This window comes from Sphingobacterium paramultivorum (genome assembly GCF_014109745.1).
Classification (GTDB): Bacteria; Bacteroidota; Bacteroidia; order Sphingobacteriales; family Sphingobacteriaceae; genus Sphingobacterium; species Sphingobacterium paramultivorum.
Map to the genome: position 1 here is coordinate 1,613,661 of NZ_CP058555.1, position 115,343 is coordinate 1,729,003.

General features: G+C 38.7%; 104 protein-coding genes and 3 tRNA genes (2 of these 107 cut by a window edge). 49 read left to right on the plus strand and 58 right to left on the minus strand.

Annotation, left to right across the window (positions count from 1 at the left end):
- Window positions 1–244, plus strand: the 3' portion of a protein-coding gene (locus tag HS960_RS06960; protein ID WP_153844607.1) for a hypothetical protein. Its footprint begins 62 nt before the window's first position; only the last 244 of its 306 coding nucleotides appear in the window; the start codon falls outside the window, past its left edge; it ends in the stop codon at window positions 242–244.
- Here HS960_RS06960 and HS960_RS06965 read toward each other — a convergent pair.
- Window positions 241–771 (minus strand): lipocalin family protein, encoded by a 531-nt coding sequence (locus tag HS960_RS06965; protein ID WP_153844771.1) that lies wholly within the window; start codon window positions 769–771, stop codon window positions 241–243. The genes HS960_RS06960 and HS960_RS06965 overlap by 4 nt on opposite strands.
- Window positions 772–876: 105 nt before the next feature.
- Here HS960_RS06965 and HS960_RS06970 point away from each other — a divergent pair, with 105 nt between their 5' ends.
- From HS960_RS06970 to HS960_RS06980, 3 genes are all read left to right on the plus strand, one after another.
- Entirely contained in the window at window positions 877–1,338 is a 462-nt protein-coding gene (locus tag HS960_RS06970) for a DUF4268 domain-containing protein (RefSeq protein WP_182331951.1), read from the plus strand.
- Between the two features lie 125 nt (window positions 1,339–1,463).
- Window positions 1,464–2,258, plus strand: a complete 795-nt coding sequence (locus HS960_RS06975) for a S1/P1 nuclease (RefSeq protein ID WP_182331953.1) — start codon at window positions 1,464–1,466, stop codon at window positions 2,256–2,258.
- A 152-nt stretch (window positions 2,259–2,410) separates the two neighbouring features.
- On the plus strand, window positions 2,411–4,201 hold the full coding sequence (locus tag HS960_RS06980; protein ID WP_153844606.1) for an ABC transporter ATP-binding protein: 1,791 nt from the start codon (window positions 2,411–2,413) through the stop codon (window positions 4,199–4,201).
- 8 nt (window positions 4,202–4,209) lie between these two features.
- Here the strand turns inward: HS960_RS06980 and HS960_RS06985 are convergent, their stop codons facing one another.
- A complete protein-coding gene (locus HS960_RS06985) occupies window positions 4,210–5,046 on the minus strand; it encodes a DMT family transporter (RefSeq protein WP_228280225.1) in 837 nt (278 codons plus the stop codon).
- A gap of 263 nt (window positions 5,047–5,309) precedes the next feature.
- Between HS960_RS06985 and fabV the strand changes: the two genes are divergently transcribed.
- Window positions 5,310–6,512, plus strand: coding sequence for an enoyl-ACP reductase FabV (fabV, locus tag HS960_RS06990; protein ID WP_153844604.1), 1,203 nt, complete (start codon window positions 5,310–5,312; stop codon window positions 6,510–6,512).
- A 100-nt stretch (window positions 6,513–6,612) separates the two neighbouring features.
- On the opposite strand, the gene HS960_RS06995 is transcribed toward fabV, so the two are convergent.
- Both HS960_RS06995 and HS960_RS07000 read right to left on the minus strand, forming a co-directional pair.
- Complete coding sequence (locus HS960_RS06995) at window positions 6,613–7,800, minus strand: MFS transporter (protein WP_182331957.1); 1,188 nt, start codon at window positions 7,798–7,800, stop codon at window positions 6,613–6,615.
- Window positions 7,801–7,853: 53 nt separating this feature from the next.
- Window positions 7,854–8,105, minus strand: coding sequence for a hypothetical protein (locus HS960_RS07000; RefSeq protein WP_153844602.1), 252 nt, complete (start codon window positions 8,103–8,105; stop codon window positions 7,854–7,856).
- Between the two features lie 179 nt (window positions 8,106–8,284).
- On the opposite strand from HS960_RS07000, the gene HS960_RS07005 reads away from it, so the two are divergent.
- Both HS960_RS07005 and HS960_RS07010 read left to right on the plus strand, forming a co-directional pair.
- On the plus strand, window positions 8,285–8,695 hold the full coding sequence (locus HS960_RS07005) for an OsmC family protein (protein ID WP_182331959.1): 411 nt from the start codon (window positions 8,285–8,287) through the stop codon (window positions 8,693–8,695).
- Between the two features lie 113 nt (window positions 8,696–8,808).
- Window positions 8,809–9,246: an FKBP-type peptidyl-prolyl cis-trans isomerase gene (locus HS960_RS07010; protein ID WP_182331961.1), complete on the plus strand. Its 438-nt coding sequence runs from the start codon at window positions 8,809–8,811 to the stop codon at window positions 9,244–9,246.
- Window positions 9,247–9,314: 68 nt separating this feature from the next.
- Here the strand turns inward: HS960_RS07010 and HS960_RS07015 are convergent, their stop codons facing one another.
- The 4 genes from HS960_RS07015 to HS960_RS07030 form a co-directional block, all read right to left on the minus strand.
- Window positions 9,315–10,487: a tetratricopeptide repeat protein gene (locus tag HS960_RS07015; protein ID WP_182331963.1), complete on the minus strand. Its 1,173-nt coding sequence runs from the start codon at window positions 10,485–10,487 to the stop codon at window positions 9,315–9,317.
- Between the two features lie 2 nt (window positions 10,488–10,489).
- The gene (locus HS960_RS07020) at window positions 10,490–11,590 is read right to left on the minus strand and encodes a tetratricopeptide repeat protein (protein WP_153844599.1); all 1,101 of its coding nucleotides are present in this window, start codon (window positions 11,588–11,590) and stop codon (window positions 10,490–10,492) included.
- 8 nt (window positions 11,591–11,598) lie between these two features.
- Window positions 11,599–14,163: a DNA gyrase subunit A gene (gyrA, locus tag HS960_RS07025; protein WP_153844598.1), complete on the minus strand. Its 2,565-nt coding sequence runs from the start codon at window positions 14,161–14,163 to the stop codon at window positions 11,599–11,601.
- A 163-nt stretch (window positions 14,164–14,326) separates the two neighbouring features.
- Window positions 14,327–16,426, minus strand: a complete 2,100-nt coding sequence (locus HS960_RS07030) for a heavy metal translocating P-type ATPase (protein WP_182331964.1) — start codon at window positions 16,424–16,426, stop codon at window positions 14,327–14,329.
- 178 nt (window positions 16,427–16,604) lie between these two features.
- On the opposite strand from HS960_RS07030, the gene HS960_RS07035 reads away from it, so the two are divergent.
- Window positions 16,605–17,453, plus strand: a complete 849-nt coding sequence (locus HS960_RS07035; RefSeq protein WP_153844596.1) for a mechanosensitive ion channel family protein — start codon at window positions 16,605–16,607, stop codon at window positions 17,451–17,453.
- On the opposite strand, the gene coaA is transcribed toward HS960_RS07035, so the two are convergent.
- The 6 genes from coaA to lysS all read right to left on the minus strand — a co-directional run bounded on the left by coaA (window position 17,450) and on the right by lysS (window position 23,903).
- Window positions 17,450–18,409 (minus strand): type I pantothenate kinase, encoded by a 960-nt coding sequence (coaA, locus tag HS960_RS07040; RefSeq protein WP_153844595.1) that lies wholly within the window; start codon window positions 18,407–18,409, stop codon window positions 17,450–17,452. The two genes, HS960_RS07035 and coaA, sit on opposite strands and share 4 nt — an antisense overlap.
- Before the next feature lie 132 nt (window positions 18,410–18,541).
- Window positions 18,542–18,943, minus strand: coding sequence for an OsmC family protein (locus HS960_RS07045; protein WP_153844594.1), 402 nt, complete (start codon window positions 18,941–18,943; stop codon window positions 18,542–18,544).
- 12 nt (window positions 18,944–18,955) lie between these two features.
- Window positions 18,956–19,336: a methylglyoxal synthase gene (locus HS960_RS07050; RefSeq protein WP_046673562.1), complete on the minus strand. Its 381-nt coding sequence runs from the start codon at window positions 19,334–19,336 to the stop codon at window positions 18,956–18,958.
- A gap of 67 nt (window positions 19,337–19,403) precedes the next feature.
- Entirely contained in the window at window positions 19,404–20,636 is a 1,233-nt protein-coding gene (locus HS960_RS07055) for a nucleoside recognition domain-containing protein (protein ID WP_153844593.1), read from the minus strand.
- 31 nt (window positions 20,637–20,667) lie between these two features.
- Complete coding sequence (locus tag HS960_RS07060) at window positions 20,668–21,723, minus strand: patatin-like phospholipase family protein (protein ID WP_153844592.1); 1,056 nt, start codon at window positions 21,721–21,723, stop codon at window positions 20,668–20,670.
- A gap of 461 nt (window positions 21,724–22,184) precedes the next feature.
- Entirely contained in the window at window positions 22,185–23,903 is a 1,719-nt protein-coding gene (gene lysS / locus HS960_RS07065) for a lysine--tRNA ligase (RefSeq protein WP_153844591.1), read from the minus strand.
- A gap of 326 nt (window positions 23,904–24,229) precedes the next feature.
- Here lysS and HS960_RS07070 point away from each other — a divergent pair, with 326 nt between their 5' ends.
- Both HS960_RS07070 and HS960_RS07075 read left to right on the plus strand, forming a co-directional pair.
- Complete coding sequence (locus HS960_RS07070) at window positions 24,230–24,835, plus strand: RNA polymerase sigma factor (RefSeq protein WP_075992756.1); 606 nt, start codon at window positions 24,230–24,232, stop codon at window positions 24,833–24,835.
- A gap of 14 nt (window positions 24,836–24,849) precedes the next feature.
- Complete coding sequence (locus HS960_RS07075; RefSeq protein WP_182331966.1) at window positions 24,850–26,214, plus strand: hypothetical protein; 1,365 nt, start codon at window positions 24,850–24,852, stop codon at window positions 26,212–26,214.
- An 80-nt stretch (window positions 26,215–26,294) separates the two neighbouring features.
- On the opposite strand, the gene HS960_RS07080 is transcribed toward HS960_RS07075, so the two are convergent.
- The 9 genes from HS960_RS07080 to HS960_RS07120 all read right to left on the minus strand — a co-directional run bounded on the left by HS960_RS07080 (window position 26,295) and on the right by HS960_RS07120 (window position 35,774).
- Complete coding sequence (locus HS960_RS07080; protein ID WP_153844589.1) at window positions 26,295–26,906, minus strand: HAD family hydrolase; 612 nt, start codon at window positions 26,904–26,906, stop codon at window positions 26,295–26,297.
- Window positions 26,907–27,037: 131 nt separating this feature from the next.
- Window positions 27,038–30,208 carry an efflux RND transporter permease subunit gene (locus tag HS960_RS07085; protein ID WP_153844588.1) on the minus strand — a complete coding sequence of 1,057 codons (3,171 nt, stop codon included), beginning with the start codon at window positions 30,206–30,208 and terminating at the stop codon, window positions 27,038–27,040.
- 38 nt (window positions 30,209–30,246) lie between these two features.
- Window positions 30,247–31,404 carry an efflux RND transporter periplasmic adaptor subunit gene (locus tag HS960_RS07090; RefSeq protein WP_075992753.1) on the minus strand — a complete coding sequence of 386 codons (1,158 nt, stop codon included), beginning with the start codon at window positions 31,402–31,404 and terminating at the stop codon, window positions 30,247–30,249.
- A 26-nt stretch (window positions 31,405–31,430) separates the two neighbouring features.
- Window positions 31,431–32,756, minus strand: coding sequence for a TolC family protein (locus HS960_RS07095; RefSeq protein WP_153844587.1), 1,326 nt, complete (start codon window positions 32,754–32,756; stop codon window positions 31,431–31,433).
- A gap of 8 nt (window positions 32,757–32,764) precedes the next feature.
- On the minus strand, window positions 32,765–33,352 hold the full coding sequence (locus tag HS960_RS07100) for a TetR/AcrR family transcriptional regulator (RefSeq protein ID WP_158638758.1): 588 nt from the start codon (window positions 33,350–33,352) through the stop codon (window positions 32,765–32,767).
- Between the two features lie 291 nt (window positions 33,353–33,643).
- Window positions 33,644–34,063 (minus strand): c-type cytochrome, encoded by a 420-nt coding sequence (locus tag HS960_RS07105; RefSeq protein WP_153844586.1) that lies wholly within the window; start codon window positions 34,061–34,063, stop codon window positions 33,644–33,646.
- 1 nt (window position 34,064) lies between these two features.
- A complete protein-coding gene (locus tag HS960_RS07110; RefSeq protein WP_120334303.1) occupies window positions 34,065–34,712 on the minus strand; it encodes an SCO family protein in 648 nt (215 codons plus the stop codon).
- A 101-nt stretch (window positions 34,713–34,813) separates the two neighbouring features.
- The gene (locus tag HS960_RS07115; protein ID WP_153844585.1) at window positions 34,814–35,236 is read right to left on the minus strand and encodes a transposase; all 423 of its coding nucleotides are present in this window, start codon (window positions 35,234–35,236) and stop codon (window positions 34,814–34,816) included.
- Between the two features lie 40 nt (window positions 35,237–35,276).
- Window positions 35,277–35,774, minus strand: a complete 498-nt coding sequence (locus HS960_RS07120; RefSeq protein WP_153844584.1) for a DUF4442 domain-containing protein — start codon at window positions 35,772–35,774, stop codon at window positions 35,277–35,279.
- A 91-nt stretch (window positions 35,775–35,865) separates the two neighbouring features.
- Here HS960_RS07120 and HS960_RS07125 point away from each other — a divergent pair, with 91 nt between their 5' ends.
- Window positions 35,866–37,098 carry an MFS transporter gene (locus HS960_RS07125; protein WP_153844583.1) on the plus strand — a complete coding sequence of 411 codons (1,233 nt, stop codon included), beginning with the start codon at window positions 35,866–35,868 and terminating at the stop codon, window positions 37,096–37,098.
- 244 nt (window positions 37,099–37,342) lie between these two features.
- Here the strand turns inward: HS960_RS07125 and purN are convergent, their stop codons facing one another.
- A complete protein-coding gene (purN, locus tag HS960_RS07130) occupies window positions 37,343–37,915 on the minus strand; it encodes a phosphoribosylglycinamide formyltransferase (RefSeq protein WP_159726569.1) in 573 nt (190 codons plus the stop codon).
- A 157-nt stretch (window positions 37,916–38,072) separates the two neighbouring features.
- Between purN and HS960_RS07135 the strand changes: the two genes are divergently transcribed.
- Window positions 38,073–38,567 (plus strand): TlpA family protein disulfide reductase, encoded by a 495-nt coding sequence (locus tag HS960_RS07135; protein ID WP_153844581.1) that lies wholly within the window; start codon window positions 38,073–38,075, stop codon window positions 38,565–38,567.
- Between the two features lie 60 nt (window positions 38,568–38,627).
- Here the strand turns inward: HS960_RS07135 and clpB are convergent, their stop codons facing one another.
- Window positions 38,628–41,228 carry an ATP-dependent chaperone ClpB gene (gene clpB / locus HS960_RS07140; RefSeq protein ID WP_153844580.1) on the minus strand — a complete coding sequence of 867 codons (2,601 nt, stop codon included), beginning with the start codon at window positions 41,226–41,228 and terminating at the stop codon, window positions 38,628–38,630.
- 271 nt (window positions 41,229–41,499) lie between these two features.
- Between clpB and HS960_RS07145 the strand changes: the two genes are divergently transcribed.
- From HS960_RS07145 to HS960_RS07155, 3 genes are all read left to right on the plus strand, one after another.
- Window positions 41,500–41,572 (plus strand) — tRNA-Thr (locus HS960_RS07145).
- 34 nt (window positions 41,573–41,606) lie between these two features.
- Window positions 41,607–41,679 (plus strand) — tRNA-Thr (locus tag HS960_RS07150).
- A gap of 33 nt (window positions 41,680–41,712) precedes the next feature.
- Window positions 41,713–41,785: transfer RNA gene (locus tag HS960_RS07155), tRNA-Thr, on the plus strand.
- Window positions 41,786–41,827: 42 nt separating this feature from the next.
- Here HS960_RS07155 and HS960_RS07160 read toward each other — a convergent pair.
- From HS960_RS07160 to HS960_RS07170, 3 genes are all read right to left on the minus strand, one after another.
- Window positions 41,828–43,240: an alkaline phosphatase gene (locus HS960_RS07160; RefSeq protein ID WP_182331968.1), complete on the minus strand. Its 1,413-nt coding sequence runs from the start codon at window positions 43,238–43,240 to the stop codon at window positions 41,828–41,830.
- Between the two features lie 91 nt (window positions 43,241–43,331).
- Window positions 43,332–43,985 carry an NAD(P)H-binding protein gene (locus tag HS960_RS07165; protein ID WP_153844579.1) on the minus strand — a complete coding sequence of 218 codons (654 nt, stop codon included), beginning with the start codon at window positions 43,983–43,985 and terminating at the stop codon, window positions 43,332–43,334.
- Window positions 43,986–44,069: 84 nt separating this feature from the next.
- Window positions 44,070–44,312 carry a hypothetical protein gene (locus tag HS960_RS07170; RefSeq protein WP_153844578.1) on the minus strand — a complete coding sequence of 81 codons (243 nt, stop codon included), beginning with the start codon at window positions 44,310–44,312 and terminating at the stop codon, window positions 44,070–44,072.
- 208 nt (window positions 44,313–44,520) lie between these two features.
- Here HS960_RS07170 and HS960_RS07175 point away from each other — a divergent pair, with 208 nt between their 5' ends.
- Entirely contained in the window at window positions 44,521–44,706 is a 186-nt protein-coding gene (locus HS960_RS07175; RefSeq protein WP_046673540.1) for a hypothetical protein, read from the plus strand.
- 51 nt (window positions 44,707–44,757) lie between these two features.
- On the opposite strand, the gene HS960_RS07180 is transcribed toward HS960_RS07175, so the two are convergent.
- Entirely contained in the window at window positions 44,758–45,210 is a 453-nt protein-coding gene (locus HS960_RS07180; RefSeq protein ID WP_153844577.1) for an Lrp/AsnC family transcriptional regulator, read from the minus strand.
- A 122-nt stretch (window positions 45,211–45,332) separates the two neighbouring features.
- On the opposite strand from HS960_RS07180, the gene rocD reads away from it, so the two are divergent.
- The 6 genes from rocD (at window position 45,333) to HS960_RS07210 (ending at window position 54,876) form a co-directional block, all read left to right on the plus strand.
- Window positions 45,333–46,592: an ornithine--oxo-acid transaminase gene (rocD, locus tag HS960_RS07185; RefSeq protein WP_228280227.1), complete on the plus strand. Its 1,260-nt coding sequence runs from the start codon at window positions 45,333–45,335 to the stop codon at window positions 46,590–46,592.
- 3 nt (window positions 46,593–46,595) lie between these two features.
- Window positions 46,596–47,561, plus strand: a complete 966-nt coding sequence (locus HS960_RS07190; protein ID WP_153844575.1) for an arginase — start codon at window positions 46,596–46,598, stop codon at window positions 47,559–47,561.
- 202 nt (window positions 47,562–47,763) lie between these two features.
- Window positions 47,764–49,386: a tetratricopeptide repeat protein gene (locus HS960_RS07195; RefSeq protein ID WP_228280229.1), complete on the plus strand. Its 1,623-nt coding sequence runs from the start codon at window positions 47,764–47,766 to the stop codon at window positions 49,384–49,386.
- 206 nt (window positions 49,387–49,592) lie between these two features.
- Window positions 49,593–52,379: a TonB-dependent receptor gene (locus tag HS960_RS07200; protein ID WP_182331972.1), complete on the plus strand. Its 2,787-nt coding sequence runs from the start codon at window positions 49,593–49,595 to the stop codon at window positions 52,377–52,379.
- A 150-nt stretch (window positions 52,380–52,529) separates the two neighbouring features.
- Complete coding sequence (locus HS960_RS07205; RefSeq protein WP_153844572.1) at window positions 52,530–53,792, plus strand: right-handed parallel beta-helix repeat-containing protein; 1,263 nt, start codon at window positions 52,530–52,532, stop codon at window positions 53,790–53,792.
- A 13-nt stretch (window positions 53,793–53,805) separates the two neighbouring features.
- Window positions 53,806–54,876, plus strand: a complete 1,071-nt coding sequence (locus tag HS960_RS07210) for a phytase (RefSeq protein WP_153844571.1) — start codon at window positions 53,806–53,808, stop codon at window positions 54,874–54,876.
- A gap of 97 nt (window positions 54,877–54,973) precedes the next feature.
- On the opposite strand, the gene HS960_RS07215 is transcribed toward HS960_RS07210, so the two are convergent.
- Window positions 54,974–57,001: a PAS domain-containing sensor histidine kinase gene (locus tag HS960_RS07215; protein ID WP_182331974.1), complete on the minus strand. Its 2,028-nt coding sequence runs from the start codon at window positions 56,999–57,001 to the stop codon at window positions 54,974–54,976.
- A gap of 341 nt (window positions 57,002–57,342) precedes the next feature.
- On the opposite strand from HS960_RS07215, the gene HS960_RS07220 reads away from it, so the two are divergent.
- Complete coding sequence (locus tag HS960_RS07220) at window positions 57,343–58,011, plus strand: response regulator (RefSeq protein ID WP_153844569.1); 669 nt, start codon at window positions 57,343–57,345, stop codon at window positions 58,009–58,011.
- A 64-nt stretch (window positions 58,012–58,075) separates the two neighbouring features.
- Here the strand turns inward: HS960_RS07220 and lgt are convergent, their stop codons facing one another.
- Entirely contained in the window at window positions 58,076–58,894 is an 819-nt protein-coding gene (gene lgt / locus HS960_RS07225) for a prolipoprotein diacylglyceryl transferase (protein ID WP_182331976.1), read from the minus strand.
- Between the two features lie 506 nt (window positions 58,895–59,400).
- On the opposite strand from lgt, the gene HS960_RS07230 reads away from it, so the two are divergent.
- The 6 genes from HS960_RS07230 to HS960_RS07255 all read left to right on the plus strand — a co-directional run bounded on the left by HS960_RS07230 (window position 59,401) and on the right by HS960_RS07255 (window position 68,563).
- Entirely contained in the window at window positions 59,401–61,278 is a 1,878-nt protein-coding gene (locus HS960_RS07230; RefSeq protein WP_159726595.1) for a sensor histidine kinase, read from the plus strand.
- 12 nt (window positions 61,279–61,290) lie between these two features.
- Window positions 61,291–62,025: a LytR/AlgR family response regulator transcription factor gene (locus HS960_RS07235; protein ID WP_159726597.1), complete on the plus strand. Its 735-nt coding sequence runs from the start codon at window positions 61,291–61,293 to the stop codon at window positions 62,023–62,025.
- A 122-nt stretch (window positions 62,026–62,147) separates the two neighbouring features.
- Window positions 62,148–62,888 (plus strand): ImuA family protein, encoded by a 741-nt coding sequence (locus HS960_RS07240; protein WP_202883766.1) that lies wholly within the window; start codon window positions 62,148–62,150, stop codon window positions 62,886–62,888.
- A 2-nt stretch (window positions 62,889–62,890) separates the two neighbouring features.
- Entirely contained in the window at window positions 62,891–64,390 is a 1,500-nt protein-coding gene (locus HS960_RS07245; protein WP_182331978.1) for a Y-family DNA polymerase, read from the plus strand.
- Window positions 64,391–64,392: 2 nt separating this feature from the next.
- Window positions 64,393–67,533: an error-prone DNA polymerase gene (locus HS960_RS07250; RefSeq protein ID WP_182331980.1), complete on the plus strand. Its 3,141-nt coding sequence runs from the start codon at window positions 64,393–64,395 to the stop codon at window positions 67,531–67,533.
- A gap of 82 nt (window positions 67,534–67,615) precedes the next feature.
- On the plus strand, window positions 67,616–68,563 hold the full coding sequence (locus HS960_RS07255) for a hypothetical protein (protein ID WP_182331982.1): 948 nt from the start codon (window positions 67,616–67,618) through the stop codon (window positions 68,561–68,563).
- Window positions 68,564–68,621: 58 nt separating this feature from the next.
- Here HS960_RS07255 and HS960_RS07260 read toward each other — a convergent pair whose 3' ends face one another.
- Entirely contained in the window at window positions 68,622–70,025 is a 1,404-nt protein-coding gene (locus HS960_RS07260; RefSeq protein WP_182331983.1) for an MFS transporter, read from the minus strand.
- 118 nt (window positions 70,026–70,143) lie between these two features.
- On the opposite strand from HS960_RS07260, the gene HS960_RS07265 reads away from it, so the two are divergent.
- Window positions 70,144–70,482 carry a winged helix-turn-helix transcriptional regulator gene (locus tag HS960_RS07265; protein ID WP_046673525.1) on the plus strand — a complete coding sequence of 113 codons (339 nt, stop codon included), beginning with the start codon at window positions 70,144–70,146 and terminating at the stop codon, window positions 70,480–70,482.
- Between the two features lie 4 nt (window positions 70,483–70,486).
- Here HS960_RS07265 and HS960_RS07270 read toward each other — a convergent pair whose 3' ends face one another.
- Entirely contained in the window at window positions 70,487–71,398 is a 912-nt protein-coding gene (locus HS960_RS07270) for an EamA family transporter (protein ID WP_153848547.1), read from the minus strand.
- Window positions 71,399–71,433: 35 nt separating this feature from the next.
- Entirely contained in the window at window positions 71,434–72,426 is a 993-nt protein-coding gene (locus tag HS960_RS07275; protein ID WP_153848546.1) for a 2-hydroxyacid dehydrogenase, read from the minus strand.
- Between the two features lie 178 nt (window positions 72,427–72,604).
- On the opposite strand from HS960_RS07275, the gene HS960_RS07280 reads away from it, so the two are divergent.
- The 4 genes from HS960_RS07280 to HS960_RS07295 all read left to right on the plus strand — a co-directional run bounded on the left by HS960_RS07280 (window position 72,605) and on the right by HS960_RS07295 (window position 77,509).
- Entirely contained in the window at window positions 72,605–73,684 is a 1,080-nt protein-coding gene (locus HS960_RS07280) for an NAD(P)H-dependent flavin oxidoreductase (protein WP_182331985.1), read from the plus strand.
- Between the two features lie 167 nt (window positions 73,685–73,851).
- On the plus strand, window positions 73,852–74,232 hold the full coding sequence (locus HS960_RS07285) for a response regulator (protein WP_153848544.1): 381 nt from the start codon (window positions 73,852–73,854) through the stop codon (window positions 74,230–74,232).
- A 252-nt stretch (window positions 74,233–74,484) separates the two neighbouring features.
- On the plus strand, window positions 74,485–76,665 hold the full coding sequence (locus tag HS960_RS07290; RefSeq protein ID WP_182331987.1) for a DUF4838 domain-containing protein: 2,181 nt from the start codon (window positions 74,485–74,487) through the stop codon (window positions 76,663–76,665).
- A 127-nt stretch (window positions 76,666–76,792) separates the two neighbouring features.
- Complete coding sequence (locus HS960_RS07295) at window positions 76,793–77,509, plus strand: MIP family channel protein (protein ID WP_153848542.1); 717 nt, start codon at window positions 76,793–76,795, stop codon at window positions 77,507–77,509.
- Window positions 77,510–77,603: 94 nt separating this feature from the next.
- On the opposite strand, the gene HS960_RS07300 is transcribed toward HS960_RS07295, so the two are convergent.
- Window positions 77,604–78,629: a threonine aldolase family protein gene (locus HS960_RS07300; protein WP_153848541.1), complete on the minus strand. Its 1,026-nt coding sequence runs from the start codon at window positions 78,627–78,629 to the stop codon at window positions 77,604–77,606.
- A 260-nt stretch (window positions 78,630–78,889) separates the two neighbouring features.
- Between HS960_RS07300 and HS960_RS07305 the strand changes: the two genes are divergently transcribed.
- Window positions 78,890–79,336 carry a VOC family protein gene (locus HS960_RS07305; RefSeq protein ID WP_228280231.1) on the plus strand — a complete coding sequence of 149 codons (447 nt, stop codon included), beginning with the start codon at window positions 78,890–78,892 and terminating at the stop codon, window positions 79,334–79,336.
- A 73-nt stretch (window positions 79,337–79,409) separates the two neighbouring features.
- Here HS960_RS07305 and HS960_RS07310 read toward each other — a convergent pair whose 3' ends face one another.
- Together HS960_RS07310 and HS960_RS07315 are read right to left on the minus strand one after the other, a co-directional pair.
- Window positions 79,410–79,802: a ribosomal maturation YjgA family protein gene (locus HS960_RS07310; RefSeq protein WP_159726611.1), complete on the minus strand. Its 393-nt coding sequence runs from the start codon at window positions 79,800–79,802 to the stop codon at window positions 79,410–79,412.
- Between the two features lie 21 nt (window positions 79,803–79,823).
- Window positions 79,824–80,339, minus strand: a complete 516-nt coding sequence (locus tag HS960_RS07315; protein WP_159726613.1) for a hypothetical protein — start codon at window positions 80,337–80,339, stop codon at window positions 79,824–79,826.
- A gap of 204 nt (window positions 80,340–80,543) precedes the next feature.
- On the opposite strand from HS960_RS07315, the gene HS960_RS07320 reads away from it, so the two are divergent.
- Window positions 80,544–81,260 (plus strand): hypothetical protein, encoded by a 717-nt coding sequence (locus HS960_RS07320; protein ID WP_228280233.1) that lies wholly within the window; start codon window positions 80,544–80,546, stop codon window positions 81,258–81,260.
- A 19-nt stretch (window positions 81,261–81,279) separates the two neighbouring features.
- Here HS960_RS07320 and HS960_RS07325 read toward each other — a convergent pair whose 3' ends face one another.
- From HS960_RS07325 to HS960_RS07335, 3 genes are all read right to left on the minus strand, one after another.
- On the minus strand, window positions 81,280–82,614 hold the full coding sequence (locus tag HS960_RS07325; protein ID WP_153848537.1) for a GH1 family beta-glucosidase: 1,335 nt from the start codon (window positions 82,612–82,614) through the stop codon (window positions 81,280–81,282).
- Window positions 82,615–82,989: 375 nt separating this feature from the next.
- Window positions 82,990–83,712, minus strand: coding sequence for an SIMPL domain-containing protein (locus tag HS960_RS07330; RefSeq protein ID WP_159726619.1), 723 nt, complete (start codon window positions 83,710–83,712; stop codon window positions 82,990–82,992).
- A 168-nt stretch (window positions 83,713–83,880) separates the two neighbouring features.
- A complete protein-coding gene (locus tag HS960_RS07335; RefSeq protein ID WP_075992714.1) occupies window positions 83,881–84,387 on the minus strand; it encodes an RNA polymerase sigma factor in 507 nt (168 codons plus the stop codon).
- A 369-nt stretch (window positions 84,388–84,756) separates the two neighbouring features.
- Here HS960_RS07335 and HS960_RS07340 point away from each other — a divergent pair, with 369 nt between their 5' ends.
- The 3 genes from HS960_RS07340 (at window position 84,757) to HS960_RS26770 (ending at window position 88,419) form a co-directional block, all read left to right on the plus strand.
- Entirely contained in the window at window positions 84,757–85,467 is a 711-nt protein-coding gene (locus HS960_RS07340) for a hypothetical protein (RefSeq protein WP_153848535.1), read from the plus strand.
- A 10-nt stretch (window positions 85,468–85,477) separates the two neighbouring features.
- Complete coding sequence (locus tag HS960_RS07345) at window positions 85,478–86,134, plus strand: response regulator transcription factor (RefSeq protein ID WP_120334324.1); 657 nt, start codon at window positions 85,478–85,480, stop codon at window positions 86,132–86,134.
- 266 nt (window positions 86,135–86,400) lie between these two features.
- Window positions 86,401–88,419: a glycoside hydrolase family 43 protein gene (locus HS960_RS26770; protein WP_202883767.1), complete on the plus strand. Its 2,019-nt coding sequence runs from the start codon at window positions 86,401–86,403 to the stop codon at window positions 88,417–88,419.
- A gap of 7 nt (window positions 88,420–88,426) precedes the next feature.
- On the opposite strand, the gene HS960_RS07360 is transcribed toward HS960_RS26770, so the two are convergent.
- From HS960_RS07360 to ku, 5 genes are all read right to left on the minus strand, one after another.
- On the minus strand, window positions 88,427–88,726 hold the full coding sequence (locus HS960_RS07360; RefSeq protein WP_153848534.1) for a hypothetical protein: 300 nt from the start codon (window positions 88,724–88,726) through the stop codon (window positions 88,427–88,429).
- A 113-nt stretch (window positions 88,727–88,839) separates the two neighbouring features.
- Entirely contained in the window at window positions 88,840–91,008 is a 2,169-nt protein-coding gene (locus tag HS960_RS07365; RefSeq protein ID WP_182331991.1) for a GAF domain-containing sensor histidine kinase, read from the minus strand.
- Between the two features lie 163 nt (window positions 91,009–91,171).
- Window positions 91,172–91,798 carry a hypothetical protein gene (locus HS960_RS07370; RefSeq protein ID WP_153848532.1) on the minus strand — a complete coding sequence of 209 codons (627 nt, stop codon included), beginning with the start codon at window positions 91,796–91,798 and terminating at the stop codon, window positions 91,172–91,174.
- A gap of 6 nt (window positions 91,799–91,804) precedes the next feature.
- Window positions 91,805–91,957, minus strand: a complete 153-nt coding sequence (locus tag HS960_RS07375) for a hypothetical protein (RefSeq protein ID WP_182331993.1) — start codon at window positions 91,955–91,957, stop codon at window positions 91,805–91,807.
- A gap of 17 nt (window positions 91,958–91,974) precedes the next feature.
- Complete coding sequence (gene ku / locus HS960_RS07380) at window positions 91,975–92,730, minus strand: non-homologous end joining protein Ku (RefSeq protein WP_153848531.1); 756 nt, start codon at window positions 92,728–92,730, stop codon at window positions 91,975–91,977.
- Window positions 92,731–92,858: 128 nt separating this feature from the next.
- Here ku and HS960_RS07385 point away from each other — a divergent pair, with 128 nt between their 5' ends.
- Window positions 92,859–94,064 (plus strand): NAD(P)/FAD-dependent oxidoreductase, encoded by a 1,206-nt coding sequence (locus HS960_RS07385; protein ID WP_153848530.1) that lies wholly within the window; start codon window positions 92,859–92,861, stop codon window positions 94,062–94,064.
- Here HS960_RS07385 and HS960_RS07390 read toward each other — a convergent pair.
- The 3 genes from HS960_RS07390 to HS960_RS07400 all read right to left on the minus strand — a co-directional run bounded on the left by HS960_RS07390 (window position 94,061) and on the right by HS960_RS07400 (window position 96,192).
- Window positions 94,061–95,035 (minus strand): DNA topoisomerase IB, encoded by a 975-nt coding sequence (locus tag HS960_RS07390; RefSeq protein ID WP_159726623.1) that lies wholly within the window; start codon window positions 95,033–95,035, stop codon window positions 94,061–94,063. The genes HS960_RS07385 and HS960_RS07390 overlap by 4 nt on opposite strands.
- A gap of 387 nt (window positions 95,036–95,422) precedes the next feature.
- Window positions 95,423–95,614 (minus strand): hypothetical protein, encoded by a 192-nt coding sequence (locus tag HS960_RS07395; protein WP_153848528.1) that lies wholly within the window; start codon window positions 95,612–95,614, stop codon window positions 95,423–95,425.
- Between the two features lie 77 nt (window positions 95,615–95,691).
- Window positions 95,692–96,192: an RNA polymerase sigma factor gene (locus tag HS960_RS07400; protein WP_153848527.1), complete on the minus strand. Its 501-nt coding sequence runs from the start codon at window positions 96,190–96,192 to the stop codon at window positions 95,692–95,694.
- Window positions 96,193–96,594: 402 nt separating this feature from the next.
- On the opposite strand from HS960_RS07400, the gene HS960_RS07405 reads away from it, so the two are divergent.
- On the plus strand, window positions 96,595–96,846 hold the full coding sequence (locus HS960_RS07405) for a hypothetical protein (protein WP_153848526.1): 252 nt from the start codon (window positions 96,595–96,597) through the stop codon (window positions 96,844–96,846).
- 58 nt (window positions 96,847–96,904) lie between these two features.
- Here HS960_RS07405 and HS960_RS07410 read toward each other — a convergent pair whose 3' ends face one another.
- Window positions 96,905–97,255, minus strand: a complete 351-nt coding sequence (locus HS960_RS07410) for a hypothetical protein (RefSeq protein WP_182331994.1) — start codon at window positions 97,253–97,255, stop codon at window positions 96,905–96,907.
- A 145-nt stretch (window positions 97,256–97,400) separates the two neighbouring features.
- On the opposite strand from HS960_RS07410, the gene HS960_RS07415 reads away from it, so the two are divergent.
- The 3 genes from HS960_RS07415 to HS960_RS07425 all read left to right on the plus strand — a co-directional run bounded on the left by HS960_RS07415 (window position 97,401) and on the right by HS960_RS07425 (window position 98,663).
- The gene (locus HS960_RS07415) at window positions 97,401–97,979 is read left to right on the plus strand and encodes a hypothetical protein (protein ID WP_075992701.1); all 579 of its coding nucleotides are present in this window, start codon (window positions 97,401–97,403) and stop codon (window positions 97,977–97,979) included.
- Between the two features lie 180 nt (window positions 97,980–98,159).
- Window positions 98,160–98,432, plus strand: a complete 273-nt coding sequence (locus HS960_RS07420; protein ID WP_153847372.1) for a hypothetical protein — start codon at window positions 98,160–98,162, stop codon at window positions 98,430–98,432.
- Window positions 98,433–98,477: 45 nt separating this feature from the next.
- Window positions 98,478–98,663, plus strand: a complete 186-nt coding sequence (locus HS960_RS07425) for a CsbD family protein (protein WP_075992699.1) — start codon at window positions 98,478–98,480, stop codon at window positions 98,661–98,663.
- 84 nt (window positions 98,664–98,747) lie between these two features.
- Here the strand turns inward: HS960_RS07425 and HS960_RS07430 are convergent, their stop codons facing one another.
- The 6 genes from HS960_RS07430 to HS960_RS07455 all read right to left on the minus strand — a co-directional run bounded on the left by HS960_RS07430 (window position 98,748) and on the right by HS960_RS07455 (window position 105,551).
- Complete coding sequence (locus HS960_RS07430) at window positions 98,748–100,559, minus strand: glycoside hydrolase family 15 protein (protein WP_159726629.1); 1,812 nt, start codon at window positions 100,557–100,559, stop codon at window positions 98,748–98,750.
- Entirely contained in the window at window positions 100,559–102,742 is a 2,184-nt protein-coding gene (locus tag HS960_RS07435; RefSeq protein WP_182331997.1) for a bifunctional alpha,alpha-trehalose-phosphate synthase (UDP-forming)/trehalose-phosphatase, read from the minus strand. The genes HS960_RS07430 and HS960_RS07435 overlap by 1 nt, the downstream gene beginning before the upstream one ends.
- Window positions 102,743–102,956: 214 nt before the next feature.
- Window positions 102,957–103,598: a 5'-methylthioadenosine/S-adenosylhomocysteine nucleosidase family protein gene (locus HS960_RS07440; protein ID WP_153847369.1), complete on the minus strand. Its 642-nt coding sequence runs from the start codon at window positions 103,596–103,598 to the stop codon at window positions 102,957–102,959.
- Entirely contained in the window at window positions 103,599–104,105 is a 507-nt protein-coding gene (locus HS960_RS07445; RefSeq protein WP_075992695.1) for an S-ribosylhomocysteine lyase, read from the minus strand.
- 109 nt (window positions 104,106–104,214) lie between these two features.
- A complete protein-coding gene (locus tag HS960_RS07450; RefSeq protein ID WP_153847367.1) occupies window positions 104,215–104,505 on the minus strand; it encodes an antibiotic biosynthesis monooxygenase family protein in 291 nt (96 codons plus the stop codon).
- Window positions 104,506–104,621: 116 nt separating this feature from the next.
- Entirely contained in the window at window positions 104,622–105,551 is a 930-nt protein-coding gene (locus HS960_RS07455) for a LysR family transcriptional regulator (RefSeq protein ID WP_153847366.1), read from the minus strand.
- Between the two features lie 77 nt (window positions 105,552–105,628).
- Between HS960_RS07455 and hutH the strand changes: the two genes are divergently transcribed.
- Genes hutH through hutG form a run of 4 tightly spaced genes read left to right on the plus strand, consistent with a single transcriptional unit; the run spans window position 105,629 to window position 111,470 of the window.
- Window positions 105,629–107,188, plus strand: a complete 1,560-nt coding sequence (hutH, locus tag HS960_RS07460; protein ID WP_228280235.1) for a histidine ammonia-lyase — start codon at window positions 105,629–105,631, stop codon at window positions 107,186–107,188.
- A 7-nt stretch (window positions 107,189–107,195) separates the two neighbouring features.
- Window positions 107,196–108,446, plus strand: coding sequence for an imidazolonepropionase (gene hutI, locus HS960_RS07465; RefSeq protein WP_182332001.1), 1,251 nt, complete (start codon window positions 107,196–107,198; stop codon window positions 108,444–108,446).
- Between the two features lie 4 nt (window positions 108,447–108,450).
- Window positions 108,451–110,469 (plus strand): urocanate hydratase, encoded by a 2,019-nt coding sequence (locus HS960_RS07470; protein ID WP_182332003.1) that lies wholly within the window; start codon window positions 108,451–108,453, stop codon window positions 110,467–110,469.
- The gene (hutG, locus tag HS960_RS07475) at window positions 110,466–111,470 is read left to right on the plus strand and encodes a formimidoylglutamase (RefSeq protein ID WP_153847363.1); all 1,005 of its coding nucleotides are present in this window, start codon (window positions 110,466–110,468) and stop codon (window positions 111,468–111,470) included. The genes HS960_RS07470 and hutG overlap by 4 nt, the downstream gene beginning before the upstream one ends.
- A 90-nt stretch (window positions 111,471–111,560) precedes the next feature.
- On the opposite strand, the gene HS960_RS07480 is transcribed toward hutG, so the two are convergent.
- Window positions 111,561–111,842, minus strand: coding sequence for a GNAT family N-acetyltransferase (locus HS960_RS07480; RefSeq protein WP_153847362.1), 282 nt, complete (start codon window positions 111,840–111,842; stop codon window positions 111,561–111,563).
- Between the two features lie 179 nt (window positions 111,843–112,021).
- Between HS960_RS07480 and HS960_RS07485 the strand changes: the two genes are divergently transcribed.
- Window positions 112,022–113,482: an exonuclease domain-containing protein gene (locus HS960_RS07485; RefSeq protein ID WP_182332005.1), complete on the plus strand. Its 1,461-nt coding sequence runs from the start codon at window positions 112,022–112,024 to the stop codon at window positions 113,480–113,482.
- A gap of 558 nt (window positions 113,483–114,040) precedes the next feature.
- Here the strand turns inward: HS960_RS07485 and HS960_RS07490 are convergent.
- Window positions 114,041–115,162: an acyltransferase family protein gene (locus HS960_RS07490; protein ID WP_153847360.1), complete on the minus strand. Its 1,122-nt coding sequence runs from the start codon at window positions 115,160–115,162 to the stop codon at window positions 114,041–114,043.
- A 68-nt stretch (window positions 115,163–115,230) separates the two neighbouring features.
- Window positions 115,231–115,343: the final stretch of a RagB/SusD family nutrient uptake outer membrane protein gene (locus tag HS960_RS07495; protein WP_153847359.1), read on the minus strand. It continues 1,438 nt past the right edge of the window; the window shows 113 of its 1,551 coding nt (coding positions 1,439–1,551); its start codon lies beyond the right edge, outside the window; it ends in the stop codon at window positions 115,231–115,233.

A 115,343-nucleotide genomic window follows, 5' to 3' on the forward strand; every position in this document is an offset into this window, starting at 1 on the left:
ACAGAAAAATGGTGATTTCGGTTTTAACCTGTTTGGCGACTATGCAGTATCCGTATTAAATTTCTATGTCGGGAGTTCAATTTTGCTGCTCAACGAAAAACGTGCAGGTGCCCTGTTCCTTGTAAATCTCTACAATGCAGGTATCAGAAATGCAATCACGCCGGAAGATGTTGAGGAGATAGCTGATGTACTCACACAGGATAAGACGTTAAACTACCAGCTGTTAGCTCCGATCTTCGACTAATGTTTGGTCCATACGAGATCACCGGTTTCATAGCCGCATTGCAGGGCATAGGTTAAAAATTCATTTCTGATTTTATCTGGAATCTCAGTCTCACGGCTCAGAATCCACATATAGTCTAGATTGTCACCAAAAATGAGTGCGTATTTATAATCAGGCGTAATTTTTACAATATTATACCCACTGTAGAAAGGACCAAAGAACGATACTTTAAGTGCACCTTCATTGGGACTGTTGACAAATTTGGCTTTTCCGATAGACTGTTTCCAGCGTTCTTTGTCTTCGGAGTACCCTTGGTTATTGACACGTATCGTACCATTTTTATTTTTGCTATATTCCGCGGAAACTTGACTTAAGCCTTTTTCCCAATAGAAGTCGAGTCTAGCTATTTCAAACCATTTTCCAAGATATTTATCCAAGTCAAAAGGATCCACGACGTCAGGTCGCGAGATGACGGGTTTAAAGGCATTATAGGCCACAGCCCCAAGTGCTATGCCAGTTAATAGTAATAGTGATTTTTTCTTATCCATGTTCATCTTCGAATATGTTTATCGTTAAAACAACAATTTTGATACCAATAAGGTTTAGACATACCGAGCTATTTTGCTAATTTTGTTGACTAAAAATTTGTATCGGTGTATTCAAGGGAAGAGATAAAACAATTAAAACAGTTATTCTGGACGAAGTTTGGGCAATTTATGGCTTTACATGCATCGGCAGATGGGGAGAAAGCAAATTGGATTAACTACAAGACAGGTATTAAGCATTTATACTTCAAAATGGATGCGGATAAGAAGGTGGCAACTATTGCGATACAGTGGTCCCAATCTGATGCTGGGCTCAGGGCATTAATGGCAGAACAATTTCTTCAGTTTAAAACGTTGTTGCAGGATCTTCTTGAAGAAGAGTGGATTTGGGACATGGACGGAATGGACGAATATGGAAAGCCGATTTGCCGGATCTATACAAGCTTATCCGGTTACAGTGTTTTTAAAGAGGATGACTGGGCCGAGCTCATTTCTTTTTTTAAGCCTAGAATAATTGCTTTGGATGAGTTTTGGTCTTCGGCGAAGTATACGTTCGATATTTTCAAATAATTAACATTCAGTATAGTAAGATGGGTTATTACAGGTTTGATTCCGCTTTTCAACTCCAGTTTGTGGGAGCGAACGGCGTTTTTCTAACAGGTAGGAGCTTCGTCATCATTTAAAACAACAATCTAATGAAAAAAATGATCAAGGGTTTGCTGGCAATGGCATTGTGTTTTCAGCTTTCTTCGGTATTTGCGTGGGGGACAACAGGGCATCGTGTCGTGGCTGAAATTGCGGAACGCCATTTGACTAAAAAAGCCAAAAAGAATATTGGAAAAGTCATTGGACAGCAAAAGCTGGCCTATTGGGCCAACTGGGGAGATTTTATCAAATCAGATCCCAATCCTGAATTTAAAAAACTGGGGAATTCCCATTTTATAAATTTAAACTCAAATTTACCCTGGGCCGATTTTCAGTTGGGTTTAGAAAATTCAGCTGATGAGAATCTGTATAAGACAGCGCTCCGTATTGAGAAGTCCTTTGCAGATAAGACTATTCCAATGGATCAACAAAAACAAAACCTGTATTTCTTGATCCATATTCTGGGCGATGCGCATCAACCCATGCATGTTAGCCGTGCAGAGGATCAAGGTGGCAATAAGATTGAAGTAAGCTGGTTTGGAAAAAAATCAAATATCCACCGTGTTTGGGATAGTGATTTGGTAGACAATGAGAAATATAGTTATACCGAGTTTGCAACTGTTTTAGATGTGAATAACAAAAAAGAGAATGAGCAGCTGGCGGCTGGAGAGCTCGCTAACTGGTTGTATGAATCAAATCAATTGGCTGAAAAGATTTACGCTGACGTAGCCAATAACGCCAATTTATCGTACTCCTATGTTTATCAAAACAAGGATATTATGGAGCAATGTATGCTAAAAGGTGGCTTAAGGCTAGCTAAAGTATTAAATCGAATTTTTGGTTAATATTGCGGCTCCCGCAAATTGTTGGAAAGGCGTATCATGAAACGATACGCCTTTTTTGTGTTAGTACGTCGTTGTGATCAAATTGATTTTATGCTTTTCATTTAAACAATGTCCCTAGATTAGTTGTTTCCTCTATATTAAAATCAATTTCAATGACTATCCCGCAATTATTTAAAAAAATTGTTCCCTTTGCCAAACCCTATCGTCAGTTGATTATTTATACCTTGTTATTAACGGTAGTGGGGTCTTTTGCTGCGCAAATAAATGCTTTTATTTTACGGTATACCGTCGATCAAATTAATGACCTGATGGTCGCCAAAGAACCCTTATCAAAAGGCATGTATCTAGTAGGCATGATCAGTATTATTTTGTTAATTAAAGAAATAGTCTATGCTTTTGTTCAGTTTGGTCAGAAATTTTACGGAGAGAAACTTCGAATTTATATCGCACGGGACTTCTCTCAATCTATTGTAAACCGCATTTTGACCTATAAGTTAGCCTTTTATACCTCAACCGATAATGAAAGTGGAAAATTGGCTACTCGGATAGATGCCGGTATTAGTTCGTTGACACGTTTGGTCCAAAATTTCTTTATTGATATTCTGCCTTTGTTTGCAAATGCAATCATTGCATTAATCTGTATGTTCTACGCTAATGTATATGTAGGTCTGGTAGGGGTGGCTGTTATTCCTTTGTATCTTTATATTAGTCAGACCCAAGCCTCCAAGTTGACAGGCTTTAGAAGGCAGATGCGCAATTACCGGGAGTCGAAAAATAACCGGATCATTAGTTTGATCGATTCAATTTTAGTAATTAAATCATTCGTTCGGGAGCCAGAAGAAGCTAAACGTCATGAAAAGATCCAATTTGAAATGACTGAGAATCAAATGGAAACTCGAAAAACGAGTTTTCTTTACGACAGCATTAAAAATTTTGTCGAACAGATTGCTGTTGTCATTATCATTGTTTTAACGGCTTATCTTGTTCTCTCTGGCCAAATCACCATTGGTGCGATTATGTTTCATATCATGTTATTTAATAACGTTTCGGCGCCAATACGTCAGTTGCACCGTATTTATGATGAGGTAAACGATGCCCTGATCTATTCAGAATCTTTCTTCGAAATTTTGGAATCTGACGAGCATATTGAATCAAAAGGTGATTATAAGCCAGCACATATTCAAGGACATTTGGCGTTGCGGAATGTTTTTTTTGAATATCCAAATGGAACCGTTGCTTTAAAGGACGTGAATTTTGAGATCAAGCCGAATGAAATAACGGCTTTAGTGGGGCTGAGTGGGGCCGGGAAAAGCACGATTATCAACTTATTGGACAAATTTTACGAACCCAGCAGCGGCCAAATTTTTTTGGACGGGGTGGATCTGGCAAAGTACGATACAGCGTTTCTCCGTCGACATATCGGTATGGTATTGCAGCGTAATCATATTTTTAAAGGGACTATCTTTGAAAATATTGAATATGGTAAAATGGGAAGTTCTAGGGAAGAAATCATTGAAGCAGCCAAGAAAGCCTATATTCATGAGCAGATTATGGATCTGCCCAAGGGTTACGATTCGGATGCGCAGTCACTATCAGGGGGCCAACAGCAGCGGATCGCCATAGCCCGTTTGTTTTTAAAAAATCCACCCATTATTTTTCTCGACGAGCCTACGGCTAATTTGGACGCCATCGCGACCGAACAGATTAAAAATAGTTTGGATGCTATAAAGAAAGATCGTACAGTAATTATCGTTTCCCATAGTATCTCTCAAATCATCGATTCCAATGCCATTGTGGTCATGGAAAAGGGAATGGTGGTAGAGAAAGGACAACATGAAGATCTATACGCACATAAAGGAACCTATTATGATATTTTCTCAGCAATGGCCAACAGTTTAAATCTGAGTAAAATAAGCAGAACATTACAATCAGATGAAAGGTGAGAGTATTATTAACTTGTGCGACTATGTAAAATCATGCCAATAACCACCATGACAATACCAATACAGGAATATACATTTGGAAGCGCCGCCTGCAGGATAAGAATTTCGCCAACCAACGTAAAAATAACTTCCATGGCCTGTGTTGCCTCTACAGCTGCCAATGCTTTATGGTCCTGATGAACGAAATCGGTAGCTGAGAAAAATAAAAGTGTTGCAATCACTCCTGAAAAAATGGCTACTAAAAAGGTTTGGAAAAGTTGACTATCAGTAGGTAGGCCATTATCAAAATAGCCAAATAGGCTCAGGATAATCCAAAATGGCATACTACAGAGTGTCATGCCGAGTGTACGTTGAAAAGCATCCAATCTATTGTTCGATATTTTCATCATTTTACGGTTGCCTAAGGGGTAGGCAACAGCGCCGATCAATACAGGGATGGTTCCCAATAACATTGTGTTTAAAGAGGTTGACTGGGCCTCTGAAATTTGCATCAAAAGAATACCTAAAAAAATAAGGATGGAGAAGAGGAGTGAAGCTTTTGATATGCCTTTTCGTTGCCCTTTCTTATCGAGCAGCGGACCAATGAACATGCCGGCTATAATAGTGAATTCGAAGGTGCTGGCTACGAGCCAAGATGGTCCATAATTTGCGCCATAGGTAAGTGCTGCATAGAATAGCCCGAATCCGATAGTGCTCCAAAGAAGCCATTGCCAAAGGTTGGATCTGATTTCTTTGAGTAAATCGATGAGGTTTCCTCTTATGGCAACAATGAGAAGTAATATTGGGAGCATCCAAATAAAACGTAAAGAGGCTGTCCATTGCCAACTTCCGCCGGAGATTGCCATAATACGGTTTAGAACGAAGGTGCTAGCAAAAAATAGCGCAGCTAGCGTTCCTAAAAAAAGTGCATTTTTTTTATTCTTTTTTATTGTAAATTGGATTGGCATAAATAATAGGAGTGCGATGTATACTTAACTTTGTGAAAGTAAGCAAATGTCCGTTCAAATGGAAATGAAACAAAAACTAATTGATTTTTATCGCGATTTTCTCATTTAAAATTCCTTATTTTGCCTAATCAATAAAACAAGTAGTAAGAAAATTAATCAAGATGATTATACAACCAAGAACTAGAGGTTTTATTTGTTTAACCTCGCATCCACAAGGGGCTGCGCAAAACATTAAAAATCAAATTGAATACGTGAAATCCAAAGGTGAGATCGCGAATGGTCCAAAGAAAGTATTGGTAATCGGTGCTTCTACTGGATTTGGTATTGCATCTCGGATTTCTGCAGCATTTGGTTCTGGAGCTGCTACAATCGGTGTATTTTTTGAAAAACCTGCAGCAGAAGGCAAGCCAGGAACTGCTGGATGGTACAATTCGGCAGCTTTTGAGAAAGAAGCCCATGAGGCGGGATTATATGCCAAAAGTATCAATGGCGATGCTTTTTCGGACGAAGTGAAAAAACAAACTATTGAGCTTATTAAAAAGGATCTAGGACAGGTTGATTTAGTGGTTTATAGTTTGGCATCACCACGCCGTACGCATCCAAAAACGGGCGTAGCACATGCTTCTGTTTTGAAACCTATACAAGAGCCTTTTACCAATAAAACGGTAGATTTTCATACGGGTGTAATTTCAGACATTACCATTCAGCCTGTTGAAAATGAAGAAGATATTGCGAATACCGTAGCTGTTATGGGTGGAGAAGACTGGAAGTTTTGGATCGAAGATCTTAAAGCTGCTGGTGTGTTAGCTGAGGGAGCAAAAACAGTTGCCTATTCTTACATAGGTCCTGAACTTACTTATCCAATTTACCGTAATGGTACAATTGGTCGTGCAAAGGATAATTTAGAAGGAACAGTGCCTGCAATAAACGCGATTTTGAGCGATATTAATGGTGTATCCTATGTATCGGTGAATAAAGCCTTGGTAACACAATCAAGTTCAGCTATTCCAGTTGTTCCTTTATACATTTCTTTATTGTATAAAGTCATGAAGGAAAAAGGCATTCACGAAGGTACAATTGAACAAATGCAACGTTTGTTTGCTGAGCGACTTTATACCGCTGACGGAAAGGTATTGCTTGATGACAAAGGTCGTATCCGTGTTGATGACTTAGAAATGCGTGAAGATGTTCAGGCTGAAGTTGCAGCATTGTGGGAGAAAGCAACAACTGAAAATTTAGCCGAAATTTCAGATATTGAAGGTTACCGTAACGAGTTTTTCAATTTGTTCGGTTTCAATTTCGACGGTATCGATTACAACGCTGATACCAATGAAGTTGTTGGAGTACCGAGTATTGAAGGTTAATTTTAACGGATATACCTACAAAAAGAGCGGTGAATGTATAAACATTCACCGCTCTTTTTGTAGGTATATCTTTGATGCTATGATTTATGTTTAGGGGAGACTATGGTGTCAGCTCACGCCGTTTTTGATAGAGTAGGTTGCCAACAACGGCAAAACCAATGGAGACCATAATGGTACTAAATGGGTATATCGCTGTCATACCCATATTATTGGCCACAAAGCCAATTAAAGGGCCTGTGATTCCTAGTGAAATGTCAATAAATAGCCCGTAAGCAGCCAGAGCAGAGCCTTGTTGACTTTGATCTACCCGCTTAATGGCTTCGACACCAAGCGCTGGAAATACAAGTGAGAAACCAAAACCCGTTAATGCGGCGCCCAATAGGGTCCACAATGGATCCATAGCCACAGCAATAACCGTGAGACCTAATGTTTCAACGAAAAGACTCACTAAAGCAACTTTAAGGCCACCATATTGGTCAATAACCTTATTGAAAATAAGCCGTGTTAAAATGAAGAATACGCCAAATATAGTTAAGCAAGCTGCGCCATTTTGCCAATTGAAATGTTCATAGTAAAGCGTCATAAAAGTGGAGATACTGCCGAAGCCTAGACCTCCTAAAGCAAGGCAAATCCCAAAGGGCGCTACTAAAAGCAATACACGTTTAAAACTCACTTTTTCAGCCTTTTTACGTGCCACTTGATAGGGTGTTTTAGTGCGGCAATAAAAATAACCAAGGAGGCCAACTGCACTGGTAAGTAGAGCCAAAGCTTCGTAATTGATATGATTCACCATCAAAACACCTAAGGGTGCACCAATAGCCAATGCACCATAGCTGGCTATTCCGTTGAAAGAAATCGCTTTTGCGGCATGTTCATCGCCGAGTTCCATTAATGCCCAATTTATAGGGCTCGCACCCACAAGACCCTCTCCAATTCCAGTAAACAAACGGGTAATAAGCAGGAGACCCAAGCTTAGAAGAGGCTGAGAACGGAATAGAAACACAAGCAGTAGAAGGAGTCCAGATAATGCAAAAAATAACATGCTGCGCAAAACTGAAATCTTGGGACCCTTGGTGTCCACAATTTTTCCTGCATAACCACGGAGTAGGAATGTAGCAATATACTGAACGCTAATGACCAATCCCGCAATAATTGTATTAAATCCTAAAGTTTGATGAATAAAGATGGGAAGGGTAGCAAGCGATAGGCCGATTGTGAAATAACCAAGGAAAGTTAAAGAGACATAGCCTAAAATCTTTTGACTGACCTCCCGAAGAGAAATTGTCATTATAAAAAATTTTAGGCGAAATTACGTCTTTATGCTTGTTTTTAGAAATAAAATCAATAAACAACTGTCTCTTTAATATCACAATTCTTTTCGAGCCATTGCTGATCAAATTGTTTTGGGGAAACTCTTTTGCCCTGATAGATGTAATAAATTTTTTCTATCTCGCCTTTCACTGGTGGACCGGGTATTTTGTTTACAATTTTTTCTTCCGGGCAGTCTTGTATTAAGGCCTGCTCCTTAACTTGGCGAGTTTTACATGATGTGAAGGCAGCTACAATGATAAAAAGATACAATAGTTTATTCATGAGTTTAGTTTTAATAAAATATTAACGTATTACTTGCGTGGAATGCGACATTAATTTGTGAAATAGCATACAACTTTTTGAACGACTATTTGTTCTATAAAATATACCTGAAAGGCTAGAAGCCTGACAGGAGAAATTGACATGAGAAAAGTTAAATTGAATAATTGATTGTAGAAAACATGAGAAGAAAAGCAACAGCCCAATGGAATGGCAATCTGAAAGAAGGAAAAGGTAGTCTGACTACAGACAGTACAGCGTTGGATCATACGCAATATTCATTTTCAACCCGGTTTGAAAATGGTGTCGGAACAAATCCTGAGGAATTATTGGCAGCAGCACATGCCGGATGTTTTACGATGCAATTGAGCGCTTATCTTTCTGAAGCTGGTTTTGTTCCCGAAGAATTAACAACCGTATCGACAATCGTTTTCGAAAATGGTTCAATTGTACGGTCCGAACTTGAGCTGAAAGGAAAGGTCCCAACGATTACCGAAGCTGAGTTTCAAACAATAGCGCATAAAGCGAAGGAAAACTGTCCTGTGAGTAAGGCTTTTAGTTTCGAGAAAACCTTAGATGCAAAGCTACGCTGATAAAGGTACTATATTGAACAAAAACTTGGTCTTTTTTCGTAAAAAGGAGAAAAAGCTGTTATTTTGAGGATATCTTAAATAATTAGCAATATTGAATTTTAATCAATTGAGTTTTGGTTCAGAGAAAGAAAAATAAGTTAAGTTTAGCAGCGCTTGCGGAAAAGAATCTGGAGGCAGGAAAGGTCTTTTTGGAAAAGTATGCACAACAAGAGGGAGCTGTTGTATGTGCATCGGGTTTGCACTATAAGGTATTAACAAAGGGCGCGGGGCAGATTCCCAAAAAGTCCGCGAAAGTTATCTGTCATTATAAAGGGGAGCTTTTAGACGGAACCGTATTCGATAGTTCGTATAAGCGGAAGCGTCCCGAAACGTTTTATATCAATGAACTCATAGTCGGTTGGCAAGAAGCGATTTCAATGATGCCTGTTGGGTCAATCTGGGAAGTGTGTCTTCCACCAAAGCTGGCTTATGGAAAGGAAGAATTGTTACCTCGAAAAGGAGGGGAATGTACTTTGATATTTCAGATTGAGTTGATTGCCATTTTAGCTTAACACAAAAAAGACTTTCATAAAAAAGCCCGCATAACAAGATGCGGGCTTTTTTATGAAAGTTTATTTTTTTATTCTACTTCTTTGATCTTAGCATTGATTTCGGCAGTTTTAGCTTCGTCTTGCATAAAAATATAGTAGTTCTTTAAATTCGTTAAAGCATCTACATTTTTGGGCTGCAAAGAAACTGCTTTCTCTAAGTAAGGAAGCACTGGCTTTAATTCTGCTTTAATCTTATTTAATTCTGCATCATATTGTGCCTGCGTCAATTTTCTGTTATTATTAACAACATTTAATTTTTCACGTGTTTTGTTCATCAACGTGATCGCCAAATTTGTGTTTGCTTCAAAGAAGTTAGGATCGATTTCCAATGCTTTTTTGTATGCTGCAACCGCTGCATCCTCATTTTTCGCTGAAGATTGGGCAATACCTAAGTAATAATTTAAGCTTTTATTGTTTGGATCTTTTGCTAATTGTGCAGTAATGGCATCAATTGTTTCTTTTTCGTGACCTGTAATCAGATTCAATTCGATGTTTTGAGTCATTGCTGCATTGTCATCCGGATAAGCTTCAGCCGCTTTTTTTGCATATTCAAGTGCTGAAGTCGTATCTTGCATAGAGAGGTACAATTTTGGTAAATCGACCATAATCGTTTTATGCGAAGAGAAATCTTTTCTTGGAATTAGTTCTTTATAACGTTCCACAGCATTCTTATAATCTTTGTTAGATAGTGCTGCAACACCACTGTAATAAGTAACTAATGTATCTCCAGGAAGATAGGTCAATGCTTTTGTAAAGGAGCTGTAAGACTCGGCATATTTTTGTGCTTGATATGCTTCTGCACCCAAATTGAAATTATATTGTCCCAGAATTTGTTCCGCAACAGTAATATTCGCTTTATTCGCACCGTCTGCATCCAGCTGTTTTGCTCTGGCAATTCCGTCCTCAGCCAATTTCGCTAATTCAGATGACTTATCTATTGTTGATAGGTTTGCATTTACCAATGCGTATACTGTCCATGCCTCAGCATTATCTTTTGTTTTGTCATTGACAACAGCTGCGTCAATAGCTTCTTTTGCCGATTTCAAATTGGAGATACCCAATTGAACTGTACCAGCGTCTTTCAATTCTTGGAATTTCGCTAGGGCTGATTTCGCCTTTTTAACATTACCCGTCTGCGCAAAAGAAACTGAGGTAGATACAGTACCTATTGCTGCTAATAATAATAGAGATTTTAAATTCATATCTATTTAACTGTTAATTGATTCAATAATAAATTCACTCTGTCTAATTGTGATGCGTCATCAATAAGCTTATAATATTTAGCCAAAGCTTTAAGCGCATTGACATCATAAGGCTTGATCTCATTTGCCTTCAACAGATACTCGATGGTTAACTCTTGTATATCTTGGTTGGAAGGTTCCTTTAATAAAGTCTCCAGATTGATTAATCCTAATGCAAGATTAGATTCATAATTATTCGGATCCAACCGCAATACATTATTATAATATTCTTTCGCTCGTTTTATATCATTGGCGTTTTCATAAGAATAGCCTGCAATATAGTTCAGTTCGACATTTTCAGGTTCTAAACGAATGGCATCAGCAATGACATTTAAGATAGCGTCATAAGAATTATTGGCTGAATACACATCAATTAATCTAAAAAGTATCTGTTTATTTTCAGGAAATATAGCATGTCCTTTTTCAAGAACGTTCAAGACATCCTGTTTAGTACCTCCGAGCGAATAAATCTGTGCCAATTCAAGAAAGTAATTAGGCTTTGGATGTTCACTTTTAATGAGTTCGTCATAATATTTGATCGAATTCATATAATCTTTATTCTTGCCAGAGAGTACGGCCAGATTATATTTGAGATCATTATTTTTGAAGCCAAGTGAATCTATTCGAAGGTAAGCTTTATAAGCTTTGTCAAATTTACCATCTTTTAAAGCCAAAGCTCCCTGATAGGAGATGGCTCCAGCAAGATTTTGACGAATATAGTCCATCTCTGCAGGAAAGTTTCGACGTGCTTTTTTTTGATCCAGAAGCTTAAGTGATTTGATGGATACGTCGATAGGATCCATTTTATATGGCTGCTTCCTTGTTGAATCTGCAACTGCCAAGGAGCTATATACCAATGCTCTTAAAAGGTTATTGTTGACAGAAGCTGAATCTTTCTTCGATTGGAAGGAAGCGTCTGCAAACTTTCGCGCATTTTCAAGATTTTTAAACTCGCCAGTTTTGGTATATAAAGCAAAACTGTTGCTGCCCTCTTTCAGATTGGATTGGGCAACAACAGTTAAACTACTTGCAGATATTAACAATGATATCAGTAAGTTTTTCATTAGACTATTTATTCTTCGTTTGAGTCCGTGTTTTCTTCAGAAGTTGAATCGCCATTTTCCGTTGACTCTTCGGTCAGTTCAGACTCTTCTTCAGATTCTTCTTCACGATCGACTTTCGTAATAGAAGCGATCTCGTCGTTATCTTTTAAATTAATGAGTCTTACACCTTGTGTTGCACGTCCCATTACTCTTAATTCTTCCACAGCAATACGGATAACAATACCAGACTTGTTGATGATCATTAAATCTTCGTTGTCTGTAACGCCTTTTATCGCAACGAGTTCGCCTGTTTTATCTGTAACGTTGATTGTTTTCACACCTTTACCACCACGATTCGTTACGCGATAATCCTCGATATCTGTCCGTTTTCCGTATCCTTTTTCAGAAACGACCAACACGGTAGTTTCCGAATCATTCACACTAATCATGCCAATCACTTCATCACTTTCAGCTCCCAAGGTGATACCACGTACACCTGTTGCCGTTCTGCCCATTGGACGAACTGTAGATTCATTGAAACGAATTGCTCGACCAGAACGGAGAGCCATGACAATTTCACTGCTTCCAGTAGTCAAACAAGCTTCAATTAATTGATCGCCTTCATTAATATTGATGGCATTGATACCGTTTGCTCTTGGACGAGAATAGGCTTCCAACGACGTCTTCTTAATCGTACCTTTTTTGGTACACATAATAATGAAGTTGTTTTCCAAATATTCTTGGTCTTTCAAGTTCTTCACCAGGATGAAGGCCTTGATTTTTTCTTCTTTTGGAACATTGATGATATTTTGAAGTGCTCGACCTCTAGAAGTACGGCTTCCTTCAGGAATCTCAAATGCACGCAACCAGAAACAGCGACCTGCCTCTGTAAATAGCAGCATATAATTATGTGCTGAGGCTGTGATGATATGCTCGGTAAAATCTTCTTCGCGTGTGTTTGTGCCAATTGATCCACGACCACCGCGGCCTTGGCGTTTGTACTCGGATAATGGTGTACGTTTTACGTAACTATTGTGGGAGATTGTGATAACGATTTCTTCATCATCAATAAAATCTTCCATACGCATATCTTCAGCAGAGTGTACAATCTGAGATCTACGTTCGTCGCCGTATTTTTCCTTGATTTCAATCAACTCGTCTTTGATAATTTTCATACGAAGCTCTTCGTCTTCCAATATCGATTTCAAATAGTCAATTGTTTTCATCAATTCAGCATATTCCTCTTTAATCTTATCACGTTCCAGTCCTGTTAGACGACGTAATGTCATATCGAGGATCGCGCGAGCCTGAAGGTCGGACAGGCCAAATTTTTCCATTAATCCAACGCGTGCATCTTCTGGTGTATCCGAATTACGAATCAATTTGATGACTTCATCCAAATGATCTAAGGCAATTAAATACCCTTCTAGAATATGAGCACGTTTTTCAGCCTCCGCCAGTTCATAGCGTGTACGTCTAACGATTACATCATGTCTATGCTCCACAAATTCATGAATCATATCTTTCAGATTCAACAGTATTGGCCTTCCTTTAACTAAAGCAATGTTGTTTACTGAAAATGAAGTTTGTAGGGCTGTATATTTAAACAAATTGTTTAAAACAACATTTGCATTTGCATCACGTTTGATGTCGTACACAATACGCATACCCGTACGGTCAGATTCATCACGGATGGCAGAGATACCTTCTAATTTCTTTTCGTTAACCAGTTCGGCTGTACGCTCGATCATATTCGCCTTGTTCACCTGATAGGGAATTTCGGTAACAATAATCTGCTCTCTTCCAGACTTGGTTGCTTCTATTTCAGCTTTCGCACGCATAACAATACGGCCACGTCCTGTATTACAAGCATCTTGAACCCCGGCATAGCCGTAGATCAACGCACCTGTAGGGAAGTCTGGACCCTTGATGTGCTGCATCAATTCTGGAACCTCAATATCACGATTATCAATAAAAGCGATTGTACCATCAATAACCTCAGATAGGTTATGTGGAGCCATATTTGTAGCCATACCCACAGCGATCCCCGAAGCTCCGTTTACCAGGAGGTTTGGAATACGCGTAGGAAGGACTGTTGGTTCTTGTAAGGAATCGTCAAAGTTATTTTGGAAATCAACAGTATCTTTGTTGATATCGGATAGCATTTCCTCGGCAATTTTCTTTAATCTTGCCTCAGTATAACGCATCGCCGCAGGTGGATCGCCATCAATGGAACCGTAGTTACCTTGACCATCTACCAAAGGGTAGCGTAAACTCCAATCTTGAGCCATACGAACCATGGTGTCATAAACGGATGAATCACCATGTGGGTGATACTTACCTAATACGTCACCGACGATACGGGCAGACTTTTTGTAAGGCTTGCCACTGGTAACCCCTAAGTCCAGCATACCATAAAGAACACGTCTGTGTACTGGTTTCATGCCATCACGGGCATCAGGAAGTGCTCTTGATACAATGACAGACATGGAATAGTCAATGTAGGCAGACTTCATCTGATCCTCGATGTTGATTGGGATAATCCGGTCGTTTGCCGGAACAAGATTGTTGTCGTTTTCTGTTTCTTCAGCCATATGAATTTGGTTTCAATAAAACTAGTAAGCAAGCCCTCTAAACTGGCTTGCTACGCATGCGAAGTTACAAAAATTTAACCTCAAAAGCGAATGATTTAAGCCCTAATATACACAAAAAAGACAATCTTTTATGGATTGTCTTGGTACTTATGGAGTATCGTTTTTATTTGATTTTTTTAAAGCGGAGCCGAATCGAATTACCTATGACAATTAAGTCTGAAAAGGCCATGCTTAAGGCTGCAAGCATAGGTCCGAGAAAGCCAACAGCGGCAAGCGGTATGGCCACAATATTGTACGCGAAGGCCCAAAATAGATTTTGTTTTATTGTCAATAGGGTATGGTGACCAATCTTTAATAGTTTTTCAATGGATTTGAGATCATTGCTTAATAAAACCACCTTTGCCGATTGAATAGCAATATGTGTCGAATCACCAAGCGAGATGCCAACATCGGCAGCTGCTAATGCCGGAGCGTCATTGATGCCGTCGCCAACCATTGCAGTAGGGCCATTCTTTTTGAGCTTGAACAATATCTCTAGTTTTTCTTCTGGCGACTTATCCCAGTATACATCAGCAATACCAAGCTTTTGTGCTGTGCGTTCACATTTACTTTGTCGATCCCCACTCAAAAGAATAGGGCGTATCCCTTTATCTTTGAGGTATTGGATGAGTTCCTTTGCATAAGGCTTAATCTGATCTTCCAATACAATGCCAGCAATTACAACGCCATTGATTGTTAAGGCAAGATCATAGCGATTGGAGTAATCCTTTTCACCAAGTTTTGCATTACAAATGGAATAGTTATTGCCATTTGTGTCTGTAGCAAATATCCCTTTCCCTTTTATTTCATTGACTTCCTTAAAGATAATGCGGTAAGATTTTATTTCCTTGAGTTGTTTTCGGATCGACTTTGCAATCGGATGACTTGAATAACTCTCCAATTGTGCTATGATCGATTCGACCTGCGATTGCTCAATACCAAAGGTCTGAATCGCTTTGATATTAAAATCGCCAGTTGTTAAGGTACCCGTTTTGTCAAATACCATCTGTTTGAGATCGGACATCTCCTCAATGGTGCTTCCGCCTTTGATCAGTATTCCTTTTTTTGCAGCTCTTCCCAGACCAACCATAACAGCTGTAGGTGTTGCTAGCCCCATGGCGCATGGGCAAGATACAACAAGTGTAGCTATCGCATTCATGAGGGATTGTTGGAGCGGTAATTGTGCAATAAAGTAAGTAATAAAAAAAGTGAAAAACGATATCGTAACGACGATTGGAACGAAATAAGCAGCTACTTTATCACCGAATTTTTGAATAGGCGGCTTTTTACTTTGGGCATCTTTAATTAATTGAATAATTTGATACAGTACACTTTTAGACCCAACTTTGGTCGCCATGATTCTGATATTTCCTTCGGTTAGTAACGTACCACCAATCACTGCATCATATTTGAGTTTTTCAATAGGTACACTTTCTCCGGTTAGCATAGATTCGTCCACCCAAGCCTGTCCTTCCAAAATATCGCCATCAGCAGGTATCTGATTTCCTGAATTTACCTTTAAAATATCACCTGATTTAATTTCTCGGGCTAGTATCTCTACTTCTTGGTCGTCTTCAATTTTAATAGCTGGTATATCTTGATATTTAACCAACTCTTTGATTGCTGATGTGGTTTTGGTAACGGCTCTTTTTTCGAGGACATTCCCCAAAAATACCAATGTTATGATTGTTGCACATGTTTCGTAGAACTGGTAATCATGTCCTAGATTATAATATGTTCCAATGAGGCTATAGCTAAAAGCAGCTGTAGATCCAACAAAGATGAGCACATCCATATTGGGCATTTTGTTCCAGATGGAACGAAATGCGCTGATTCCAAAATAGGAAAAACCAATGATATAAACGGGGACACATAGCGCAAGTTGGATATAGGGATCATGCAGAATGGGTAAGTCCGTAAACATGTGGCTCCACAAAGGTATGGTAAAGATGAGGCAGCAAAGGAACTTAAACTCAATAGATTTCCAAAAGCTAGGCTTCTTATCCTTACCCTCAATAACTTTGTAGCCCAAAGACTCGATACCTTTGACCAGCACAGGTATTTGTTCAAGAGGGATTTCCGAAAATTTCACTTCATCTGAGGCAAAATCGACGTAGATATCCTTAGCGCCGTTGTTTTCTAGGTATTTGTGGATTGAAATAGCACAATTTGCACAATGCATTCCGCTTACGTTAAGTTCAGTTTGCACGTTCGATTCCTTCATTTAATAGCATGTAATGTCTTTAGGCAAAGATAGCTATTTCCTGATAATGCTTTTTACGTAAAGTAAAATTGTTTAGTTTAGCAAGCCTGTTTGTAGCCGTTTTACATGAAATATCGTGAATAGTGAATGGGGAAACATTAAAATTTGACTAGATAGACAACTTAAGCTTGTGTGAAAAATGACAAAACCAATTTCAATTTCTTTTATTGTACGGATTATACTGCTGATTGCACTAACGGCATCATTTGTTCAATTTGAAACCTTTTATATGCAGCGGGAGATCATCCGGAATATGGCTTACGGCTTAAATACTTTTCTAACAGCTAGTGTCCTGATCTCAATTGGTCATTTTATCCTTGTAAAACTATACAACAGTCGAAATGAACAGCAGGTTGTCCGGGGTAATTTTGTGCTCGGAATTACGCGTGTAGCTACAGTAGGCAATGTTTTTTTTATTATTGTCAGCCTAATGATAGCGGTTGGTATTAATCCAAAAGATTTTATCACCAGCATGACAATTGTCGCAATGGCGATTGCTGTAATTTTTAGAGAATATATCACGAATATGATATCCGGTTTAATTATTATGTTTTCGGATCAATTTTCGGTAGGAGATCGCATAAAAATAGGTGAATATCAAGGGAAAATTGTTGACATCACATTGGCCAATCTAGTTGTGCGGGATGAAGATGACGATGCTGTAATGATTCCCAATAATTTGGTGTTTACAGCGACGTTAGTTAATAAGACCTCGCAAAAGTCAAATAAAATTGTTGTAAAGTTTGAATTGCCGATCGATCGCTCTTTTACAGTGGCGGAATTGGAACAGTATTTAAGCCCATTATTTCAGAAAAATCCAAATTTAGATCATTCCCAAGGCTTTACAATTAAGGTCGCCGATATGACTAAAGACTATATCAAGTATAAAGTTGAGGTTAGTGCAATCTCGTCCAGCAACAAAATACATCAACAGGTCCAGAGCAACATATTAAATGAAATCCTCCAGTTTACAAGAATGCAGGGTTAAATCTTTCTTACTTTGACATTTTTAACAAAGTGGTGGCTTCCTTTTTCTAAAATGAGATCCGCACGATATCTAGTCGGCAAAATGTTTTTAAGTAGATTGGGCTTATTAATTTCGTTCCAGATATTTACAGCCATGGTATTGCTTTCATCAGCTGTCATATTTGCATATTTATGGAAAAATGAAGCCGGATTTTGAAATGCCGTAGCACGTAGTGACTCAAATCGATTGGTATACCATTCAATAAGATTTTTCTCGCTGGCATGTACATAGATTGAATAATCAAAAAAGTCGGAAACGAATACGCTATGTCCCTTTCGTGGTCGTTGGGAGTTGACTTGCAATACATTTATCCCTTCTACAATGAGGATGTCGGGTTGTTCAATCACTTGTTGCTGTTCGTCTGGCAATACGTCATAGACCAAGTGGCTGTATACTGGCACCGCAATTTTTGGAGCCCCTGATTTCACGGCTGAAAGGAAATGAATCAATCTTTTGGCATCATAGCTTTCAGGAAAACCTTTTCGGTTTAGAATACCACGTTCGATAAGTTGTTGATTCGGGTATAGAAAACCGTCTGTGGTCACCAAATCGACCTTTGGTTTGGATGGGAGTAAACTAAGGACGCGCTGCAAAACCCGGGCTGTAGTACTTTTTCCGACAGCGACCGACCCAGCTATACCGATGATATAAGGCAATTTGCTCACTTCTTTGCCAAAGAAGCGGTTTGTACGCTGGTGAAGACTTTGGAAACGGTCAATATGAATCTCAAGTAGATGACTTAAGGGAAAGTAGACTTCTTCTATTTCCTGATTTGTCAAGGGTTCATTCAGTGCATGTAGATTTTCCAGGTCTTCGACACTGAAATTGTGCAATACTTTCCCGTTTAAATTTTTCCAGTCTTCACGTTTGATCGATCTAAAAGGCGAGTCTATTGCTATTTGAGGATCCAATTGCATCGTTTGCTTTTTTTTATTACAAATATCTATATTGCAGGACAAGTAAACCTTCACTATTCGATTCTATCGGCTATTAAAGGTCTTTTTTGCGCGGACAAATATAAATAGTGTTATCCGTTATCCCAAGAAACATTACAAATGATTTGAAGTTATTACAATAGGATTTGATAATATTTTATGAACAGGACACTTTTCAGCTATTTTAAACAAACGCTGCTTTTGAACCTCATCTAAATCTCCTTTAAAGCTAATAAAGCATTGTATATAAGTCGTTTGCTGCTGTTCACTTGTTTGCACCTCATAAGATAAACGCACCAGCACTTCTTCCAGGGGCCAGTTTTTGCGGTCAGCATACATTTTGACTGTAATGGCTTTGCAGCTCCCTAAAGAGGATAGTAATAGTGGAGTAGGGTTTATGCCCTGATCTTCACCGCCTACATCTTCGGGTTCATCAACCGTTATTTGATGCTTGCCGTATTGTACGGTAGTTGTATAGGGTATTTTCCCTATTGAAACGATTACTTCATTGTCCATAAGCGATTAAAATTATGATTCCACGTCTTCTAATAGCCCTTCAATGATGAGGCTTCCTGTTGCAGGGTTTGTTGCCAAAGGGACATTATAAAGATCACATACACGCATGAGCATTTGAATATCTGGTTCATGTGCATGTTTTCCGAGTGGATCGCGAAAGAAAATAATACCATCAACTTTTCTTTCGGCCGCCAAAGCTGCGATTTGTGCATCACCACCCATGGGGCCACTCAATTTCAATTCCACAGGCAAGCCTGTCTGTCTAACATAAGAGCCCGTAGTACCAGTGGCAATAATGTTGGCGCGCTCCAATAATTCCTGGTGGTCTTTGACAAATGCGACCATTTCAGGTTTTTTGCCGTCGTGGGCTATTAATGCAATTGTTTTTTTCATCACAATATAATAATTTGTAAATATCGGACACTGTTATAAAGGCAGGCCTTTCTGCAATATACGTATGTTATTTAAAAAATATGTATGAGATAATTATTGCTGCGATTACACCTGCTAATTCCGCTAATAATGCACATGGTAATGCATGCCGTGTACGCTTTATTCCCACTGCACCAAAATATACAGCGAGGACATAAAAAGTAGTTTCCGTTGATCCCTGAATAACACAAGCAACCCTCGCAGCGAAGTCCATTGGCCCCTTGGCATTCATCAAATCGACCATAAGTCCACGTGCACCGGATCCACTGAGCGGTTTCATAAAGGCTACAGGTAAAGCGTCTACAAATGATGTATCTAGACCACATAGCGCGATAGCTTTGGAAATTCCAGCGACCATATAGTCCATCGTTCCTGATGCTCTAAATACCGCGATACCAACGAGCATCGCGACGAGATAGGGTATTATTTTTACAGAAACTTCGAAGCCCTCTTTGGCACCTTCTATAAATGAATCGTACACATTTACTTTACGGAAAAGAGCCAAACCTATAAAGGAGGTAAATAAACTAAATAAAATAACATTACCGAATACTTTGCTGAATATTTCGATTTCTGTTTGTTGGAGTCCCGAAAAGTAGTAAAGTAGTCCACCGATAAATAATCCCATTGCTCCCAGATATCCTAGAATTACACGGTTAAATAAATTGATTTTTTGATAGATGGAAACGAGAATCAATGCCACCAATGTGGAAAAGAAGGTTGCGATTAGAATTGGTAGAAATACATCGGAAGGATCTGGTGCACCAGCCTCCTTCCGATAAGCCATAATTGAAATAGGCAAGAGGGTTAAGCTAGATGCATTGAGCACAATAAACATGATTTGTGCATTGGTAGCTGTTTCCTTATTGGGATTGAGCTCCTGGAGTTCCTTCATGGCTTTAAGTCCCAATGGCGTTGCCGCATTATCTAATCCTAGGGCATTAGCCGAGAAATTCATAAGAATAGAGCCAAGCGCAGGATGATTTTTGGGTATCTCCGGGAATAATTTATGAAAAAAAGGACCCACTATTTTTGCGAAGATATTGATCATACCGCCTTTTTCGCCAATTTTCATAATCCCAAGTGCAAAACTCATCATACCGATCAGTCCTAAAGAGATTTCGGCTCCTGTTTTTGCACTGTCAAAGATTGAATTTACAATTTGCTGAAAGATTTCTGTATCTCCGAAAAAGATTAGTTTTACAAGGGCTACGGCAAATGTGATTAAGAAAAATGCAACCCAAACGTAGTTTAATGCCATATAGATTTAAAATATGCGTAAAAGTAATCTTTTAGAACTTATCCATCAACTGGCTCCATGGATTTTTCTTCTTATTTTGGCTCTTTTCTTTAATGAGATGCGCAACGATATAATCCAATGTATCTTCATGCTCACTGATCATTTTATCGGATAAGGAAATCAACTTCTGTATATTATTGGGCGAGGCTGCGTCTAATGATGCATTTATACTCGATAGATTGGCTGGTTCTATGCGGAGATAATTTTGTTGCTTACCGTTACTTTGAAATAGTTGCCGAATAAAAAATTCGGTACTCTCGGAAGATGCACTTGTCATAATGTCAACTAAAGCGGGACCGATTTGTATAGCAAGTTTCTTCTTAAAATGTTCGTAATTATAAGCTGTTTTTGACATTCCTGTACCTAAGGATACCATAAACATGTCGTTTATCTGCGTGCTGTTAAAAGCCTTTAAAACTTCAAGTAAACCACATATGGAGGGGTTTTGAGCGAACACACCGCCATCGATCAAAGGATATCTTGTTTTTGAAAGGGAGTAGATCTCTGCAACAGGAAAAAATGTGGGTGCAGCGGACGTAGCCTTACAAACATCTTTGAGGTAGAAATCCCTTGCTTCGCCATGCGTAATTGCCTTTTGTTGTCTAAAAAAATGATTCTTCCGTAATTCAATGTTATACGCAGTGATGATACAGGGTTTGATAAGATGGCTCAATCGTGCATTTTGAAAATACTCATCCAAAACGTCTGATAATGTATTTGACGAGTAGAGCTCGCTGACAAGACCAAATCCACCTAAAAAACGCCGCCATTTGGAAGCGTTGAAAATTTCAGTGCCATGATTAACAAATAGATTTAAGGCATCTCGCGCAGAAAATTTCGGATGGGCGGGATTACCTTCTTCCGGATACAAAAGAATGCTAGTCAGAATTCCGCCGCTGCTTGTACCTGCAATAAAGTCAAAGTAGGAGGCAATCCGTGCATTGGGATCCATGGTCTGCTTTTGTAACTTCTCTTCTAGAGCGACGAGAACCATTGCCGGAATAATACCCCGGATACCACCACCATCAAGCGCGAGAATATTCTTCATATGCTAAAAACTGATTTAGTTAACGATATGTAAATATAATAAATGTCTACAATTGGCAGGAGTCATATATTGGTGACAATTGTGTCATATATCCTGTGATTAAAAGCTATTCAATATTTTTCGTAGATCACCTTGGTCAGCATATCACTATCTTCTTACTAGATTCTAGACTAATAGAGAGCTAGCAGTACTTTTATAGGGGTATAACAGGGGGTTAACTTGGGTTTACCCCTGTTATACCCCTGTTAACCCCCTGTTAACCCCGAGTAATACCCCTGTTAATATAGAGGCTGATGAGCTGATTATACAAATCTGATAGGATCGGAGATACTACAGAAAGGAATCTCGGGGTTTGTGGGTCGTATTGGACCATTGTAAACATTTTTACAAGATCACTTTAAACAAAAAAAGCTGCCTCAAATTTTATTGAGGCAGCTTTTTTAGCTAGCATAGATGCCGATTTAATTGAACCAAGCAAATACTTCGTCTTTCGTTGGCATATTGATATCTAGTTTCATTTTTTTACGCATACCACCAAGGTCATTAAAAACCTTGTTCGGATTCGCTTCTTTTAAAGCTTCAATGGTTGTAAAGCCCATTTTTTGTAAGGCAGGAACCCAAGCTGCAGGAATACCTTGTTCCTCATAATCTTTCACTTCTGCTACTTTGGCGACTTTTTCAGGTCTCATTTGTGGGAAGAAAAGAACTTCTTGGATTGACGCATTATCGGTCAAGAACATGATTAAACGGTCCATACCGATTCCAAGTCCAGAGGTCGGCGGCATTCCATATTCCAATGAACGAAGGAAATCCTGATCAATAAACATGGCTTCATCATCACCTTTTTCAGAAAGGCGCAATTGATCTTCAAATCGTTCACGTTGATCAATTGGATCATTAAGCTCTGAATAGGCATTGGCAATCTCTTTTCCGCAAACCATCAGCTCAAAACGCTCGGTTAAATCAGGATTATCTCTGTGCTTCTTCGTTAAAGGAGACATTTCTTTTGGATAATCTGTAATGAATGTTGGTTGGATGTAGTTTCCTTCACATTTTGCGCCGAAAATTTCATCGATCAATTTGCCTTTACCCATGGTTTCGTTTACGTCGATGCCCATTCCTTTGGCAGCAATACGGATTTCGTCTTCAGATTTTCCAGTAATATCAAATCCAGTGAATTCCTTAATGGAATCTGTCATCGATATCCGTTTATACGGTGCTCTAAAGTCAATTTTATGTTCTCCGAAGGTAGCTTCAGTCGTACCGTTCACAGCCAACGCACAATGTTCTAACAGACGTTCTGTAAAGTCCATCATCCAGTTGTAGTCTTTATAGGCTACATAAATTTCCATTGCGGTGAACTCTGGATTGTGGGTACGGTCCATTCCTTCATTACGGAAGTTTTTAGAAAATTCGTATACACCATCAAATCCACCAACGATTAGTCTTTTTAAATAAAGCTCGTTGGCGATACGAAGATATAATGGAATATCTAAAGCATTATGGTGTGTAATAAACGGACGTGCTGCAGCACCGCCTGGAATGGATTGTAGGACAGGTGTTTCTACTTCCATATACCCCGCGTCGTTAAAGAACTGACGCATCGCATTGAAAAGCTTTGTACGTTTGATAAATATGTCTTTGTTACTTGGATTTACGATCAAATCTACATAACGCATTCTATAGCGTTGCTCTGGATCTGTAAAGGCATCAAAAGTTTTACCTTCTGCAGATTTAACGACAGGTAGGGGACGTAGCGATTTGGATAAAACGGTAAGTTCTTCTACGTGTACTGCAATAGCCTCGGTTTGTGTTGTGAAGACATAGCCTTTGATACCAACGATATCTCCGATATCCAATAGCTTTTTGAAAACGACATTGTATAGGTCTTTATTCTCATCAGGACATACATCGTCACGCTTAATATAAGCTTGAATACGTCCGGTAGAGTCTTGAATTTCAAAGAATGAAGCACTACCCATCACACGACGACTCATGATACGTCCAGCAATGGTAATGTTCTTATAATTCAATTTATCTCTATCGTAATTTTCTAAAATATCAGCAGCATGTGCATTGACGACAAATTCGTTTGCTGGAAATGGATCAATTCCCATATCCAACAACGATTGCATCGCTTGTCTTCTAAGTTGTTCCTGTTCGGATAATACAGTACTCATTCGGTATGAATAATATTTAAAATGTGAAAATCACGCAAAAATAGCCATTTTTTTCAATTCTTTTTATGGATTTTTTTTGAAAACGCTGTAGCGAAAGGAAATGGCATTCCGTTATATGGGATAAAAATAGTTAAATAGTGATATTATTACAAGGGGACATTCGACTATTTGATTTTGAGTTTTATAATTTTAATTTCGTTATCTCCTCGAAAAAAACGTTCATAATGAAGGGGAGAATTCGATAGATTGTTTACATGGCATGTGTTATTGATTGCATATGAAAGGCAATTTGTCTAAGTTTGAAACTTAATAATTAAATGGTTTAAGTGGGTATAATTCGGTCATATTTTTATAACAAGAAGCTATCATCTTTACATGATGCCTTAGAGCGTTGCTTGCGCGATCGTGAAGACGGCAAGGCTTTCGTTTATAAGAAGTATTATGGTTATCTCATGGCTATTATTATTCGTTATGTAAAACAGGATGTGGACGCGGAAGAGCTCGTGAATGAAAGCTTTGTTCGGGTATTTCGAAAATTGGAATCATTTAATAGGGATATTGAAGATGAAAATCTCGAAAAATCGTTTAGAGCCTGGATAGGACGAATTGCTGCCAATATTTCGATTGATTTTTTACGAAGTAAAAAGCAGTTTTATTCGGTTGAAGATTTGGGAGAAGGGGATATGCATACACCGGCAGTACAATTGGACAGTCGACTGGAAGTCAATGAGATTATGCGTCTGCTCGATCAGCTCCCTGAAATTCAAAAAACTATTTTTAATCTCTATGAAATTGAGGGGTATTCACATGATGAAATTGCCCAGATGCTTAACATACCAGATAGTACGTCAAGGACTTATCTGACTAGAGCGAAACAAAAACTTAGAAAATTATACTTGGATTATACAGGCGTAGTTCAAGAAATAAGATAAATATTGTTGTTACGATGAAAGACAATAAGAAAAAGGAATTGATAGAAGAAATCATTGGACAATTAAAAGACCATGAACTACCTTATAAAGAAGGTTCCTGGGAGAAATTTGCCTCAAATTATGGCGTTTCAGCACATCGTTCCTCTAATTGGAAGTATTGGAGTGCTGCTGCGGCTGTGTTATTGTGTTTTGGTGTAGGATATTGGGGGCTAAAGACGAATGTGGAGACTGATATACCTGCTGTCGTTTTAACACATCTGCCGGAACGCGAAGATGTGTTAGGTGATCATAAGGATTTAAAAGAATCGATACAGCTGTCGTTATCAGATGTTACGGGCGATAGGATTGTGAGTGCAGAGGTATTATCGGCGAAGAAGCCCTATACCTATTCTGTGCCAGCGGACCATTCAACTGAAAATTTGGACAATCACCACTTGGTATTGAGTACTGGGCAATTAATGCGGGGCCACGATGTGGCTGTATCAGCCGATTTAAGAAGGCTGCAGTCCATGCAATTGAAAAATAATTCATTTTCAGCGCAGGTTGGTTTAACGGAAAGTGAAGTGGAACGAGTAAGCGCTTCAACAAATACCACTGTGACGAATAGTAGTGCCGTTATTGCTTCGACCAATTCAGGGTTTATGTCGCCTGTTAATCAAACGCAACGCGATGCTGCAAAACTATCACAATTGTATGCTGCGCAACAAGGGGGGGCAAGGAATAGTGTTGTACACACGAACGTTAACCAAGATAAGAAATGGGAAATGGGCGCTTTTGTATCACCTGCCTCTACGTCAGAAAGTATAACGCTGGGGGGCGGGGTCGCACTAGCCTATAATATTTCGAGTAAGGTAAGTCTTCGCTCAGGAGCTTCTATTCAACATTATGGAGCTATTTCGGGTAATTCACCCATTACTCCTGCAATGGGATCAAATTCTCTTAATGCAGATGCGCCAAATTATATTTCTCAATCGAATTTGAATAATTCCTTTGCGATGCGGGTAGCAGATGCAAAAGATGCAAAGAGTAATGAACGGGTTTCAGGTAAAATCTTAACAGTTGATATCCCATTGGATGTTAGATACGCGATCAACAAGAATTTCTATACCTCAGTCGGTGTATCCTATGTTGGTGTATTGGATCAGGAACGGGCAACGATCTATGAAACAAATAATACGGAGTACAGACAAAAATCCCAAGACAAAAATGTCGATGATAAAGGTGTGAACGGCTTTATTAATTTTTCAGTTGGTCGGAAACAGAAAGTTGGAAAATTATCCATTTCTGTAGAGCCTTATTATAAAGCTCCAATCGGAAATTTGAAATCATCCGATTTGAACTATAGCAACGGGGGAGTGAAAATAATTACTAGTTTTTAAAGAGTATAATGCTATAAAAAAGCCGCAGTAAGCTTGAAGTTTACTGCGGCTTTTTTTTATAGTCTGCAAATCGGGGTTTATTAAATTTCATCAACGCGAACCCAACCCATCCCTGCGGCTTTCGCACCTTCAACTCCTGGGATCCCGTCTTCGTAGACCAGGCATCTTTCCGGAGCAATATTCAATTGAGCAGCTGCCAAAAGAAAGGGTTGTGGTGAAGGTTTTCCCTCCGCTGTATCTCCAGCACAAACCAGTGTTTCCAAATCATCCCACACACCAATGGTGGTTAAGGTCATGGATAAGGTTGTTCTGGTTCCTCCTGAAACGGCAGCGATATGTTTTTTACCTTTCTGATATTTTAGATGTTCAACAACGTAATCTACAGGCTTAGTCTTGAAGACATATTCGTCTCGAAAAATGGTAGACTTTAGTGTGGAAAATTCTTGATAATCGAAATCTACCCCATAGCGTTTGCTGATTTCCTCTGCAACAGCAACAGTGGGCCATCCGGCAGTTTCATCAATCAAATTGACGTCCAACTCGACCCCATATTGTTGAGCTGCGGCCTTATACGATTGCTTGTGTGCGTCCATATTATCTGCCAGGGTACCATCGACATCAAATAATAGTGCGTCATAGGATTCGGCAAGAAGGTTTAGTAATTCAAATTTTCGTTGTGATTCAGGTGACATATACTTTTAATAGTGAGCGGTAAAAATAAAAAAATATAATTGGACGAGCAAAAAAGAAGCCTTCCCCTTGTTACAAGGAAAGGCTTCTTGCTGTTAGCTCCGTGTGGATTCTTCACAGAGGCAGCGTATAATTAGTGTGAACTTAAATTTTTCGCTTTCTCTTCATCGAAATTAGCTTCTAATTCAGCCAATTTTTTCTTACCGTATGCCATACGTGTAATCACAACGAATAGCACTGGAACGATAAAGATCGCTAGGAGTGTGGCTGCAGTCATACCACCAAATACCGTCCAACCGATTGTTTGGCGAGAAATTGCTCCAGCTCCATGGGATAGCATCAATGGAATAATCCCCAAGATGAAGGCAAAGGACGTCATGATAATTGGGCGTAAACGCAATTTTACAGCATCTAATGTCGCTTCATAAAGGTTCATCCCGATATCAACCCGTTCCTTAGCAAACTCAACGATTAGAATCGCATTCTTAGCAGCAAGTCCAATGATGGTGACCAGACCAATCTGTGCATAGATGTTATTATCCAATGTAGGGATTAATGTTAAGGTTAATATAGCCCCAAATACACCTAGTGGTACAGATAACAAAATGGAGAAAGGTACAGACCAACTTTCGTATAAGGCAGCCAATAGTAAGAACACAAATAGGATACACAAAGCAAAAATTTGAATGGTCTTTGACCCGGATTGCATCTCTTGAAGAGATAGACCGGAGAACTGATAGTCAAAACCTTCTGGCAATGTTTGTGCAGCCACTTCTTGCAAAGCTTTCAATGCATCTCCTGATGAGAAACCGGGAGCCGAACTACCATTGATCTCGATACTTCTAAAGATATTGTAGTGGTTGATGATTGAAGGCATTGTCATTAATTCATACTTGACCAGTGTACCCATCGGTACAGGGTTCCCTGAAACATTGTTGACATACAATTTGTTGATGTCTTCAATATTCATACGGTACGGAATATCAGCTTGTGTCACGACACGGTAGCTACGACCATACTTTGTAAAGTCATTGACATAGCTACTTCCCAAATAGGATGATATTGTCGAATAAATACTTGAGATAGGTACCCCCATACGTTTTGCCTGTTCACGATTGACTTCCAATTTGTAGTTTGGAGAATTGGTATTAAACATCGTGTAGGCCATTCCAATTTCTGGACGTTGGTTGGCAGCCATCAAGAATTTACCTACTGTTGCTTCGAAATCTTTGATATTTACAGTTTGTAAATCCTGTACCTGCATAGAGAAACCACCAGATGTACCTAGACCCGGAATTGCCGGTGGTGTTACCGCCAATACCCTTGCTTTGGTATAACCCATGTATTTACCCATAATCATTCCCGCGATATCGTTTGCAGTACGTGTACGGGTTTCCCAAGGCTTAAGAGAAACGAACACTGTTGCACCATTGGATTTAAACGCGCGGTTTAGGATATTGATACCAGAAATTGCGGTAACATACTTGATTTCAGGAAAAGTCTTGTGTAGATCGGCTTCAATCTCTTTAAGGACTTCATTTGTACGTGCGGAAGAAGAGCCTTCCGGTAAAGTAATACCTGCAAAAAATGCACCACCATCTTCCGAAGGAATAAATCCTGTCGGTTTGGTTGTAAACATCCAACCTGTTCCGATAAAAATACACAACAGAATGATCAATACAAGTGGTGCTTTTTTGATCGCTTGTTTTACACCATTGGAGTATCTGATGGTCACCTTTTCAAACCATACATTAAATTTGTAGAAAAATTTATTCAAACCTTTGGCACCTTCATGTACTGCTGTTGGTTTTAATAAAATCGAACATAATGCTGGAGTTAACGAAAGTGCAATAAATGCCGACAACATAACGGACACAGCGATCGTGATGGCAAATTGTTGGTACAATTTACCGACCATTCCAGGGATAAAACCTACTGGAACGAATACGGCAGCCAAAATTAATGCAATTGCAATAACCGGAGCGGTGATATCGCCCATGGCGCGACGTGTCGCTTCTTTAGCATCCAGTTTATAATGGTCGATATAATGCTGGACAGCTTCCACCACAACGATGGCATCATCCACCACAATACCGATGGCCAATACAAAGGCAAGCATGGTCAGGTTGTTGACCGAAAAGCCAAACATCAGGAAGAAGATGAATGTACCGATGATGGATACCGGAATTGCCAATACGGGGATTAATGTTGCCCTCCAGCTTTGAAGGAAGAAAAATACCACTACTGTTACCAGGATCAATGCTTCAACTAGGGTATGGATAACCGAAGAAATTGAGGCATTTACTACCGAAACTGTCTCGTAACTGATTGTATAATCTACGTCAGTTGGAAAAGATTTCTTTAATTTTTCTAAAGCAGCGACGATACCGTCTGCAGACTCTACAGCGTTTCCTCCCGGGGTCTGGTTAATCATCATCGCAGATGAGGTCATACCATTTACCGTAGATGATGTACCATAATTAAATTGACCTAATTCAACACGTGCAACATCCTTTAAAAGTACGATAGATCCATCTTTGTTGGTTTTTACAACGATGTTTTCAAAGTCTTCCGGATTTGAAAGGTCACTATCGGTAATGATTGGATATTCAAATACTGTCGAAGACTCTTGTGGACGTCCACCAACACTACCACCAGGTATACGGGAGTTTTGTTCCGCAATTGCTGTTGATACATCGGCCGGAGTCATGCTTAGATTAGCTAATTTGTTTGCGTCTAGCCATACACGCATTGAAAACGGCTGCCCAAAAGCGGTTACGTCACCGACACCTTTCACACGTAAGAGCGCGTCTTTAACGTATAAGTTGTTGTAATTGGCCAAGAAATTTTCATCTCTCGTTCCTTTTGGTGAAGTTAAGGCAACCAACATCAGGATATCGTTATTGGCTTTACGGGTCGTAATTCCCAGACGTCTCACAGCTTCGGGGAGGGCTGGTTCAGCAATTCCCACGCGGTTTTGTACGTCTAAGGTCGCAATATCGATATCCGTACCTACTTCAAATGTCACCGTAATTGTTGCTTGACCATTTGACGTACTATTGGACGACATATAAATCATGCCAGGTGTACCATTGATCTGACTCTCGATAAGAGTTGTCACGGTTTGTTCAACCGTCTGTGCATCAGCTCCGGTGTAATTGGCCGTAACCGTTACTGTTGGAGGTGCAATAGAAGGATACTGGCTAATTGGCAACGTGGATACTGCAATGATCCCGATAATTGAAATCAATATCGAAATAACGATTGCGGTAACTGGCCTCTTAATAAATACTTCTGAAATCATTCTATATCTTTTAGATTCTCTTTAAAAAATTAATGGTGTTATTTTCCTTGAGGTGCTCCTTTCGCAGCCTGTTGGGCAGCGACAGCAGCATCAACTACTTTAACTCCATTTTGGACATTCATGGTACCGTCGACGATAATCTTTTCACCGTCTTTGACACCTTCTTTAATCACAATTTTATCACCAGCTTTAATACCCAATTTTACTTGACGTATTTCGGCTTTACTGCTATCATTCACAGCATAGAGGTTAAATACCCCGAGCTGTTCAAAGACAGCTTTGTAAGGCACAACAACTTCTTCTGTAGCCGAGGTTGTTGATACATTCATCGTAATATTCATACCAGCCCGCAATTCGTTGGCATTGTTCGGGAAAGTAGCACGCACTTTGATTGTTCCGGTAGCAGGGTCAACTGCGCGGTCAATGGTTGTGATTGTTCCTTTTCCTTCATAAGTACTTCCATTTGGCAATAAAAGAGAAAGGTCCGAAGATGAATGGCTGCTTTGCAATTGGGTAAATTTGGCAATATCCTTTTCATTTACCTGAAACTCAACAGCAATTGGGCTAGTTGAAGACAAGGTATTTAAAAGGGTCGTACCAGGGTTAACCAAGGCTCCCAAACGTACCTGTGATATCCCTACAGTACCACTGAAAGGAGCGCGAATCGTCGAACGTGATAAGTTTGTATTTGCAGTGACCAATGCCGCACGAGCCGACTCTACCTGTGCCTGAGAAGCCGCTACATTTGATACTGCATTGTCAAAAACCTGCTTTGCAATCGCATCTTTATCGGCCAATGTTTGGTAACGTGCTAAATCTCTTTTTTGTCGGTCCAAATCAGTTTGTGCGACCTGTAAGCTTGCTTTAGCTTGTTGGACAGCTGCGTTGTAGCGCGTTCCATCAATTTCATAAAGAGCTTGTCCTGCGGAAACTACTGCACCGTCAGAAACATATATTTTTGTGATATAGCCGCTTACTTCCGCATATAGATCTGCTTCGTTCAACGGTTTGACTGTTGCTGGATAACTGATTGTACCTGTAACAGTCTCATGTGATGCGACACCAAAGCTGACAGGGACAACTTTTTCAGCCTGAGCCTGTGCTGCACCTTGCTTTTTTGCATCTTTATTTCCACAAGAGGTCCATACTAATGCCGTCCCAAGGAAGAAAGCGAATAATAATTGTCTTTTATTCATGATTTGTATTAGTTTCCGTTTATTGATTAATTTGTGTGGATTGCCCCAACTGCTTTCTGAACATCCAATTTACTTGATAATAGCGCGTAAAGAGAGTTCAAATAATTGAGCTGTGTTGTTTTGAGATCAGTCTCTGCTGTCATTAAATCGAGATAAGTTTTGATACCTTCGTCATATTGAAGTTTGATTGTCTCGTATACTTCTTTGGAGAGATCCACATTTTCTTTAGCTGTTTTCCAGTCATTTAAATTCGCATTATAGGTTGCCTTTGCCAACGAATATTCTGTGTTAATGCTGTTTTCTAAATTTTTGATGTCCCAGTCAATTCTTTCTTCCTGCAATCTGGATTTATTGATTTGTTTTTTACGTTTAAATCCGTCGAAAATTGAAAAAGAAACATTTAGGCCAGCTACTGAACCCGGGAAATTGTCGGAATAAAGCTTACTGAATTTATCATTTCTATAGTTGAATGCGTAATTATAAAAAGCACTTACGCTCGGTAAATATGTCCATTTATAATACTGTGTGCTCAACTGTTGAATCTTTTTCGATGTTTCCAATTGTTGGAATTCAATTCGATTAGAGATAGTCATTCCTGCAGTTGTATCAAGTAGAATCTCTGATTCCATACTGCTATTATCAAATGAAAGCGTCAAATTTTTGCTTTTATCCAAAGCTAGCAATTGTTTAAGGTATTCGTATTTATATTTACGAAGCTCAACCGTTCTTTTCTCGTCCGCATTCGAATTTGCCAAAGCAATTTGCGCTCTCTTATAGTCGGTTTTATCAACTAAACCCACATCATATTGTGACTTTGCATCTTTCAATTGTTTTTGGAGGCGAGCGATATTTTCGCGTACAATCTTGATCTGCTCTTCCGAGGTCAGGATGTCATAATAAGCTTTACTTACCTCTACAACAGCTGTTATTTTTTTGTTCTCCGTATTTTGTTTATTACCGAGACGTACGAGCTCAGCGGCTTTTTTCGCTTGCATTAGCTCAGGATTGAGGATCTGTTGGTCTGCTTGAAGCGTTAAGGCACTCGCATTGTTCTGCCCCATTTTGATATTATTTCCGCCAATATTTGCTAATGGAACAATGACATTATAATTATAACTTCCTTTTAGACCCAATTGTGGGTACCAACCTGAAAGGGAGATGTCGATATCTTTTTCACCGATGGCCTCGTCCAATTGTGCTTGTTTTACAGAGATTTGATTACGTAAGGCGTAATCAATCAGCTGCTGAAGTGTTGCATTTGCCGGCAAGTTTTCAGATTGCTGTTGTGCAAATCCTGTATTACTCAAAAGCGACAGGGCCGCCAAGGAATAAACGATTTTATTAAACTTCATATATGTAATTAATTATTTTTTTCTCTATTAATAGCTCCATCCCAAATAATCCCAATTAAATCTTCTACATTCTGTTCAGAGAATTTGAGATCTTTAAATTTGATACTGTGAACAGTCGATAAGGCTACACCAATATAACTGGCCACCAAAAGATGGACGTCTACCTGTTTCAATATTTTTCGATCAATGCCTTCCTGTAAAAAATCAACTACTTTATTTTGTCCACCTACAGGTTCTTGTATCTCAGCTTTGTTTTTCTCGTAATAAGGAGACGAAAAAAACTGTTCAAAAAAACTGAAGATATGCCCATTTTCTAAATAGAACTTGACAAAGTTGCGCCAGATATGAATAAAGGAATCTTTATAATCGAAATCATCTTTTATACCATCAAAAATATAATCATTCAGTAATGTTCTACAATGTTTGAACAGTGCAAAGATTAGGTCATCTTTTGATGGAAAATAATGGTAGATAGTTCCTATTGCTACATCAGAATCTTGTGCGATTTTGCTCATCGGCGTTCCATGGAAGCCGTTTGTTTGTATAAGTTTTAGTGTGCTGGCAAGTACTGCCGCAATTTTTTCATTGGAATTCATCAATCGAACGTTCATTCGGTTGCAAAATTAACGATTAATTTGGATCCAAAATGTCAGAATATTGTTATAAATCAATAAATATAAAACTATTTGAATCAATAATACAATAAGGAAAAAAAGGTGAAATTGTTTTCAACTTTTTATTTTTTTTGATGGATGGAGGGGAGGTACCTTCAAGAAGGTCAAGGTTGTAGCGTGGGTTTCGCTAGCAAATTGGCCTGAAGATCTTTATTAAAGGAGGTGGAGCGGTTGCATAGAAAAAGCGTTGGTTTTATAAAACCAACGCTTTTTCTATTTACAGTTTTTTAAATTTTTCTCCACTTCTTCCAGAGGATATAGATTCTTCCCTTTATTGATCTTGGTATTGATATATGTTAATACATAAGCGATATCAATTGCGGAAAGATTTGAAGCGGGCATGGTATTATTGAACTTTTTGCCTGCTACTTCAAGTTCTCCTGAAGTCCCGTTCTTGATAATGCAAGCAAGATCTTGACGATGGGTTTGCAGAAAGGTGGTATCGGTTAGGGGAGGATAGAGATTCCCCAATCCTTCACCTTTCTCTCCGTGGCAATTTTGGCAATGTGTCCGGTATACCTTTTGACCATTAACAGCATATTGTGCCGTTTTGATATCGACTTCATGCTGACAGCCTATCAAGATGGATAGAATAACCCCGATCGTTATACCTGTTGTTAAGAGAATGCGCATGTTATTTTTTAGCCCCACTCAAGAGTAAAGGTAAATCGTTCATCAATTTTTTTACTTGCTCATCGTTTGTGCCGTCGTAGGCACCCCGAATTCTTTTATCCTTGTCTATTAAGACAAGGTACCCTTGATGATCGTAACCTCCAGGTGCATTTTTATCTTCAGCGGTATAAACCAGGTATTGATTGGCTAGACCATATATTTCTGCTTTAGTCCCCGAAACAAATTGCCAGTGATTATTGGTTACGCCCAATTTATTGGCATAATCTTTCAGTACGTAGGGTTGATCGTATTTAAAGTCTATACTATGGGACAGGAAACGAACTTCTTCATTATCCTTATATTGCTGGTATATCTTTAATAGGTTGCGATTCATCGTCGGACAGATACTTGGACAATGGGTAAAGAAGAAGTTGGCGATATATACTTTACCCTCAAAATCTTTGTCTGAAATCATTGTACTATCCTGATTGAGCAGTTTAAAAGGCGGAATAGTATGATAGACTGTATCTACGATTTGTTTTCCATCAACTGTTTTTTCTACAGCTTCTCTTTCGCCATAGATGGGTAAGCTTGTCTGGCTATTGTTTTTACAGGAAAATAAACCGAGTAAAAGGCCAGTTGCGCAGTAAAATTTAGTTATGGATCTCATGTGTTTAATAGTTTTGTTTGTTAAGCTTGATCCCATCTTTTTGATTAACAATTTAATGTTACTTGCAAAATTGGAGGGCTTAGTTATTTGAATTTTTAGATTTAAAAATTCTTTAATTTGTCTTGGCTTTCTTTAGAAACACTATCAAATATCTTTTTCATATCACTTACTTTTTGAAGCTCTGTTTCAAAATATTTAACATCTGTTGAATCGGGGTTATATCCTTTCATCCAGTCCATCATATGGTCTGTAGCGCTTTCTAAATTAGCTTTCAATGTACCTAGCTCTTTTCTTGTTAAATTGGTATCTAAATCAGCCTTAGCTATTTTTAGGTTTTTTAAATTTGCCAAAATGGAATCTATCTTAACAGCATCGCGGTCGAAATGAGCGATTTGAGGCATGATTTCATCATGTATCTTAATTGTTGAATCTTGCAAGGCTTTTACACCTGTTGCACCATTTCCCTGAGTTCCACATGCTGCTATTGCCAAGGATGCGATAGCTACAAACGCGATTTTATTCATGTTTCTTATTTTTTGGTAATTGGACAAATATATTAATTTCTTATGGCTCAATATTTCGATTTCTGGAAGGGAATGTAAAATTCAAGTCACGAATATACGTTTCACAGCGCACCGTGGCACAGAGGTCGCCAGACTTATCTTTAATTTCCAAGGTAAAATCCTTTACTACTTTGCCTTTTGTTCGAATAATATGGGCACATTCTTCAAGGATTTCCTCGGAGAGTTGCACAGAATATTCCACGCTGGTTTTGCCAGGTTTCTTAAAAATGATCTGTGATGATTTTAACCAGGCCACCGTTTTCTTAAATCCAATCTTTTGAAGATACTGATCAATGAGGATAGGGAAGATAGGATCTGCTGCAGAAAAGATCGTTCCTCCAAATAATGTTTTGTTGGTATTGATATTGAATGGTGTCTTATAAATTTTTACTTTGGCGCCTTGGAAGCCCGGGCTAATTTTTTTAACCCAGATTCCCTGAAATAGAAATGGTGGGTAAATACGTAATAGCCATGTTAAGGCAAGTGGACTATATCTCATGATACAAAAATAAAACAATGTGTCGGATTATTTTTCGAAATCTTGGTTTTATAGCTTCACTATGGTATTTTTACAGATCAAAAAACCTAAAATGTCAACAATAAAAGAAAAACAATCCAGTAGAAAAGTATGGTTACTGGTTATGATTGCGTCATTGGGCTATTTCGTCGATATCTACGATTTGATTATTTTCTCCATAGTCCGTATTCAGTCCTTCACTGATATTGGCGTCCCTGCGGAAGAAATGCGGATAAAAGGTGAATTTGTGCTCAATATGCAAATGGGCGGTTTGCTGTTGGGTGGAATTCTCTGGGGGATTATAGGGGATAAATTTGGACGTTTAAAAGTGCTTTTTGGATCGATTCTTTTATACTCTGTAGCGAATATTGCAAATGGTTTTGTTCATGATGTGCTTATGTATGGTATTATTCGTTTTATAGCGGGAGTTGGTTTGGCCGGAGAACTGGGGGCGGGAATTACCTTGGTTTCTGAAAGCATGCATAAATCAAAACGTGGTTATGGGACCATGTTGGTTGCCGGTGTCGGTGTTTTAGGCGCTATATTGGCCTATTTTGTCTCGGAAGAATTTGACTGGCGGACGGCCTACTTTGTCGGTGGTGGAATGGGCTTGCTGTTGCTACTGTTGCGCATTGGCTCTTTTGAATCAGGACTCTTTAAGGATCAAGATAAATCGGATATTGTGAAAGGGGATATCCGTATGCTTTTTACAAATAAAAGCCGGTTAAAACGGTATGTCAACTGTCTATGCATTGGTCTTCCAATCTGGTTTGTTGTTGGTGTTTTGGTTACACAGGCTCCGGAAATAGGCAAAGCCTTGGGGGCTACAGGTACACTGAGTGCTGGTCAAGGGGTGATGTTTACCTATATCGGTATTTCTATCGGGGATGTATTGGCGGGGATATTTGCGCAGGTTTTAAAATCCCGCAAAAAAGTTGTGTTTATATGTCAATTAATTATCATTGGAAGTTCACTATGGTATTTATTGAGTGATGGTATTACAGCGACAAAGTTTTTAAGTCTTGCCTTTATAATGGGCTTAGGAGTGGGGTATTGGGCAACTTTTGTAACTATTTCTGCCGAGCAATTTGGTACAAATCTCAGAGCAACTGTTGCAACGACGGCTCCCAACTTCGTGCGCGGTGCGCTTATTCCGTCAACGATGCTATATGGACTTCTAGTAAATGCATTTGGAATCGTGCCAGCGGCAATTACAATGGTTTTAGTTCTTTCAGGTATAGCAATTTATTCGTTGACCCAGTTAGAAGAAAGCTTTGATAAAGATTTAGATTACCTGGAGGAGTAGTCAATAAATGGCTATTTTTTTCGACCCGGACATTTTTTACAGCGTTTGCCTTCTTTATATTTTTTGCAACACTTTTTAAAGCAGGCACAGGAAAAGTCAGAAAAAGGGTTCATAGCCGTATTTCGAAACTGAAACAACCCGGCTTTGTTTTCTGACTCATCTAGCTCCAACACAGATTCAATAACTTCGTTCATGAAGCAAAGTTACAATTTGTTTAAAACAATTCTAAATAATAGAGTTGTTTTTACATTTTTTTGATAAGATTTTCAATTACTTTAGGGAAGTACTGATGTTCGAGTTGCTGCCCTTTAAATTTAATAATGTCTAAAGTATCATTGGGATCGACTTTGAATCGTGCTTGGTATATAATTTCCCCCTCGTCGAAATGCTCATTTGCGAAGTGGATCGTTATCCCGTGTTCTTCTTCCTTATTGGCCAAAACGGCCTTGTGTACATGGTCACCATACATCCCTTTGCCACCATATTTTGGTAGGAGAGCAGGGTGTATATTTATAATCTGATTCGGAAAAGCTTTCAGAAGGTTATTGGGAACAAGCCAAAGAAAACCCGCCAAAACAATCAGATCAATATTTAAGTTTTTAAGAATATTGACAACGTTGTCTGTTTTATAAAATTCGTCGCGATCAAATATATGTGCAGGTATTTCAAAATTGTCGGCTCGCTGAATAACGTAAGCATCAGGGTTATTGGATAAAATCAAGGCAACCTCAGCTTCATCTGAATACTTGAAATGTTCCATTATTTTTTGAGCATTGGACCCTGAACCTGAAGCAAAAATAGCAATTCGTTTTTTCACGATTAATAAGTATTAATAGATTTGATCGATTTAAAAATTAGCCCAAATTTACGGATTTTTTGTAAAAAAACTAAAATAATAGTTGACTGAAGCGCATTTTTAAGTATTATTGATTAAAATTAATTGAATAGTCACTGTTGGTTTAAATTTCTTTAACATGAGGTTCCTTTATTCCCTATTTTTTGTAAGTGTATTTTTTTTATTTCAACCTGTCTTTGCACAGGCACCCAAAACACTTCCATCGTTTACTTTTGAGGAGGTCTATCAGGCTAACAAGTTTAATTCGGACAAGCTTCCAAAATCGGGATATATTGTGTTGGATTTTTACGACCCGGGTTGTGGCCATTGCCAGAAAATGGGGGCTGGTATCGCACAGCACTTGTCCAAATTCAAGAATGTATCCTTCTATTTTATCTCCATGAATGACAAGCCTTATGTCGATGGATTTATTAATATGCATGCGAAGGCATTGAAAAGTGCCCCAAATGTGAAATTCTTGTTTGATGCTGGAACTCAATTTATTGAGAAATTTAAGCCAAGCAATTATCCTTCGCTCTATATCTATGATGCAAAAACTAAAGTATTGGTACAGCATCTGGACGGGGAAGACGATGTAAACAAGTTGTTAAAAGCTTTAGGTATTACAGGTTAAATGTCTAAAATTAATGATAAAAAGAGAACGTCCGATAGTCATATCGGACGTTCAGCTTTTTTATTGTTCTTGTTTATTGATGAACACAAATTTACCGTCGAATACATCTAGACGAATAATCGAATCGCGATTTACTTTTCCGGATAAAATTTCCTTTGATAGTTCATTTAAAATTCGTTTTTGAATAACACGTTTTAATGGCCTAGCCCCATAAATAGGATCGTAACCAAGTTGTGCCAGCCAATCCATTGCTTCATCAGAAGCTGTAATAAATATATTTTGTTCGGCCAGCTGTTTCTGAACATGTGCAAATTGTAAACGAACAATATCTCCAATTTCGTCTCGACTTAATGGCGTAAACATAATCACTTCATCGATACGGTTCAAAAACTCGGGACGAATCGACTGTTTTAAAAGATCGAAGACCTCATTGCGTGTTTTGGCGATAATTTCATCCCTATTATCATCGGTCAGATGACTGAAATTCTCCTGTATAATGGTCGACCCCGTATTGGAGGTCATAATGATAATGGTGTTTTTGAAGTTTACCGTACGACCTTTGTTGTCTGTAAGATGGCCATCATCCAATACCTGCAATAGGATATTGAATACATCGGGATGAGCTTTTTCAATTTCATCTAACAAAACAACAGAATAGGGTCTTCTACGGACTGCTTCAGTCAATTGTCCGCCTTCATCATAGCCGACATATCCCGGAGGCGCTCCGATTAAACGAGACACTGCGTGTCGTTCTTGATATTCCGACATATCAATACGAACCATGGATTGTTCGTCGTCAAATAAGAACTCGGCAAGTGCTTTTGCAAGTTCGGTTTTTCCGACTCCGGTAGTCCCCAAAAATATGAACGATCCTATTGGCCTTTTCGCATCATTTAATCCAGCGCGTGATCGACGAATGGCATCAGAAATAGCTTCTATTGCTTCATCCTGACCGGCGACACGTTTATGAAGCTCTTCCTCAAGATTCAATAATTTTTCGCGTTCTGATTGAATCATTTTGCTCACAGGTATTCCCGTCCATTTTGCAACAACATCGGCAATGTCTTCCGAAGTAACTTCTTCTTTGAGCATACGCTTGCTCTCTTGTTTTTCAGCGAGTTCAGCCTTTAGTTTGTCAACTTTTTCTTGCGCTTCTTTAATCCGTCCATAACGAAGCTCTGCTACCTTTCCATAGTCTCCGGAACGTTCAGCCTGCTCCGCTTCGAGTTTGTAGTTTTCAATATTCTCAATCTCTTGATTAACATTGTCAACAAGACTCTTTTCTTCTTGCCAGGATGCTCTCAACGTATCTCTTTCTGCCGATAGATTGGCGATACTTTCCGAAAGTTCTGCGACTTTTTTGTCGTCATTTTCACGTTTCAAAGCTTCACGCTCGATCTCCAATTGCATGATACGACGTTCAAGCTCATCGACAGCTTCCGGTACAGAGTCCATTTCAAGGCGTAATTTGGATGCTGCCTCATCAATTAAATCAATCGCTTTATCTGGTAGAAAACGATCGGAAATATAGCGCTGTGATAATTCCACGGCGGCAATGATAGACTCATCCAGAATGCGTACCTTATGGTGTGTTTCGTAGCGTTCTTTTAGGCCACGGAGAATAGAAATAGCATCTTGTGTGTCGGGTTCTTCAACCATGACTTTCTGGAACCTGCGTTCCAATGCTTTATCTTTCTCAAAATATTTTTGATATTCGTTTAAGGTTGTCGCTCCAATTGCACGGAGCTCACCTCTAGCTAAAGCCGGTTTGAGGATATTAGCCGCATCCATGGCACCTTCACCACCTCCAGCACCCACCAGTGTATGGATTTCGTCGATAAAGAGTATAATGTCTCCATTGGAATCGGTAACTTCTTTTACAACCGCTTTTAAACGTTCTTCAAATTCCCCTTTATATTTGGCGCCGGCAACCAAAGCGCCCATATCTAAGGAAAATACAATCTTAGATTTTAAGTTTTCAGGTGCGTCGCCTTTTATAATTCGGTAAGCAATACCTTCCGCAATAGCCGTTTTACCAACCCCAGGTTCACCGACGAGTATGGGGTTGTTTTTGGTACGACGGGAGAGTATCTGCATCACACGTCGAATTTCCTCATCACGGCCGATAACAGGATCCAATTTGCCGGATTCGGCATATTCATTTAAATTTCGAGCATATTTCCCCAAAGCGTTGTAGGTGGCTTCAGCATTTTGATCTGTTACCCGACTGTTTCCGCGCAATTCTTTTATGGCGGTCTTTAAGTCTTTTTCTGTAACGCCCTGTGACTTAAGTAATGTTGAGGTCTTATCAGAAGTTGCCAGGATACCCAATAGTAAATGCTCTACCGAGACAAATTCATCATTGAATTCTTTGAGATAGCCCTGTGCTTTCTGAAGTGCATTGTTGGCATCACTACTTAAATAAATATTGCTGCCACTAACCTTCGGAAAACCTTCAATTTGTTTGTCAAGTTCAGTACCGAGATAGCTGAGGTTGACATTTAACTTTTTTAATAAGTGGCTGACAACATTTTCATCCACTGTAAGTAAAGCTTTTAAAATATGCGCTGTCTCAATGGCCTGTTGTTGATGGCCTGCCGCAATTTCGGAAGCTTTTTGTATAGCCTCTTGGGCTTTAATTGTATAGTTGTTAAAATTCATTTTTATTGTCTTATTTAAAGTTTCGTTGATACATATTGGTTATAACAATTGAAGTGCCATTCAGGTTTTAGGCCATACTTCGGAAAAAATGGCAATATTTTTTATTGAATCATGACAAATTTTCAGTTATTAAAAATAATGCGCTTGATTTTTAAATAATTGGCTTAGCAGGGTAGAAAATTCTTGAAATCGACTTGCATTTTTGGTTTAAGCTTTCGATATTTGCAGCATCTTAAAACGGTCAGACGTTGTAAGATTGAAAAGAAGTAACGCCTCTTTAGCTCAGCTGGTAGAGCAACTGACTTGTAATCAGTAGGTCATTGGTTCGATTCCGATAAGAGGCTCTTTTAAGCAACATGCATTAAACTTCTTTAAAAAGCCTCTTTAGCTCAGCTGGTAGAGCAACTGACTTGTAATCAGTAGGTCATTGGTTCGATTCCGATAAGAGGCTCTTTGAGCGACACTCATTAAAATTCATTTGAAAGCCTCTTTAGCTCAGCTGGTAGAGCAACTGACTTGTAATCAGTAGGTCATTGGTTCGATTCCGATAAGAGGCTCATAAAAAAGATCCCCAAGATTTCTTGGGGATCTTTTTTTGTTTAGTCTAAACTAAGTTTTGCTGCTGTAGCGATTTTCTTTGGTATATCTGTGTTATCCATTTTCTGATTGAATTGTTCGGAGCCAACACCGATGGCATATACTGGTGCATAGGCGGCAGAATGGTTGTTAGAGGCCCAGCTTATTGATCCCATCCGATTTAAGATTGAAATACTCAATGCGGCAATCTTGTCGTCGCTTGCGTAAAGGCTTTTTGCGGTTTCATTTTGATGATCGACAAAGCTTTTTTGATAGGCAGCTTCTAAAGCACTACGATCAGTTTCATGGATTGTAATTTTGGAAAACAAACCTGTTTGAGCAGCAATGAGATTCTTGAGATCGTCCCATGTTGCATTTGGATTATTCTTACGAAGGTTGCCAATTGCGTTCGAAAGTTCTGCATGCGAGATTTTTTGGTGGGACAAGAATTTTGTTTTCAGCGAAGAACTTCCATTACCGACACCTAATCCGCCCGTTTCATGGTCCGCTGTAACGACTATAAGTGTTTCATTTGGGAACTTTTTATAAAAATCATAGGCAAGTTGTGCAGAGGTATTGAAATCCAACACTTCCTGAATCGTTGTAGCTGCATCATTTGCATGGCATGCCCAATCAATTTTTCCACCTTCAATCATTAAAAAGAAACCATTTGTATTGTCTTGATGCAATGAAGTGATAGCTGCAGATGTGATATCCGCCAATTTTAAATCACTTGGCTTTTGGTCTATAGCATATTTAAGGGCATCTATGGGGCCGCCATCTGAATTCATCAATATGATCTTATCTGATTTATTTGGTAGTTGTGCATAAGCATCTTTTCCTTTAAGCACTTTATAGCCGGCTTTTTCTAATATGGGGAAAAGCGATGGCGCCTTTTTATGATCAAATGTTGTTTCGGGTTTGAGAAAATTGGACCCGCCAAAAAAATCAAAATTGGAAGTGACAATTTCTTTGCCGATTTCGTAATACATGTCGCGGTCTGCTTGGTGCGCATAAAATGAAGCCGGGGTAGCGTGGTCTATGCTGACGCTTGTAATAATACCGACTTTTTTCCCTTTTTGCTTCGCGGCATAAGCTATACTCTTATAGGGGACTGTTCCTGTACTGTCCATACCGATAACACCATTTTTGGTTTTTTTTCCAACGGCTAATGCGGTACCTCCGGCGCCAGAGTCCGTTACACCATTGGACAGTGAATGTGTGGAGACAAATCCAACGTGAGGAAATTGAGTAAACACAAGTGGGATCGGGTTATCTTTATGCTGTACTTCAGCTTGATGAATTTCAGTGAGATTAACTTGGTTGAGCCCCATGCCATCACCAATTAAGTAAAAGATGTATTTTGCTTCTTGGCCAAAAGAGGGGAAAACATGTACAAAAACGAGGAGGAACAGAAATAAAACGTGTTTTTTCATTTGAATAGTTGTTATTTTAAAAAAACACAAATTAAAGCCTTAGGATTAGCTTACTGTTAATTCAATATTATGAATTGTTTTTTTAGTTGTTTCAACTAGTTTCTGCAGTTAATTCCTTGATATCTTTAACGGTTACTGTATGGATACCTGTTGTATAGTTATTGATTGCCTGTAACATTGCCATAGCAACTTGTGCTACTGAAAGTGGTTCATATGATTTGAATAATCCTATCGTATTAAAGATACGAAGGGCAGTAAGGGCAGTTTTTTCACCGAAGCGATCTGTATTTGGTCGGATTAATCCTCCAGGCTGGAAAATAATAAGCCGATTGAAATCAAGTGCTTTAACATCTTGTTCAAGGCTTCCTTTCATGCGGTTATAAAAAATTTTTGATGCAGGATCCGCAAGAACAGCCGATAATAAGAGAAACGTAGGAAAACCATTTTTTTTGGCCATTGCCGCAAATTGCAAATTAAGATCATGATCTATTTTCCATTGTGCCTCTTTACTGCCTGCGTCTTTTAATGTGGTGCCAAGGCAGGAAATTGCGACATCGCCCTGTATCACTTGCTCAAAATCTGTTAGATTTTCGAAATCTACGACAACCTGTTTCAATTTAATGTGCTCCTCAAACGAGACACGTCTTAAAAGCACAACGATTTCCGTAATTTCCTTAGATTTTAACATCAATTGAACGAGTGCCCTTCCTGTAGCGCCAGAACCGCCTATTAAAACTACCTTCATTATTCCCTTACTTATTTTCTTTACCAATTATCTTGAATTAATTGCTTTACTGAGAGTTATTTGCCCAGATGATTGAGCATATAATTAATCTTTATAATTAGGCTTGCCAGGAGTAAAGCGAACAATAGATTGATCCAATCTGAGTGTATCTGCTACAGTGATTAGATCTTCTTCGACAATAAAATTTTGATCAATAGCGGTTTTTATTGTTGTAAAATCCTCTTGATCGGCATCCTGAAAATAGAGGAGGGATTGAATCGTAGATACAGCCACCAGTTCGAGTAATTCATCTTCACCTTCAAATCCAACATAGAAAAAATCTGCCATAATAATGATATTTGATGTTGTACGAATATACTTTTTTTATTTTTAAAATTTGTCAATTAGCACGAAAACTTCTTGAAGAGCGATAGTCACTATGTCAAAAAGTTGTTGAAATTTTAGTTTCTTTGAAACAGTTTTGGGTAGCCATAGTAAAATATATTATATTTGATATAGTCATTTTAAAGATAATTAACAATAAGTTTTAATAACGATGGATAAAGAGCAGATACAAAATTGGTTAGATAATGGGTATGATATACTTCATCATGGAAGACCAGTGAAGGTTGAAGGTGATTTGTGGGACTACATCGACGGATTGGGAAGCTATGAAAATGTATATGTTTTGCGCGAATTGATCTACTGGACAGAAGAAGAATTGGCAAATATTGGTAAGTAGTGTGGGGATCCTGAAATAGATGTTCAGGATCCCATGTATGTTTTTCTTGTACTAGAATATAATATTACGTTTGAAAGCACAGCCTAATTCAATCAGGGAATCTGTTTTTGCGATTCCCCGAATACTATCGATTTTTTCATAGAGTAATTGTCGCATATGTTCGTGGTTCTTAGCAATAATTTTTACATATAGCGTGTAATTGCCCGTAATATAATAGCATTCTGTAACTTCTGGTATTTTCTTAAGTTCTTCAATAATTCGGCTCGAGTCATGATCTTTTTCTAAACTTAGCCCCGTAAAAGCACCCCAATCATAGCCTAGCTTTTTTTCATTTAATACAGGCTTTATACCGGCCAGTATCCCTTGTTCCGTTAATCGGTTGATTCGTTGATGGATCATCGTATTGGATACGCCCATAGCTGTTGCTATTGCAGAATAGGCCATCCGTCCATCTTCGTCTAAATATTTTAAAATCTGTAGATCAAAATCATCGATACTATTCATTATATAAAGTGGTTTAAAAGTTAATTTTAATATTTTTACGCTAATTTAGTGTTAAATTTTATTTTTAAACCAATAAAAAAGTAAATATTGTATATTTGTTATTATTTGAAAAAATCTGAATTATGAGTACAGTAGCTAAACATGGTAAGGGCGAGATGTTCATTGCCAAAGAAGAAAAATATGGAGCGCACAATTATCATCCTCTTCCGGTCGTCTTGGAAAGAGCTGAAGGAGTGATGGTGTGGGATGTTGATGGAAAGTCTTATTTTGATTTCTTGTCTGCATATTCTGCTGTCAATCAAGGACACTGCCATCCGCGGATTATACATGCTTTAAAAGAGCAAGCCGCAAAATTGACACTTACATCGAGAGCATTTTATAATAATAAATTGGGCGATTTTGAAGAAATGCTTTGTCAGTTATTTGGATTTGATAAGGCTTTGGTGATGAATTCGGGAGTTGAAGCGGTAGAAACGGCAATGAAGCTTTGTCGTAAATGGGCCTATCAGGTGAAAGGTGTAGCGGCCAATCAAGCGAAAATTGTCTTTGCCAAGGACAATTTCCATGGTAGGACAATCTCTGTTATATCGGCATCCAATGATAGTACTGCAACACATGAATTTGGTCCCTTTTTAGATGGCATAGTACTAGTTCCCTATAATGATGTTGATACGCTAGAACAGTTATTCAAAGCAGATAAAAATATCGCGGGTTTTATCGTTGAGCCAATTCAGGGCGAAGCGGGTATTGTTGTTCCTGATGAGGATTATCTGATCCGCGTGAGACAATTATGTACAAAATATAATGTATTGTTTATTGCGGACGAAATCCAAACCGGTATTGCTCGGACGGGAAGTATGTTGGCATCCTATGATATTGATGATATGCAAAGCCAAAGCAAACCAGATGTTCTGATTTTAGGGAAAGCTTTATCGGGCGGTGTGTTGCCGGTATCGGCAGTGTTGGCAAATGATTCCGTTATGTTGTGTATTAAACCGGGCGAACATGGTTCTACCTATGGTGGGAATCCCTTAGCCTGTGCAGTAGCTATGGAAGCGCTAAATGTTGTGCGGGATGAAAATTTGACGCAACGGGCGTTTCAGATGGGTGCATTGTTTTTGGATGGATTGCGTCAGATTGCTGCTAAGTGCACGTTAATTACAGAAGTGCGAGGAAAGGGGCTCTTGACAGCCATTGTAATTGATGCGGATGAAGAAAGTGATTTGGCATGGAGTATCTGTCTCAAATTTAAAGAAAATGGACTTTTAGCGAAGCCTACACATGGTAACAAAATTCGATTGGCTCCGCCGTTGGTTATTACAAAAGAGCAAGTCGAGACTTGCTTAGGGATTATTGAGCGATCGTTGACTAATTTGAAATAGTGTATGGAGAAAATGATTGAATTGATCAAAAACAGATCGGACATCGGAGCAGGGACTAGGGGTTCAGATCTGGGCATCGACGCCATCGAGATAGCTGCAATTAATAAAGGAAGTCAGTATTTCATTAATTATCCATTTGTTGATGTACCGACACGAAATAGCTCCATTTATCAAAATGATAATCATCCTTTTGCGAAACATATTCAGCAGATTTATGAACAATGCAAACAAGTGGCTTCTACTGTTGAAGATAGCTTATCTTCCGGCAATTTTCCACTGGTGTTTTCGGGGGATCATTCCTCCGCAATGGGGACGATCAGTGGTATAAAGTCCGCTTATCCCGATAAACAACTCGGTGTGATCTGGGTAGATGCACATGCCGATATTCATTCTCCGCACACAACTCCCTCTGGTAATATGCATGGAATGCCTTTAGCGGCGATGTTGAATGAGGATAATATGCCATGTAAAATCAATGAAATAGACGAATCGACACAAGAATTTTGGAATAAACTAAAACGAATAGCTGGCCCAGTAGGTAAAATACAATCCAATCATTTGATTTATTTTGGTGTAAGGGATACGGAAGAACCGGAAGATTTGGTCATTGAACGACTTGGCATTAAGAACTATCGTGTGGAAGATACGAGACAGCGAGGAATAACCGATTGTGTGGCTGAGGCATTGAAAATCCTAGAAGCATGTGATATGGTTTATATCTCTTTTGATGTGGATAGCATGGATAGTGAATTGATCTCGGATGGAACGGGAACACCAGTACCTAAGGGTTTTTTGCCAAGGGAGATTGTGTTGATTTTAGAAGAGATCATCCGATCTGGAAAGGTAATTTGTTTTGAAATTGTTGAAGTTAATCCGTTATTGGACAATAAAGGTAATAAAATGGCAGAGGTGGCATTTGATATATTAGAACGGATCACCCCGCTTATTGAATTTAAATCGGTTAATTAACCAGTTTTGGGATTGTCTATTAAAAAAGCCCTTTTATTGATGATACACATCAATAAAAGGGCTTTTTTAATAGCATATCGTTGAGCTTGGTGGATAAAAATAAGGCAGCCTTCCTTATGTTAAAACTCGCGTTGCTTTATGTGATTTAATATTGTGTTAACATGTTTCATGTACATTTGCAATTCGATTATTTACGTTAAATATGAGGATTTCTGATAAAATTATTTTGTTTCTACTTTTTTTTATACAGCTTTTTTTGTGGCACCCAGGTACTGCGCAGGTTGAATCCTTTAAGGATATTAGGGGGTTAAGTCAAAACCATCCTGATTCTGCAATTATGCTCGTCAAAAAACGTTATGCAAAAGCTGTTACGGATAAAGATCTATTGTTACAAGCCAATTGTTTACAGGCGATTGGATGGTTATGTGTCAATCAGGGACATTATGGACAGGCGCAGGACTACTATTTTCAGGCCGATCGACTCTATACGCAATTAAATTCAAAGCAGCATCTTGCTTCGAATTGGAGTGATATCGGGGAACTCAATATTTTCAATAAACAACATGATGTAGCGAAAGTTTATTTTAACAAGGCGCTACATTCTTTCCGAACAGAAGGGGATAAAAATGGAGAGGCAGGTACATTAGGGAATATTGGTCATTTATTTGAAAAGGAAGCTAACTACGACTCCGCCTTTGTCTATCAGAATCTTGCTTTGTCCATTTATAGCAGTGTGGGTAATAAAAATGGAGAAGCCAAGATCCATGAAAATTTGGGCAGTATTTATGAAGACCTGGCAAGGTATGACAGCGCTTTTCTTCATTTTGAAAAAGCAAGTAAGCTCTATACGGAAACAAAAGACAATTATGGAAAAATTGTGGTCATCAATAATATGGGCGATATCTTTAGAAAGACCAATAAATATCTGGAAAGTATCAAATTGACACAATTGGCTTATCAGATGGCGGAAAATTTGAGTGATGTGTATCAAATGGCTGCTACGACAAAAGATTTGAGTAGAACATACGCCTTGCGTGGCCAAATGGATAGCGCATATTTTTATGCCGAAAAGAGCCGTAAGTTGGTGCTTGAACTGTATAGCGTAGATGGTGCTCGACATACAGCTTTTTTTCAGGCGCTCTACGATATGAACCAAAAAGCTGAGGAGATTGAAAAATTACAGGTGACAAAAAGAATCAACTTAATCATGCTGTGGGGTACAATTGTGGTTTTAATTTTGTTAATTGTATTATCCTATGTATTGTATAGTCGCCAGAAAATTAAGATCAAAAATCAGATCGCCGAATCGCGAAAACAGGAGGCCGAACGTGAGTTGACAGAAATTGCGCTTAAAAACCAATTGCTTGAAGATAAGCAGCTCAAACAGGAGCTGTCGATCAAGCAGAAAGAATTGACATCCCATACTCTAAACCTGATCCGTAACAATCAATTTTTGGAAGAACTTCGTGATGAATTAAAGGGAATGGTTAAGGACGAACGCAGGGATCAAAAACGACAAATGCAGAAGTTGGTGTTGCAGATCAATGAAAATATCACACAGGGCATCCATTGGAAAGAATTTATGGGAACTTTCGAAAAGGTACATCACAGCTTTTTTGAAAAACTTATTCAACGATTTCCAGATTTGACAGCCGCAGATATGCGGTTAATAGCATTGCTTAAAATAAATTTGAATAATATCGATATTGCCATCTTATTGGGCATATCACAAGATAGCCTTCGTGTTGCCAGACATCGATTGCGAAAAAAATTAAGATTGGAACAAGGAGAGGATCTGACGGGTTATCTCGTTGGTATTTCATAATTTTTTAACACAGGAGTAATAGAATGTTAATGGCGTGTAATTTGTTTTTAAATTACTGTTTACTAGTATTTTGTATCTTCTTGTTTCCTTGCTGTATAGTGCTCGTTTTACCTTGTTTCCTTGTTGTAACGCTAGATATTTTGTGTGAATAGAATTGGCTGCCATCTTTGCGACAACAATCAAAGATTCATAATAATCTAAGCAAAATGAAAAACTTTTTAACGGTATTACTTGCCTCCAGTATTTCGGTCAGCGCTGCTTATGCGACCAAAATCAAAGGTAAGGTATTGGATGGTCAGACCGGTGAAGCCATTGCTGGTGCGACAGTGTTCTTGGAACAGCGTGGGCTATCGACCAAAACACAATTGGATGGTTCGTTTGAATTCAAAGGATTATCTGCAGGTGTGGATAGGGTTCATATCAAACATATGGCCTATGCCGAATTAATTAAAGAAATCGAAATTCAAAAAGAAAATACACCTCATTTTATTTTTCAGCTGACGTCTACCGAACAGACATTAATGGAAGTAACCATAAAAGGACGTCGGAATGGGGGGGATGATGATCCTAGTGCAAGGCGTTTGGAAAAGAATGCGTCACAAATTATGAATGTTGTTTCGGCGCGTGCAATAGAGATTTCCCCGGATATCACCGTTGCAAATGTTGTACAGCGTGTTTCGGGTGTATCTATAGAAAGAAATTCGAATGGCGAGGGACAATATGCTATTCTGAGGGGGATGGACAAACGTTACAATACCACTTTAGTGAATGGTGTAAAGGTTCCAAGTCCGGATAATAAATACCGTTATGTGCCTTTGGATTTATTTCCTTCAGATATGTTGGAACGCTTAGAAGTCTACAAGTCGCTAACACCAAATATGGAAGCCGATGCGGTGGGTGGAGTTGTCAATATGGTTATGAAATCGGCACCGACTAAATTATTGCTGCAGGCAAATTTGGCAACAGGTTACAGTCAACGTTATTTTAATCGTGATTTTGGAAGCTTTTCAACAGGCGGAACTTCGGCAAAATCTCCCTACGAACTGAATGGGAAGAATTACAATGCAACCGCTGCTGATTTTAATAAGGGTGCGTTAGATTACACCTATAAAAAGCCCCTTCCAGACCTTGTCGGCAATCTGACAATAGGAAATCGGTATTTGGATGATAAATTGGGCGTTATTTTGGGCGCGAGCTATCAAAATTTACATCGAGGTAGTCGTTCTATTTTCTACAAATCGGCTGTCGTTGGCGTAAATCCCAATGCAGTAATTACTGAGCAGAGTGATCGTCAATATGATGAACAGCAACAACGCTTAGGTTTGCATAACAAGATCGATTATCGATTTAATCCAAATCATCGGATTAGCTTTTATCAAATGTATGTGAATTTAAATAACATGCAATTGCGCGATGCCGTAAATACGATATACAATGGTCAGTATGATCCCAGCATTGGTAAAGCCGAACTGACCTATGTGACAAGAAGCCGAAAAACGCAGCAACAAATTTACAATGGTACCTTACAGGGCGATCATCATTTTTTAGATAATCGTTTGAATGTCCGTTGGTCAGGAGTACTCTCTTCGGCCCGCAATCAATTGCCTCAAAATACGATGATCAGTTTGGATGGAGTAGAAGAAAATTTTGAACGTAAAAGGACTTCTCTCGTCAACAAATCTCCTGTAACTTATCGTTGGGAGCGAAATACGGATAATGATCGTGCAGGCTATTGGGATGTAGCCTATAAAGTTCCAATGGAAAACAGTAAGCTGGAACTATCGACCGGTGGTTTGTATCGTGATAAACAGCGTAGTAGTTTTTACAATAACTACAACTTATCACCAGCTTCTGCAGAAGAGGCAAAGTATAAATATGGCGTGGATTTTCAGCGGTATACCGATCTTAACCTGACCGTTACCAACCCTACTGGAGCTGTCGCAAATCCATTAACTTACGACGCCGGTGAGAAGACAACAGCATTGTACGGCATGTTCAATTATGAGAATGACAAATGGCAGATGATCGGTGGTATCCGGATGGAGCATACCAATCAGAATTATAAATTATTGTTTCCTGCAGGAGAAAAAAGACCAGAGGGATCCCAAATTTATACAGAGTGGCTGCCAAGTTTGACCATGAAATATCATTTGGACGAAAAACAACAGCTTCATGCGGCCTATTATCGTGCGTTAAACCGACCTGGATTTTATGAAATTGTACCCTCAAGTGTGATTAATGAAGAGTTTTTGGAAAAAGGAAATCCAGATTTAAAACACGCCTTAGCAGATAACTTTGATTTAAGGTATGAATTATTCCCAGAAGCTTCCTCTCAATTTCTTGTAGGTATGTTTTACAAGAAAATCAAAAATCCAATTGAATATACCTTTCAACCGGATGAGGTTCGTAAACAGGATGTATACTACACCCCCGGTAATTTTGGTAACGCCAACAACTTTGGTCTCGAGGTTGATTATATCAAGTATATCCAGAAATTTGGTGTTAAGGCCAATTATACCTATACACATTCACGTATAACGACCTCCAAGATGTCGCGTCGAATCAACGAAACCACTCAGGACCCTGAAGCGATTATCGTGGATCAAACTAGACCGTTATATGGGCAGGCAGCGCATATAGCCAATCTATCACTACTTTACAAAGATGCTAATAATGGCTGGGAAGGACAGTTAGCCGGATCTTATACCGGCTCACGAATCAACACAGTGTCGCAATTTTTGAACGATGATTTATGGCAAAAAGGATTTGTTCAGTTAGATGCTTCGATTGAGAAGAAGTTTAGAGCAGGTTGGGCCATTTTTGCCAAAGCCAACAACATCTTGAACACACCAATGGAATTGTATGTGAAAGGAACAAATCCCGAAAATGAGAAGATTGCTGAAAAGCTTATTGAAGGCGGAAATACTTTGATTAGAAAGGATTTGTATGGACAGAACTATATCCTTGGTTTACGTTATTCGTTTAGTAAATAATAGACCCGCGTAAAACAGGGCATGTTTTAATCTGAACATGTGCGACGTGAAATAACAACAGTTTGTTTCGGTGAAGCTTTCACTTTTTTGGAAAGCCAATGTTTTGGATAAGTGAAATCTGCTTCATCATTAAAAATTAAATATATACAGATGAAAAATAAATGTATTTTATCGTTTCTAGCGTTTTTTATAGTGGTGCTAAGTGCCTGTGAAAAAGCAAATATAGATGTTGATACTTCTGATGCTGACGGAAGTGCTATAGGTGAGGTTTCCGGTGTGTGGAGCAAAGGAAGTGTGCAGCATATTAAGGGAGATATTATTATTCCCGAAGGTAAGAGCCTAACAATTGAGGAAGGCGTAACCGTATTGATGGATTCCGTCAATAAGCCTGAAATTGTTGTTTTGGGTAATTTGTACGCACTAGGTACAGCCGAAAATCCTGTAAAGTTTACGGTTGAAGATGGGTATAAGACGAAGACGAATGAATTTGGCAAGTTATGGGGAGGAATTTTAGCCGCTCCAAGCTGTCAGGAACTTGTTTTGGACAATACCATCATTGAGTATGGTGGCGCAATTACTTCGGATGCGTCGACTTCTGTAAAAATGGGCTTGTATAAAAAAGTGTCTGGTGAGGCTTTGCCAGCGTTGTGGTTCTCAAATTCAGACGGAAAACTAGTTGTTCAAAATAGTACTGTAAGTCATTTTCACGAAGACTGCACGTATATTGAAGGTGGAAAAATCATTTTCGCTAACAATCGTTTCTTTTCTAATGGGGTGACAGGTGGAGAAGCGATGAATTTCAAATCCGGATGTCTTGCAGATGTTGCTTATAACCTAGTGTATAGTGTAAATACCAATGCATTAAAACTATCCAACTCGGGAGACCGTACACCTCAGGCTTATATTATTGTTTATAATAATACCATGCTCAATACAGGGTGGCGCAGACCTACAGCCAAAGGAGGTTCCATATGGTTAGAAGCCTCTGTCAGAGCAGAAATTTATAATAATCTTTTTGCAAATACACGGTTTGGAGTCAAGCGTGATCCTAAAAAACCAGAAGATAACCGTTCTGTGTCAGGTAATAATTGGTATTATGGCTACGGTCAATTGACTGTAGATCAGTTTCAGGTCGGTAAAAATGATATTGTAGGCGGTAGTAATGATGTTAGAGGTAAAGTGGCAGGGGAGAATAATCCTAAATTTGTTTCTTATCCTTTAGAAACATCGGTTGACAATTACGTATTTGATTCAACCTGGGATTTTCATCTTCAGGGGAATTCACCTGCATTAAAGGCCGGTACTTTGGCTTTTAAACCCCATTTTACGAGTGGCCTGGTGATGTCAAACGGGCTAACATATAATTCCCCTCAGCCTGCAGCTTATGTTGGGGCATTTGGTTCCAAATTCTAATTTACTTCATATAATGACAAATTTAAAAACAATACTAACACTAACTTTGGGAGCATCAACCCTGCTTCAAATAGCATGCAAAAATGCGCAAACAAATACGGTAAACTCAGTTAAACCCGTTATTGTGACCGATGCTGTACGTTATGATTCGGATGATCCTGCAATTTGGATCAATAAGAGCGATCCGAGCAAGAGTCTGATTATAGCAACGGATAAAGATGCCGATGGAGCTTTATTCGTGTACGATTTACAGGGTAAAACGGTCAAAGAAAAAGTGGTTTCCAATTTAAAACGACCAAACAATGTTGATGTAGCGTACGGTTTGGTATTGGGGGGGAAACCTGTCGATATCGCTGTCACAACAGAGCGTATGACCCATAAATTGCGTATTTTTTCACTACCTGACATGAAGCCGATCGATCAAGGGGGATTAGATATGTTTGTTGGTGAAACTGAACCTGAATTTAGGGATCTGATGGGGATTGCCCTATATACTTCTCCAAAAGGAGAGATCTATGCTATTGTTGGGCGAAAAAATGGACCAAAAGAAGGCTATTTGGGACAATATTTATTGGAGGATAATGGTTCTGGTTCAGTAAAAGCTACATTGGTTCGCAAATTTGGTTCATTTAGTGGAAAGAAAGAGATTGAGGCAATAGCGGTGGACAATGAGCTTGGGTATATTTACTATTCGGACGAACAGGTTGGCGTAAAACAATACTATGCGGATCCAGCAAAGGGAAACCAACAGTTGGCATTATTTGCTACAGCAGGTTTTAAAGAAGATCATGAAGGTATTTCGATTTATAAAGTGACCGACAGTACTGGATATATCTTGGTGTCGGACCAGGGTGCAAATCGTTTTCAGGTTTTTAGTCGGGAAGGAACCAAAAGCAATCCTTTCGAACATAAATATCTGAAGACTGTGCCGGTTATGGCAACACAAAGTGATGGTTCAGAAACTACCTCTTTTAATTTAAATGAAACCTTCAAACATGGCTTGTTTGTTGTTATGAGTGACGATAAAACATTCCATTATTATCGATGGGAAGATATTGCCGGAGCCGATTTGAAAAAGAAATAGGTGACGAATTAATCTTTCAGCAACAGTTGTGATTTGATTCGCAACTGTTGCTTTTTTTGCTATCGGAAATTTTATCAGTGGTAATTAGCGCAGTTATTTATACACTGACCGGAATTTTAAACCAAAAGGTTGACCCTTGGCCGATCTGGCTGTCGACACCAATTTCTCCTTGATGTTTTTGAATAATTTCTTTGCAAATAAACAGTCCTATGCCAAATCCCGAAGCATAACGATCCGTATCGTCATTTACACGATAGAATTTATTGAATATTTGTTTCTGATCCTTATGATTGATGCCTCTTCCTTGGTCTTTGATCTCGACTTCAAAATAACCTGAATGTATGGCCACATGCATGGTAATTGTTGAATTACTGGGCGAATATTTAATGGCATTATCCATGAAGTTGATTAACACTTGTTCGATTTTATCACGATCGGCGATAATCTCCAAATTCGAATCTATTGCTCCTGAATAATGAATGAAGTGCTTTACAGATTTTAAAGAATAGATATTTTGAATATAATCGAGTAAAGAACAAACGTTAAATGTCTTTTTGCGAAGTACTAACTTACCCTCATTTAATTGAGTAACATTTAAAAAGCCGTCGATTAAACCGCGCATGCGCGTTGCTTGCTCATTAGATTGGTGGAGATATTGCATGCGCTTTTCGGTGCTCAGTGTACCTTCTTTGGCCTGTAGTAATTGGATATAGGCAATTAGTGAGGTTAAAGGTGTTTTGAGTTCATGACTTGCGATACTAATAAAGTCTAGTTTTTTCCTTTCTTCTTCCTTGTCATTGGTGCTGTCTATTATAGCGCCGTAGATCATGTGTCTTGTCGTATCCGATTCCAATTGACTTCCGCCTATTGACCTTAACCATTTTATCTTACCCGTTTTTTTATCTTTTATTTCACATTGACAATCGAAAGGAGATTGTTTGTGTGTTACTTCCTGAAAAACATGATGGATGATGTTTCTATACTGAGGCAGGATTTGGTCAAAAAAGTTAGATTCTTTTATTTTGTCATACTGATCGAAGCCAAATAATTCACGGCAACGATCATTGAGTTCCATTTTCTTGGTTTCCATGTCAATAGAAAAGATACCGATACCGGCGGCTTCTACGATCATTCTAAACTGTTGATCTCTTTTGGCGATAAGTTGATTAATTGCTTCAAGTTTTTCATGCTCCTGATGCTGGATTGTAATATCTATAGCGGTGCCTGCAAACCATTCGGGCTGTTGATCTTGGTCAAAGTATACTCTTCCTTTACAGTGCAACCACCGTAATTGAAGATCTTGTGCTCCAATGGTTCTAAATTGTACGTCATAAACACCTTTGTTCTGGTAAGCCAGTGATTTTTTGACTTCTTGATCGATTCTATTCCTATCTTCTGGATGAATATATTTGAGTACCTCATTGTATGGAACATATTCACCTTTAGCAAAACCAAAGAGTTCTCGAGTCCGTTCATCCCAATTGACCATATAATTTTTACAATTTAAATTCCATGTTCCCATCTCGGCTGACTGTAAAGCAAAATGGTAATGTTCTTCACTTTCTATGATTTTCTTGAGTGCATCCTTAAGTTTTTCATTGAGATCTTCGGTATGTTTAGGTGATAAGGTGTAATTATTTGTAGGGATTTTGTAATGGTTTCCTGCTACTGTATATTTTTGAGTTAATAAATCTTGTAGCAGTTTTCGTTCAATGGTGTTTTTTTCTTGCGTTTGTGGGTGGTTGTCTTCATTTTCAGGTATCAGTCTAATTTGATTAAATATGCCATAAATTTCACCCTTTTCATTGATGAGCGGATGATATTCAAAAGTGTGCGTATAACCTAGTAAAGACTGTTTTTCGGTTTTGAGCTTAATCTTTATCTTTTCGATAACCGCAGTTTTTCCGTTTATCCAAGCATTTTTCAAGAGGGGGGTATATGGCGTTAAATCTTCTCGTTGAAGACAGTTTTCAAGACATTGCCCAATAATGCGCTGATCACAATTCCAGAGTTTTAACATGTTAGTGCTTGCATAAGAAATACGGAGATCTGCGCTATCATAAATTGCGCAAGCATCCAATGAAGAAGAGAGAACGGCTAAAATATCTTTATCTGAACAAATCATAACATATCAAAAATTAAGTGTTGATTAAAGCGATATCACGTATAGCTTGATTTAATAACATACAAATATTGTTCCTTTTCTCATGGGTTTTCGTTCTATCGAAAAATGACAGGAGTTGTCGGTCGGTATGAGGTCCTCTATTTTATTTTCCATTTCATCCTGAGGGCTGTTTAATATGGAGTCATGATATCAATAGTACAGTGAGTAGAAATTCGTATCTTTATTTTGTTTATGCAGTCTGTTTCTTTTTTATTCCAAATCGGAAAATACAATACACCATCATTGTCGTATATGGTTGGAAGAAAATAGAATTGAAAGTTTTTATTTAAATGCTATAGAAGATGAATACGGTTAATATACTATTGGTTGAAGATCACATGGTCGTACGGAATGGTATTAAACTACTTTTAGAATCCCAAGGAGAATTTGCGGTGATAGGCGAGGCATCTGATGGTACGGAAGCGCTGTCTATATTGGCAAATGGTTTAGCTCCCGATATTATCTTAACTGATATAAGTATGGAGCATATGGACGGGATGGAGCTTTTAAAAATCATCAGTCAAAAATATCCATTGGTCAAAGTTGTGATATTATCCATGCTAAGTCAAATTCATTATGTTGTTGAAGGTTTTGAACATGGACTTTCAGGCTATCTGTTGAAAAATGTAGGTTATAATGAATTACTTTTTGGATTAAAGCATGTCGCTGAAGGTGGGCGGTATATGAGTGAAGAAATTAGCTTAGCCTTACTTGAACAAGTTTCTTCGGGTCAAGTTTATACGGATGCTGGCTCGAATACTATCCTAGATTTGGAAATAAGCGAACGTGAGCTAGACGTATTGGAATTGATCGCGGACGGGTTTACAAATCTAGAAATTGCAGATAAAATCTTTTTGAGTAAGCGTACTGTTGAAGGATATCGGCAGAACTTGATTGATAAAACAGGAGTGAAGAATACTGCGGAATTAGTAAAATATGCTTTTCAACATGGCTTATTAAAAAAATCATGATAACTATTTCTGTTCCTCGCGGCCATGTCACAGAGGATGATCTTTGAAAGTACTGCGCATCCCGTTACTTTAATTTTGGTATTTTTTCTTGAAAACGGTTGAAAATAAATAGACCAGCTCCAATAATAATAAATGGTATGCTAAGTAGCTGTCCCATATTGATGAATAGGGAGTCTTCAAAATGCTCTTGATTGATTTTCAAAAACTCATCCAAAAATCTGAACGAAAACAGCAAAACCAACAGCAAGGCGAAATAGTTTCCATTGTTACGTCGAAGCTCTTTTTCTTTCCACAAACGATATAACAATACGAATAATAGGAGACAAAATAATGCTTCATAAAGCTGTGCCGGATGCCGGGGTATCGTATCGATATGGGTAAACACAAAAGCCCAAGGTAAACTACTTGCTGTGCCAATCATTTCAGAGTTCATTAAGTTACCAAGACGAATGCAAGCCCCTGCTATAGGGACGACCAAAGCAACCCGATCTGCCACCCAAAGAAAAGGAAGCTGCTGTTTTTTTGCAAATAAATAGATCGCAATCAGGATACCTATCCCTCCGCCATGGCTTGCCAGCCCACCTTCCCAAATGGCCATTATTTTTAAGGGATGATCTAGGTAATAACTGGGGTCATAAAATAATACATGCCCTAGTCTAGCTCCGATAACGGTACCCAAAACGATGTAAATAGTTAGCTGATCTAAAAACTCGATTGGCCGACCTTCTTTCTTAAATAATGAACCTAATATCTTATAGCATAATACAATGCCCAATAACCAAAATAGCCCGTACCAGCGAACTGAATGGTCAATAATTGGAATAACAAAGATATCACTATCTATATTCCAGTTTATGTAAGTTAAGATTAGATTATTTACCATATTACGTTTTAGCGTGATGCTCCATAGTATAGGTATGTGGTTGGGATATTTCGTTACACATTTTGATGAAAAAACATGAAATTCTCTTTATTGATGCAAATATTGAGTCATATACTGCGATTATTAACTATGAAGTTTTCGTTGTTTGACCAATTTGTATGTTTGTGGGGAGTAAAAGGAAACTAACTATAACCGAGTTCAATAATTGCGACCGGTGTTTTTATTGGAGAAGAATATTAGCATAAGTATCAGCCGGGTTAAATACTTTTGAAAGTATATATTGTTTTTTTGATAATATTCCGATATTCGACAATAGATAACATAATATGGACAGCACCTTGCGTATTTCTTTTAATAGCGGTTTACATCTTGTGAAAGCTTATCATAATTAATGAACGAGGTTATGGAAAAATATAGGCACCTTCATGTAAATTTAAACAGATAGTTATATTCTGATGATACGAAATTTGACAAGATTTACTTTTTATTTTTTATCTCTCGTGCTCATGGCACAGTTACTCTCTTGTCATCAAAGTGGCCAACAGGCGTCTAAAAATAATACGCATATCGAAGATAATTCACTTGATTTAACCTATCAGGATACATTATTAAAATTTCTCGCTTTACAAGATTTTAGGGATCAATCTATTATAGCAAAGAAGACAACAGTATTTGCTCAGGACAAGCATTTTAATAATTCTGGTTATAATTGGATTTTTTTGGCGTATAACTATTTGTTGGACGATAAAATTGATTCAATAGAAATTGCGCTGAAAAACCTTGATGGGAGAAAATTGTCTCCGGATTTGCTTGTTCTGAAGGATTACTTTAAAATAAGCGCTAATTTTAGTTTTAATGATGTGACTACTATTGGCATCATGGAGCAAATTATCGATGCTAAAGAATATGCGTTAGAAAATAAGAGTAGGTTTAGCTTTCTTTTTTTCAATCTATTGGCAAATGCAAATTATCGTCGAGCTGACTATAACCAGGCACTCAAAGATAACGAGTCATGGTATCATTATCATCCCAACAGATCCGACGCCCATGTTGCGCAAGCCTATCAGGAGATCAAATTTATGCAGTATATTGAACTGCATGATTTTGAGAAGTTAAAAGCAACACTGGATAGCTGCAAGTACTATGCGAATAAAACGGCTGATTCTGCAATCATTATGCGCATGTATAATTTACAGGCGCAGTATTTCTTTAGCATAGGGAATAGTCGAAAAGCGGTAGAGGCATCCCAAAAATATTTTAATTATTTATCTTCAAGCAAGGCGCTCAATGCCTATGCGTATGCGAATTTGGCAAAAAATTTTTTGAATAATCATCAAATTGACTCGGCGATCTACTATTTTAATGCTGGATTGCAGTTTATCAAAACACATAAAGGCAAGCAAAATAAATTATTCTATTACCAGAATCTACAAGTAGCACACGCATTAAAAGGAGATTATGAACGGGCTTATTTTACCTTGGATTCGGCCTATCAGGATTATAAAAATAGCACAAAAAGTATTGAAAATGAACGTATCAATGAGATCAATACACGGTATGAAACTGAAAAAAAGGATCAGGCTATTAAGCTTTTAAAAACAACAAATGCATTCAACCATAAGATTATGGTCCAACAGCGCTGGATTTTTGTTATTTTATTTGCGCTGATCTTTAGCATTGCATTCTTCATTTATTACCGGAATAAACAAAAGCTATTGAAAAATATTAATCAGCGTATAGTTGCCGAAAATAGACAATTAATTTTAGAGCAGAAGACGCGACAAAACCAGCTTAATCCCCATTTTATTTATAATGCTATAGCTAATTTGCAAGGTTTGATCAGTAGTGAGCAAAAAGCAAAGGCAAATCAGTACCTCATCTTATTGTCCCGTCAAATTCGTGATATACTCGAATTAAATAGGGAAGAGTATATTTCTTTGGATCAAGAAATTAAATCATTAAAGAATTATATACTTTTACAGCAGATGCGCTATCAAGATGTATTTGATTTTGAAATTGAGAGCGGTAACTTGGATGTTGATGATGTCATGATTCCTCCTATGTTGATTCAGCCTTTTGTTGAAAACGCTATTGAACATGCTTTCAAAAATTTGAATTATCGTGGACAATTGCAAATTCTTTTTAATCAGGAAGCAGATCAATTGCATATTGTTATCAGTGACAATGGCTGGGGAATGCAATCTTATCAGAAAAATAATGCACACAAGACCTCTCTTTCACAAGTTATCACGAAAGAGCGCCTTGAGCTTTTGTTTAATGATCCTCAGCAAAAAGCAAGGATTGAAATAAAGCCCAATTATAGAGAAGATAAAAGTGGATATCGCGTAGAACTCTATATCCCACTCGTTTTATATTTTAATTAAATACGTGAAATTATGAAAGTTTATATTCTTGAAGATGAGTATAATATCTATTTGTACATTAAGTCTTTATTGGATGCTATTCCTTATGTCCAGATCGTTGGTTATAGTCCATCAATCGCCCAGGCAGAACGTGAGTTACTTGTATCTAATCCAGATCTTATTTTAGCTGATATTCAATTGAAAGATGGATCAAGCTTATCCTTCCTCTCAGAGCTGAAATTGGACATAAACACAATCTTTATAACCGCATTTAACCAATATGCTATAGAAGCCCTTAATATAGGCGCTATAGCCTATTTATTAAAGCCTTTGGTTCCGGAACAATTTATAGAGGCTATTGAAAAATGCTATAAGAAAAATACAGAGTTTAGATTCAATAGCATGCAACTAAGTATGGCCGAAAGCTATCTGAAGTCACCAGTTAGACCAAAGAAAATAGCACTACGTACATTTGAATACACTCAGATTGTGAATATCGATGATATTCTTTATTGTCAAGGAGATAAGGGGTATACCACATTTTATATTAAAGACAATAAACCGATGATGGTTTCGAAAGTCCTCAAACATTTTGAAACTATGCTTCCTGAATCCGAATTTATTCGTTGTCATCAATCTTATTTAATCAATGCAAACTATATAAAAAAATATTTCAAGGATGGGCAGATAGAAATGTCCGATGGTAAAATGATTCCTGTTGCAACAAGAAAAAAAGATGTCATCCAGCAATTCTTGAATGATATATAAGAATTGAAATAGTAAAGATTCTGTTTTTAGCGCTGTGTTTATTTACTAAAAAATATAGCTTTCGTCTTTAATACTAAAATATTTAGTATTACATTTGTATGTATTATTAAATAGGAGGGGCTATGATGTTAGATGATAAACAAGCTTTGATCAGCAAACTTAAAAAAGACTTACTGTCGTGGCAGGGAGTAGCTCAAAGTTTGAATGATGAATGCACTTTAGATTTGGGGCCTTTGGAAAAAGCTTTTCCAAATGGAATCTTTCCCAAAGGTGTTATACATGAATTTGTTAGCTTTAGCCGCATGGATAGTGCTGCTTCCTGTGGATTTATTGGTGCTTTGCTTGGAAAACTAATGCAAAATGATGGGATTTGTATTTGGATAGGCTCTATTCAAACAGTATTTCCTGCTGCTATCAAATCATTTGGAGTTGATCCGGCCTCGATTGTTTTTGTCTCCATGAAACGGGAAAGAGATGTTTTATGGGCAATGGAAGAAGCGTTGAAATGTCAGGGCATAACAGCCGTATTGGCCGAAATACATCAGCTGGATTTTATTCAGTCAAGGCGCCTTCAACTTGCCGTAGAAAAAAGCCGGGTTACGGGATTTATACTTCAACATAACCCCAAGATCTTATTGGCGACGAGTTGTGCAGCACGTTGGAAGGTCACTTCTTTACCTAGTCAATCAGATGATGGATTACCTGGTATTGGTTACCCCTGCTGGAATGTAGAGCTGCTTAAGGTAAGAAATGGTAGTCCAGCCAAAGGGCAAATTATCTGGTCTCCACAAGGATTTAAAACATTCCTCAAAAAAGATGTGCAGGTCACAGATTGGACCTATAATTATCAAAATTTAGGATAGCCATGAAAAAAAGATTTGGGTCCCTTTGGTTTCGTTACTTAAAAACAGATTGGCTTACTGTCTGTAAGCCACATTTGCAAGATGTTCCTGTTGTTTTGTCTGTCGCTGTGCATGGAAAATTAATCGTCAGTGCGTGTAACGCATTTGCGGAGCAAGCGGGGATACATGCAGGTATGGCTATAGCAGATGCACGGGCATTTATTCCATCACTTAAAATCATCAAAGAGCAAGCTGGATTGGCTGAAAAGTTACTCCATTCGATAGCAGAGTGGTGCATAAGGTATACACCATGGGTTTCATTGGATGAGCCCGATGGAATTATGCTCGATATAAGTGGTTGCGCACATCTTTGGGGTGGAGAGGCAACCTACTTAACAAGTATTGTTTCTCAATTTAAACAACATGGTTATACTGCGCGCATGGGGATTGCTGATACCATTGGGGCTGCATGGGCTATAGCACATTTTGGTTCTGAAAATACGATCATAAATGAACAGGCGCAGTCGGAGGCACTTTTTCCCTTACACCCTGCAGCACTACGATTGGAAGAGGTCCAATTGAAAAGGTTGCAATCGCTTGGACTACAGTCAATAGGAAGTTTTGCAAAAATGCCGCGTTCAGTCTTGCGTAGAAGATTTGGTGACAGCCTATTACTTCGACTGGATCAGGCCATGGGATTGGAAGATGAATTTGTTCTTCCTATAAAAGCTAGTTTACCGTATGAAGAGCGATTACCTTGTCTCGAACCCATCTGTACAGCAAATGGTATTGAACTGGCGCTGGAAGAGTTATTAAACAAGTTGTGTAAACGTTTGTCGGGAGAAGGGAAAGGATTACGTGCAGCTGAATTGAATTGCCAGCGCGTGGATGGGAAATTAGAGACAATCAGCATTGAGACTAATCGTGCTACTGCCCAGGTCAAGCATATCCTTCAATTATTTGCCATAAAGATTCCACAGATTGAACCGGCATTGGGGATTGAATTATTTACTTTGGTGGTCTCTAAAGTTGAAATCGCAGATCCTATTCAGGAAAATCTTTGGAACAATAGAATTAGCCTCAAAAACCCGACAGTTACTGAACTGTTAGATCGCTTGAAAAGTAGGGACGCCAATTGTGAGATTTCACGCTATGTTCCGTCTGCGCATTACTGGCCCGAACGATCCATGAAAATAGCGACTACACTAGATGAGGTTGCAACTGTTGACTGGCAAATGGCAAGACCACGTCCGACGCGATTATTGAAGGTTCCGGAACGTATTATAGTTACAGCTCCTATACCCGATTATCCCCCCATCTTGTTCCGTTATAAGGGAGATACCTATACGATCAGAAAAGCAGATGGCCCCGAACGTATTGAGCGTGAGTGGTGGATTGATCCAGGCGAACATAGGGATTACTATGCGGTAGAAGATCTGCAAGGCCGGCGTTTTTGGCTGTATCGTTCGGGACATTATGACGGGCATACGGATCAATGGTTTATACACGGTTTTTTTGCTTAAGCATGGGCTATTGTGAATTACAGATAACAAGTAATTTTAGTTTTCTCGAAGGTGCTTCACACCCTGAGGAACTGATCGAAAGGGCTGCTCAATTGGGGTATAATGCTGTTGCAGTAACCGACCGTAATAGCCTTGCTGGGATCGTTCGTGCGCATATGGCGGCTAAAAAAGTAGGTATACGACTTATTCCTGCCTGTCGTTTAGATTTACAGGATGGCCCAAGTTTATTGGCCTACCCAACAGATAAAGAGGCTTATGGCCGACTCTCAACATTGTTAACTGTTGGGAATTTAAGGACCGAAAAAGGAAAATGCGAGTTATATAAAAATGATGTATTTCAATACGCTGAAGGGATTATATTCATTATTTGTCCACCTGAAAAATTGGTCGTGGGGTTTGAGCTTGAACATTCATTTATTGAGTTTGTTCAGGAATGTCAACAGCATCTCCAAGGCTATCTTAATCTAGGAATAAAAAAACTCTACCGCGGGGATGATGCTAAATTATTGTTTCGGATAAATCAGCTGGGTGAGCACCTGGATATCCCACTTGTTGTACTTGGTGATGTATATTATCATGTACCCGAAAGACGTGAATTGCAGGATATTTTAACCTGTATTCGTGAAAAATGTACGATACATACGGCTGGATTTCATTTACATCCTAATGCGGAGCGTTATCTCAAATCAATACCTGAAGTTGAACGCTTGTTTAGGTTATATCCTGAGGCCGTAGCACAGAGTGTAAAAATAGCCAATGCTTGTCGTTTTGCCCTAGATGATTTGAAATACATCTATCCAGATGAATTATCATCTCACGGCCGGACTACACAGGAAGAATTAAGTTATTTAACTTGGGAAGGAGCTAAGGAACGATTTGAAGGTGATATTCCAGCTACAGTTCGTGAAACGATTCAAATGGAACTTGATTTTATCGAACGCAAAAATTATGCTTCTTATTTTTTAACGGTATACGATTATGTTCGGTTTGCAAAGGAAAAAGGAATTTTATGCCAGGGACGTGGATCGGCAGCAAATTCTACGGTCTGTTACTGTTTGGGCATTACTTCTGTTGACCCATCAAAATACAGGCTTTTATTTGCACGATTTATGTCCGATGCACGCGATGAACCGCCAGACATAGACGTCGACTTTGAACATGAACGTCGTGAAGAAGTCATCCAGTATATTTATGAAAAATATGGTCGAAATCGTGCTGCTATCGTAGCAACTGTCACACAGGTACGCTCCAAAGGGGCTATACGTGATGTTGGCAAGGCGATGGGACTTTCCGTGGATGCTGTAGGGCGTTTAGCAGGGGTAGTGAGTAGCCATTGGGACGATGATATCAATTTGGAACGTTTGGTTGAACAGGGCTTTAATCCCGAAGATCAACATTTGCGAAAAGTTCTCGAATTGACGCATCAATATATTGGCTTTCCACGTCAATTGGGGCAGCATACGGGCGGGTTTGTTATTACACAAGGTAATTTGCATGAGCTTTGTCCCTTAATAAATGCCCGCATGGATAATCGGACAAATCTTGAATGGAATAAAGATGATCTTGAAGCACTGGGTTTTCTAAAGGTTGATGTACTTGCTTTGGGGATGTTGACCTGTATTCGCAAAGCTTTTGATCTCGCTAAAAAACATTATGGAAAAGAGCTTACCCTGGCTGATATTGGGGCAGAAGACGATCCAAAGGTTTACGATATGATCTGTCATGCGGATACCTTAGGTGTGTTCCAGATCGAAAGCCGCGCCCAGATGTCGATGTTGCCGCGATTAAAACCGCGCGAATTTTATGATCTGGTTATTGAGGTGGCTATCGTACGGCCTGGACCAATACAAGGTGATATGGTGCATCCTTATTTGCGTCGGCGAAATAAAGAGGAAGATGTCGATTATCCAAGCACAGAGATCCAAACCATTCTTGAAAAAACCTTGGGTGTCCCTCTTTTTCAGGAGCAGGCCATGGAAATTGCCATAGTCGCTGCCGGATTTACACCTGCGGAAGCCGACGAATTGCGCCGAAGCATGGCTACATTCAAAGCCAAAGGGCAGGTGTCGACTTTTCACCAAAAGATGGTCGATGGTATGGTGAAGAAAAACTATACAGAAGAATTTGCAAATCGAGTTTTTAAGCAATTGGAAGGGTTCGGGAGTTATGGTTTCCCCGAGAGCCATGCGGCATCTTTTGCATTACTGGTATATGTATCCTCATGGCTCAAGTATTACTATCCCGATATTTTTGCGGCATCCTTACTCAATAGCCAACCTATGGGTTTTTATCAGCCCGCTCAAATTGTTATTGATGCACAGAAACATGGTGTAAAAGTACATCCTATTGATATCAATCATTCTTTCTGGGACAATACTTTAGAAGGAGAAATTGGAAAACCACATGACCTTCGATTAGGTTTACGTCAGATCAAAGGCTTTTCAATGGAAGATGCTGCTGTGCTGATACAAGGTCGGCAGTCCGCTTATGCATCCATTACTGGTATGATGGATGTTGGACTATCTCTTACTGCGTTGGAGAAGTTAGCTGATGCAGATGCCTTTACATCATTAGGTATTGATCGTCGGCAAGCACTTTGGGAAATTACAGCATTGGGGGATCGTCCGATTGCATTATTTGAAGGTCAACCTTCTGAAAGTATAGTAGAGGGACAGATCGAACTGCCATTGCTCACGAAAAGCCAACATGTAGTGGCCGACTATGCAAGAACCTCGCTATCCATTAAAGCACATCCCGTGAGTTTCTTGCGAGGTAAGCTTGATCTACTCCATGTCGTGCCCACAGCAAAATTAGGCCTGATCAAAAATAATATACCCGTGAAAATATGTGGATTGATTACGGTTAGACAACGCCCAGGAACCTCTAAAGGTGTTTTATTTATCACCATTGAAGATGATACTGGTTTTGCAAATATTGTCGTTTGGAGTACTGTATTTGAAAAATATCGAAAAGAAATTCTTCGCGCAAAACTCCTGATGGTCGCGGGTAAAATTCAAGTTGAAGGAGAGGTTATTCATGTAATAGCAGAACGATGCTTTGATATGTCAGGTTTGTTAAAAGATTTGACAACAGATGGCGACAATGCTGCAGGTATTTTTCATAAGGGAAGAAATTTTCATTGATCTTTCATTTATTAATCTGATTTTTGATCTATAATGGTTCAGCGCTAATCGGTAGCGAAGCAATCCATAGGAACTAAACAGTATGACTAAAAATATTCTCGTAAATACAATCGAAATTGATAAAGCAACTATTCGTGAATTAATTAAACAGGGCGATGTCAATGCCGCAATTGATCTGGTTGCCACAGCGGCAAATGTAAAGTATAAAGCTGCACGGGATATAGTGCAGATGTTTCAAGAAGATCATATTGATCTTTTTGATGGTAAAGACTTATTTTTAGGTGATTATGACCGGATTGAACATCGTGAAGATGCTGACGGAGCAGATCACAAAACATCTACATTTTTGGAAGTGGAAACAAATGTGCATGGCCGGGCCAGTGTTTGGAAGGCACTTTTAATTTTTTCTGTCCTTGCACTATTGGCTTTTGTTATCTTGAATTACGTTGTGGGTTTTAATCAAATAGGACATCATATTTCAGAACTTACGCAGCTATTCGATAAAAATGAAAGCTCAGCTGCTGCAGATGCTGACACATCCAAACAAAATATCGCATTAAATGCTGGAGCCACCCAGGTGGGCGATGTTGAAGACCTCCATCCCGTAGATACAAATCTCTTACCAACGGATGTGAGGCAGGCCGAAATAGTACAAATATATCAGGCTCAGTTCGACCAATTGAAGCCTGCAAAACATTCTCCAACGGATGAAGATGCGCAGCTTGCTTTAATTCACCTCACCAATGGACGGTTGACGGACCTTATTATTCAACAAAAATTAAGTGTAAAAATAGGGAAGTGTTATGAAAACCTGGCCATGAAAGATAAGGGAACTTGCGTGAGTTGCATGATAATACTTTATAATAGAGGGCAGAAAAAATGGCAAGAAGCACCCGATGGGGAAAATTTCCTGCGTAATGCTTATGACTTTTATTTGTCCCCTGATGCAGATTTGTGGGAAGCTGGTCCCTTGAGTATGCGCATACCCTATGATTATGCTTTAGTGAACAAATATAAGGCAGCAAATTAGCGGCCTTAACCCTTATATAAAATAGGATAAATCAGCTAAACCCTATACAAATTACCTGCTATTTTAACTTTTGTGAAGGTAAATAAGCTATCGAACCTAGGACAAATAAGAGCAATATGACCGATAGTGCGATCGAGTAGCCATAAGCTGATGAAATATGCTGCCAAATAAAAAATTTATTTTCTTTTTGATGTAGAAATACACCGACGATAAATGCGATTCCCAGGCATATTGATAATTGTTGTATCGTAAGATAGATGGCAGAGCCGACGGAAATTAATTTTTCATTGAGGTCTTTTAAGGCAAGTGTCATTAATGCGGGTAGTACGCTGCCGCAACCAATGCCGTAAAAAAAGAACAGTATATGTACTTGGTCGCTATTTACAAGCATCGTATTTAAGATGAAGAGATGCGCAAGCAATCCCAAAATCATAATGCCTAGTCCATAAAGCACCACAATTTTTCCATGATGCTGTATCAACCTGCTTACCGTAACGCTTGCCAATACGTAACCAATACCTTGATAAACAAAGGCAATTCCGGTCATTGTCGCTGTATAATTCTTTTGATTTTGAAGGTAATTGGAATTTATGATAAAATAAGCGTCCTGTACCATATAGTAGGCTAATGCGGCTAGTAAGCCCAAATTGAAAACCCGATTATTGAATAAGGTGAAATTGAGTACGCTAGGATAGCCCATCTTTTCTAATTTGCGCTGTTTTTTTAGAAATAGCAGGACAAAAACAAGCGTTGTTCCCAGGACCAGCAGTGACCATAGCGGCCATTTCAAGTCAGGTCCCATGATTAATGGAAAAATTATTCCCATTAAAAGCATAAATAATGTTACCATTGGTTTAAAAGAAACAGAGGATTTAACGTAGACTTGATCCTTAGCTGTATAACGATAGACAGCAAAGCAGGCGACCGCCCCAATGGGAACATTAATTAAAAAGATAAGACGCCAGCTTTCATGTATCCAGGTCTGGTCGGGAAGTATTCCGCCTAATAATTGACCGATGACAGAAGCGATGCCTGCTATACTCCCATAAATACCCAATGCCATTGATCTCTTCTCGGGATTTTCAAAACGTAAGGTGATCAATGCGATGCCCTGTGGAACCATCAATCCAGAACTAATCCCTTGAATCAATCTTCCGACCAATAAAATGTAAAGATTATTGGCTAAGCCACATAAAAGAGAGGCTACCGTAAAACCAGCCATCCCAATTAAATATAATTTCTTCTTTCCATAATGATTTCCGGCATTCCCAGCATTGATTAGAAGACTTGCGTAACCAATAATATATAGTATTATGATCCATTGCGTATCACTATTGTGTAAATGTAGCGCATGTTGAACCGTGGGAAGAGAAACATTAATGATAAAAAGATCGATGACGAAAAGAAATATACCCGTTGAAAGGAGGAAAATATGAAGTAGATCTTTAATTTGAAAGCGCATATAGAAAGTTTTTAATAATTTTACGGTTAAAAATAGTTTGGATATTTTTTGAAATCAAGTAGTTATAAATGATGTACTTGGTATGTTTTTATGAACTAATGGTCAGTATGAGGAGATTATGAAGGAAAAAAAAAGTGAAAATTTTGGAGCCTGTTGTGATGTCAACGGAATTTTTAAGATAATTGGCGGAAAATGGAAAGTTTTGCTCATTAAGGCTGTTGCCAAACAATGCCCCAAAAGATTTGGAGAGCTAAGGCGGGAAATGGAAGATCTGGCGCAAACGACGTTGACGGTTCAACTCCGTGAGCTCGAACGCGATGGTATTTTATGTAGACAGATTTACGCTGAATCTCCACCACGCGTGGAATATAAACTCAGCGAATTAGGTAAAACTTTACTGCCGGTCATTGAAAGACTTGATGAATGGTGGTCAGATTACAAACGCGAAAGGGGATAGGCATTTAGCTTATCCCTTTTCGCTCCTCATTTTTGGTGATGCCCAATAAGACGATTGTACCGATGATACAAAAAGTGCCGATCCAGTCTGTTTGTCTAAATGGTGTATTTAACCACAAGACAGCTAATAGGGCTGCCGATAAGGGTTCGGCAGAAGCTAGAAGACTTGTCTTTTGTCCACCAATAAGCTTAACTGCTGTTAGATAAGCATAAAAAGGGATTAGTGTGCCGAAGACTACAATAAAAGCAGTGTAGCTATAGGTATATATATCCCAGATTCCATCAACTTCCCAAGGAGGTTTGACAAAGCAAAAAACGAGACCTCCCAATAGCATTCCCCAACCGATAACTATTGCCGCATTATACTTGTTTAACAAGTGGATTGGTTGTAGTGTATAAAAAGCAAGCGTAACAGCTGACATTAAACCAAAAAATAATGCGAGCGGAGAAATCGACAGAGAACCAAAATTCCCATGTGTGACTAAAAGAAATGTGCCCAGTATAGCTAAAAGTATGGCCAGGCAGGCAACTTTCGAAGGGAATTTTCTCTTGTTCAACGCCATGTAGATTGCGATCAGGACCGGACCTGTATATTGTAGCACTGTTGCGGTAGCAGCGTTGGAATAATTTATGGCGGCAAAATAAGTATATTGGACGGCTAATACACCAAAAATACTGAATAGAAGAAGTGCTAAACTATCTTTACGATGACGCCAAATCTGCCAAATCTCATTTTTCTTGTGTATTCCGGCCAAAAGCAATAATACAATGCCTGTCACAAGCATTCTTACGGTAATAAGCCATTCTACGTTAACTGCCCTTTTCTGAAAAAGAAATTGGCCAAAAGTACCCGATACACCCCAAAGAATAGCCGCCCCGATTGCCAAGAGGAATCCTTTCAAAACATGGTTTTTCATTGTTTTATCCGAAATAAATTTGATACTTAGTCTTGCTATAGCAAGACTTCTGCGTCAGTGATCCCTTTGGTTGAGAGGTCGGAGATGCTCCGAAGCGTTCTTTGAGAAATTTCTGTTAATGCTTCTGTTGTGAAAAAAGCTTGGTGCGCCGTAACCAAAACATTCGGATAACTCATCAATAATTGTATTGTTTCATCTTCAATAATTGTTGTCGATAAGTCTTTAAAAAACAACTTTTCTTCTTGTTCATAGACGTCAATACCTAATAAGCCAATTTTCCGTTCTTTAAGCGCTTTAATAGCATCATTGGTATTGATTAGATTGCCTCTGCTTGTATTAATAATTGTTACACCATTTTTCATCTTTTCCAATGACTCCCTATTAATGAGATAGTGGTTCTCGGGAGTAAGCGGGCAATGAAGAGAAATAATATCTGATTCTTTGAAGACTTCATCCAACGATCTGTAATTGACACCTTGTGCTGTAAGCTGTTGGTCTGGGTATAAATCATAGGCAATTACATCTGCCCCAAATCCCAATGCGATTTTGATAAAAGCCTTTCCAATTTTTCCAGTACCAATAACGCCAATTTTTTTCTGATGGAGATTAAATCCCAAAAGTCCATTCAATGCAAAATTTTGCTCCCGTACGCGATTATAGGCTTTATGTGTTTTACGATTCAATGTCAATAGCATGGCCATGGTGTGCTCAGCTACCGCTTCAGGGGAATAGGCGGGCACTCGACAAACTTTTATACCAAATTCCCTGGCAGCTTCCAGATCAACGTTATTAAAGCCAGCGCAGCGTAAGGCGATCAGCTCAACACCTTTTTGAGCAAGTACTTCAATAACTTGTCTGTTGAGTTTATCATTGACAAATGCGCAGACTACCTTCTCATCTTCAATAGCATTGACAATGTGTGGACCTAAATGCGTTTCATAAAAATTAAACTGAAAGCCATAGGTGCTGTTTTCTTGCTCAAAGAATAATTTGTCGTATGGTTTTGTCGAAAAGAAAGCGATTTTCATAAAATTGTTTGTTACGTAATAGTATAGTATAAATATACGGTATAAATCGCTTATTTGGAACCGCAATGCAGGATGATTTTCTAGTATTATAGTATAATTTGTTTTAAAATAGCTTAAATTAGAACAATCACATGAAAGCTATTTTAGTTGAATCTTAAGCATATTAATTACTTCCGATATGAAATGGTCAAATCAAATTACACAATTAATAGGTATTGATTATCCGATTATCCAGGCACCCATGTTTGGTGTTACCACACCAGAAATGGTCATTGCAACATCACGTGCCGGAGCGCTCGGGTCGTTATCGTTGGGTGATCTACCAGCAGAACGCTGTAGTGCGCTTATTCGTTCAACCGCTGCATATGTAAAGAAGCCTTTTGCAGTCAATATTTTTGTAAATCATGTTCCTGAAGTTTCAGCGAATTTGAGGACAGCGTATAATGAAACAAAGGTTTTTGTTGAACAGTTAGCCCTGCAATATGGTTTAGAAGTAGCTTTACCGGAGCTCGATAGCATCCATATTACAGATTACAGGGAACAAATTGACGCGATCATAACCCAACAGTGTAAAGTTGTGAGTTTTACTTTTGGAAATCTGGATGCACAAAGTATAAAACGATTGAAAGACAATGATGTGATGATTATTGGTACATGCACTTCGGTGGCAGAAGCAATTGCTTTGGAAGAAGCTGGTATTGATATGATCTGTGTACAGGGATTAGAAGCTGGGGGACATCGCGGAAGTTTTGAGGAGGCACCTGTTCCTGAGATTGGCGGATTTTCTCTGCTACCACAAGTGAAAGAGCACGTAAACGTTCCGCTTATTTATGCCGGTGGGTTATATAATGCAAGCACGATCCATTCTGCAAAGCTATTAGGTGCCAGTGGTTTTCAGATTGGCAGTTTATTGCTCAAATCTAAAGAAAGCGCACTACTGGACTTTGAGAAAGCGCGTCTTTCTCATGTTCAGGAATCAGATATTGTCTTGACAAGGAGTTTTTCAGGGCGCTATGCCAGAGGTATAAAGAATACATTTATTGAAGCTTTGGACAAGTCGCAATATATCTTACCATATCCCTATCAAAATAAACTCACCGGGGAATTACGAAAAGTAGCCAAAGCCAATAAAAATGTCGATTTTGTAAATATTTGGGCTGGGCAATCGATTCATTCTTACAGTGAACTTTCGACAACAGATATTATGCAAACGTTAATCCGAGAAGTTGAAAATTTGCATACTAGTTTAGTTGTTTAACAATAATATAGAGTCCACCACCTGTCAGTATACTGTCATTTTAATTAAAACCAATAACTAAAATCTTTGTTTAAATTATTTAAATGGTGTTGTAGTGGTTAATCTACAACGAATTTTCTTTTTTTTTCGAACTTTGTATCACTGTGAAAAACTAAAAATCTACGGCTATGGGGAACGAAAAAAAGAGAATTCTTGTTATCGAAGATAATGAGATTCTATTAAGTACAATGCAATTTGTTCTTGTAAGGGAGGGCTATGACCTATTACTTGCCAAATCTGGCAAGGAAGCGCTCTCGTTGGTTTCTGACGAAACCATTGATTTGGTCATAACAGATCTGGCATTACCTTTTGCCAATGGTTACGAAATAATCGATCGCATTCGGAAAAGTAATACGAATAATCAGGTACCTGTTATTATTATTTCCGGTTACCGTGATGATAATAGTATTGTGGAAGGCTTTGAAGTCGGAGCCAATGATTATATTAAAAAGCCTATCTCTCCGTCAGAACTTATATCTCGTGTACGATTAAGAATAGGTCATGCTTAGTAAAACTGAACATATAATCCATTTAATTCGATCTTTTTTTGAATGCGAGGGCTGGCCTATTTAGGAGGTTTTTATCAGGATCAATTAACGCTGGCTGGCAACATCGTATAGACAACTGGGGTTTTACACTCATGGGCGGTTGGAGCTATTACAAAGTTGCTGAAAATAGATTTATGAATCAGTATGACCTAAATCTATCATTAAGGAAATATTTTTAATATGATGTGGAAGTTTATGTTATGTCTATTGTCAATGGTAACGATAGTTCAGGGTAAAGAAAGAATTACATTGGTTAATCAAGGGAAAACGGATTATGTCATTCAAGCGGATGCAAATGATCCTGTTTTACAAAAAGCTGCTGCGGTGATAAACACTTTTACAAAAGAAAGTACAGGTGTAGATTTTGCAATACAAGCGAAAGGCGAGGTCACACATGCCATTATTTTGGAAAAAAGCCCAATAACTAATACGTTTCCTGAAGATAGTTATTCCATACAAGCTGTAGGAAAGAATATTTATATCAAGGGAAGTGGTAAAGGTGTACTATTTGCGGCATATCGTTATGTCAGGGATATTATTGGTGGACGAAAGTGGTATGTAGGTAAAGAAAATACATCTGTTCCAAAATTCACATTCTTAGCAGTGGATTCAGATCTGAAGATTTATTCCAAACCAAATTTTGAGTTTAGAGAGGTTTATTTCCCTGTTGAATTGGATCAGGAGTATATGGATTGGTATGGTTTACATAATTTGGAAGAACGCTGGGGAGATTGGGGGCACACTTTCAGTAAAATATTGCCACCATCAGTTTATTTTAAAGAACATCCTGAGTATTACTCCCTATATGATGGAAAACGCCAACCTATTCAACTTTGTCTATCTAACGAGGACGTTTTTAATCTTACCGTAGCTTATTTTAAACGTAGGATAAGCGAAAACCCCACAGCTACTTATTGGTCTATCGCGGCCAATGACGATATTGGAAGCTGTACTTGCGATCGTTGTCAGGCGATTGATAAACGCGAGGGGGGAGCGCAAGGCTCACTGATTCACTTTGTGAATAGAGTGGCCGCACAATTTCCCGACAAAAAATTTACAACACTGGCGTATTTAGAATCAGCAAACGCCCCAACACACCTCAAGGTTGCCGATAATGTTTCTGTTATATTAAGTAATATCGATGCTTTTAGAAAAAATGACATTGGAAGTGAACCATCAGCAGCAACTTTTCGTAGACAATTAGGAGCTTGGAAAGCTAAAGCCAAACATGTATTTGTATGGGATTATCTGACACAGTTCACCAATTATCTTGCGCCATTTCCGATCCAAGGAACCATGCAGGAAAGTCTACAATATTTGAAAACGCAAGGTGTCGAAGGGGTCTTTTTGCAAGGTGGAGGGGCGACTTATAGTGATATGGCGGAGCTAAATGCCTATATATTGGCTAACCTCGCCTGGGATACGACGCTTTCAGAAGAACAGCTAACCAACGAGTTTATCGAGGGCTATTATGGCAAGGCTGGACCCTTTATTAAAGCATATCTTGCTGAACGAAGAAATCACTTGCCCGGGCCTTCATCAGCTTTATCCATTTACGGAAACCCGATTGATAATAGACATGACTTTTTAAGTCCAGAGGCGATGGATAAGTATAGTACATTATTAGAAAAAGCGGAAATAGCCAGTGAAGGTAGTCCTTTATTGGAATCCCGTGTCAAGCGTATTGGACTTGGGTTGGATTATACCTATTTGCAACAAGCAAGATTTTATGGACCGCATCAACATGGTATATTTGAACAAGAGGGGGAGCGTTGGGTTGTGAGACAAAAGGTGAGTCGTAAAGTAACACAATTTGTTGAAGATGCAAAAAAATTGGGCGTTATAGAGCTTGCCGAAGGTGGTGCATCACCCGATAGTTATGCAAAGGAGTGGTCTGAAATATTCAAAGCCGGGGTTAGAGGAAATAAGGCCTCTGAAGCAAATATTAAGTTGAGATATCCATTTGACCCTTCTTTCCCTGCCAATGGACTAAAAACACTTACAGATAGTGTGCCGGGCTATATGGATTATAGCTATAATTGGTTGCTATGGAACGGGGAGCCGATGGATATTACTTTTGATTTTGAACAGGAAAGGCGAATAGATACCATAACACTTAATTTTCTAAAGGATGCCCGACATTGGATATTTCCACCAAAAGAAATTCGAATTTCGGTATCTATGAATGGAAAAGATTTTCAAGATGTATTTCTCAGTAAGCTTGAATCCGTTGAGGAGGATTACACCTTGGATAAGATACCTTATCAAGTATTATTAAATGACAGTGTTAAAGTGATCCGAGTTTATGCTTCACCTTTGGCAAAACTACCCGAATGGCGGTATCATCCTAAGCGAAAGCCTCTTATAGCCTGTGATGAAATCTGGTTAAATTAATATAGAAAAGCTTATTAACGTTGGTTTTAAAGTGCTGTGGATATTGTTCTACAATAATTTATTTAGCAGTATAATTTTATGCGGAAAATGATTAAATTAGAGTTAACTAAGTTATAAACAGATTCATATGGAAATTAAAACATCTTCAAAATTTATCGCCGAACTAATTGGAACATTTGGTTTGGTGCTTTTTGGTTGCGGTGCAGCTGCTATTGCCGGAGCCAATACGATGGGCGGACTTTCTGGCCTGGGGCTCTTGGGCATTGCTGTTGCTTTCGGCCTATCGGTGGTGGTATTTGCGTACGCGATCGGTGGAATTTCAGGCTGTCATATCAATCCTGCGGTGACGGTGGGTGTATTGTTGGCCGGTAGAATGTCTGTCAAGGATGCTGTCGTATATATTGTCGCTCAGTTTATTGGTGCACTTTTAGGGGCATTTGTCCTTCAGCAGATTTTAAGTGGGCAATTGGCCGGATTTACCGCAGGGGAGTGGGCGTATGGCTCAAACGGTTGGGGTAAAGGATATCAAAACGAGTATGGTACTGCTTCTGCCTTTTTGATTGAAGCCGTGTTAACCTTCATTTTTCTGTTTGTGATACTGGCAACAACCTCGAAGGTAGGCAACAGCACAATGGCTGGGCTTGCAATCGGCTTTACGCTTCTATTGATCCATTTGGTTGCTATTCCTGTAACAGGTACGTCGGTTAATCCTGCTCGTTCATTTGGGCCCGCGATTCTGGCCGGCGGTCAGGCTTTATCGCAGCTTTGGCTCTTTATTGTAGCACCATTAGTAGGGGCAGCTGTAGCAGCAGGCGTATGGAAAGCCCTTGAACCTAAAGACTAGTTTTTTAATTTTATAAGATGCGCCCAATACGTAAGAGATTACCTATTGGGCGCTTTCGTGTATATAAGATTTATTGGCTAGGGCGGAACAATCCCTAGGAATTCAATATATCATTTATAAAGTTAGTAACCTGTTTCTCGTCTGTAGCCCAGGAGGTGATCAAACGAACCGCTGCATAATCTGAATCGATATCCTTCCATATATAAAATTGATAATTTATAAGCAGTGCTTCGATGACCGATTTAGGTAAAATGGGAAAAATCTGATTAGTGGTTGATTCCGTTAGAAAGGAATATCCTTTGTCTTTGATGGCCTTCGCCATACGCATCGCAAGCGAATTAGCTCTTAATGCCAGCTCAAGATACAAATCATCTTGAAATAGCGTTAGAAATTGAATTGAAAGCACTCTGCCTTTGGCGAGCAAGGCGCCTTTCTGTTTGATCGCATAGTCAAAATCTACGGCTAATTCGGGACGGTTAAACACAACTGCCTCACCCAAAAGAGCACCATTTTTTGTTCCTCCAATGTAGAAAACGTCCGTGTATTTAGCGATAGCTGCAAAGGTTAAATCGTTGTTTTCCGCCGTCAAAGCATGACCCAAGCGTGCGCCATCCAAATAAAGTAACAGCTGTTGCTGCTGACAGCATACATATAGCGCTTCCAACTCTGCCAAAGAATATATTGTGCCGATTTCAGTGGAATTAGAAATATAGACTATTCTTGGTTTTACCACATGTGGCGCCAGGGCATGTTCCTTGAGTACCGTAGTAACATCGTTAGGTGTCAATTTTCCATCAGAAGTTTCAACGGTAATGACTTTATGTCCAGTTGCTTCTATAGCACCAGTTTCATTTGCAGATATATGCCCTGTTTTTGCACTGATCACTGCTTCATGGATACGTAAAAGAAAAGATATGACAAGAAGATTTGTTTGTGTGCCACCAGATAAAAAGTGGATAACGGCTTGCTGATTAGCTATCTTTTTCTTCAAAATCGATTTGGCTTCTTTGGAATAGTCATCCTCCCCATAGCCCAATTGCTGTATCAGATTCGTTTCAATAAGCTTATCTAAAATGCGGGGATGTGCCCCTTCTGAATAGTCATTTTTAAAGTTATACATAAATTTATCTATTTAATGCGGATGCTTTATTAAACTCTTTTCCTAGGGTAGGATGTTCGAGTCTTGTGTACGTCAAATGTATACATACAATCTCATTTTTTAACAATCTTAATCTGGAAAAAATTAGGACAAAAGCTATGCGTTTTAAGTACTGATGTTGTAGGATAAGAATGTTTTCTGGAGCACCGTAAATGTTTTGTCAAAACTAATGATTAAATTCGGGAGAGAAGGCAGAATAACTGATTTGTCCTTATTAAATTATGAAAAGAGTCGTATTTGTTGCAAGTATTGTGCTGGCATTTGGAATGGGGTACGCATTTAGTAACCTGAGCCATTTCCATCGATCCACCGAATTGAAAAGGGTAACCGGTATAGGTGGAATTTTCTTCAAGTGTAAAGATCCTAAAAAAGTAAGAGCTTGGTATGCCGATCATTTGGGACTGGCTACAAATTCTTACGGCGCTGTATTTGAGTGGTATCAGGGAGCTGATAGTACGAAAAAGGGATTTACGCAATGGAGTCCTTTTAAAGAGAGCACGGCCTATTTTGGCCCTTCGGAAAAAGATTTTATGATCAATTATCGGGTAGCCAACATTGAGCTTTTAATCGATGAATTGAAGAAGGAGGGAGTTAGGTCCTTGATACGATCGAATCCTTTGACTATGGCAAATTTGCTCATATCATGGATATTGAAGGAAACAAAATAGAGCTTTGGCAGCCCAATGATCTTGCTTATGAAAAGATGGGCATCGATTTGGGGGCCAAAACCACGAAGTAGGTCTATTTAGTTCGTAACGTAGGATCTGTCTTTAACATTTGATAATTAAGATAATCAAGGAATGCAGCTCCGATGGCTCCCAGGCAGTAAGCCGCTAGATCCGACCATAAAAAGCCCTGTCCAAACACGAGCCGCAAAAGCGGATTGCTTCTTACCCAGATTAGTAAAGGATATTGTACAAGCTGTAAAAATTCGATGGCAAAACAAAATACAATTGTCGTCGCAAAAGAAAATAATAACGATTTCCTCGTAAGTAAAAAACGTGATAACCAATAAATCATAACCGCATAAAGTACATCGCCGGTAATGGTAGGAATGGCGGATATTTTCCGTGACAACAAACCCAGGAAGATGGTTAAAGCGACGAAAAGTAGATAATGTATTTTTGGTTTCATCGAAACGAATGTGCTACAGTGTTATTGCCTGAAATATGAGATCGTTTCAACGGGATTACCAAAGATCTTTTTGGTTCCTTTTTTCTGTGTAAATCCACCATGTTGCGCGATTATATTTGCAATGGAGAAAATAACATTCATATCGTTTTGAGGGTGAATAGTGGTAAGTAGTTTTCCATTCTGGTCGAATAGTTGAAGTTGGTTGACCAAGGAACGATTTATTTCCATGGAATGAATTACTTCTAACGGAATCATTTTGTCCTCCTTTCTCGGTTGTTTAATAGATAAGTTATTTTTATCAACTTGTATTTCTATCTTGGGATTGATGAATTGCAATAGTATGACTAGGGGACCGATTACAACGACAGCAACCAATATCCCAAGACCTTTTGCTGAACCAAAATTGTTTACTGCATCGGCTAGTCCGTTTATACCGCCAAAAATTAAACAGCATAGGATAAACACAACAATTAGGTAACCAAATCCAAAGATCAAGCCCTTTTTAACATTATGTGATTTAAATTGAAAGGTATTCATAGCAGTGGCTTCTATTTTTACGCGTTTTTATTTTAGTAAAGATATTTATATTTATGCAATCAGAGCTATCTTAGCGACGGAGATTTTGTTATTTCATTAAAGAAAGCATTGGAAAATATCATTGAAATTAAAAGAACTAATTTTCAGCGGAAGTCAGCATACTTTCAGCTGTTGAATTATGCGCTGTTTTCAATTCTCGGAATTGTGAGTATATTTTGGGATTGGAAAGCCGGTATTGCGCCAATAGTCTGCGTCATTATCTTCTATTTAATCGAGCGGAAAATCGACTTTTGGTCAAATGTTATTTGGTTTATCATCGCTTTTTTACTCCTTTCATTTTCTTTGTCATGGATATTCAGCTTGTCTTTTGGTATATTTATTTTCCAATGTCTATTACTAGCAGCCATTAAGCCTGCTATCGTTATATGGAAAGAAACCAAACAAGAACATACCGATGTGATCTTCGCAATGAGTTCGGAGTATTTTGTATGTTTAAGTCCAGATAACAGTGACTACAAAGGATATGCAATGAATCCTATGGGGTTTAAAAAGCGCTTTCCAATGTCAGCAGTTATTTCAGTTCAACGAGATGGAAATAGTTTAGTTATTGCCTTACAACAGCAGATTGTACGTCCTCGTGAATTGCGTTCAGAAGAAATCGAAATTATTCTCGAATATTTTAGAAAGAATAGACCGGATGTTTTAGCCGCAGTTGAAACAAAAATTATCCGTAAGGAAGAAGACCGAATATATTGGGTCAAGCTTATTGTTATCGGTATTCCATGTATATTGGCTGGACTATCCATCTATTTTTTGGCAGACAACGGAAGGAATACATTGGTCACAATACTTAGTATTGTTGCCGCATTGTTTCTTGGCCTGATTTTATTGAAAATTACAAATTTGATATATCGTTCATAACGATGGAAAAGCCATTTATTTATTTTAAAAAGTCTCCGTACCAATGTCCAGAGGATTTGACGATGCGCTGTTGATTGTTGAAATCAACATAAACTAGTCCAAATCTTGGACGGTATCCTTCAGCCCATTCGAAGTTGTCCATGAATGTCCATACAAAATACCCTTTGACATTTATTCCTTCTTGTTTTGCACGGTAAACCTCCTGTAAAGCTTGTTGTAAATAGCTCAATCTTTTGGGGTCATGCACTAAACCATTTTCAATTTGATCAGGAAATGCTGCGCCATTTTCGGTAACAATTAAAGTGGGGATATTAGGGTAGGCACTAAATTTCTTGAGCATATAATAAATGGAGGCTGGGTAAACTTCCCAGTTCATTTCGGTCATCTCAACTTTGCGCTCTTTCGCCGATACTATCTTCGCTTGAAGATAAGGAACGAACATGGCGTATCGTATAATTTCCCGTGTATAATTTTGTACGCCAATAAAGTCCATATCAAATTTCAGATCTCGCTCATCATTCGCGTGCATATACTTTTCAATTCTACCCAGTATTTTAATCTCTTGCGTTGGATAGCCCATTCCTAGTAGTGGTTCTATAAATAGGCGGTTGAGCAATACATCTGCTTTCTTCGCCGCAACAATGTCTCTGTCTTTCGACGTAAAGGGCTCAACATGGGAGCAAGAAAAAGTCGTTCCTACTTCGCTATTAGGCTGTAAAGACTTAATAATTCGGCCGCCTTGAGCCTGTGCTAATGCAGCATGATGGGCCGCAGCCAAAAAATTGCCCAGACCTTTTCTCTCTGGCGCATGTACACCGAAGAAATAACCTGCAGCAGTAAATACTGTAGGTTCGTTGAGAACCATCCAATGCTTGACCCGGTCCCCGTAGGTTTGCACACATTTGGAAACAAATTCTCCAAACCAATCTTTCACATCACGGTTTACCCAGCCACCTTTCTTTTCTAATGCATGTGGAAGATCCCAATGATATAAGGTAGGCCAAGGCGTTATCCCTAACTCAAGGGATAAATCGATCAAACGATCATAAAAATCCAATCCAGATTGATTTACCTCACCAATGCCAGCAGGAAATATACGACTCCATGATAAAGAGAATCTGTAATTAGGAATATGCATTCCCTGCATCAAATACAGATCCTGGACATAGCGATTGTAAAAATCACAGGCCTCATTACCATGTTGATTTTGAAATATACGGTTTCTTTTCTTGACGAATATATCCCAGATAGAAGGACCTTTTCCATGCAAATCATGTGCTCCTTCAATCTGGTAGGCAGCTGTAGAAACTCCCCAAATAAAATCTTTGCCAAAGGCATCTTTGGTTAATAGCATTTACAAAAATAAAATTATCGGACCTCAATACCGTTTTTAAAAACAATTAAGTTTTGTGGAATCTTAATGGTGAATAGAATGAACTGAATCGACCTAAAAAGATTCTAAATATAATCCGCTGGAAAAAATAGTTTATCGTTTTCATAATAGATACATTAACTCCGTTGACTACATTAACTATCGCATTATAAAGTAACAAAACTTATATGAACTGGATATAAACTATATGTTAAATATACGAAAAAATAATTTCGATGATCATCGGTAGCTAATTCTTCCGCGTAACGGCTAAGACACTATCCCTCGAGCGTTATTTTTTCATTCAACCATTGAATCGAGTACGCTGGTTGATTGGTGACAGAATCGGTATGGCATCTATTTGATTTCAAATTCTGTAAATATTGTTCTTTTAAATTCTAAAACTTCGGGAGCAATTTTAAAACCTTCACCACCATAGCCCTTATTAAATGTTTCTAAAGCCATCCCTGTTCTGTACTGCGTTGATTCGTTGGATGCGCTTCCATCATTGGACAGAAATAGCAGTTTTCCGATTTTAACATCAGCCCTAGATGCAAGTTTTTTTGCCGATTTTAAAGCATCATCATATGCAATAAGATCTGCTTCTCTTAAAATACTGTCTGCTTTGGAGTGGTCAAATGAGATGGAACCAATTCCACTAATTTTTGTTTCTAACAATTTTCCCGTTAATTCTGTAAATTTCGATAAATCATGTAAAACAAAATCGATTGTTTGCTGTGCTTGATAACCTATAAATTTATTGGTATTACCAATGTATTGATAGTCTTTATTTGCGGATACGCTACTCGTTTTGATATCTTCTTTTTGATGCCCATATTTTTGGAGCAACGCTATTACCGTGTCGACTGTTGCTTGTGTTTCTCGTACCGCGTCTACCATTCTGGGTTTTGTGAAAGTCGTATTGATGGTCAGGGTGACCTGGTCGGGCATGATCCTAATCTTTCCTTCACCACTTACACGAATTCTGTTTTCACTTTCCTTTGATACCGAACCACAAGACGATATTAAAATTATGCTGCTCAAGCATATAAAAAACATTGAGGTTGACTGCTTTTTCATACTATATGATGTTCAAAGTGATATTTTAATTAGTAAGTTTCACCCTAAATATAATAAATATATCCGGAGGTAGAGGCAGCGACTAAAACAATGTCAGCTAAAATAACGGGGTGTAAATTCAAAAAGCAGGCTATAGCCTGCTTTTTGTTCTTGAAATAATACTATTTTTTAATTAATACTTTTTGAGTAAATCTTAAGCTGTTTTTGCAATGACTTTCGTGCCATGTGTATACGTGTTTTCACTGTTCCTTCCGGTATTTGCAAATGCTCTGCAATTTCATAATATTTAAATCCTTCCAAAAACATAGCAAAGGCGTCATAATAGTCTTTCGATAAATTATTGAGCGCATGCTGTATATCAGAAGCAACAAAATTATCTTCTCCGCGGTTGGTTGTTATTTCATTGCGATAACCAGTGCTGATGTATTCACTTCTGTAATTCTCTAACCTTTTGTTACGTGTATATTGATTGATATACGTGTTTTTCATAATGATATAGAGCCAAGACATCAATTTCGGATGTTTCAGGAATTTTTCGATAGATGCTAGCGACCTCACCATGGTCTCTTGAACCAAATCTTCCCGTTCATCCGGATCGTTCGTAAATTGCGCTGCCAAATATTTTAACGTAGGCCTTTTTTCCTTAAACAGTTGATCGATTGTTGTATTTTCCATATTATCAAATTTTAAGTGTCTATCTTTTCTACATTCTCTGCAATTAAGATGCTAGAAAAAACAATTTGGAAGGATGGATTGAGGCAAGTGTTATCAAGCGAGTAGATTTATTTATTATTCTAAATAGTTATTGTACAGTGTTTTGTATAGGTTATTCACTAAGTATATTGGTGCTTTATTTGAACTTTTTTACTTTAACAACAAGTGTTTTCCTGTCTAAATTCCCCCATTTATCTTTTTCTTGCACGTATTTATACGTAGTACTTTAAAGGATACATCTTTTATCTAAATAGGTGTTAATTTTTAAAACTGTTCGTGCCTTGAAGTGGTTATTAGTTACAACATGAAATGGAAAACAATATGGGGGACGTGAACAAAAAACTATATTTTGACCTATCAGATGGACCGAAAGGCCAATCTGAAGGCCTAAAAGATCAGGCGGAGTTAAAGGAGGTATGGGACGGTAGCCAAGAAGATTTTTATAAATCGATTATTAGGAATCAACAGGATGATATCGGAAAAATAGGACGGTATTTTCGCGATGAACTGGCTCAGGAGCTTTACGGAATGCGTATATCGCTTCAGAATTTCACTAATCGTTATGGCGATTTTGAAGAATTACGTTGCCTACGTGATTCATTGACTACCTTAGTTATAGAAATCCGCAATAAAGCGGGATTGCTTTACAATCCCATATTAAATGACCTGGGAATTTTTCACGCCGTTGATGAAGCCGTTGCCAGTTACAAAAAACGATCTGGTTTTATAATTGATACGTTGCTTGACCCTCATTTGCGAGAATTACATCATCAGACGCAAATTCATCTATTTAAATTTCTGACTGCAATGTTTCAATATTTAAATGATGAAATGGCCTCGCAGTCGATCTCAATTTCAGTGCAGGTGATCGAATTTGAAATTCTCGTCAAAGTATCACCTTTTTTTCAACAAGGAGAAGCCTTGTCAGTATCAAAGCCCGAAAACAGACCAATGCGCTTGATGAAGATTGCAGAACTCTACAATGCGCAGATTATGAACGATACGCTTGTGGCAGGTATTTTACTAAAATTGACTATTTAAAAAGATAATAATGATAAAAATCCTATTGGTTGAAGACCACATGGTTGTACGTAACGGAATAAAATTACTATTAGAATCTCAAGAAGGATTTGAAGTCGTTGGCGAAGCGTCGAATGGCAAAGAGGCGCTCGACTTCCTAAGTGCAAATTCTGTTCCTGATATCGTCTTAACGGATATCAGTATGGATGAAATGGACGGCATGGAATTGCTTCAGGTCCTAAACAAACAGTATTCATCTATTAAAGTGGTTATACTATCCATGCTGAATCAGATTAATTATGTCATTGAGGCGTTTGAATCTGGTCTCGCTGGCTATTTGGTCAAAAATGTTGGCTATCACGAATTGCTTTTTGGGTTGAATCATATTGCTAACGGCGGACGGTACATGAGCGAAGAGATCGCCATGATACTTTTAGATCAAGTCCGTTCTGGTCAAAGCTATGCGCAGATCCCAGGAGAATTGCAAACGGATTTTGATATCTCAGAGCGTGAATTGGAAGTGTTAAAATTGATTGCGGAAGGCTACACGAATGTCGAAATTGCAGATAAGATTTTTTTAAGTAAGCGTACTGTTGAGGGCCATCGTCAGAACCTCATAGACAAAGCGGGAGTAAAAAACACGGCACATCTGGTTAAGTTTGCTTTTGAAAGAGGAATTTTGAATTAGAGAAAATTTTCCTGACAAATGATCAGGGAAATTTTGATACGTATAGGTAGTGTCAGTATGCTGGTGTATATATCTTAATGTTTTCGGATAGAACAAGTCTGGAAATTAAATTGGTTTGTGGGAATTGAAAAGGAATGCATTTCGATAATTTTATCAGGAGATTTTTAATTTGATACAAATTGATATTCAATTGATACAATTTACCTCCAGTCTTAGCAAATATTTATTCAATTTTAGGCTTTCACCTATATGATGTATTATAATCAATGAACAAAATATATTTGCTGCCTATTGCTCTCTTGCTGTTTTTTGTCCAAAGGACATTTGCGCAAACTACAAACAAAGATCAGATTGAAAATGTGCACACGCCAACAAATGACATTTTTCAAGCGGATCCGACCATATTCTATCACAAAGGAAATTATTACCTCTATGGTACGAATGGTGATCAGCATGAACAGCAGGGCTTTAAAGTATACCAGTCCAAGGATTTAGATTCCTGGGTAAGTCCGGAGGGAGTTAATTCAGGTTTTGCGGCTGTAAAGGGCGATATATTTGGATCAAAAGGGTTTTGGGCACCGCAAGTATGGTTTGAGAATGGTAAGTTTTATATGGCTTACACAGCCGATGAGCATATTGCAATCGCAGTCGGTGATGCTCCAACGGGTCCTTTTAAGCAAACAGCTAAAGTGCCAATTGCTACCGGACAAAAGCAAATTGATCCGTTTGTATTCCGCGATAAAGATGGAAAAAAATACCTATTTCATGTAAGGTTAAAGGAAGGGAATAGAATTTTTGTGGCGGAGCTGAAGTCAGATTATTCCGGAATAAAGGAAGAAACGCTGAAAGAATGTCTCCATGCAGAACTTCCCTGGGAAAATACGGCAAATGCCGAGTGGACAGTAAGTGAAGGTCCCACCGTCATTCGAGAGGGAAAATATTATTATATGTTCTATTCGGCAAATGATTTTCGGAATAAGGACTACGCTGTGGGGGTTGCTATCGCTGAAAATATTTATGGACCCTGGAAAAAACTGGAAGGTCAACCTGCATTAAGCCGTAAAAATAGCGGGTTTGCCGGAACTGGACATGGCGACATTTTCAAAAAAGGAAAGCAATGGTATTACGTCTGTCATACACATTTTTCAGATGAAAAAGTTGCACCTCGGCGGACAGCCATAGTACCGATTCAATTTGTGGCAAATAGCAACGGTGTCTTGGCTCCCCAATTCGACACTGCAAAGTTTCGATTTTTAAGCACGGATCAACGATCGAGGCAACCTAGAAAATCCTATCAAACAGATGTAGCCTTTGGTGATCCTTTTATTGTATTCGATCCACCTTCGGATCAATACTATTTATATGGAACCGGCGGGACTAAAAATGGATTTATAGCCTATAGTTCCAAAGATCTAAAGACATGGAAAAAGGAGGGAAAAGTATACGATGCCAAACAGCCGAATGGTTGGGGGGAAAAGGATTTCTGGGCTCCTGAAGTCTATCGTGTGAATAACAAATATTACATGTATTATAGTGCTCATTGGAAAGAAAATCCCAAAAAACACCTAGAAAACTATCGTATAGGAGTTGCAGTGGCGGATAGTCCATTGGGGCCATTTAAAGATCTGACCGGGAAACCTATTTTTGATCCTGGATATCCCATCATTGACGCGAATGTTTTTAGAGATAAAGACCATAGAAATTATCTGTTCTATTCACGCTGCTGCTACGAACATCCTGTGGAATCAGAAATTGCAACTTGGGCGGAGAAGAAACTTGGCTATAAAAATATTGAAGAAAGCTGGGTTTACGGAGTCGAATTGGATAGCAGTATGACGAAGGTGATTGGGAATCCGGTTCTTTTAATGCGCCCCCCAGTTACGATGAACGACGCACAATCAGAATGGGAAAGTAGATCAGTTACTTCAGGTGAGGTCAATAGACGATGGACAGAAGGTTCTTTTTTGGTCAAAGAAAACGGATTATACTACATGATGTATTCGGCCAATTATTTTGCAGGAGCCAATTATGCTGTTGGCTACGCAACAGCAACTGCTCCTTTGGGAAGCTATCAAAAATCGGCATCTAATCCGATCATTGAAAAGAATACCAATAGAGGTGGAGTGGTTTCGGGTACTGGGCATAATAGTTTATTTCAGGACAAGGAGGGAAAAATCCGCTGTGTATATCATGGCCGCACCCTAAAAACGGGAGATCAGCGTATCGTTTTTATTAGCGATGTTTTTTTTGATGAAAAAGGACAGTTGAATATCTTTACAGATTGACCTAGGGTCAATCTGTCTTTTTGGATATGGTCCGATTTTCTACATTTTCGTCCCAGTTAGCGGTAGACTTCTTTCCAGGGCTTATACTGCTTCTTGGCTGCGGATTTTTATGTGTGTAGTTGATATTCTCCTCTTCTTCAGGATCGGTTTCATCTATATCTGGTTCAGGATGTTCGATGGGATCAGTGTCATTTGGATCGGGAATAGTACGTTCCCCGAACAATCCTTTACGATACCAGATGTTACTAAAATAATAGGCAATAATTAAACCTCGTTTTACTACTGCATGTTGCAATATCTCTTCCATTTTCAATTTTTTTTTTAAGTGATAAGATCCTTTTTATTGGATGATATACTCTCCTTAAATGAACAACGTTAGATGGAAAATAGTTTGAAAGAGTTCAGGATTTGAAACAAAGATCAATCGAGTAACATTTGCTCAGGAAATGGCTTAACAATAGGGAAGTAGAGATGGACAACGGTGCCTATACCAACCTCTGATTCAATTTCTATACTTCCTCCCAATCGTTCCATTATCCGTTTCACCAGCGAAAGCCCAATGCCCGTACCAGGTATTGAACCCACATTGTCGGCTCTGGTAAACATTTCGTAAATATGAGGCAGGTGGTCACTTGGTATGCCAATACCGTTATCCTTGATCTGATAATGGGTATAATCGTCTTCGTCGGAACTATCTATTGTCACTAAAGGCCTGTCTGCCTGTGCAGAATATTTTATTGCGTTAACAATTAAATTTGAAAAAATTTGATACGCGGCACTTTTTTCGCCCCAAATTGGTAATAGGGTACCAAAAGTGGGTTGGCAATTATTGACGTTATATAAAATGCTGTTTTCTTGAAATATGCGCTGAATTGTATAGGCCATAGGAAGTGGTTCCTTGTCTAAAACGCTGGAACGGTGCTGGCTCAACTGGACCATATTGTTGATAATATCTTCAATGTTTGTAACGCTTCTGCTGAAATTCTGGTACCACGTATTGATTTTTGTAAAATCAATATTGTCGGAGTGCTGCTGTAGAAACTGTATGCCCATTTTTAAGATGGACAAAGGATTTTTTAAATCATGAGAGAGGGTATGTGTAAACATTTCCAACTCATTGTTCAAAATCAGCAGCTCTTCATTTAGCAACTGACGTTCCTTTAGTTTTGCAAAAATGGATTCCTTGATAATCTGATTCAGACGAAGGACAAAATTGATTTCAGCATCATTCCAAGGTTTGGCAACGTCATAGCGCATATCTTCCCATATTTTGAGCTGCTTGTTTTCATGCGGCTCATTTTTCAGCTCCATCTGCATCACCTGATTGCGGTTTTCCTTTCTAAACCAAACCAGGTAATAATCGTTTTCCAAGCCAACCTTTAGATACATGAGACCCGCAAAATCAAGTTTATCGTTAAAGTTATCCTGATGATTCAGCCGAAAGTTATAATCTTTGAAGAGGGCTTTATCGGTATGTTTTTGCAGGAATTGAATGATTTCATAAAATTGTGCTTTCTGCGGAGAATGACCATAGTTAAAGACATCGCCCTGATTAAATATGGCCAATCCATCTGCATTGACCAGCTGGGTAAGGATATCCATATGCTGTATCAAAGCACAATTCACCATTTTATTTTCAGAAAGGCTCCTTTTTAACTCTTCTTCAGCGAGTTTAAGAAGCTCCGTTCTTTCCAACAGATTTTGTTTGACATGGCTCTCATACTTGCTGGTGGCTGCCTGGATGGCAAACGTACATAGTTTTCGCTGCTGCAGATCGACCACCCGCTCTTCATCATTCTGTGCGACCACAAGACCCCAAAAGTCATCATCGATACAGATTCTAAAAAACAAGGCGCTTTGTACATTTATCTTTTTTAAAAAAAGCCGATGAAGTTCAGGTAAAGGTGATAATAAGCTCGAGACCGGATCAATTCCTTCGTCAGTATAGTAGAATTCTTGTCCATCAATATTAATATTGGGAGCATATCGATATGAATAGCTCCGATAGTACGACAAGACTTCTTCAGGCATGAAATCTTTCGAGAATTCCATTCCTTTGAAATGGGCTTGTCCATCTGCTGTATGTTCCGCAATCACGGAACTATATCCCGTTTCCTGAACCTGCAAAACGAAAACCCGATCGTAATTCAGTAATTTGTTGATGGCGGAACAAACACGGTCCCAATTATTCGGTTGAATAGTATCTAGCAAAAAATTAAGCTCATTTATTTTTTTTGCGGCAATGTATTTTTTGTGTTGTTGTTCCCACTCGATATAGAAGTATTCATCGTGTCTTCGCAATTTTACGTAAACACGTTCTTTTCTCATTTTAATGGGTAAAATATGGCGCGACTGCCTGTTTTCAAGTAGATCAGTTACTGCATTTTTGATTTTGGATAACGCTTCACCGAATGTATTGCTAAAGCTATCAAAGAAATGAGTTCCTAATAAGTTCTCTTTGGCGTCGTGATCATTTACGACAGATTCGGTTACCCCAACGACATTAAAATGTCGATCTAAGATGACCAGACTGCCAAAAGATTGAAGCGTAATGATGGTTTGATTGTTAGATTGAAATGTATGATTCATAATACCCCAAAACTTCTTATGATATACATAAATATACAAAAAAAATTACGACAACATAGATCGAATCTTTGATAACAGAACGTTATAAATTTATAAAATTGCCTTATTGGGTTCTTTTTACTTTGAAATTAAAGTCCGGCCAATTTCCGTTCGGCAGAAGGAACTAATGCTGAACATTAAACTCTTTGGCGATTGCATGGGCCATCCCTTTAAGAAGTGATTTCCATTGTGGGTAAGATGCCCCCATTTTAGCTGCTAGACCAATGAAATAATTCCTGACATTATCACTCATATTCTCATTGTCGACATTGATGATCTCGTTTCTTCCGGCGTACTGGAACAAAATACTATTCCTCCGTTGTTCGATCAGAAAGGTTGAAGATGAAATCCCTTCAAAAAAATGAGCTGTATTTTTATCCCCAGGATGGCTTGGATCGGGGCAAGGTTTTAATGTTATCGCAAAAACACTATAATCGTCCGTTTTGTCTGAAATGAGGCTGACAACATTCACCCAATCATAACCATCACTACTTGGAAGTCCCGGTCCTGGAATATTGAGTCGGATATAATCATGTAATTCGAGTAAACTATCAATTGGAGTACCATAACCCGCCGTTAATTGAAACACAGTGGCAGGTATCTGAGCGAGTTCATACCAATGGTTGACCTTTCTAAGATTGTTTATAGCCGAAACATAGGCTAAATTGGCAATAGCTTTACTTGGAAACTCGAGGGATTCAAAGCAATCCAGGTGCTTGCCTTCTTTCTGTTCCGGTATGATATTCTTCATCTTATTTCACTTCTTATGCTTAAAATATTTAATTTCTTGCTCGTGTTTTTTTGCCTCCTCAAGGGTATCAAATGTACCCAGATTCCGACGTCGGTTCGTTTCTTTATCAGGATGCTTGGCATATATTCGATATTGACCTGATTTTAGTTTACGTATCATGGCACAGGGTGTTTTGTTTAACCTAGGCTTGCTTTAAGTTTTGCAAGCAAATCATCCGCTTTTGTATGCTCTACCTTCATTTTTCGTATGGTAGGACGTTTACCTTTATCTTTTTGTTTGATTATTTTGAGGAGCTCGTTCATATATTCGTTTTTATAGCTACTGATATCGAAGGATGTGCTGTGTTGCTCGATCAGCTGTGTAGCCATATCCATTTCTGCTTTTTGAATTTTAATTGCAGTAGGTAACTTAAGCTCATCAAGTGCTCTGATTTCCTGTTGATAACGTATTTTATTCAAAACCAATGCATTCTGATAGGGCTTTATAAGGGTTAGGTGTTCTACATTTCGCATGACGAACGACCCTAAGCCCGCCATTTTAGTTTTTTCTAATGCTTTGAGCAATAACTGATAGGCTTTTTCTCCACCTTTCTGTGGCTCCAGATAGTAGGGCGTTTCAAAATATATACTGTCTACATCCATCAGTTTGACAAAAGCATGGAGATTGATAAGTTTAGTCTTTTCCGGACTTGCGTCTTCAAAATCCGCATCTTCCAGCACGACATAATGGTCTTTCATGAAATACCCTTTAACAATATTATCCCATTTTACCTCTTTGCCGGTTTGTTCATTTACCCGCTTGAATTTAATATTGGATAGATCATTTCGATCAAGCATATCCAGATCTAAGGCAGCACTCTCTGTTGCACTATATATTTTAATTGGGATATTGACCAAACCAAAACCAATAGCCCCCGTCCAAATTGCTCGCATAAGTAATCTATTAATTGCTAATAAGATAACCTTGGTAATGCTCAAATGGTTTGAAATTTAATAAAATGCCAACCAAACTATTTCTTTTCAGAAATAGTTATACAAACATTCAATAAGCTTCTATTACAATGGATTTAAAGTCAAATGAACCTTTCTGGTTAATAAAAAACGGTCTTCTAAACAGTTATCCTTCCTTGCAAGATGATCGTAGCTGTGATGTTCTTGTCGTTGGAGGCGGCATTACAGGGGCCCTGATCGCACATCAATGCATAAACGATGGAAAGAAATGTATTCTTATCGACAAGCGTGAAATTGTGAATGGGAGTTCGGCGGCAACAACCTCTATGTTGCAATATGAAATTGATGTGCCTTTGTATAGATTAAAGGAATTAATTGGTGAAGAGGCTGCAGTAGCGAGCTACAGAGCCTGTGGTGAAGCAATTGTCAAATTGGGGAAAATCGCAAAGAAAATCCGGTCCAAAGCTGGTTTTCGAACAAAAAAGTCACTCTACTACGCGGCAAGGAAAAAAGATATCTCCTGGTTGAAGCAAGAGTTTGAAGCCCGACAAGCGGCGGGTTTTGATGTTAAATGGTTAACGGAACAAGATATCAGGGATCGTTATGCTATACATGGCGCTTATGCTGGAATTCTCTCGGCTTTAGGGGCAAGCATAGACGCCTTTTGCTTTACACATGAACTGCTGGCATACAACGTTAGAAAGGGATTATTGATTTTCGACAAAACAGCCTTAGACTCTGTATTATATAAGTCGGGGCATAATCTTGTAACCACTTCGACAGGAGCTAAAATCAAAGCGAAGAAAATTATTTATTGTACAGGATACGAAACGACAAACCTTATTCCTGAAAAATTTGTCGATCTATTGAGTACATTCGCAATCGTGTCAGAAGTCGATAAAGACAATTATGATCGGTATCGCGATCTGCTCATTTGGAATACTACTGAACCCTATCTGTATATGCGTACCACAGATGATCATAGGTTTCTGATTGGGGGAGAAGATGAAGAATTTAAAGACCCCATTAAGCGAGATAGTCTCATTTCAGCGAAATCACTTAAATTGGAAAAGTCATTTAACAAAATTTTTACCGATAGGGTCTTTCACGCAGATTTTGCCTGGGCTGGTACTTTTGGAACAACCAAAGATGGATTGCCCTATATCGGAAAACATGAAAAGTTTAAAAACTCATACTTTGTGTGTGGTTTCGGTGGAAATGGTATCACATTTTCTGTTGCCGCCATGGATATGGCAGCATGCTGGATGAATAACCTAAGCCATCCATTGGACGAATGGTTTAGGTTTGGACGTTAAACAATTGCCTTATCGGTGTGTTTAAGCAGAAAACGGTATAATTTATCCTCTAATTTCGCAAGCGGCAATTTACTTTTTATACTGGGGAATCTTCCCTCCATAAATAAACGTTGTATGGCAGGATGGATATAATAATTCTGTGAAACAGTCTTTGTATTGCCGAGCTGCTCAGCAACATGTTTAATGACCTTGTTTAACTGTCTTTTTCGGGCATTAAGTGCCTCCGCCTGTTTTGTTTGGGCGAGCTGGTAAAAAGCTTCTCGACTGGCTCCCCAAATACGAATGCTTTTACAGCTGATCTGACCCGTAGAATTCTTCCGGAGATACTGATTAAAGGCGGCACCGCAGAACGTGCTTTCGCAGGTAGCACTATCAATCTGAAATATCCTTTTTCCCTTCATTTTTAAAAGTTCTTCCAGAAGCTTAGCTTGTTGCTTATTGGCCCATGACTTTTGCTGAAAAACACCCTTTTTACCTTTATAAGCCAAAGATATCGTGTTGTTTTCGATGGTGACGTGCCTTTTTTCCAGTGTACTTAGGCCATATGACTTATTGGTCAGTGTATAGCGCTTATTACCGATACGAATTAATGTGCTGTCCATAATTTTAAAAGCAATTGCACACAATTTGTCCATATCCCAAACCTGATGTTTGAGATGTTTAGTGCTGATCTTTCTTAATTCTTGCAAATATTTACCCATAAAAAGAATATTGCTGAACTTTGCCGCTTGCCGTTGGTCAACGAATTTCGTATGGTAGATATATTGTTTACGCTCTTTTTGATCGAATCCAAAAGCTTGCAGATCACTGGTCTTACTTTTGGCAATCCATACATCCTTCCAGTTGGGTGGAATAACCAGTTTCGTAATTCTTTCTAAGATCTTTTTATCATATACTTCTGTTCCTGATGTATCGAAATATTTAAAAGACCTGCCTATTTTCTTTCTTGTATAACCGGCTTTTACTTTCATATAATAATCTCCAAAGTCAACGTATGCTTAAACCCAAAAATGTTATTTAAATTTCTTATGTGGATGCTTGAGACCATATCAGTTGCCATTTGTTAATCAGCAATTCGATCATGGTTGATCTGTATAAGATCGTTGATCATTCTATGGTCATTTATAAGGTTGGTTTCCATTATATCATGCTGATGAGTGAATTTTTAATCTTTCTTGTAAGAACGGATGAGAGGTCTCTCCGGTTTTCGAAAAAGATAAGATGCGTATAATTCACATATAAAAGGTATTTTCAACAGAATGGGGGATGGACTATCAGATAATTAAAAAGAAAGAGGTAAAAAAAGGCTGCTTTTTTTACAAAAGCAGCCCGCTATAGCTATAATCGTAAATTTTAATCTATTTTGTTTTATTTACAGAAGAAGATTTTTTACCTTTTTCGGTGTCTACTTTAGTTCGATTTTTGTCTAATGTGTTCGGAACTTCCGCTTGTACAATGGTCTTACCATTTCCCTTTCCAATAGGACCGCCACAGATAATCAGCGTAATGACCATATTGTGCTGATTTGTTATTTTAACTTCTGATTTCATATATTTATTATTTAGCGAATTGTCAGTTATCAGGTTAAGTTACTCTAGGTAGATAACCTCAAAAGCTACATTTTGTTTTATTTTAATCTGTAAATTTTAAGCTGTTTTTGAAGCTTTTTTCGCGTCATGTGTATCCTGGTTTTGATTGTTCCTTCGGGCATGCCAAAATAGGTGGCGATCTCATGGTATTTGTATCCCTCGAGGAACAATTGAAACACTTGGTAATTTTCTTCCGACAAACTGCACATCGCTTTTTGAATATCATCAGCGATAAACTTGTTGTCACTTTTATTGGATTCTACAGTGTTAGTGCTTTCTAGACCGATGTATGTTTCATGGATGTCGTTTGTACGTTTGGCTTTACGATATTGATTAATGTAAACATTTTTCATAATAACGTAGAGCCACGACATTAATTTTGGATGACGGATAAAATCATCGATCGATTTCAATGCACGAATAAGCGTCTCTTGAATTAAATCCTCTTTTTCATCAGGATCATTGGTGAATTTCCCCGCAAAATGTTTCAAAAGACTTCTTTTTTCCTCGACTAAAATATTCAAATTGGAATTGCTCATAGTATCGTTTGTTAAATTGATTGATGTTTATTTGATACATGGAGGTGCAATTAAAGTGCTACATTTACGTTTTCATGTTCATCTAAAACTTGTTTAAACAGGCATACGGGAAAAATACGTACACCTGCGGATTGATCATTTTGTAGCCTAAACGCTACAAGAATACACAATTGAAAGCGTCCCGATAAAAATGGGCAACAGATTTGGGACTGGTCAATTGGGTATTTGTTCCATTAAAAAATGTCTTTATTACGGGTATCCTTCTGTATTTAGTGGAGTATGGGAACTGTCTATTTTTTTAAGCAGAAGTTTAAATGATTGTTTTTTATCAGTTTTTATTAAACTAATAAGTTCTGAATGTGGTTCTTAAGAAAAAGGTTGATCACAAAAACAAAATAGAATATGAAAAAGAGCAAGAAATTCACGGTAGTTTTGGGAACGTTATTATTTTGCAGCACACTATTCTTTGCGTGCCAAAATCCAAATAAAAATCCAGCAGAGGGAAGTGGTCAGGCGGACAATATCGCTCCGAGCGCTGCCGATGAAACAAGGTACAATTTAAGCGAGCAACAAAAAATGAGCATGCAGAAGGATACCAGTTTGGCAGACACGCTTAGGAAGGATAGTATCAATGCTATACAATCTAAACCTTAAAGGAGCACTTAGAAAAGGTCACTCGTACCTCTTCGTTATATCCACAAAAAAAACTCCCTTAGTTGTGGGAGTTTTTTTTGTCCTTTTCTTTTTGTTCTGAATCAGTATCATAAATATCTTCTTCTGAATGATCTGGTTTCTCTTTATGTTGATCCTCTTCTGTATTAATCTTTTCTTTAGTGGTACGGTCGCGTTGTTCTTCTTCACTTGGATCAGGGCCAGCCATACTTTTTGGAGAATTTAGTTTGAGGTTGACCACATCCCGATCCGAAACCTTGGATGGCCCATAAATTGGCTTAAGATCGTAGCTATCCGGTTCGTTTTTCATTGGGGCTATTTCGTACAAGAATGGGGAGCTTTCTCGGGAATAATCTGAAATAGTATCGCCAAATTGAATTGCTGTATTCATAGTCTTTTTAATGGGAACATGAGCCAAATCTGATTGGTTCTCTTTTTTTAAAAATGACAACACGATATATTTTAAGAATAAATTTAAAACTTTTCATTTGTCGATCTTGTTATTACAGTAAAGTAATTTAGATAATAGAGATACTATGAGAAAATTGACACTTCTTTTATTAATAACAGCAGGAATTGGGTATCAGGCCCATGCTCAGAAAATTGAAACCACGCCACAGATGTCATCGGATGTCGGAATTGAACCTATTCGACAAGGAAATTGGATGGTCGGTGGATCGATCGGTAATCTTGGCTATAGTTTTGAAGGAAAATCATTTAATGTAGCACTTCAACCACGAGCTGGTTATTTCGTGTCCGATGGATTGGCTATTGGTGCACAGGCAAATCTTGGTCTGGCTACTCAAAAAGATGCTGATAACGAATGGACCTATGGTGTAGCGCCATTTGTGCGTTATTACTTTCCAAATGCGGGATCAAGTACAGGTCGGTTTTTTGGACAGGGAGACATTGGTATTTCAGGAAGTTCTAGGGGCAAAGATGTCGCGCTGGCGGTAGGAGCCAATGTTGGATATGCACATTTTATCACACGAACTGTTGCTTTGGAAGCTACCTTTGGCTACAATTATAGCAAGGCCAATATTAATACAGGTAGCGGTGCGAGTGGTTTAGGCGTTGGCGTAGGTTTTCAAATCTATTTACCAGGTAAACGCTAACAAAAAATAGCAATAGCAATCTTTAACAGCATGTTTCCAATTGATCAATTGGAAACATTTTTTTTGGACGTCACCGTATAATTACTTGCTCTTGTGTATGAAAGACCTATTCTTTTCAAAATGACAAAAATAGAAAACATTTGAAGCAACGTAGCTGTTTTTCTAATAAAAGGAGCTGAAATGATGACAGGGACAAAAAATATTGGTTTGGTACTCAAAGATAAAATGGGTAAATGGTCTTCTTATAACATTCCATTACTCAAAGAGTGCCGTCTGAACAATAAGCTTGTGAAGAGTAATGAGCTGGAAGGTATTTTTGTCATAGGAAGTTTGGCAACGGGACTATACATATTTTCATTGTATAAAAACCGTTTTATAGACTTGATGGGCAAGCGAATCGGGATAGAGGAAATCTGTGAACATTTTGATAGCTATAAACAGACATTGATATAAGTATATAAGTACACACATTTCATTTTTTTAAAACAAGGAGCATTTATGAGTAATTTAACATGGAAAGGCCGTTGGAACGAGCTGAAAGGTAAAGTGAAACAGCAATATGCAGATTTAACCGATGATGATCTGTTATATGCAGAGGGAAAGGAAGATGAATTGTTGGGTAAATTGCAACAAAAGACCGGAAAAACCAAAGAAGAGGTAGAAAACTGGCTGGATAAATTGTAATATTTTATCAAGGCCATTTAATTGGCAATTATACGTGTAAAAATGTGCGATCAATTTATTTTGATCGCACATTTTGTTTTTATGTCAATGAAAAATTGGTTTATCTAATTTTATGGCAAGACGATAAACAGCATTCATCAATCCAACGTGACTGTAGGCTTGTGGGAAATTGCCCCATTGGCTGCCATTGTCCTCGGTAACATCCTCACTGAACAGACCCAGGTGATTGCTGTAGGTCAGCAAACGTTCCAGTATCTCTTTCGCTTCCTCCACACGCCCGACACAGGCCAGCGCTTCCACGTACCAAAATGCACAGACTAAGAAAGTGGATTTGGGTCTGCCGAAATCATCCTGATGTTTATATCGATAGAAAAGTCCATTTTCGCCTTTTAATTCCTTTTCCAGCATTTCGAGATGATGAAGGGCGCGTTCCGATTTTGGGTCAAGGTAATCCATGACGATGAGCTGCAAGGTACTGGCGTCTAAATTCCGGCTATTAATAGCATTCTGATAAACTTTTCGCTCTTCGTCATAACAGGCCTCGATGTAAGCTTCTGCTTTTTTTAAGAGGACATTCGCGCGATCCTCCATATCTTGATAACCATTTTGACGCGCAATCAACAGGGCCGCCTTACATCCGACCCATTGAAAAAGATTGGAATAACAATGGTGGTTGGCAAAATTTCTAAACTCCCAGATGCCGGCATCTTTTTCCTCTATAGTAGCCTCAATCTTTTCGAGAATGAAATTTACCCAGCCTAACACATTCTTGTTTTCATGAATTTTAAAACGCTGGTCGGTGAAAAGAGGTAACAACGCAATCATTGCCTGGCCATATACATCATTTTGAATATGTTCAAAAGCTTGATTGCCAATCCGTACTGGACCGTTATCCTGATAGCCTTTTAGGTAAGGTAAGATCTGTTCTGTCAGCTCGGTGGTACCAAGGATACCGTATAAAGGCTGAAGTCTTCCAGGGTTGCGATGCGTGATGCCAGCAATATAATTTGCAAAGCTTTCCATTTCTTCAAATTGACCGATGTGCGTCAATGCTGTTAGGACATAATAACTATCACGTACCCAACAATAACGGTAGTCCCAGTTTCTTCCCGAACCTGGATACTCGGGCAGACTAGTTGTTGATGCAGCGATAATTGCTCCTGTGTCCTCATATTGATGAAGTTTCAGCACCAGAGCCGATCGGATAACTTCTGTTTGATAAATGTTGGGAATACTACACCTTTTAATCCATCGCTGCCAATAACTGAGCGTCTTATGGAGGAAATCCTCACAGGTGCTCACAATGGCCGATTCGAAAGCTGCATCATACGTCAGTATAAGGTATTTATTTTCACTGATAATGGTCCAGCTTTCCTCTTGGAAGAAATGTGAAATAGGCAGATCAGTGGTAAGTCGAATCCGTTCTCCGACCTGATCGTTGCTATAAAGAATATGGTTGCTGCCACGGGTAGGCTTAAGTGCCAATCGGCCGTAGTCAGCAGTCGGCTGACATCTGATGTTGACGCTAGGGGCACCATGCAGTGGTTCGATCTTTCGTATTAGCATCAAGGGTTTAAAATACCGCCCGAATTGTTCAAAACGTGGTGCAAAATCTGTAATACGATAGGCATAGGATTCCGTATGGATTTCCGTGCAGAGCACATTAGAGTTTTTGATGTAATACTGCTTGGTTTCCACAACTGGTTCCTCTGAACTGATCTTGAAAGTTCCACCTTGATTTTTATCGATCATACTGCCGAATACAAAGCTATCTTCGAACGATGGCCAGCACAACCATGATATGTTTGTGTCAATGCCAACATGCGCTATGTAGGAACAATTTCCAATGATTCCAGATTGGTAGATATGTCTGTTTTCTGTTGTATTTTCGTTCATTATTTTACGATAAGTTGATTTAAAAATTGAAGAACATCTTCTTGTTCATCTAAATAATATTTTGCTGCAGATTTGTTGCTTCCTACCTTAATACTTATGGTCGATTGCGGTAAATACTTGAATAGATCCTCGTCGGTAATGTCGTCGCCAATAGCCAACATGAAATCTGCTTTTATATGTCCTGCGATTTCCAATGCCGCCTTACCTTTATTAACTTCTGTATTTTTGACCTCAATAACAGCATTTCCGTCCAATAGTTGTAATCCATAGTCGTTGAGCATTGGGTTTAAGGTCTCCTTTAGCTCGGTTGCTTTAAGTTCGCCTAAGCCCAGTTCTACTTTTCTATAATGCCAAGCTAACGAGTAGGGCTTGACCTCAATGTAAGCACCCGGAGTTTGATCGGCCAGTTTCTCCATCAGCTTTTTTACTTCAGGCATCCAGTGGAGGGCCAATCCTTTTTTATACGACCAGTTGAAATTTGGGAAATTTGACCAAATACCATGTTCGGCAACTAAATAGTACGATCGACCGTCAAACCAAGACGATAGGCTCTCTTGTGATCGGCCGCTTATGATGACCAATGTATTGAGTGGATCAGAAATGATATTATCCAAAAGGTTATACAGCAAGGTCGTCGGAGTTGCTTTTTGGGCATGATTCTGGAATTTGACCAAGGTACCATCATAGTCCAGAAAAAAGAGTCTATTGCTACTTTTGCTATACCTTTCTGAAATACTATTCAATACCTTATCTGAGATTCGCCTTGCCCATTCGTCACGTTGTATGGCTTTGGTCTCAGCCAAACGATTGGTAAAGAGCTGCACCCAATGCTGTACATTAAACTTCTGTATAATCTGAATATTGGCATCGGTACGTTCCTGAATTTCTTCGGGCGGCATTTTAAGCGCTTGGTAAATACTGTCTGCCGTTTCTGTACGATTATAGGGGTTAATAATCAAGGCATCAACGAGTTCCTTGGAGGCGCCTGCAAACTCACTTAAAATCAATACCCCCTTTGATAAAGTCTTACTGGCGATGTATTCTTTACTTACAAGATTCATCCCATCTCGCGTAGATGTAATCATACAGATATCGGATGCAACATATAATCCAACCAGCTCTTCGAATGGAAGCGATTTATAAAAATATAGTACCGGCGTCCAGCTTAGATTGCCATAAATGGAATTGATTTCACTCACCTTCCGGTTAATCTCATCTTTCAGTTTTTTGTATTGCGATACCTTATCCCTGGAGGGCACGATAAGCATATATAGTACAACTTTTGTATGCCATTCTGGGTATTTTTCAAGAAAAGTGAGGAATGCACGTAATCGCTCTAATATCCCTTTGCTATAATCGAGCCTATCGACAGCTATAATAATCTTTTGATCGGGAAAATGGCTCCGGAATTGACTTGCAATGGACTGGATTTTAGGCTGACTGCTGACTTCGACGAATTTATCAAAATCAATACCCATCGGAAAGGATTCTATAAATATATGACGGTCTTTGTACTTGAGCTGGTTATGTCCAGACGATACATGCAGTATTTTTTTGCAGGCATTTAGAAAGTTTTGACTATCGGCGAAAGTATGAAATCCGATAAGATCTGCTCCCAGTAAACCTTCAACCAATTCTTTACGTTGCGGAATGTTCATAAAGAGTTCTTCCGAAGGAAAGGGGATATGGTGAAAATAACCGATGTTGAGCTCTTGGTTCGCTGAACGCAGCAGTTGAGGGAGTAGCATAAGCTGATAATCATGGACCCAAATAAAATCGGATGGCTCATCGATAGAAAGCGCAGCCTCGCAGAATTTCTTATTTACCATGACATAGGTAGACCAATATTCGCGGTCAAAATGAATGTAGCTCGGCTGATAGTGGCAAATAGGCCAGAGGACCTCATTGGAATAACCTTCGTAGAAATTGCGTATTTCATCTTTGGATAAGAAAACAGGAAGTAAGTTCATCGGTTTGAGAAGCTCGACAATCTTTTCTTTTTCCTCTTCATCTTTGGGAACAATTCCCGGCCAGCCAACCCAAAGTATTTCATCCGTATCAAAGGCGGAATTTAAACCGGTTGCCAGTCCGCCCGCACTCGGCTTGATGATTAATTTTTCTTTTTTTCGCTCTATTTGTATCGGCAGTCTATTTGAAATTATTATTTTCTTCTTTTTCTTCATAAGAATATTAGATCGATTTATTTGCAGTGTGGAAGAGTTATATTGACTATAACGATGGGCTTGTAATCCACTTATCTGAACAACCTCGGGAGAGAATAGTTTGAATAAATTCAAATTAGAAAGACAATAGGGAAGCTGTTGAAGAAAGAACGCGGTAATTTGCAAAAAAAAAGACCTCTATTTCTACAGGTCTTTTTTTTGCTATTTCATTAGATTACGATATGCTGACCGCAGCAGCTTTTTCGTTATCCAGCTTTTTCATAAATTGATCGAGGATGTCACCTAATCTCCCTGAAATTTCTCCTAAAATACTTTCCCAATCTTTAACTGTACCATCACAGTTGTCTGAAACAATTTTAATACTATGAAAGGTGAGATTTTTTTGAAAACAGAAATTCGCTAGGGCATAAGATTCCATATCAAATGCCAAAGGGTTAAAATGTTTGATATCCTGATAAAAAGCAGTATTTACATTGATAAAACGATCCGATGTCAAAAGTGCATCTTCGTAGCGAAATTCATCAAGTGATATGGATTCCAATACGCCTTGACCTTTAAAAAACAGGGTGTTTTCCAGGAAAAATCCATCCGTATAAGCATCCCCTTGTGCATAGTATGCCGGATAAAGGACATGGCCTATCGGATGCCTTGTACAGCCTACCGTGCCAACATTGAGAAGAACAGGACTGATTCCTAATGCTTTGATGTCTTCGTAAAGCGTAGCTACGGACAGGAGCGCATTTACTTTACCTACACCAATTTCGTATACAAAAGTCGATTCACTTGTCGAATTAAAAGATAGCTCATTTTTATTTGCTACCAAGATAATCGTTTCAATATCTTTATTCAGGATCATTTAATTTTCTTCGATATATGGATACTCAAATTCCAATTCTTCGGCAGTAATTAGATTTAAGAAGTTAACACAAGCCTGTTTTGAGGTGGGAAAATCCATGAATGTGTAATTTCCGCAGCTAATCGGGTTTTGGAAAGGTACTTCGTATCCTTCTGTAAGAACAGTCTCTAATACTTCTTTCATCAATTCCGCCACATTCTGAGGAGTTTTCGCTGTTCCAGCCAATACCACATAAAATCCCGTGCAACAGCCCATTGGTCCAACATAAATAACCTCATCACCTAAGATGGTTCTAATTTCTGTTGCAAAACAATGCTCTAATGTATGCATGACTTCAGGTGATAGCATACGCTCCGGAGAATTCGGTCTGATCATGCGAATGTCGTAAGTTGTATAACTTTCAACATTGCTGTTATTGGTTGTAGAAGCTTTAGCGTAGATCCCTTGTTTTAATTTGGTATGATCTACCGTAAAACTATTTACTTTTGCTTTTTCTTTTGTGTACATCTTGTTCTGTTCAAAGCTATAACGCTTGTGACGTTATAGGGGTTAAAAGTTGAATATCAAAAATTTCTACAAAGATACTAGATTATTGTAGAAAAGGACGACAAAACTACTATTTTAACACTTCATAATGTTCGACTGTTGGAAATGGATCGTAGTAATGATGTAAAAGTTTCTCCCATTCCTTAAATAATGCCGACTCCCTGAAACCAATGGTATGGTCTTCTAAAGTTTCCCATTCAACCAACAGAATGTACTGGTTGTTTTTTTCAATACATTTACGTAAAGAATGCGTTATATAGCCTTTACTCGCACTAATATATTGGCAAGCTGTTTTATAATCTCTTTCAAAATTGGATTGTTGTCCTTCAATAATTTGCAATACAGCTACTTCTAAAATCATAATTTGTTTTTTTATTAAGTTTAGTAAATACCTCAAACTTAGAAAATTTGTTTCTGATATGCAATACAAGAACAAGCTTATCCGAACAATTTATTTGGCATTCTTTTAATAAGGACTTATGCCTTATTATCCCGCTTTGACGTATTATATCCGTTTTTTACTTGTGAAGTGATGATCTGGGTGACCAATGGAATACCCGGATTACGATTGTGGGCATTCCAAACTAAGGAGAGCGTTGTTCGTTGTGGTAAATTGTTCAATTCAAGGAAAGTGACATCAACATGGTAGCCGTTCTTTAAAGATGAAGGAACAATGGCAACACCCAGTCCCTGAGCAACCATATTGAAAATGGTCAAAGCATTTACTGTGCGTAAAGTAACTTTGGGGATAAACTTATGATCACTAAAAATACTCATGACGAGATCATAATAAGAGTGGCTATAGTTTTTGGAAAATAAGATAAATGATTCATTTTTGAACGCATCAAGACTTGGTTGCGGTGACTTCAATAGGGGATGATCGTTGGGTAAAACGAGGCTAAAATGCTCTGTATGTATAGGCAGACTACATAATCCAGGTGGCGTTTCGGAAAGACGAACAAACCCTAAGTCAAGTTCTTTTTTCTCCAGCAGATCCAGCTGGGTTTCATTCGCTAGTTCGTGAAGTGATAACTCGATATCCGGCTGCTGCTGTTTTAAATTGACAAGTAGTTCCGGCAGGATTGTTTGAACAGCCGACCCGATAAACCCCAGCTTTAAGGTGCTTATTTTACCATTGGCAAAACTTTGAAGTTGAGTTTCAATCTGATCCAAGTGCCGAAATAGTTCTTTCACCTCCTGAAAGAGATATATCCCCGCTTCAGTCATTTGAACATTTCGTTTATTACGCTCAAAAAGTGTTACGCCATAAGATTCCTCCAGTTGCTTAATTTGCCTGCTCAAGCCTGGCTGCGCAATAAACAATTTTTCGGCAGCCCTTCTAAAATGCAGTTCTTCTGCCAATACTTTAAAATACAGTAAATGTCTTAGCTCTATTTGATAATTCATGGTTATCAATTGATGATAAAAATGGTATTTCTAATTATCAAATATAGCAAGTACATTTGAGTAAAGCAGTTATGATAATGGAAAAATTTTTATATGGCAGTGGGCAGCTAACATGCTCCATAGCTTTAGCGATAACAAAAGGAACGGTTACCGGGGAGATTTCCACCGAAGTCAGGGATAAGATCGAGCAAAGCGCCAGTTATGTCAGGAAAATAGTTGAGCGCGGTGAGGTTGTCTATGGGATCAATACAGGTTTTGGTCCATTGTGCACCACACCTATTGATGCAAGTCAAACGCAGCTATTACAGGAAAATATTCTAAAAAGCCATGCTGTCGGTATGGGAGAACCTATAGCCAATGATTTGGCCAAATTGATGCTTATTCTTAAAGTTCACGCGCTTTCTAAAGGATTTTCAGGAGTTCAGTATGCGACGATTGAGCGGATTATTTGGCATATTGAAAATGATGTCATTCCTGTGGTTCCTAAACAAGGTTCTGTCGGCGCATCGGGTGATTTGGCCCCATTGTCACATTTATTTTTACCATTGATTGGCTTAGGAAAAGTTAACGTAGAAGGGGAGATTTTGGAGACAGCTGCTGTTTTGGAAAAACACGGTATGGCACCGGTTCAGTTGGGCGCAAAAGAGGGGCTGGCTTTAATCAATGGAACCCAATTTATGGCTGCACATGGTGTGATGGCTGTTGCCGAGTTAAATCGTGTACTTCAGAACGCCGATATTATTGCTGCCTTAATGATTGAAGGCTTAAATGGTTCAATAAAACCATTTTTTACAGAATTACATCAATTACGCCCGCACCTAGGAAACCGCTATGTTGCTGCAAGCATTTTTAACATGCTTCATGGCTCGGCTATTTTGGAAAGCCACAAAGACTGTTCTCGTGTACAAGATCCTTATTCGCTGCGCTGTATCCCTCAGGTCCATGGAGCATCACGCAATGCTTGGTTTCATTTGAAGGATACCATAGAAATCGAAATAAACGCAGTGACCGACAATCCTGTGATTATTAATGATGAACTAACCATTAGTGGCGGTAGCTTTCACGGACAGTCAATCGCTTTGCCTTTGGATTATGCCACACTGGCCGCATCGGAAATTGGCAATATTTCGGACCGAAGGGTCTATTTGTCTTTAGAAGGTCAAACCAACGGTGTCCCAAAATTGTTAATGAAGTCAACCGGTCTCAATTCAGGATTTATGATCTTACAATATAGCACGGCCGCGATTGCAAGTGAGAATAAAGGACTTTGTTTTCCTGCAAGTGCAGATAGTATTCCTACCTCTTTAGGCCAGGAAGATCATGTCAGTATGGGATCTATTGCCGGCCGAAAATTACTGCAGGTCATTGACAATGTCGATAAAATACTAAGTATTGAACTGTTATGTGCTGCACAGGCCAAGGATTACCATCAGCCATTAAAATCGACTGCAGCATTGGAAGCTATCCATGCAAGAATTCGCCAGTCCATTCCGCATATTGAATCCGATCAACCGATGGAAGAGCTGCTGACGGAGGCACTAAGCCTCGTAAAATCAGGCGAACTGATCACATTGCATCGTCAATATGCTACAGGTGAGATTGAAGCGGATTTGAAACAAAGGTTTGAAATGTTTTAAACGAAGAATGATGGAAAAAGAGCTGAAATTAGTTGGACCTTTTAGGCAGATATTAACGATGTCAAATATGCCCGTAAATGGGGCACTCGACGATAAACAATTGGCTATTATTAAAGAAGGAGGTATTTTAATAGCAGGTAACAATATATTGGAAGTGGGGGATTTTGAGCAACTACAACTGCAATGGGGAAAGGAGGCGGCACTTGTACCTGTAGAAGGAGGTCAGGTCGTTCTGCCAGGCTTTATTGATTGCCATACACATATTGCTTTTGCCGGTAATCGAGCGAATGATTTCGCCCTTCGAAATGCAGGCTCAAGCTACCTGGAGATTGCAGCGGCAGGAGGTGGGATCTGGAGCACCGTTTCCCATACGCGGGATTGTAACGCAGAAGAATTGATTGATCTCACTATCCAGCGCGCAAATTTTCTATTAAGGCAAGGAATCACAACAATTGAAGTTAAAAGTGGTTACGGTCTCAATGTTAAAGAAGAACTTAAGATATTACGGGTCATTCAGGAATCGGATCGTCGTACGGCATCAGACCTTATTCCAACTTGTTTGGCGGCACATATGCTGCCACGGGACTTCGACGGATCCGCAAAAGATTATCTTCATCTGATCACAACAGATCTTTTTCCCCTATTGAAATCAGAAGGGCTGTCGAATCGGATTGACGCATTTATCGAAAAAACGGCTTTTCAGGGGGAAGACATTGTGGCCTATTTACGAAAAGCAAAAGAAATGGGTTTTGATCTGACTATTCATGCCGATCAGTTTACCACTTCGGGAAGTCAGATTGCTGTAGAACTCGGTGCTCAATCTGCGGATCATCTTGAAGCATCAACTGCGGCTGAAATAGAACTTATCGCACACTCAGCTACTGTTGCTGTAGCGCTGCCTGCCGCCTCTATCGGCCTTGGATGTGGTTTTACACCTGCTAGAAAGTTGTTGGATGCAGGTGCATGTTTGGCAATAGGAAGTGACTGGAATCCGGGTTCCGCGCCCATGGGACAGTTACTGACGAGTGCGAGTATTTTGGCAACAGCAGAAAAGTTGACGAATGCTGAGCTGCTTGCGGCACTAACCTACCGTGCTGCAAAAGCCTTAAACCTGTCGGATCGCGGCGTGTTGACCAAGGGCATGAAAGCAGATTTTAGTTTATTTAAAACAGATAATTATCAAGATATTACTTACTACCAAGGAAGCTTGCAGCCTACAGCAGTATGGAAAAATGGTCAGGAAGTATTCTCAATATAACAACATGGAAGATACATTTAAGAGCGAGGTTGCGGAAGGTATTCCAACCGTATTACCTCCAAAAGTAGAACGAGATCATACAATAAGTCATGCCCCCAGACGAAAGGATATTCTCACCAAGTCGGAAGAGAAGCTGGCTCTACGGAATGCATTACGTTATTTTCCCAAACAATGGCATACGGTTTTAGCACCTGAATTTTTAGCGGAGCTTCGTAGTTATGGCCGAATCTATATGTACCGCTTTAGACCCCAATATGCAATGCACGCTCGACCGATAGATGATTATCCAGCAGCCAGTAAGCAGGCGGCAGCTATTATGTTGATGATTCAGAACAACCTTGATCCAGCCGTAGCACAACATCCCCATGAACTGATTACCTATGGTGGTAATGGAGGTGTTTTCCAAAATTGGGCTCAATATCGCCTCACCATGCAGTATCTTTCGCAGATGACAGATGAACAAACGTTACATCTTTACAGTGGTCATCCAATGGGTCTTTTCCCTTCCTCACAACATGCACCTCGTGTTGTTGTAACCAATGGCATGATGATTCCAAACTATTCGAAACCGGATGACTGGGAACGTTTTAACGCTTTAGGTGTTACGCAATATGGGCAGATGACAGCAGGTTCCTATATGTATATTGGTCCGCAGGGTATTGTGCATGGCACCACAATTACTGTTATGAACGCTTTCCGAAAACATTTAACGGTAGACGATACAATTCAAGGCAAGGTATTTTTGACTTCTGGTTTAGGCGGTATGAGTGGCGCGCAGCCCAAAGCAGGTAATATTGCCGGCTGTATCACCGTATGCGCTGAAATAAATCCCGTTGCGGCAAGAAAGCGGCATGAACAGGGTTGGGTAGACCGATTGTTAGAAAACATCGATGAACTCGTTGAACAAGTACAGTTGGCGATGGATCAAAAGGAAACAATTTCCTTCGCCTATATCGGTAATATTGTCGAAGTGTGGGAAGCCTTTGATCGCAAAAATATCCACATCACGGTAGGATCTGATCAGACATCATTACATAATCCTTGGTCTGGAGGCTATTATCCGATGGGGCTGACCTTTGCAGAATCCAATGCGTTGTTAGCGACCGATCCTGACCGGTTTAAGCGATGTGTACAAGAAAGCTTGGTACGACATGTCGATGCCATCAATAAGCATGTAGCTAAAGGAACCTATTTCTTTGATTACGGTAACGCGTTTCTGTTGGAGAGCAGCCGTGCAGGTGCAGCGGTATGGAATGATAAAAAGGATCAGTTCCGCTACCCATCTTATGTACAGGATATTCTTGGCCCAATGTGTTTTGACTATGGTTTTGGACCCTTTCGCTGGGTTTGTACGTCTGGAAAGGCTTTGGATCTTCAAAAATCAGACGAAATAGCCATGACAGTTTTAGAAGAGCTCCGAAAAGAAGCTCCCGTGGAGATTCAGCAGCAGATGCAAGATAATATTCAATGGATTAAAGAAGCCGGTAAAAATAGACTTGTAGTAGGCTCCCAGGCGCGTATTCTTTATGCAGATTCAAATGGACGTATTGCCATAGCAAAGGCTTTTAATGAAGCCGTAAAAAGTGGCTTATTTGAAGCACCTATTGTTTTGGGAAGAGACCATCATGATGTGAGCGGTACCGATTCACCTTATCGGGAGACTAGTAATATCTACGACGGCAGTCAATTTACAGCAGATATGGCTATTCATAACGTCATTGGCGACAGTTTCCGGGGGGCTACTTGGGTATCTATTCACAATGGCGGTGGAGTCGGTTGGGGTGAAGTCATCAACGGTGGCTTCGGTCTACTGCTAGATGGCTCTGCAGAAGCAGCTTTTAAATTGGAAAAGATGCTGTATTTTGATGTAAATAATGGGATTGCTAGACGCGCTTGGGCTAGAAATAAGGAAGCTAATCAGGCGTTAGATCGTGCAATGGAGAGAAATACCACATTGCAAGTTACCCGCGCGCAACTTGTAGATGACGATATTATCGAACAATTATTTGATCTGAGCGAATGAACTTATTGTTGAATAATTCGGAAATATATAACAAAGGAGACCAAGCGGTCTGGAAGGGGCGTATCGATGGCCAGGATCGTGAATGGATGCGTTGGCATCAATTAATGGATTGTGTTGATCTTCTCGAGCAGCCCGATTTAAGGCAGTCCATTGCTTTTCTCGGATTCTGTAGCGATGAGGGGGTTGCACGCAATCAAGGTCGTGTAGGCGCCAAAGATGGACCGACAGCACTCCGGAATGTATTAACAAACCTTCCTGTACATTTTTCTGATAAACTAAAACTTAAAGACTGCGGTGATATACTTATAAAAGACAGTGATTTAGAATTATCTCAGCAGGGGCTAGGGGCTGCCTTAAATTGTATTCTCGAGCAAGAAGGATTTCCAGTCGTCTTAGGTGGTGGCCATGAAGTAACTTATGGCCATTATTTGGGTGTTAAAAAATTTCTAAAGAGTCGTAATCAAAGTCTTGGCATTATTAATTTGGATGCCCATTTAGACATCCGTCCATTGCAGGATGGCAAAGGGAATTCTGGAACGGGATTCTATCAAATCGAGCAGGATCAGTCTAAAGCAGATTTGCTATTTCATTACTTAGCAATTGGTATTCAAGAAATTAGTAATACCAAAGGATTGCTCACCTATGCCAAAGAGAAGGATGTGCAGATTATTGAAAGAGAGAGTTTGGTCATTGAAAAACTTGATCTGATCCGGGAGCAAATTGTTAGTTTTTCCAAATTAGTGGATTATGTGTATTTGACGGTTGATCTTGATGCTTTCGCTGCAGCCTATGCACCGGGGGTAAGTGCATTGGCATTTAACGGTATAGTCCCTGATCATTTGTTTTTTACGATCTACGATATGCTACTGGATCTGCCTAATCTAAAATCTGTCGATTTTGCAGAATTCAATCCACATTTCGATATTGATTCCAGAACGGCCAAACTAACGGCTGATCTCATTTTTAAGTTGATAAACAAATTAGCAATCAAACTTGATTAGCAATTGCCCATTAGCTAAACAGGGGGCAAAAAAAGATGGTTACATTGCTACTACAGCAATATAACCATCTTTTTTCACATTGGTGGGGTCCTAAAAAAGCACATCGGCTAATGCTGGGTCCTTATCAAAAACTGATTTTGCAAAAGGACATAAAGGCATAATTTTTAAATTTTCTTTACGTGCATAGGTCACTGCTGCCATCAATAATTGTTTGCCTAGCCCTTTTCCTGCGTATTCGGAACTTACTTCCGTATGGTCTATAATGAATTTTGTAGGGCCAGCCCAGGTATAGGTCATTTGTGCCACTGACTTTTCCTGATCGATAACCTCAAAGCTACCGTGTTTATCGTTATTTTTTTGTGTTACTTCCATGAGCATGAATTTAATTAAGAAAAGCCAAAATAAACAAAATCCAGCAATATATAATATGAACAGTCATTTAGAAAAACAGCTATTTTTATCAGTTAGATTGCATAATTGGCTTCCGTGTTTTGTAAAATTGCGGTGATTCTTTTGAATAGCTAATATTTTTAGTATGTTTGCTTTGCGTTATGAGTGTAAATCAAAGCAAAAGACAAGAATTTGCCATTGTGGACATAGAGACTACGGGTGGCAATGCAAAATCGAGCAGGATCACAGAGGTTGCCATTGTTATTCATGATGGTAATCAGGTTTTGGAACGTTGGGAGACCTTGGTTAATCCAGGGAAAGAAATTCCGAATTCGATTTTTGCGCTTACGGGCATAGACAATGACATGGTGAAGGACGCTCCGTTATTTGATCAGGTAGCCGAGCAGATTTATGAAATGCTCAAAGACCGTATTTTTGTTGCACATAATGTAAATTTTGACTATTCATTCATTCGATTTCAACTTCAGGAATCGGGCTTCGAGTGGTCGGCGATTAAATTGTGTACAGTACGCTATGCGCGAAAAATAAAACCGGGATTATTGTCCTATAGTTTGGGGCGCCTATGTGATTATTTAGATATCCCGATTGAAAATAGGCACCGTGCGGGTGGCGACGCCGATGCAACAGCCATTCTCTTTGCTTATTTGAAAGTGCTAGATACCGAACAGGTATTTCAGGATATGATTAAACATAAAGCGCTAGATCAACGTTTTCCACCGCATTTAAATCCCTTGGAGTATGAACAATTGCCCAACGAGGCTGGAGTCTATTATTTTCATGACAAAGCTGGAAAAGTAATTTATGTTGGCAAAGCCGTCAATATAAAAAAAAGAGTATTGTCTCATTTTACAGGGAATAATATTCAAGCGCAAAGGCAACATTTCTTAAAAGAAATTCATCATATAAGTTATGAGTGCTGCGGGACAGAGCTGATGTCATTGTTGTTGGAATGTGCGGAAATCAAAAAGTTCTGGCCAAAATATAATAGAGCACTTAAACGGTATGAGCCTAAATTCGGTTTGTTCTCTTATGAGGATCAAAATGGCTATCTCCATCTGGCTATTGGGAAGACAACAAGGGGACAGGAATGTATTCAGCTGTTTCAGCGTGAATATGACGCTATTCAGTTGTTGCAAAGCTTTATTCAGCATGACGCTATTAATCCGCAATTTTGTCAGTTTGGGCACGCCAGTTTGTCTACGAAAGCTTTAAAGAAGACCGAATTACCCGATCGAGACCTACACAATACACGGGTGGAACGTTGTATCGAGGATTGGCTCAAACAGCAGCCATCCTTTGTATTGATCGATAAAGGACGTAATTCCGAGGAAAAAAGCTGTATTGTCATTGAAAATGGTGTTTTTTATGGAATGGGATATATTGATCAATACAGCCAGTATAACGGGTTTGAAGATATAAAAGGACAAGTAAAAAGATATCAGAGCAATCACTACATGATGGAGTTGGTCAAAATGGCAGCAGAAAGACATCCCGCTAAAATACATTTCTTAACAAAATCAAAGATTTTACCTGATGTTGCGGCAGAACCTGATTTCTCTTATGAAAAATCGGCTCCGAATAGTCTCTTTAATTTCTTTTAACAGTATATTTTCAGTTCTTATTTTGGAAATGTCTTCCGTTTGGTCATTTCAATCTCAGTAATCTGTTAAAGAAATGTGAAATAGCAATTTTCGCGCGATTTTGGTCCAATAGTTGAAATATTCTTTGTGTAGAATATTAAAAAGACTTTTCATAATTTAGGTTAATAATTGGTTAGTTAAAACCTGGGGCTCCCAACCTCAGGTTTTCTTTTTTTAATATTTCCGGACAAGAATTTTACACTAAGTATTACTTTTATTTCGATTATTCAACATAAAATAACGTTTTTTTTAATTTAAACATGTGTTTCAATTTACTGTTTTTCAATTGATTAGTTTTTGTCCCCCCTTTGTCCCCCTAAGTTTTTTCTCTGTATAGTTAGTTTGAGCTATTTTAGTGTCAGCATACTGTAATAGCGGAATTAGTAAAACAAAGATGGGGCGTTTTCTAAAAGTAGCTGCGGTATATCTTATCCATATCTTTATATATAAAAAGGGCCTTGGCCCTTTTTTTTATCCCTATTATTCAGATTGCTTATTTTAATCCAAAGGTACGTTGACCTAGATTTTGATATAGATCTTTTTCTTCCGTAGGCAATATGCGATCAACCAATTCAAAGCGACAAATAGCAGCGCAAATAGGGCGGAGGATAATCGTTGGTTTTGCCAGCTATCAAACAGGAAATGGTAGCTCAAGTTCCAAAGATTTTGATGCGTATCCCCGATAAGAATAAAAGAAAAAATAGTAGGGATTAATCCGCTAAGACAATAGATAAATAGTGTATTCTTGCCGAAATCGTCAAGGACAGTGTAAATTTTCCCTCTGATGTTTTGAAATTCGATAAGATAGATTAATATACCGAGAAAAGAGAGTGCAATTCCAGTGCTGAATACGGCGTAGCTGCTGGTCCAGATCTTCTTATTAATAGGAAAAACAAATGACCATAGATAGCCTATCAGGATAAAGGACAGACCTACGATAAATAAGTTCATCAGCTCCCTTTTTCCTGTTAGTTTTTGAATAATGTACTTTCCGGTAATATACCCGAATATCGTTTGACTGATGGCCGGTAATACGCTCCAGATATCCTCTGGATCAAACGCTGTTCCCTCGCCGTGATAGAGATGCGATGCACCAAAGATTCGGATATCCAGTGCCGTTCCAAACCAACCCTCCAAACTATAAGGATCCGATGGATTACTATAGTAGCAAATCAACCAATAGAACAAGAGAAATGCCACACCGATGATAATTGTGCCTTTATCTTTAAAATAATATATTAACATGGCGCAACTGAAATAACAGATAGCGATACGTTGCAATACGCCGAAATACCTGTACTTGGCAAATGGAATCCATTCCAGCTTGTGAAGGCTATTCCATTCAACAAAAGGAAAAACATTTAAAAAGATGCCCAGCATAAAAAGGATGCCCGTTCTTTTCGCAACTTTTTGCCAATAGGCTGATGGAGCCTGTTGATCGCTATTTTTTAAAGAAAATGCCATGGAGTTTCCAACAGCAAATAAGAAAAATGGAAATATAAGATCTGTAAACGTACATCCATGCCAGATGGAGTGTTCAAGTTGAGGAAATACATGATGATAGTTGCCGGGATTATTGACGAGAATCATAGCCGCGAGTGTAAACCCACGGAAAATATCCAGTGATTTAAAACGAGTCATAATAAAGTATATTAGTAAAAAAGGCTGTTCAAGGAATTAATCCTTTGAACAGCCTATGCTTGGTCTAATTAATAGCCTGGATTTTGAGTCAGGCTCGGATTTGCCTGCAGTTCCAATAATGGTATTGGAAGGAGCAGGCTATTTTGGTTAAAATTATACTTAATCAGCGTAGGGTTGCTCT

Coding starts and splice junctions, on each gene's coding strand:
- HS960_RS07230 (WP_159726595.1), top strand. CDS start 59,401: ATGGCACAGTTACTCTCTTGTCATCAAAGTGGCCAACAGGCGTCTAAA.
- ku (WP_153848531.1), bottom strand. CDS start 92,730: ATGCGAGCAATTTGGACGGGGGCTATTGGTTTTGGTTTGGTCAATATC.
- HS960_RS07100 (WP_158638758.1), bottom strand. CDS start 33,352: ATGAATTCCAATGAAAAAATTGCGGCAGTACTTGCCAGCACACTAAAA.
- HS960_RS07470 (WP_182332003.1), top strand. CDS start 108,451: ATGGAAGATACATTTAAGAGCGAGGTTGCGGAAGGTATTCCAACCGTA.
- HS960_RS07280 (WP_182331985.1), top strand. CDS start 72,605: ATGAAATGGTCAAATCAAATTACACAATTAATAGGTATTGATTATCCG.
- HS960_RS07365 (WP_182331991.1), bottom strand. CDS start 91,008: ATGAATCATACATTTCAATCTAACAATCAAACCATCATTACGCTTCAA.
- HS960_RS07190 (WP_153844575.1), top strand. CDS start 46,596: ATGGAGAAAATGATTGAATTGATCAAAAACAGATCGGACATCGGAGCA.
- HS960_RS06965 (WP_153844771.1), bottom strand. CDS start 771: ATGGATAAGAAAAAATCACTATTACTATTAACTGGCATAGCACTTGGG.
- hutH (WP_228280235.1), top strand. CDS start 105,629: ATGGAAAAATTTTTATATGGCAGTGGGCAGCTAACATGCTCCATAGCT.
- HS960_RS07270 (WP_153848547.1), bottom strand. CDS start 71,398: ATGAAAAACCATGTTTTGAAAGGATTCCTCTTGGCAATCGGGGCGGCT.
- gyrA (WP_153844598.1), bottom strand. CDS start 14,163: ATGGCTGAAGAAACAGAAAACGACAACAATCTTGTTCCGGCAAACGAC.
- clpB (WP_153844580.1), bottom strand. CDS start 41,228: ATGAATTTTAACAACTATACAATTAAAGCCCAAGAGGCTATACAAAAA.
- coaA (WP_153844595.1), bottom strand. CDS start 18,409: ATGCAATTGGATCCTCAAATAGCAATAGACTCGCCTTTTAGATCGATC.
- HS960_RS07085 (WP_153844588.1), bottom strand. CDS start 30,208: ATGATTTCAGAAGTATTTATTAAGAGGCCAGTTACCGCAATCGTTATT.
- HS960_RS07235 (WP_159726597.1), top strand. CDS start 61,291: ATGAAAGTTTATATTCTTGAAGATGAGTATAATATCTATTTGTACATT.
- HS960_RS07335 (WP_075992714.1), bottom strand. CDS start 84,387: ATGGAAAATACAACAATCGATCAACTGTTTAAGGAAAAAAGGCCTACG.
- HS960_RS07125 (WP_153844583.1), top strand. CDS start 35,866: ATGTCAACAATAAAAGAAAAACAATCCAGTAGAAAAGTATGGTTACTG.
- HS960_RS07490 (WP_153847360.1), bottom strand. CDS start 115,162: ATGACTCGTTTTAAATCACTGGATATTTTCCGTGGGTTTACACTCGCG.
- HS960_RS07390 (WP_159726623.1), bottom strand. CDS start 95,035: ATGAAAGTAAAAGCCGGTTATACAAGAAAGAAAATAGGCAGGTCTTTT.
- HS960_RS07095 (WP_153844587.1), bottom strand. CDS start 32,756: ATGAAGTTTAATAAAATCGTTTATTCCTTGGCGGCCCTGTCGCTTTTG.
- lgt (WP_182331976.1), bottom strand. CDS start 58,894: ATGGTAAATAATCTAATCTTAACTTACATAAACTGGAATATAGATAGT.
- HS960_RS07375 (WP_182331993.1), bottom strand. CDS start 91,957: ATGATACGTAAACTAAAATCAGGTCAATATCGAATATATGCCAAGCAT.
- HS960_RS07395 (WP_153848528.1), bottom strand. CDS start 95,614: ATGAAATCAGAAGTTAAAATAACAAATCAGCACAATATGGTCATTACG.
- HS960_RS07455 (WP_153847366.1), bottom strand. CDS start 105,551: ATGAATTATCAAATAGAGCTAAGACATTTACTGTATTTTAAAGTATTG.
- HS960_RS07250 (WP_182331980.1), top strand. CDS start 64,393: ATGGGCTATTGTGAATTACAGATAACAAGTAATTTTAGTTTTCTCGAA.
- HS960_RS07105 (WP_153844586.1), bottom strand. CDS start 34,063: ATGCGCATTCTCTTAACAACAGGTATAACGATCGGGGTTATTCTATCC.
- HS960_RS07050 (WP_046673562.1), bottom strand. CDS start 19,336: ATGAAAAAAACAATTGCATTAATAGCCCACGACGGCAAAAAACCTGAA.
- HS960_RS07410 (WP_182331994.1), bottom strand. CDS start 97,255: ATGAATACAGCAATTCAATTTGGCGATACTATTTCAGATTATTCCCGA.
- HS960_RS07080 (WP_153844589.1), bottom strand. CDS start 26,906: ATGTCACCTGAATCACAACGAAAATTTGAATTACTAAACCTTCTTGCC.
- HS960_RS07210 (WP_153844571.1), top strand. CDS start 53,806: ATGACAAATTTAAAAACAATACTAACACTAACTTTGGGAGCATCAACC.
- HS960_RS07435 (WP_182331997.1), bottom strand. CDS start 102,742: ATGAAGAAAAAGAAGAAAATAATAATTTCAAATAGACTGCCGATACAA.
- HS960_RS07135 (WP_153844581.1), top strand. CDS start 38,073: ATGAGGTTCCTTTATTCCCTATTTTTTGTAAGTGTATTTTTTTTATTT.
- HS960_RS07260 (WP_182331983.1), bottom strand. CDS start 70,025: ATGCGCTTTCAAATTAAAGATCTACTTCATATTTTCCTCCTTTCAACG.
- HS960_RS07265 (WP_046673525.1), top strand. CDS start 70,144: ATGAAGGAAAAAAAAAGTGAAAATTTTGGAGCCTGTTGTGATGTCAAC.
- HS960_RS07450 (WP_153847367.1), bottom strand. CDS start 104,505: ATGATTTTAGAAGTAGCTGTATTGCAAATTATTGAAGGACAACAATCC.
- HS960_RS07030 (WP_182331964.1), bottom strand. CDS start 16,426: ATGAAGGAATCGAACGTGCAAACTGAACTTAACGTAAGCGGAATGCAT.
- HS960_RS07425 (WP_075992699.1), top strand. CDS start 98,478: ATGAGTAATTTAACATGGAAAGGCCGTTGGAACGAGCTGAAAGGTAAA.
- HS960_RS07480 (WP_153847362.1), bottom strand. CDS start 111,842: ATGGAAGTAACACAAAAAAATAACGATAAACACGGTAGCTTTGAGGTT.
- HS960_RS06975 (WP_182331953.1), top strand. CDS start 1,464: ATGAAAAAAATGATCAAGGGTTTGCTGGCAATGGCATTGTGTTTTCAG.
- HS960_RS07120 (WP_153844584.1), bottom strand. CDS start 35,774: ATGAGATATAGTCCACTTGCCTTAACATGGCTATTACGTATTTACCCA.
- HS960_RS07005 (WP_182331959.1), top strand. CDS start 8,285: ATGAGAAGAAAAGCAACAGCCCAATGGAATGGCAATCTGAAAGAAGGA.
- HS960_RS07000 (WP_153844602.1), bottom strand. CDS start 8,105: ATGAATAAACTATTGTATCTTTTTATCATTGTAGCTGCCTTCACATCA.
- HS960_RS07245 (WP_182331978.1), top strand. CDS start 62,891: ATGAAAAAAAGATTTGGGTCCCTTTGGTTTCGTTACTTAAAAACAGAT.
- HS960_RS07175 (WP_046673540.1), top strand. CDS start 44,521: ATGGATAAAGAGCAGATACAAAATTGGTTAGATAATGGGTATGATATA.
- HS960_RS07485 (WP_182332005.1), top strand. CDS start 112,022: ATGAGTGTAAATCAAAGCAAAAGACAAGAATTTGCCATTGTGGACATA.
- HS960_RS07445 (WP_075992695.1), bottom strand. CDS start 104,105: ATGTACACAAAAGAAAAAGCAAAAGTAAATAGTTTTACGGTAGATCAT.
- HS960_RS07075 (WP_182331966.1), top strand. CDS start 24,850: ATGAAAGACAATAAGAAAAAGGAATTGATAGAAGAAATCATTGGACAA.
- HS960_RS07360 (WP_153848534.1), bottom strand. CDS start 88,726: ATGGAAGAGATATTGCAACATGCAGTAGTAAAACGAGGTTTAATTATT.
- HS960_RS07295 (WP_153848542.1), top strand. CDS start 76,793: ATGGAAATTAAAACATCTTCAAAATTTATCGCCGAACTAATTGGAACA.
- fabV (WP_153844604.1), top strand. CDS start 5,310: ATGATTATACAACCAAGAACTAGAGGTTTTATTTGTTTAACCTCGCAT.
- HS960_RS07200 (WP_182331972.1), top strand. CDS start 49,593: ATGAAAAACTTTTTAACGGTATTACTTGCCTCCAGTATTTCGGTCAGC.
- HS960_RS07310 (WP_159726611.1), bottom strand. CDS start 79,802: ATGAAACCAAAAATACATTATCTACTTTTCGTCGCTTTAACCATCTTC.
- HS960_RS07405 (WP_153848526.1), top strand. CDS start 96,595: ATGAAAAAGAGCAAGAAATTCACGGTAGTTTTGGGAACGTTATTATTT.
- HS960_RS07170 (WP_153844578.1), bottom strand. CDS start 44,312: ATGGCAGATTTTTTCTATGTTGGATTTGAAGGTGAAGATGAATTACTC.
- HS960_RS07345 (WP_120334324.1), top strand. CDS start 85,478: ATGATAAAAATCCTATTGGTTGAAGACCACATGGTTGTACGTAACGGA.
- HS960_RS07035 (WP_153844596.1), top strand. CDS start 16,605: ATGACAAAACCAATTTCAATTTCTTTTATTGTACGGATTATACTGCTG.
- HS960_RS07215 (WP_182331974.1), bottom strand. CDS start 57,001: ATGATTTGTTCAGATAAAGATATTTTAGCCGTTCTCTCTTCTTCATTG.
- HS960_RS07300 (WP_153848541.1), bottom strand. CDS start 78,629: ATGTATAACTTTAAAAATGACTATTCAGAAGGGGCACATCCCCGCATT.
- HS960_RS07205 (WP_153844572.1), top strand. CDS start 52,530: ATGAAAAATAAATGTATTTTATCGTTTCTAGCGTTTTTTATAGTGGTG.
- HS960_RS07045 (WP_153844594.1), bottom strand. CDS start 18,943: ATGGACAATGAAGTAATCGTTTCAATAGGGAAAATACCCTATACAACT.
- lysS (WP_153844591.1), bottom strand. CDS start 23,903: ATGAGTACTGTATTATCCGAACAGGAACAACTTAGAAGACAAGCGATG.
- HS960_RS07400 (WP_153848527.1), bottom strand. CDS start 96,192: ATGAGCAATTCCAATTTGAATATTTTAGTCGAGGAAAAAAGAAGTCTT.
- HS960_RS07220 (WP_153844569.1), top strand. CDS start 57,343: ATGAATACGGTTAATATACTATTGGTTGAAGATCACATGGTCGTACGG.
- HS960_RS07115 (WP_153844585.1), bottom strand. CDS start 35,236: ATGAATAAAATCGCGTTTGTAGCTATCGCATCCTTGGCAATAGCAGCA.
- HS960_RS07060 (WP_153844592.1), bottom strand. CDS start 21,723: ATGAAGAATATTCTCGCGCTTGATGGTGGTGGTATCCGGGGTATTATT.
- HS960_RS07430 (WP_159726629.1), bottom strand. CDS start 100,559: ATGAACGAAAATACAACAGAAAACAGACATATCTACCAATCTGGAATC.
- HS960_RS07165 (WP_153844579.1), bottom strand. CDS start 43,985: ATGAAGGTAGTTTTAATAGGCGGTTCTGGCGCTACAGGAAGGGCACTC.
- HS960_RS07315 (WP_159726613.1), bottom strand. CDS start 80,339: ATGAATACCTTTCAATTTAAATCACATAATGTTAAAAAGGGCTTGATC.
- HS960_RS07055 (WP_153844593.1), bottom strand. CDS start 20,636: ATGGCATTAAACTACGTTTGGGTTGCATTTTTCTTAATCACATTTGCC.
- HS960_RS06985 (WP_228280225.1), bottom strand. CDS start 5,046: ATGGCAATCTCCGGCGGAAGTTGGCAATGGACAGCCTCTTTACGTTTT.
- rocD (WP_228280227.1), top strand. CDS start 45,333: ATGAGTACAGTAGCTAAACATGGTAAGGGCGAGATGTTCATTGCCAAA.
- HS960_RS07110 (WP_120334303.1), bottom strand. CDS start 34,712: ATGAGATCCATAACTAAATTTTACTGCGCAACTGGCCTTTTACTCGGT.
- HS960_RS06995 (WP_182331957.1), bottom strand. CDS start 7,800: ATGACAATTTCTCTTCGGGAGGTCAGTCAAAAGATTTTAGGCTATGTC.
- hutI (WP_182332001.1), top strand. CDS start 107,196: ATGATGGAAAAAGAGCTGAAATTAGTTGGACCTTTTAGGCAGATATTA.
- HS960_RS07290 (WP_182331987.1), top strand. CDS start 74,485: ATGGTAACGATAGTTCAGGGTAAAGAAAGAATTACATTGGTTAATCAA.
- HS960_RS07305 (WP_228280231.1), top strand. CDS start 78,890: ATGAAAAGAGTCGTATTTGTTGCAAGTATTGTGCTGGCATTTGGAATG.
- HS960_RS07020 (WP_153844599.1), bottom strand. CDS start 11,590: ATGAAAAACTTACTGATATCATTGTTAATATCTGCAAGTAGTTTAACT.
- HS960_RS07240 (WP_202883766.1), top strand. CDS start 62,148: ATGATGTTAGATGATAAACAAGCTTTGATCAGCAAACTTAAAAAAGAC.
- HS960_RS07325 (WP_153848537.1), bottom strand. CDS start 82,614: ATGCTATTAACCAAAGATGCCTTTGGCAAAGATTTTATTTGGGGAGTT.
- HS960_RS26770 (WP_202883767.1), top strand. CDS start 86,401: ATGAACAAAATATATTTGCTGCCTATTGCTCTCTTGCTGTTTTTTGTC.
- HS960_RS07420 (WP_153847372.1), top strand. CDS start 98,160: ATGATGACAGGGACAAAAAATATTGGTTTGGTACTCAAAGATAAAATG.
- HS960_RS07285 (WP_153848544.1), top strand. CDS start 73,852: ATGGGGAACGAAAAAAAGAGAATTCTTGTTATCGAAGATAATGAGATT.
- HS960_RS07440 (WP_153847369.1), bottom strand. CDS start 103,598: ATGATCCTGAATAAAGATATTGAAACGATTATCTTGGTAGCAAATAAA.
- HS960_RS07385 (WP_153848530.1), top strand. CDS start 92,859: ATGGATTTAAAGTCAAATGAACCTTTCTGGTTAATAAAAAACGGTCTT.
- HS960_RS06980 (WP_153844606.1), top strand. CDS start 2,411: ATGACTATCCCGCAATTATTTAAAAAAATTGTTCCCTTTGCCAAACCC.
- HS960_RS07275 (WP_153848546.1), bottom strand. CDS start 72,426: ATGAAAATCGCTTTCTTTTCGACAAAACCATACGACAAATTATTCTTT.
- HS960_RS07015 (WP_182331963.1), bottom strand. CDS start 10,487: ATGAATTTAAAATCTCTATTATTATTAGCAGCAATAGGTACTGTATCT.
- HS960_RS07090 (WP_075992753.1), bottom strand. CDS start 31,404: ATGAATAAAAGACAATTATTATTCGCTTTCTTCCTTGGGACGGCATTA.
- hutG (WP_153847363.1), top strand. CDS start 110,466: ATGAACTTATTGTTGAATAATTCGGAAATATATAACAAAGGAGACCAA.
- HS960_RS07370 (WP_153848532.1), bottom strand. CDS start 91,798: ATGAAGAATATCATACCGGAACAGAAAGAAGGCAAGCACCTGGATTGC.
- HS960_RS07255 (WP_182331982.1), top strand. CDS start 67,616: ATGACTAAAAATATTCTCGTAAATACAATCGAAATTGATAAAGCAACT.
- HS960_RS07195 (WP_228280229.1), top strand. CDS start 47,764: ATGAGGATTTCTGATAAAATTATTTTGTTTCTACTTTTTTTTATACAG.
- HS960_RS07180 (WP_153844577.1), bottom strand. CDS start 45,210: ATGAATAGTATCGATGATTTTGATCTACAGATTTTAAAATATTTAGAC.
- HS960_RS07415 (WP_075992701.1), top strand. CDS start 97,401: ATGAGAAAATTGACACTTCTTTTATTAATAACAGCAGGAATTGGGTAT.
- HS960_RS07330 (WP_159726619.1), bottom strand. CDS start 83,712: ATGAAAAAGCAGTCAACCTCAATGTTTTTTATATGCTTGAGCAGCATA.
- HS960_RS07160 (WP_182331968.1), bottom strand. CDS start 43,240: ATGAAAAAACACGTTTTATTTCTGTTCCTCCTCGTTTTTGTACATGTT.